At 37.4% G+C, this 110,962-nt stretch carries 94 protein-coding genes, 4 tRNA genes and 5 pseudogenes; 68 read left to right on the forward strand and 35 right to left on the reverse strand.

Annotated elements, in window-relative coordinates; all coding sequences use genetic code 11:
• Positions 1–122 precede the first annotated feature (122 nt).
• The 7 genes from H4J52_RS18630 (at position 123) to bla (ending at position 6,914) form a co-directional block, all read left to right on the forward strand.
• Positions 123–1,121 carry a transposase gene (locus tag H4J52_RS18630; RefSeq protein ID WP_182225373.1) on the forward strand — a complete coding sequence of 333 codons (999 nt, stop codon included), beginning with the start codon at positions 123–125 and terminating at the stop codon, positions 1,119–1,121.
• Positions 1,122–2,107: 986 nt separating this feature from the next.
• Positions 2,108–2,407 carry a hypothetical protein gene (locus H4J52_RS18635; RefSeq protein WP_220460075.1) on the forward strand — a complete coding sequence of 100 codons (300 nt, stop codon included), beginning with the start codon at positions 2,108–2,110 and terminating at the stop codon, positions 2,405–2,407.
• A gap of 866 nt (positions 2,408–3,273) precedes the next feature.
• On the forward strand, positions 3,274–3,501 hold the full coding sequence (locus tag H4J52_RS19720) for a hypothetical protein (protein WP_220460659.1): 228 nt from the start codon (positions 3,274–3,276) through the stop codon (positions 3,499–3,501).
• Between the two features lie 17 nt (positions 3,502–3,518).
• Positions 3,519–3,698 carry a hypothetical protein gene (locus H4J52_RS19725; protein WP_220460073.1) on the forward strand — a complete coding sequence of 60 codons (180 nt, stop codon included), beginning with the start codon at positions 3,519–3,521 and terminating at the stop codon, positions 3,696–3,698.
• 112 nt (positions 3,699–3,810) lie between these two features.
• Positions 3,811–4,266, forward strand: coding sequence for a hypothetical protein (locus tag H4J52_RS18645; RefSeq protein ID WP_182180888.1), 456 nt, complete (start codon positions 3,811–3,813; stop codon positions 4,264–4,266).
• Between the two features lie 346 nt (positions 4,267–4,612).
• Entirely contained in the window at positions 4,613–5,836 is a 1,224-nt protein-coding gene (locus H4J52_RS20325; protein ID WP_182225374.1) for a S41 family peptidase, read from the forward strand.
• A gap of 193 nt (positions 5,837–6,029) precedes the next feature.
• On the forward strand, positions 6,030–6,914 hold the full coding sequence (gene bla / locus H4J52_RS18655) for a class A beta-lactamase (protein WP_182180886.1): 885 nt from the start codon (positions 6,030–6,032) through the stop codon (positions 6,912–6,914).
• Positions 6,915–6,995: 81 nt separating this feature from the next.
• Here bla and H4J52_RS18660 read toward each other — a convergent pair whose 3' ends face one another.
• From H4J52_RS18660 to H4J52_RS18670, 3 genes are all read right to left on the reverse strand, one after another.
• On the reverse strand, positions 6,996–8,750 hold the full coding sequence (locus H4J52_RS18660; protein ID WP_182180885.1) for a M14 family metallopeptidase: 1,755 nt from the start codon (positions 8,748–8,750) through the stop codon (positions 6,996–6,998).
• A gap of 2 nt (positions 8,751–8,752) precedes the next feature.
• Complete coding sequence (locus tag H4J52_RS18665; RefSeq protein WP_182225375.1) at positions 8,753–10,417, reverse strand: M14 family zinc carboxypeptidase; 1,665 nt, start codon at positions 10,415–10,417, stop codon at positions 8,753–8,755.
• 335 nt (positions 10,418–10,752) lie between these two features.
• Positions 10,753–11,412, reverse strand: a complete 660-nt coding sequence (locus H4J52_RS18670; RefSeq protein WP_182180883.1) for a peptidylprolyl isomerase — start codon at positions 11,410–11,412, stop codon at positions 10,753–10,755.
• 354 nt (positions 11,413–11,766) lie between these two features.
• Between H4J52_RS18670 and H4J52_RS18675 the strand changes: the two genes are divergently transcribed.
• Positions 11,767–13,077 (forward strand): glycerophosphodiester phosphodiesterase family protein, encoded by a 1,311-nt coding sequence (locus H4J52_RS18675; protein WP_182225376.1) that lies wholly within the window; start codon positions 11,767–11,769, stop codon positions 13,075–13,077.
• A gap of 143 nt (positions 13,078–13,220) precedes the next feature.
• Here H4J52_RS18675 and H4J52_RS18680 read toward each other — a convergent pair whose 3' ends face one another.
• The 5 genes from H4J52_RS18680 to H4J52_RS18695 all read right to left on the reverse strand — a co-directional run bounded on the left by H4J52_RS18680 (position 13,221) and on the right by H4J52_RS18695 (position 17,853).
• On the reverse strand, positions 13,221–14,009 hold the full coding sequence (locus H4J52_RS18680) for an amidohydrolase (protein ID WP_182223863.1): 789 nt from the start codon (positions 14,007–14,009) through the stop codon (positions 13,221–13,223).
• Positions 13,997–15,127 (reverse strand): methionine aminotransferase, encoded by a 1,131-nt coding sequence (locus H4J52_RS18685; RefSeq protein WP_259366566.1) that lies wholly within the window; start codon positions 15,125–15,127, stop codon positions 13,997–13,999. Before H4J52_RS18685 ends, H4J52_RS18680 begins: the two co-directional genes overlap by 13 nt.
• Before the next feature lie 288 nt (positions 15,128–15,415).
• Positions 15,416–16,948 (reverse strand): hypothetical protein, encoded by a 1,533-nt coding sequence (locus tag H4J52_RS18690; protein WP_182180879.1) that lies wholly within the window; start codon positions 16,946–16,948, stop codon positions 15,416–15,418.
• On the reverse strand, positions 16,948–17,232 hold the full coding sequence (locus tag H4J52_RS20185) for a hypothetical protein (RefSeq protein ID WP_259367887.1): 285 nt from the start codon (positions 17,230–17,232) through the stop codon (positions 16,948–16,950). Before H4J52_RS20185 ends, H4J52_RS18690 begins: the two co-directional genes overlap by 1 nt.
• 24 nt (positions 17,233–17,256) lie before the next feature.
• Complete coding sequence (locus tag H4J52_RS18695) at positions 17,257–17,853, reverse strand: ATP-binding cassette domain-containing protein (protein ID WP_259367888.1); 597 nt, start codon at positions 17,851–17,853, stop codon at positions 17,257–17,259.
• 211 nt (positions 17,854–18,064) lie between these two features.
• Here H4J52_RS18695 and H4J52_RS18700 point away from each other — a divergent pair, with 211 nt between their 5' ends.
• Positions 18,065–18,385 carry a hypothetical protein gene (locus tag H4J52_RS18700; protein ID WP_182180877.1) on the forward strand — a complete coding sequence of 107 codons (321 nt, stop codon included), beginning with the start codon at positions 18,065–18,067 and terminating at the stop codon, positions 18,383–18,385.
• Positions 18,386–18,424: 39 nt separating this feature from the next.
• Here H4J52_RS18700 and H4J52_RS18705 read toward each other — a convergent pair.
• Positions 18,425–18,928 (reverse strand): annotated as a pseudogene (locus H4J52_RS18705) (manganese efflux pump MntP family protein).
• Between the two features lie 337 nt (positions 18,929–19,265).
• Between H4J52_RS18705 and H4J52_RS18710 the strand changes: the two are divergent.
• The 10 genes from H4J52_RS18710 (at position 19,266) to H4J52_RS18755 (ending at position 34,349) form a co-directional block, all read left to right on the forward strand.
• Positions 19,266–19,664, forward strand: a complete 399-nt coding sequence (locus H4J52_RS18710; protein WP_310649613.1) for a hypothetical protein — start codon at positions 19,266–19,268, stop codon at positions 19,662–19,664.
• Positions 19,665–19,814: 150 nt separating this feature from the next.
• On the forward strand, positions 19,815–19,979 hold the full coding sequence (locus H4J52_RS18715; protein ID WP_182180876.1) for a hypothetical protein: 165 nt from the start codon (positions 19,815–19,817) through the stop codon (positions 19,977–19,979).
• The gene (locus H4J52_RS18720) at positions 19,972–21,450 is read left to right on the forward strand and encodes a TolC family protein (RefSeq protein ID WP_182225377.1); all 1,479 of its coding nucleotides are present in this window, start codon (positions 19,972–19,974) and stop codon (positions 21,448–21,450) included. Before H4J52_RS18715 ends, H4J52_RS18720 begins: the two co-directional genes overlap by 8 nt.
• Entirely contained in the window at positions 21,450–23,039 is a 1,590-nt protein-coding gene (locus tag H4J52_RS18725) for an efflux RND transporter periplasmic adaptor subunit (RefSeq protein WP_182180874.1), read from the forward strand. The genes H4J52_RS18720 and H4J52_RS18725 overlap by 1 nt, the downstream gene beginning before the upstream one ends.
• 2 nt (positions 23,040–23,041) lie before the next feature.
• A complete protein-coding gene (locus H4J52_RS18730; RefSeq protein WP_182180873.1) occupies positions 23,042–26,185 on the forward strand; it encodes an efflux RND transporter permease subunit in 3,144 nt (1,047 codons plus the stop codon).
• A gap of 78 nt (positions 26,186–26,263) precedes the next feature.
• Entirely contained in the window at positions 26,264–26,404 is a 141-nt protein-coding gene (locus tag H4J52_RS18735; protein ID WP_182180872.1) for a hypothetical protein, read from the forward strand.
• A 325-nt stretch (positions 26,405–26,729) separates the two neighbouring features.
• Positions 26,730–29,006: a heavy metal translocating P-type ATPase gene (locus H4J52_RS18740; protein ID WP_182225378.1), complete on the forward strand. Its 2,277-nt coding sequence runs from the start codon at positions 26,730–26,732 to the stop codon at positions 29,004–29,006.
• 24 nt (positions 29,007–29,030) lie between these two features.
• Positions 29,031–29,387 carry a cupredoxin domain-containing protein gene (locus H4J52_RS18745; protein ID WP_182225379.1) on the forward strand — a complete coding sequence of 119 codons (357 nt, stop codon included), beginning with the start codon at positions 29,031–29,033 and terminating at the stop codon, positions 29,385–29,387.
• A gap of 186 nt (positions 29,388–29,573) precedes the next feature.
• The gene (locus tag H4J52_RS18750) at positions 29,574–30,362 is read left to right on the forward strand and encodes a phytanoyl-CoA dioxygenase family protein (RefSeq protein WP_182225380.1); all 789 of its coding nucleotides are present in this window, start codon (positions 29,574–29,576) and stop codon (positions 30,360–30,362) included.
• Positions 30,363–30,728: 366 nt separating this feature from the next.
• Positions 30,729–34,349, forward strand: a complete 3,621-nt coding sequence (locus H4J52_RS18755; protein WP_182225381.1) for a response regulator — start codon at positions 30,729–30,731, stop codon at positions 34,347–34,349.
• 44 nt (positions 34,350–34,393) lie between these two features.
• On the opposite strand, the gene H4J52_RS18760 is transcribed toward H4J52_RS18755, so the two are convergent.
• From H4J52_RS18760 to H4J52_RS18770, 3 genes are all read right to left on the reverse strand, one after another.
• Positions 34,394–34,969, reverse strand: a complete 576-nt coding sequence (locus tag H4J52_RS18760) for a DNA-J related domain-containing protein (RefSeq protein ID WP_182225382.1) — start codon at positions 34,967–34,969, stop codon at positions 34,394–34,396.
• Positions 34,970–35,080: 111 nt separating this feature from the next.
• Positions 35,081–36,274 (reverse strand): GAF domain-containing sensor histidine kinase, encoded by a 1,194-nt coding sequence (locus H4J52_RS18765; protein WP_182180866.1) that lies wholly within the window; start codon positions 36,272–36,274, stop codon positions 35,081–35,083.
• A gap of 201 nt (positions 36,275–36,475) precedes the next feature.
• Entirely contained in the window at positions 36,476–36,838 is a 363-nt protein-coding gene (locus H4J52_RS18770) for a DUF2237 family protein (RefSeq protein WP_182180865.1), read from the reverse strand.
• Between the two features lie 47 nt (positions 36,839–36,885).
• Between H4J52_RS18770 and ubiG the strand changes: the two genes are divergently transcribed.
• From ubiG to H4J52_RS18785, 3 genes are all read left to right on the forward strand, one after another.
• Positions 36,886–37,683 carry a bifunctional 2-polyprenyl-6-hydroxyphenol methylase/3-demethylubiquinol 3-O-methyltransferase UbiG gene (ubiG, locus tag H4J52_RS18775; RefSeq protein ID WP_182180864.1) on the forward strand — a complete coding sequence of 266 codons (798 nt, stop codon included), beginning with the start codon at positions 36,886–36,888 and terminating at the stop codon, positions 37,681–37,683.
• A 571-nt stretch (positions 37,684–38,254) separates the two neighbouring features.
• Positions 38,255–38,632: a PAS domain-containing protein gene (locus H4J52_RS18780; RefSeq protein ID WP_182180863.1), complete on the forward strand. Its 378-nt coding sequence runs from the start codon at positions 38,255–38,257 to the stop codon at positions 38,630–38,632.
• A gap of 150 nt (positions 38,633–38,782) precedes the next feature.
• A complete protein-coding gene (locus H4J52_RS18785) occupies positions 38,783–39,091 on the forward strand; it encodes a YkgJ family cysteine cluster protein (protein ID WP_182180862.1) in 309 nt (102 codons plus the stop codon).
• Between the two features lie 117 nt (positions 39,092–39,208).
• Here the strand turns inward: H4J52_RS18785 and dnaK are convergent, their stop codons facing one another.
• Positions 39,209–41,101 carry a molecular chaperone DnaK gene (gene dnaK / locus H4J52_RS18790; protein WP_182180861.1) on the reverse strand — a complete coding sequence of 631 codons (1,893 nt, stop codon included), beginning with the start codon at positions 41,099–41,101 and terminating at the stop codon, positions 39,209–39,211.
• A 322-nt stretch (positions 41,102–41,423) separates the two neighbouring features.
• On the opposite strand from dnaK, the gene H4J52_RS18795 reads away from it, so the two are divergent.
• The gene (locus tag H4J52_RS18795) at positions 41,424–42,206 is read left to right on the forward strand and encodes a Crp/Fnr family transcriptional regulator (RefSeq protein WP_182180859.1); all 783 of its coding nucleotides are present in this window, start codon (positions 41,424–41,426) and stop codon (positions 42,204–42,206) included.
• 49 nt (positions 42,207–42,255) lie between these two features.
• Here the strand turns inward: H4J52_RS18795 and H4J52_RS18800 are convergent, their stop codons facing one another.
• Positions 42,256–42,741 carry a hypothetical protein gene (locus tag H4J52_RS18800; protein ID WP_404851991.1) on the reverse strand — a complete coding sequence of 162 codons (486 nt, stop codon included), beginning with the start codon at positions 42,739–42,741 and terminating at the stop codon, positions 42,256–42,258.
• 527 nt (positions 42,742–43,268) lie between these two features.
• A complete protein-coding gene (locus H4J52_RS18805; protein ID WP_182225383.1) occupies positions 43,269–44,228 on the reverse strand; it encodes a DnaJ C-terminal domain-containing protein in 960 nt (319 codons plus the stop codon).
• A gap of 253 nt (positions 44,229–44,481) precedes the next feature.
• Between H4J52_RS18805 and H4J52_RS20580 the strand changes: the two genes are divergently transcribed.
• From H4J52_RS20580 to minE, 6 genes are all read left to right on the forward strand, one after another.
• Positions 44,482–44,706 carry a GNAT family N-acetyltransferase gene (locus H4J52_RS20580; RefSeq protein WP_182180912.1) on the forward strand — a complete coding sequence of 75 codons (225 nt, stop codon included), beginning with the start codon at positions 44,482–44,484 and terminating at the stop codon, positions 44,704–44,706.
• A gap of 270 nt (positions 44,707–44,976) precedes the next feature.
• On the forward strand, positions 44,977–45,249 hold the full coding sequence (locus H4J52_RS18815) for a DUF904 domain-containing protein (protein WP_182180853.1): 273 nt from the start codon (positions 44,977–44,979) through the stop codon (positions 45,247–45,249).
• Complete coding sequence (locus tag H4J52_RS18820; RefSeq protein WP_182180851.1) at positions 45,249–45,530, forward strand: cell division protein ZapA; 282 nt, start codon at positions 45,249–45,251, stop codon at positions 45,528–45,530. Before H4J52_RS18815 ends, H4J52_RS18820 begins: the two co-directional genes overlap by 1 nt.
• Positions 45,531–45,619: 89 nt before the next feature.
• On the forward strand, positions 45,620–46,333 hold the full coding sequence (gene minC / locus H4J52_RS18825; protein WP_182180849.1) for a septum site-determining protein MinC: 714 nt from the start codon (positions 45,620–45,622) through the stop codon (positions 46,331–46,333).
• 28 nt (positions 46,334–46,361) lie between these two features.
• The gene (minD, locus tag H4J52_RS18830; protein ID WP_182180847.1) at positions 46,362–47,171 is read left to right on the forward strand and encodes a septum site-determining protein MinD; all 810 of its coding nucleotides are present in this window, start codon (positions 46,362–46,364) and stop codon (positions 47,169–47,171) included.
• Between the two features lies 1 nt (position 47,172).
• Positions 47,173–47,451, forward strand: a complete 279-nt coding sequence (gene minE / locus H4J52_RS18835; protein ID WP_182180845.1) for a cell division topological specificity factor MinE — start codon at positions 47,173–47,175, stop codon at positions 47,449–47,451.
• A gap of 126 nt (positions 47,452–47,577) precedes the next feature.
• On the opposite strand, the gene H4J52_RS18840 is transcribed toward minE, so the two are convergent.
• The 3 genes from H4J52_RS18840 to H4J52_RS18850 all read right to left on the reverse strand — a co-directional run bounded on the left by H4J52_RS18840 (position 47,578) and on the right by H4J52_RS18850 (position 50,892).
• A complete protein-coding gene (locus H4J52_RS18840) occupies positions 47,578–48,222 on the reverse strand; it encodes a thioredoxin domain-containing protein (protein WP_182180843.1) in 645 nt (214 codons plus the stop codon).
• Positions 48,219–48,662 (reverse strand): disulfide bond formation protein B, encoded by a 444-nt coding sequence (locus H4J52_RS18845; protein ID WP_182180841.1) that lies wholly within the window; start codon positions 48,660–48,662, stop codon positions 48,219–48,221. Before H4J52_RS18845 ends, H4J52_RS18840 begins: the two co-directional genes overlap by 4 nt.
• Before the next feature lie 70 nt (positions 48,663–48,732).
• Complete coding sequence (locus H4J52_RS18850; RefSeq protein ID WP_182225384.1) at positions 48,733–50,892, reverse strand: S46 family peptidase; 2,160 nt, start codon at positions 50,890–50,892, stop codon at positions 48,733–48,735.
• A 332-nt stretch (positions 50,893–51,224) separates the two neighbouring features.
• Here H4J52_RS18850 and H4J52_RS18855 point away from each other — a divergent pair, with 332 nt between their 5' ends.
• Positions 51,225–52,049: a zinc-dependent peptidase gene (locus H4J52_RS18855; protein WP_182180837.1), complete on the forward strand. Its 825-nt coding sequence runs from the start codon at positions 51,225–51,227 to the stop codon at positions 52,047–52,049.
• Between the two features lie 20 nt (positions 52,050–52,069).
• Here the strand turns inward: H4J52_RS18855 and H4J52_RS18860 are convergent, their stop codons facing one another.
• On the reverse strand, positions 52,070–53,356 hold the full coding sequence (locus tag H4J52_RS18860; protein ID WP_182225385.1) for a S41 family peptidase: 1,287 nt from the start codon (positions 53,354–53,356) through the stop codon (positions 52,070–52,072).
• Positions 53,357–53,625: 269 nt separating this feature from the next.
• Between H4J52_RS18860 and H4J52_RS18865 the strand changes: the two genes are divergently transcribed.
• Entirely contained in the window at positions 53,626–54,147 is a 522-nt protein-coding gene (locus H4J52_RS18865; protein ID WP_182225386.1) for an NUDIX hydrolase, read from the forward strand.
• A 108-nt stretch (positions 54,148–54,255) separates the two neighbouring features.
• The gene (locus tag H4J52_RS18870; protein WP_182188789.1) at positions 54,256–55,410 is read left to right on the forward strand and encodes a helix-turn-helix domain-containing protein; all 1,155 of its coding nucleotides are present in this window, start codon (positions 54,256–54,258) and stop codon (positions 55,408–55,410) included.
• Between the two features lie 83 nt (positions 55,411–55,493).
• Here H4J52_RS18870 and H4J52_RS18875 read toward each other — a convergent pair whose 3' ends face one another.
• From H4J52_RS18875 to H4J52_RS18890, 4 genes are all read right to left on the reverse strand, one after another.
• Positions 55,494–55,892, reverse strand: a complete 399-nt coding sequence (locus tag H4J52_RS18875; RefSeq protein ID WP_182223855.1) for a PEP-CTERM sorting domain-containing protein — start codon at positions 55,890–55,892, stop codon at positions 55,494–55,496.
• A gap of 102 nt (positions 55,893–55,994) precedes the next feature.
• Positions 55,995–56,216, reverse strand: coding sequence for a hypothetical protein (locus H4J52_RS18880; RefSeq protein ID WP_182180110.1), 222 nt, complete (start codon positions 56,214–56,216; stop codon positions 55,995–55,997).
• A gap of 129 nt (positions 56,217–56,345) precedes the next feature.
• Positions 56,346–56,657 carry a GIY-YIG nuclease family protein gene (locus H4J52_RS18885; protein WP_182180108.1) on the reverse strand — a complete coding sequence of 104 codons (312 nt, stop codon included), beginning with the start codon at positions 56,655–56,657 and terminating at the stop codon, positions 56,346–56,348.
• Between the two features lie 103 nt (positions 56,658–56,760).
• Entirely contained in the window at positions 56,761–57,705 is a 945-nt protein-coding gene (locus H4J52_RS18890; protein ID WP_182180106.1) for a response regulator, read from the reverse strand.
• A 308-nt stretch (positions 57,706–58,013) separates the two neighbouring features.
• Here H4J52_RS18890 and H4J52_RS18895 point away from each other — a divergent pair, with 308 nt between their 5' ends.
• The 4 genes from H4J52_RS18895 (at position 58,014) to H4J52_RS18910 (ending at position 62,191) form a co-directional block, all read left to right on the forward strand.
• Positions 58,014–59,618: an ABC-F family ATPase gene (locus H4J52_RS18895; RefSeq protein ID WP_182225387.1), complete on the forward strand. Its 1,605-nt coding sequence runs from the start codon at positions 58,014–58,016 to the stop codon at positions 59,616–59,618.
• Positions 59,619–59,813: 195 nt separating this feature from the next.
• Positions 59,814–60,272, forward strand: coding sequence for a DUF1456 family protein (locus H4J52_RS18900; protein ID WP_182180102.1), 459 nt, complete (start codon positions 59,814–59,816; stop codon positions 60,270–60,272).
• Between the two features lie 4 nt (positions 60,273–60,276).
• Complete coding sequence (locus H4J52_RS18905) at positions 60,277–61,458, forward strand: DEAD/DEAH box helicase (RefSeq protein ID WP_182180100.1); 1,182 nt, start codon at positions 60,277–60,279, stop codon at positions 61,456–61,458.
• 184 nt (positions 61,459–61,642) lie between these two features.
• Positions 61,643–62,191: a hypothetical protein gene (locus H4J52_RS18910; protein ID WP_182223854.1), complete on the forward strand. Its 549-nt coding sequence runs from the start codon at positions 61,643–61,645 to the stop codon at positions 62,189–62,191.
• A 58-nt stretch (positions 62,192–62,249) separates the two neighbouring features.
• Here the strand turns inward: H4J52_RS18910 and H4J52_RS18915 are convergent, their stop codons facing one another.
• Both H4J52_RS18915 and H4J52_RS18920 read right to left on the reverse strand, forming a co-directional pair.
• Positions 62,250–63,197 carry a hypothetical protein gene (locus H4J52_RS18915; protein WP_182180097.1) on the reverse strand — a complete coding sequence of 316 codons (948 nt, stop codon included), beginning with the start codon at positions 63,195–63,197 and terminating at the stop codon, positions 62,250–62,252.
• A gap of 221 nt (positions 63,198–63,418) precedes the next feature.
• Complete coding sequence (locus H4J52_RS18920; protein WP_182180095.1) at positions 63,419–63,805, reverse strand: YkgJ family cysteine cluster protein; 387 nt, start codon at positions 63,803–63,805, stop codon at positions 63,419–63,421.
• A 198-nt stretch (positions 63,806–64,003) separates the two neighbouring features.
• Here H4J52_RS18920 and H4J52_RS18925 point away from each other — a divergent pair, with 198 nt between their 5' ends.
• Together H4J52_RS18925 and H4J52_RS18930 are read left to right on the forward strand one after the other, a co-directional pair.
• Complete coding sequence (locus H4J52_RS18925) at positions 64,004–64,828, forward strand: SDR family oxidoreductase (protein ID WP_182180093.1); 825 nt, start codon at positions 64,004–64,006, stop codon at positions 64,826–64,828.
• A 67-nt stretch (positions 64,829–64,895) separates the two neighbouring features.
• Positions 64,896–65,426, forward strand: coding sequence for a redoxin domain-containing protein (locus H4J52_RS18930; RefSeq protein WP_182225388.1), 531 nt, complete (start codon positions 64,896–64,898; stop codon positions 65,424–65,426).
• Between the two features lie 43 nt (positions 65,427–65,469).
• Here the strand turns inward: H4J52_RS18930 and H4J52_RS18935 are convergent, their stop codons facing one another.
• Together H4J52_RS18935 and folD are read right to left on the reverse strand one after the other, a co-directional pair.
• Positions 65,470–65,958, reverse strand: a complete 489-nt coding sequence (locus H4J52_RS18935; RefSeq protein WP_182180089.1) for a glutathione peroxidase — start codon at positions 65,956–65,958, stop codon at positions 65,470–65,472.
• 32 nt (positions 65,959–65,990) lie between these two features.
• Complete coding sequence (gene folD, locus H4J52_RS18940) at positions 65,991–66,842, reverse strand: bifunctional methylenetetrahydrofolate dehydrogenase/methenyltetrahydrofolate cyclohydrolase FolD (RefSeq protein WP_182180087.1); 852 nt, start codon at positions 66,840–66,842, stop codon at positions 65,991–65,993.
• 353 nt (positions 66,843–67,195) lie between these two features.
• Here folD and H4J52_RS18945 point away from each other — a divergent pair.
• The 14 genes from H4J52_RS18945 to H4J52_RS19010 all read left to right on the forward strand — a co-directional run bounded on the left by H4J52_RS18945 (position 67,196) and on the right by H4J52_RS19010 (position 80,737).
• Positions 67,196–67,272 (forward strand) — tRNA-Pro (locus H4J52_RS18945).
• Positions 67,273–67,319: 47 nt separating this feature from the next.
• Positions 67,320–67,396, forward strand: a tRNA-Arg gene (locus H4J52_RS18950).
• A 17-nt stretch (positions 67,397–67,413) separates the two neighbouring features.
• Positions 67,414–67,489 (forward strand) — tRNA-His (locus tag H4J52_RS18955).
• A gap of 50 nt (positions 67,490–67,539) precedes the next feature.
• A tRNA-Pro gene (locus tag H4J52_RS18960) sits at positions 67,540–67,616 on the forward strand.
• 375 nt (positions 67,617–67,991) lie between these two features.
• A complete protein-coding gene (tig, locus tag H4J52_RS18965; protein ID WP_182180085.1) occupies positions 67,992–69,299 on the forward strand; it encodes a trigger factor in 1,308 nt (435 codons plus the stop codon).
• Between the two features lie 229 nt (positions 69,300–69,528).
• Entirely contained in the window at positions 69,529–70,137 is a 609-nt protein-coding gene (clpP, locus tag H4J52_RS18970; RefSeq protein ID WP_182180118.1) for an ATP-dependent Clp endopeptidase proteolytic subunit ClpP, read from the forward strand.
• 81 nt (positions 70,138–70,218) lie between these two features.
• Positions 70,219–71,496: an ATP-dependent protease ATP-binding subunit ClpX gene (gene clpX, locus H4J52_RS18975; protein WP_182180083.1), complete on the forward strand. Its 1,278-nt coding sequence runs from the start codon at positions 70,219–70,221 to the stop codon at positions 71,494–71,496.
• 158 nt (positions 71,497–71,654) lie between these two features.
• Entirely contained in the window at positions 71,655–74,003 is a 2,349-nt protein-coding gene (gene lon / locus H4J52_RS18980) for an endopeptidase La (RefSeq protein WP_182180081.1), read from the forward strand.
• A 284-nt stretch (positions 74,004–74,287) separates the two neighbouring features.
• Positions 74,288–74,563, forward strand: a complete 276-nt coding sequence (hupB, locus tag H4J52_RS18985) for a nucleoid-associated protein HU-beta (RefSeq protein WP_182180079.1) — start codon at positions 74,288–74,290, stop codon at positions 74,561–74,563.
• A 193-nt stretch (positions 74,564–74,756) separates the two neighbouring features.
• Positions 74,757–76,670: a SurA N-terminal domain-containing protein gene (locus H4J52_RS18990; RefSeq protein WP_182180077.1), complete on the forward strand. Its 1,914-nt coding sequence runs from the start codon at positions 74,757–74,759 to the stop codon at positions 76,668–76,670.
• Positions 76,671–76,804: 134 nt separating this feature from the next.
• On the forward strand, positions 76,805–77,356 hold the full coding sequence (locus tag H4J52_RS18995; protein ID WP_182180075.1) for a methyltransferase domain-containing protein: 552 nt from the start codon (positions 76,805–76,807) through the stop codon (positions 77,354–77,356).
• Positions 77,357–77,594: 238 nt separating this feature from the next.
• On the forward strand, positions 77,595–79,073 hold the full coding sequence (gene glpK, locus H4J52_RS19000; RefSeq protein ID WP_182225389.1) for a glycerol kinase GlpK: 1,479 nt from the start codon (positions 77,595–77,597) through the stop codon (positions 79,071–79,073).
• Between the two features lie 45 nt (positions 79,074–79,118).
• Positions 79,119–79,964, forward strand: a complete 846-nt coding sequence (locus tag H4J52_RS19005; protein ID WP_182180071.1) for a class I SAM-dependent methyltransferase — start codon at positions 79,119–79,121, stop codon at positions 79,962–79,964.
• An 11-nt stretch (positions 79,965–79,975) separates the two neighbouring features.
• Positions 79,976–80,737, forward strand: a complete 762-nt coding sequence (locus H4J52_RS19010; RefSeq protein WP_182180069.1) for a type 1 glutamine amidotransferase domain-containing protein — start codon at positions 79,976–79,978, stop codon at positions 80,735–80,737.
• Positions 80,738–80,767: 30 nt separating this feature from the next.
• Here H4J52_RS19010 and H4J52_RS19015 read toward each other — a convergent pair whose 3' ends face one another.
• Together H4J52_RS19015 and H4J52_RS19020 are read right to left on the reverse strand one after the other, a co-directional pair.
• The gene (locus H4J52_RS19015; RefSeq protein ID WP_182180067.1) at positions 80,768–81,292 is read right to left on the reverse strand and encodes a VF530 family DNA-binding protein; all 525 of its coding nucleotides are present in this window, start codon (positions 81,290–81,292) and stop codon (positions 80,768–80,770) included.
• Positions 81,293–81,358: 66 nt separating this feature from the next.
• On the reverse strand, positions 81,359–82,192 hold the full coding sequence (locus tag H4J52_RS19020) for an SDR family oxidoreductase (protein WP_182225390.1): 834 nt from the start codon (positions 82,190–82,192) through the stop codon (positions 81,359–81,361).
• A gap of 459 nt (positions 82,193–82,651) precedes the next feature.
• Between H4J52_RS19020 and H4J52_RS19025 the strand changes: the two genes are divergently transcribed.
• On the forward strand, positions 82,652–83,032 hold the full coding sequence (locus H4J52_RS19025; RefSeq protein WP_182180063.1) for a hypothetical protein: 381 nt from the start codon (positions 82,652–82,654) through the stop codon (positions 83,030–83,032).
• 252 nt (positions 83,033–83,284) lie between these two features.
• On the opposite strand, the gene H4J52_RS19030 is transcribed toward H4J52_RS19025, so the two are convergent.
• A complete protein-coding gene (locus H4J52_RS19030; RefSeq protein WP_182180061.1) occupies positions 83,285–85,360 on the reverse strand; it encodes an MFS transporter in 2,076 nt (691 codons plus the stop codon).
• 389 nt (positions 85,361–85,749) lie between these two features.
• Positions 85,750–86,391 (reverse strand): LysE family translocator, encoded by a 642-nt coding sequence (locus H4J52_RS19035; RefSeq protein ID WP_182223852.1) that lies wholly within the window; start codon positions 86,389–86,391, stop codon positions 85,750–85,752.
• Positions 86,392–86,505: 114 nt separating this feature from the next.
• On the opposite strand from H4J52_RS19035, the gene H4J52_RS19040 reads away from it, so the two are divergent.
• From H4J52_RS19040 to H4J52_RS19060, 5 genes and pseudogenes are all read left to right on the forward strand, one after another.
• A complete protein-coding gene (locus H4J52_RS19040; RefSeq protein ID WP_182180057.1) occupies positions 86,506–87,432 on the forward strand; it encodes a LysR family transcriptional regulator in 927 nt (308 codons plus the stop codon).
• 779 nt (positions 87,433–88,211) lie between these two features.
• Positions 88,212–88,606: pseudogene (locus H4J52_RS19045) on the forward strand (DUF3465 domain-containing protein).
• Between the two features lie 111 nt (positions 88,607–88,717).
• A complete protein-coding gene (locus tag H4J52_RS19050) occupies positions 88,718–88,984 on the forward strand; it encodes a hypothetical protein (protein ID WP_182180055.1) in 267 nt (88 codons plus the stop codon).
• A gap of 321 nt (positions 88,985–89,305) precedes the next feature.
• Positions 89,306–90,115: a crotonase/enoyl-CoA hydratase family protein gene (locus H4J52_RS19055; protein ID WP_182180053.1), complete on the forward strand. Its 810-nt coding sequence runs from the start codon at positions 89,306–89,308 to the stop codon at positions 90,113–90,115.
• Positions 90,116–90,296: 181 nt separating this feature from the next.
• On the forward strand, positions 90,297–91,199 hold the full coding sequence (locus H4J52_RS19060) for a radical SAM protein (protein ID WP_182180051.1): 903 nt from the start codon (positions 90,297–90,299) through the stop codon (positions 91,197–91,199).
• 205 nt (positions 91,200–91,404) lie between these two features.
• Here the strand turns inward: H4J52_RS19060 and rimK are convergent.
• A pseudogene (rimK, locus tag H4J52_RS19065) lies at positions 91,405–92,328 on the reverse strand (30S ribosomal protein S6--L-glutamate ligase).
• 1,279 nt (positions 92,329–93,607) lie between these two features.
• Here rimK and H4J52_RS19070 point away from each other — a divergent pair.
• A complete protein-coding gene (locus tag H4J52_RS19070) occupies positions 93,608–94,102 on the forward strand; it encodes a fasciclin domain-containing protein (protein ID WP_182180049.1) in 495 nt (164 codons plus the stop codon).
• Positions 94,103–94,497: 395 nt separating this feature from the next.
• Here the strand turns inward: H4J52_RS19070 and H4J52_RS20585 are convergent.
• Positions 94,498–94,729: pseudogene (locus tag H4J52_RS20585) on the reverse strand (sodium-independent anion transporter); the annotation flags it as partial.
• A gap of 176 nt (positions 94,730–94,905) precedes the next feature.
• Here H4J52_RS20585 and H4J52_RS20590 point away from each other — a divergent pair.
• Both H4J52_RS20590 and H4J52_RS19080 read left to right on the forward strand, forming a co-directional pair.
• A complete protein-coding gene (locus H4J52_RS20590) occupies positions 94,906–95,169 on the forward strand; it encodes an alpha/beta hydrolase fold domain-containing protein (protein ID WP_404851849.1) in 264 nt (87 codons plus the stop codon).
• Between the two features lie 431 nt (positions 95,170–95,600).
• Positions 95,601–95,905, forward strand: a pseudogene (locus tag H4J52_RS19080) (alpha-amylase); the annotation flags it as partial.
• Positions 95,906–96,145: 240 nt separating this feature from the next.
• Here H4J52_RS19080 and H4J52_RS19085 read toward each other — a convergent pair.
• Positions 96,146–96,289, reverse strand: a complete 144-nt coding sequence (locus tag H4J52_RS19085; RefSeq protein ID WP_182180045.1) for a hypothetical protein — start codon at positions 96,287–96,289, stop codon at positions 96,146–96,148.
• Positions 96,290–96,863: 574 nt separating this feature from the next.
• Here H4J52_RS19085 and H4J52_RS19090 point away from each other — a divergent pair.
• From H4J52_RS19090 to H4J52_RS19120, 7 genes are all read left to right on the forward strand, one after another.
• Positions 96,864–98,342 carry an NAD(P)/FAD-dependent oxidoreductase gene (locus H4J52_RS19090; RefSeq protein WP_259366555.1) on the forward strand — a complete coding sequence of 493 codons (1,479 nt, stop codon included), beginning with the start codon at positions 96,864–96,866 and terminating at the stop codon, positions 98,340–98,342.
• Between the two features lie 68 nt (positions 98,343–98,410).
• Positions 98,411–98,731, forward strand: a complete 321-nt coding sequence (locus H4J52_RS19095) for a DUF4144 domain-containing protein (protein ID WP_182180043.1) — start codon at positions 98,411–98,413, stop codon at positions 98,729–98,731.
• Between the two features lie 226 nt (positions 98,732–98,957).
• Complete coding sequence (locus tag H4J52_RS19100; protein ID WP_182180041.1) at positions 98,958–99,680, forward strand: ABC transporter substrate-binding protein; 723 nt, start codon at positions 98,958–98,960, stop codon at positions 99,678–99,680.
• A gap of 341 nt (positions 99,681–100,021) precedes the next feature.
• On the forward strand, positions 100,022–102,373 hold the full coding sequence (locus H4J52_RS19105) for an ATP-binding protein (protein ID WP_182225391.1): 2,352 nt from the start codon (positions 100,022–100,024) through the stop codon (positions 102,371–102,373).
• 139 nt (positions 102,374–102,512) lie between these two features.
• Entirely contained in the window at positions 102,513–102,881 is a 369-nt protein-coding gene (locus tag H4J52_RS19110; protein WP_182180037.1) for a response regulator, read from the forward strand.
• Positions 102,882–102,901: 20 nt separating this feature from the next.
• The gene (locus tag H4J52_RS19115; RefSeq protein ID WP_182180035.1) at positions 102,902–103,966 is read left to right on the forward strand and encodes an HD domain-containing phosphohydrolase; all 1,065 of its coding nucleotides are present in this window, start codon (positions 102,902–102,904) and stop codon (positions 103,964–103,966) included.
• A 776-nt stretch (positions 103,967–104,742) separates the two neighbouring features.
• On the forward strand, positions 104,743–105,144 hold the full coding sequence (locus H4J52_RS19120; protein ID WP_182180033.1) for a DUF3718 domain-containing protein: 402 nt from the start codon (positions 104,743–104,745) through the stop codon (positions 105,142–105,144).
• Between the two features lie 1,053 nt (positions 105,145–106,197).
• Here the strand turns inward: H4J52_RS19120 and H4J52_RS19125 are convergent.
• Entirely contained in the window at positions 106,198–110,754 is a 4,557-nt protein-coding gene (locus H4J52_RS19125) for a DUF6701 domain-containing protein (protein WP_182225392.1), read from the reverse strand.
• Between the last annotated feature and the right edge of the window lie 208 nt (positions 110,755–110,962).

Genomic DNA, 110,962 nt, shown 5'->3' on the forward strand with positions numbered 1-110,962 from the left:
AAAGGATGAAAGGATGAAAGGATGAAATATTGGAGGATGAAATATTGGGACACCCAAAATTTATTGATTAAATCACACCGCTTTACTATGGTTAAATAACCAGCAGTAAAGAGGTGTTTTTCATGACCCAAGCACGCAGTAAGCAAGTATCCCTTCAAGATACCCGTTATTATCACTTAATCTCTCGCTGTGTACGCCGTGCCTATTTATGCGGAGAAGATGACTATACTAAACAAAACTTTGAACACCGCAGGCAATGGATGGTCGACCGTATTCGCTTTTTAACCTCAATTTTTGCTATTGATGTAGCGGCATATGCCGTAATGTCGAATCACTATCACCTTGTTGTGTATATTGATGAAAGTGAAGCACTTGCTTGGAATGACTATGAGGTTTGTCAGCGTTGGCAGCAGCTTTATCATAGCCATCCATTAGTTGAGCGATTACATAAAGGAGAAAGCAGTTGCCAAGCCGAAATTGATAAAGCGCAAGAGATTATCAATCAATGGCGAAGTCGCTTAAGTGATTTATCTTGGCTAATGCGTAACTTAAATGAATATATCGCCCGTAAAGCCAATACTGAAGATAACTGTAAAGGCAGATTCTGGGAAGGGCGGTTTAAGTCACAAGCGCTGCTTGATGAAAAAGCAGTAATTGTCTGTATGGCCTATGTGGACTTAAATCCCATAAGAGCGAAAATGGCAGATACGGTACAAACCGCAGAATACACCTCTATTTTTGAACGCATTCATGACAAAGCAAGTTATATTAATAACAAAGTGAAATTACCATTTACCCCTAAACCTTTAATGGGTTTTATGGGTAAGGAACATAAAAATTCACCTAAAGGTATAGCGTTCTCCCTCCTTGATTATTTAACCCTAGTAGAAGAAACAGGAAAAATTATTAAAGCAGATAAGCGCGGTAAGATTAATGAAAAAATATGCCCGTTGTTAAGGGCTTTAGGCATCAATAGTGACGATTGGTTACAACTTGCCAAGCATTTTGGTAAAAAATATCATCAAGCTGTTGGCTCGTTAGAAGAGCTTAATGCTTTTGCTGCCCACACAGGTAAGCAATGGATTGGCGGTCATCGACAGCAAGCAGCAATATTTCACTGACACCCTAAGTATATTATAAATCCCCTTAAACAGCATCTCGCTGGTATTCGTGTGGGTAAAATTCATTGGTCTGTCGTTTCACAAGCTAGATTAACCTAATAAGTTCATAGAAAAACACAATATCTACCATCGTCTGTATTTCGCAAAGCTATTTAGGTAATGTATTGTCTATTCTTTATTAAACTTAATGGATGTCCTAATCTATTCTTTCTAATCTATTCTCTCTAGTTGGAAACTCTAAGTAAATAATATTGAAAGGCGAATCAGGAGTGGTTCGCCTTTTTATTTGTTAACTATAAACCAATATATTGAGTATTATCTTTTTTACTCAAAGTATTTAAAGTTTAGACAAAAGAATTTAAAGGTTACAAACCTGAATAGTAAGTTGTTCTAATTTATATGCAGGCACGATACTATGATCCAATTTCCGTATATTTCTTTTCTTAAAACATCAAAAAGCATATGTAAATTACAAAATCTACCGTCTTCTTTGTACGCTTTATAAGCATGAGCTATAAATTATTTGCCATAGGTTTTCTAATGAATTACTCACCAAATTTATTGGCATGTTATTTAAATATATTATTAAGGCTCGTTTATTCCAAATTAAAGGTATTAAATTGTTTTTATTACCTTTAATTTAGATGGAATGCATGCATAACGAGCCATGTGTTGGCTCATATATTTCATGGCTTGTTATGCAAAGTTATATACGATGTTGAATACAACAAAAATTGCTGATAACTTATTAAATATATTATAAAAATGTGGTGCGTGAAAGATTGTGGTTAAAATTGTCGGCGCTTTAATCTTAAAGGCGTATTAATAAGCTGTTATAGCTTCAACAATAAAAAGAGAAATTAGTTATCAACGAAAAATACAACCTTAACTCTACTCGTCGAAATCCTTGGATTTATATTGGTGTCATCATATTTATATTTATATTTATAGGATTTGCAGTAACGTTGATTCCTAAAGCTTTTAAGATGACTCACGAGCAAATAGGAACCGGCTTGCCGGCTCTAGTGTTTATCTATGATCCAAACCTTGTAGTTAGCATAAGCCAGACTGAACAGATGAATAAAGCTCGTGATGATCTTGGTGACCAAGTTCTCTTTCTAATCGCCAAAATTAACACCCCAGAGGGAGACCAGCTTATCGCTGAACACCAAGCCAGCGCTGCGGAGATTTTACTCTTTGATACATCTGGGAGGCTGATTAAAAGGCAGTTCGCTTTGAAAAACTCTAGCGAACTAATCGAGTGGATCACGCTAGGTGGGCCTTAATTCTGGCACGCTAGTTTTATTCCTTGCAGTTCGTTCCTTTTACTAGAAAATAGTTGTTTTGTGCACGCTATTTTTTGCCAAAAGAGCAAGAAAGATAGATAAAAATTATCATTTTATAGTCTGTATGGCCAGTTAAGTGCATATGTTTTCCTATTAGTGCTCTACATATTTTTAAACATAAATCTGGATTATTATATTTTAAAATGTGCCAAGCCCAAAAAGTTGAGTAGACTTTAAAATATGGGGGTAAGTCGTCAATTGGCTTTAGTTTCTCTTTTTAAAAATCATTTTGTCAGCATAAATCCCTGTGAAAAAATAAATACGGGCGTTTGTGAAATGGTCAGTAACATGCAATTGACATGCATTACGTAGGGGTATCAATAAGGTACATACAAATGTATCTATTGATGCAGGTCCTGTTGGAATATTTTAAGTATTTGAATTAGGTTTACAAGGCCTTAAAGCGGTAGTTGTTGATAGTATTTCGAAACTTTGGGGGCTAGTGTTCATAACTTTATTCAGACAAACCTATCTATGATATTCCTGCTATTCCTATGCCTTCAGGCGAATCGATAACTGATGCGTTAAAAAAGCTATAGAGATTCATAAAGAAAGATAAAATTTAGTTTTATCAAAACAGAAAAAGGTATTTTACTTGAATGTAAGTCAGTAATTATTGCCACAGGAAGTGGCGCTTTTGAACCCGTTCGTTTAAAAGTGAAGGGAATAAAAGAGTTTGAAAACCGTCAACTTTTTATAAAGTGAAAGAAAAAATTTTATATAAAGATAAAAATGTTGTTGTTTAAGGTGGTGGTAGCGCTTTTGATTGGGCACTTATATTACAGCCCATTGCACAAAGTGTTCTGATGATTCACAGAAGTACTAATTTTAGAGCATCTGCAGCGAGTATTAATAAAATAGAGCAGCTATGTACAAGTTACGATATGCAATTTTTAAACGGCCAGGTCTTTGATTATACGAAAGATGGAGACTCACTAAGCAAGCCTATTGTTCGGTCTTCAGGCTTAAAAAGAACGGTTGATGTTGATCATTTACTTGTTATGTTTGGTCTCTCGTCAAAATTGGACCCATAGCTAATTGGAACTTTGAAATGAACTATGCTGTTGGAGACCTAAACTACTATCCAAGTAAAAGAAACTTAATTTTAAGTGGCTTTCATGAGTCAGCATTAGCGGCTTTTGCTATTAAGCAGTCAATGGATACGACAAAGCGTGTTGCTACGTTGTATACAACCACAAACCCCATCCTACAAAACTTGCTTAAATCTTAATATATAGCTACTAATTAAATGTTATCGCAAATTTAAACGGTTAAATTTAGGTCAAGATTTAACTACGCTACGACAAAGCGATAAGGCTTATTATAACGTTAAGGAGCATCAAATGAGATTTCATCAATTAAAAGAAATATATGAACATGTAATGGAAATCAATCAAGAATTGAATGGTTTATATAGCTGTTTTTTAGAAAACACCAAAGATGAACGAACACGTATTTTTCTTCATTATGTCATTGAGAAACAGGCAGAGAATATTCAAGGCATTAAGAAATTAATTAGCGATGAATCTATTGGCGTGCTCAGTACGTGGCTTGACGAGGATATTGAACATCAGATATCAGCGCGTATTAATAGTTTTAAAGCAAAGCCAGATGTGAGTATTGATATTGTGCTTGATATGACCACAGAAATAAGATTCCAGCTAAGTGAGTGGTTACTTCTTATTAAGGGGCTAGTTTCAAGCGAAACCGTTAAAACCCATCTTGAGAATTTAATTGAATTTCAACAGCTAAAGTCTCAACAACTTATGCACGCCGTTCACCGCATGGATGATATTTAACAACGTACTGTGATAGTCTTCTCTACTGGCAATTATCATGTTGTGTGTATATATAACATTAAGCAAAACACCTAACACCGTTTTTACAGTGAAGTATTTCCAATGGGTGGTGAAAAATGAGTGAGCAGGTGCAAAATAGAGTATGTCGTTAATTCTGCAATGCATATTATTATAGCTGGTGTTATTTCGAAGGCTAACATCAATAAGCTTGCAGGGATTGGCTGTCATAAAATCCTAACAAAAATTTTACGTGTTAAAAGTATCGCGGGCTACTTTTACTGCCTGCATACATTTTAGCCAGCGATTTTATCCACTAATGGCTGTTATATGGCTAAAGGAATATAGTGTGAGGTTTCCCCTTTTATTTTTATTATCAATATTTTCGTTAAACTGTTATGGCTTAACCAATTTAGAGATTAAAAACTGGCAAGATGATCTTGATGTTTACTCTCAAAGGCTAACAGAGAAGCACATAGACCTTTATCATACAATTTCCAAGCAAGCATTTAATAAAAAAATAATGCATCTGAAAAGCACTTTAGCGACGTTAACGAACAATCAGATTTTAGTTCAATTAATGAAGTTAACACACAGCATTGGCGACGGGCATACATCATTACCTTTATGGGGAGCTAATCTAAAAAGTTTTCCTATTCAATTAAAAATGATGCAAGGAAAGCTTTATGTTATTAAAACAACAAAAGATTTTAAACACCTTCTTGGCGCTAAACTTGAAACAATTGACGGTATTCAAGCAGAAGAAATTTATCTTTTATTTTCTCAACTCACGCCTTTCTCTGAAAACAAATACTCAACACAAGTAAGAGCAGCAGAGTATATTCCCAAAGCTGAACTGCTTAATGGCTTAGGGATTATTAACGATACAGATCACGCTTGGTTCACATTTAAAGTGGGTGAAAAGCGAGTAAAACAGCAATTAAAATCTCATCACTCAAACGAATATAACGCTTATCTCTCAATTGAAAACTACTCTTTATTTCCTGTAGAGGAAAAATTAAACGACAATCTTTGGTTTGGGGCGTCAAAAAATAAAAAAATAATTTATGTTAAGTTTCGTCGTTACACCTCAATATCGAACATGGGATCATTGGCTGAAGATTTACTTTCTTTCATTAATGAACAAGCGTCAGAAAAGTTGATAATAGATCTTAGAGAAAATTATGGAGGTAATTTTTTTGTCGGTTTAAAACTTGCTGAACTGCTTGTGTTGGCGGATAGCATTGATTGGAAATCAGGCGTTTATGTTCTTATTGATCATGCTACCTTCTCAGCTGCAATGAGTAATGCCGCCCAATTCTCACAACTATTGAATGCAAAGTTAGTGGGGGAGCCTACCGGTGCTAAACCTTCAGGATATCAAGATATGGGACAATTCACGTTACCAAATTCTACACTAGGGGTAACGTATTCAAAGCGGTTATATCATTTTGGTAATGACAAAAATGATGCGTTATACCCAGATGTTGCCATTGAAGTTTCAATTGATGATTACCTTTCTAATAATGACCCTCAATTGCAATGGATAATACATGATGTGGGATTGAATTAATCCGCTTATAACAACTTGCTTACACGGATCAAGCTGCGGTTGTGCTTGTTCCTAGTCAATTACACGAACCATTACTTAGCGTGTTACTGACCTAGTTAGTTAATCGTAGTTGCACAGATAATAGCTTTGAAAAATACTGTGTAAATAAAAGTGTTTAACCCTACAAGAATATGCAGACACGAGAGTGAAGATAATGACCTTTATTTTTAAAGCGCAAGTTTCTATCTGCAACGCTTTCTTACTCAGTTTCTTGATTCATATTGGGTTGGCGGGTAGTGCTCGAGCTAATACAATTTTAGAGCAAATAGAAGCACAAGAACACCTGCTTGGCGCTCGTATAGGTGTTTCTATTTATGATGTAAAAGCCAATGACTCATGGGATTATAATGGCAATACTAAATTTCCATTAATGAGCACATTTAAAGTACTTGCCTGCGCAAAATTACTTGCTGATGTTGAAAAAGGATTACAATCTTTTGATACTGCTACCGTTATAACCACAGATTCTTTGATTAATTGGTCGCCGATAACAAAAAAGCTTGTTGGTGAAAAAATCTCGTTAAAGGAGGCATGCTCAGCAGCGATGATCATGAGTGACAATACCGCGACCAATATTGTATTTAAAGGTATTGATGGACCCAAAGCTTTAACGCAGTTTATGCGTGCTATTGGCGATGAATTCACTCGGTTAGATAGAATTGAACCTGAATTAAATGAAGCACTTGATGGCGATAAAAGAGATACCACAACCCCAAATGCAATGGTGAAAAGTTTGCATACCTTATTATTTGGTGATGTATTATCTCGAGATTCAAAAGTGCAACTCAAGCAATGGATGATAGATAACAAAGTTACGGGGAGTTTATTGCGGTCGGTACTCCCTGAACATTGGTTCATTGCAGACCGTTCAGGCTCTGGGGGCTTTGGTTCCAGAGGAATTACCGCTGTTGTTTGGTCTGATAAACGAACACCGCTAATTATTAGTATTTATTTAACGCAGACCGATGCCACTTTCGCCCAACGTAATAAAGCCATTGCGGATATAGGCAAAGCAATATTCGCTGTTTATCGTAAATAAACGCTAAAGAATTTGTGAACATTTATTAAAAAACCGGCATAGGCCGGTTTATTAATTAACGTTACCTAGTCAGCGTTATGGCTAGAAAGTAAAGGTTTTGCTGTCTTTCCCTCCTTTTTCTGAGTCTACTGTTACCTGGTAACTGCCTTTGCCATCAACAATCCACTTAACGACGGTTGTTGAATGCCCAGCAATAGTTGCTACTTTAATTGTCGCTGGGTTTAAGTCGTGGTCAGTATGCGTGTTCGCCCCCTCACTAATGACCGTTAACCCACTTAATATTTTAAAGTCTTTAGATACTATAGATATACGGTCTTCAAAAGACAGGTTGTTATTAACATCTTGTGACAAGCGTGTCGGTATTGCTCTTTCATTTGCAATGTTAGCCGTGATCTCATACAAACCGTTACTGAGCTTACGTGTTGACGAACGTGTCACTTTTAGTTGTGGCATATGGTAGGCATGAAATAAGGTAAAGGCCATATTTCGGTGTGCTTCTTCCTCTAAAAGAAAAGAGGGGGGTGTTCTACCAAAATTTTTCTTAAAACCGCCTACTTCAATATCACCATAAATAGGGTGCTTTACTTTAGTCCAAGGCACAAACGCATCACCAAATAAAAGATGCGTGTTGAAATTATGATTTTGATTACCCAATTTGTCGCGTGTTTTGTCGTTTGGGCGAAACATGTTAGCAGAAGTCCACAGTTCATTGGTAAATGCCATTATGCCATTGTTGCCATAAAACCAGTCAAACTCACCACCGTAAACTTGATAGAGATCTTTCCAAGCAACAAGATAGCGATAATTTGGCAATATTTGTTCACCTTGGTTGGCAATAAAGTCGTATACGCCAATATCAGAACGAGTGTATTTGTTATTTGCTTTACCGGGGCCACGTAAAATCATACCGCCAGCATTGTGGTAACTTTGAGCGGCAGCAATGTTACGGTGAGCTTTAACAAATTTCGCAACGGCACTGGTTTCTTTTAATGAAAAAGGATAACGACGTGCACCTCTTTGAATATAAGCAGGCTCCCATTCATTTGCCCAGTCACGATTAGGATCATATTCGTAAACCCCTTTGCCATCTTCGTTTACACGGCCATCACCATCGTTGTCATATCCTTCAGCGCCTAACATACGATAATCGCCCGTTTGACCTTCAGCAACACGCACCATTAAGCCGGGGTATTTTTCGTCTTCTTTATGCGTACCACGTACCGTATCTTTGATACGCATGCTAGTAATGTGGCCATCATTATTGAGATCTTCTGGACCGTCTTCATCTATTTCACCGTCAAGGTCGTTGTCAGTGGGAACCATGCCAGAGCGAGGAGAGTGCGCGGTATTTGCTTCATTCATAAACCAATCACGTCCGTCAGGGTTTATGGTTGGCACTATATAGAAGGCTTTGTCGTTAAGCAGTTCGGTTATCCATTTCACTTTACCGTAGCTTTCCGTTAAGAACCAAGCGGTATAAAGAGAGACTTCTGTTCCTTGAATTTCATTAGAATGAATATTGCCATCAATATACATTGCAGGTTTTGTTGTATCATCGCCGTTGTTGTAATTGGTGATCTTGATAACAAAAATATCACGCCCTTCAAAGGACTGACCAATAGAGGCCAGTCGCGTAAGTTTTGGGTAGGCTTTATTTATTTTTTTAAGTATTTTTATCGTACTTTCTGAGTCGTAAAAACGATTCCAACGTATATCTACTTTAGGGTCTAGAGGGGCACCTAACGCTTGTAAACCGGTAAGTTTATCTGCGGCTTGTGCCGTTACATTTAATAAAGCCGTGACGGTTAAAATACCGATGAGCACTATTTTTTTCATAATTAAGCTCCAAACTTAACGGTTTGTTTTACTGCATCGATGACCGGTGAAGATATTTCAAATGAGGCATTACGATGCCCTTTGGTGTTGATCAGCCATTTGATTTCTTGTTGTCCGCCATGAGCCTCAATAGGCGCTAATAATGTCCGCTTGGAACCGCCAATAAAGTTTTCTTTAGGTAAATTCCATTGAACTCTTACTGGTAGCATCCAGCGCGTTAGCTTTCCCATTGCACTTTGTGTTGGCAGTTTGCCAGTATTTTTGATTTTTAAGGTGACTCGGTAAAGATCGTTGCCGAGCTTTTCAACGCTTTGACTGACTTTAAGTTTAGGAAATAACGTGGTTAATGAAGTAACGTATTCTGAACTCTTCGTCTGGGCAAAAACAGCAACATCAGGGTTGTTCAAGTAGGCAAGTCGAAATCCGCCCACTTCTACTTGCTCATCAGCAAAGTCGGGGTGAGCTATTTTTGTCCACGGCACTACAGCGCCTTGAAGCCCTTTACTTTTAGCATTAGCAACCAAACGGCTTTCTTTGGTATCAGAGATTTTCGCGTCTGTACTCTTTTTGTTATCGTCTTTATTTTCTGCAACATCCGTATCGTTTTTATTTTTGTCTTCACTCGTTTTTGCAATGGTTATTTGTTTGAAATTCCAACCATTAGTCGCTATAGACCACCTGCCACCATGAAAATAGGCCCAGTCGTGAAAAGTACCTTGTCCACGGTTTTTGGCGCTTACTGTCCAGTCTTTATGATCTTCGAGCCATAAGTTAGAAAATAACTTATAACTGTCAACATCTTCTTTAGGCATTTTATCGAAAGCTTCTAGTGGGCGTTTATATTCGCTGACTATTACTTTTTTGGCTGGCCAGTTTTCATGCAGATTGTCGTATTTAGAAAAGTTAACCGTTATCAAAATATTTTGATGATCGATCACAAAATCAATCAAGGCACGTGTTTCAGGTTCAGATGCTTGATTAACACCAGAGCCAACACCAAAATAGTCGTAGTTGTAGGTGAAATTTTTATTTATTGCTGCTCCGCCATAGCCGTCTTCGTCTAATTGGCCATCGCCGTCGTCATCTTTGCCTTCATTGAGTACTCGGTATTGACCTTCTTCGTTTTTCAATGGGTCTACTTTAACTAATAAATTTGGCGCTTGTTCACTGGGTTTGTACAAACCTGAACGGTCTGTGATCCTAAGTTGGGAAATAAAACCATCGTTGTTGAGATCGTTAGGGCCATCTTCATTTGTCTTTAAGTCGTTGTCGTCATCTGTTTCTAAATGATTAAACGTGGTTGAATAGCCATTTTTACCCAGCATAAAATTTGTTGCGTCGGGGTTGGGCATTGGCACAATAAATATACTCTTGCCATTTCGCTCTACTTTGCCTGACTTTAGATCTTCAATAAGACGCATAGCAAGTTCAGTACCTACCAAATAATCACCATCAACGTTTCCGGTAACCAGTACAGCGGGTGACTTTTCATCGCCAAATTGTGCCACAACTATCGATTTCCCCGAGCGAGAAGACCCTATTTGCTGAGTTTTTACACCCAGTTGTTTTAACTGTTCTAACATCTCAGCATGACTGGTGTATTGGTTAAGATAGTCTTGACCAACACAACTGCCAGAGATGAGGAATAACGCGAGTAGTCGCTTCATTTACTTGTATGCTCCTGTTAAAAAACGCTGAGTTGTTATAATAATTTTTTAAGCGAACTTAAATTATCCATAAAGAGTATATATTTTATTCAATGAATTCAAAGAAAAGTGCTTTAAATGAGCTGGTTTGTTAGATATTCAGGCTAAACGTCAAAAATGTCTAAAAAATTAAACAAGGTGAGTCAGGTTTACTCTCTGTAGAAGATAATAAACCTGACTTGCAGGAGTAAATGTATTGAAAGACCTTAGTTATAGCGGGCGCCTTTTTGTTTTATATCGCCTTTCGTAAAAAAGAATGGGGCGCTTTGTTGCTGTTCAGATATTTTTAAGTCATCTTATTTACTGTCTGCTATACGGATTGATGCTTTAATAATTTTAACCGTTTCTTTAGTTTTACCTCCTCGGCTACCTAAGGCTTCAATTTTAGCTAAGCTACCCTCTAAATCTGTGACGACTTTACCAAAAACAGTATGTTTACCATCTAAAAAGGGCGTAGGTAAAAAAGTAATAAAAAACTGACTACCGTCAGTACCTGGACCTGAATTTGCCATGCTTAATATACCCGCCTCACTATGACTTATGTCGCTCTTAAACTCGCCATCATATTTATAACCAGGGTTGCCAGTACCATTACCCATAGGGTCACCACCTTGTGCCATAAAACCAGGAATAACACGATGAAAAGTTAACTCGTCATAGAACCCCAGTTTAGTTAAATAAATAGTACTAGAAACATGCATAGGTGCAGAATCGGTTAAAAGCTTGATAGTCAAATTACCTTGGTTTGTTTGCAATTCCCAAAAGTAATCTTTACCTGGTGTAAAGGTAAGTAGTGGCGGTTTACGTAACGTGGTTTTCCAAGCAGGGTCAGTTTTATCTAACGTTTGTTTTGTTATAAATTTGTCTGCCGTTTTTAGGGCGGGATCTATGGGATTACAAGCGGCTAGCGTTATGATTATAAAAAGGCCAGCAATGATGTTTTTATTATTTTTCATAGGTAGTGTCTATTTTATTTCAATGAGTTAAAAGGAGTTAATTGATTAAATATTATCAGATATTAAGCGTGACTTTAAACTTTTAGTTGTCAATATCTTCAATATTGACACGCATAATTTCAGAAGAAATTGATTGCTGATGTTTATATTTAGTGGGTAACACCGCGATGACAACCCAATAACACATCATGAAAGAGTGGTGTTAAATACCTGTTACCACGGAAAATTTTAGCGTTAGTTCGTCACAAATACATCATTAAATTGCCACAATACTCACCTAGCATGACACGAACTTCAATTATATTTTAAAAATTTTGTTACTCATTTTATAAAGCGTCAATACAAGGAACAGTTATGCAAACTTATTTTCCAAAAAAACATTGGGTTTTACTGGCGTTAACGGCGGCTTTTTTTCAAACAGGGTGCAATAGTGACAATAATACCGTTGATGCAGTTCCTCTTGAATTTAATAACGAAGCCGTAGCTAAAGTCGCGGCTAAAGTGGTTGCTCAAGTAGGGGTAAGACCCTTATTTTTAATTAATGAAATGAAAAACAGTGAATTAAAAACTAAGCTTGAGCAGTGTAAAGATAATACGTTTTACCGTTCTGATTTCTCAATAGGACATCGTGGCGCTTCTATGCTCTTCCCAGAACATACCAAAGAGTCTTATCAAGCTGCCATTGATTCTGGTGCTGGTATTGTTGAATGTGATGTTACCTTTACCTCAGACAAGGCCTTAGTGTGTCGTCACTCTCAATGTGATTTAGCCACAACAACTAATATTCTAGCCATACCAGAGCTCGCGGCTCAATGTTCACAGCCATTCTCTCCGGCAGACCTAGCCAATGGCGCATTAGCTACCGCCAAATGCTGTACAAGTGATATTACGCTTGCCCAATTTAAAGCACTTAAAGGTAAGATGGATGGTGCGAACTTACAAGCAACTACCGTAGAAGAATACATGCGAGGCACACCTGATTGGCGTACTGACCTTTACTCAGGTACAGGAACATTAATAACGCATGCTGAAAGTATCGCCATGTTCAAAAATGCCGGTGTTAAAATGACACCTGAATTAAAGGCCGCTAGCGTACAAATGCCCTTTGACAACTTTAGTCAAGCAGATTATGCGCAAAAAATGCTCGACGAATACATAGTTGCTGGCGTGCCAGCATCTCAAGTGTACCCACAATCATTTAATCTTAAAGATGTTGAATATTGGATAGCGAATGACTCAGCGTTTGCTAAACAAGCGGTATTTCTTGATGGTAGAAATAGTGAGGCTGGTTTTGATCCGCAAAATCCAGAAACTTGGACCCCAAGTATGGACCAGTTAAAAAGCCAAGGTGTTGAGTATATAGCGCCACCTTTATGGATGTTGGTGACCTTAAATTCAGCAGGTGAAATTATACCTTCTGAATATGCTAAAGCAGCTAAAGCCGCTGAACTTAACATTATTGCATGGTCGCTTGAACGTTCAGGCTTATTAGCCAATGGTGGTGGGTGGTATTATCAAAGTATATCCGACGCAATAAATAACGAAGGTGATGTACTTATATTGTTAGATGTTTTAGCAAAGGATGTAGGTGTTGTTGGTGTGTTTTCTGATTGGCCAGCAACGGTTACTTATTACGCTAATTGTATGGGGCTTGATAAAGAGTAAAGGGAATAACGAAAAAACTTTATAACAATGAATACGAATTTCAGTATTCATTGTTATAATTTATGCTGGATTACGCGCTAAACGCTATTTTTATTCAGAGACTCAACAGCATAGAGTAAATCTAACAGACTCTTTAGACGTATCTATTTCAGCTCAAATTCATCCGCATCTAAAAAGGCAGGGAAGTTAGCTTTAAATTTTTCAAGTTTGCTAAAATCAAGCTGTGTGGCAATGATTTTTTGTTGATTATCAGTGGCACTAAGTATGTTTTCACCGTCAAAATTAATGATGGTTGTTCCACCTGAGTGAGGAACATTATTGCCGTCTGCACCAACGCGATTAACCCCCACAACAAAGCTTTGATTTTCCATTGCACGTGCTTTTAATAACGTGTCCCAAATATGACGTCGTGGGGCCGGCCAATTAGCAACATTAACCATTAAATCATAGTCTTGACGGTTTCTCGACCAAACAGGAAAGCGTAAGTCATAACAAACTAATGGCAGTATTTTTATGCCGTTAATCGTGATCACTTTTCTGTTTTGGCCCTGTTCTACATGGTCTTGCTCTTTACCTAAACGAAAAAGATGACGTTTATCATAATGTTCAACGGTTCCATCAGCAAACACCCAATAAAAACGATTGACCTTTTTATCGTGTTGGCTCACTAACACCGTACCCGCGACGACACAGTTGTATTGCTTTGCCATTTTTTTTAACCAGACTAAAGCCATGCCACCATCTTCTGGTTCTTGCACGTCTTCTCTGTTGATACAAAAACCGGTTGAAAATGTTTCTGGGAGTAATAATAAGTCGACAGCCGTATTGTCAATAAAGTGATCGCGGATCAGCTGTTCTAATTGCTTTAAATTGGCTTGTTGGTCTAACCAATGAATATTAAACTGTACTGCGGCTATGGTTAAAGTTGACATAATATTCCTGCGGCTTTTAGTAAGGTTTCGTCATTTTTAGCAAAACACAGTCGTATCACTTTATGCTCTTGATGATAAGCTTCCCTATGTTCTGCGGGATAAAGCGGACTCAGTGGAATAGCCGCAACGCCTATTTCTTTGGTTAACCATATACAAAAATCACGATCATTTAACGTTGATATAGCTGAATAATCTAGTAATAAGAAGTAAGTGCCTTTTGATGGAAGCAGGGTAAAGCGAGAGTCTTTTAAGGCTTTTATGAGTAAATCTCTTTTTTGCTGATAGAAACTGGCTAACGCAGTGATATGTGATGGTTGTTCTTTCAACATTTGTGCAATAGCAATTTGTGCTGGCGTGAATGAGCAAAAGGTAACGTACTGATGAATTTTTCTAAATTCGGCTGTAAGTTCAGCGGGTGCGGCGCAATAGCCCATTTTCCAACCAGTACAATGAAAGGTTTTACCAAAGCTAGAAACAACAAAGGCACGTTTAAATAAATCAGGGTAACGTAAAACACTCTCATGGCGTAAACCATCAAAGGTCATGTGTTCGTAAACTTCGTCGCTAATGACATATAAATCGTACTTCTCAACCAAAGCTTGTAGCGTACGTAAATCAGATGCGTTTAATATTGAACCTGTTGGGTTGTGTGGGCTATTAATAATAATGGCACGTGTTTTTGTATTAATCGTTTGTTCAACTAATAGCCAATTTATGGCATAACTTGGCGCAGCAAGTGCAATATGTCGACACGTGCCTCCGGCAAGTTCAATCGCTGGTTCATAAGAGTCGTAGGCGGGATCGAAAATAATTACTTCATCATTTGGGCTGATCAGCGTTTGAATCGCAACCCATAATGCCTCGGTAGCACCTGAGGTAATGGTAATATTGTTTAGACCATTGAGTTTTTTTTCATCAGTTAAATGCGATTGATATTGCCTATGTACCATTTCTGCAATTTGCGTTAATAAATCGGGCAAACCGTTTGAAGGGGAGTATTGATTTTTTCCTTCATTGATCGCCTGATTAATTTTATCTTTTAAAAAAGCAGGCGTGTCAAACTCAGGAAAGCCTTGAGATAAATTTATGGCTTGGTGTTGATTTGCCATCATCGACATCTCAGTGAAAATACTGGTATCTACGTTGGGCAGTTTACGGGTAAAAGAAGATGGCACAAATGGCTCCCTTGATTTCTTAGGTGAATATGTTTCGGTGGTCAGTGTTTAAGTTAGCATTGTTCAAGAGGCGATAGTTTTAATTTGAATAGGCATTGAACGCATCAACCGAATGTTAAGGCTAACAGCTGACGAGTTCAATCGTTATCATGTTTAAATATTAAGTGCCTTCTAAAGGGGCTTAAATTAATAAAAGAACTAACAGGTTAACATGGTTAAAGCGCGACATAATTAACGCACACTTTTATTCCTCACCGTTAAGACAAGTAAAGCTATTGAAATGGCGAGAAAATAGTAAGGTGTTTCTGCTTGCCAACTTACTTGGCTATTAACACCAAAAAAGTCTAGATATAACGCTGCTTGAATCGGTCCCACATACCAAATTGCTGGGTATAGCACTTCAAACATACGTTTTGTGCCAGTAAATGCACCACAAAAATAGGCAAGTGATACGGTAAATGAAATAGCTATAATTAATTGAATGATTAACAGCCACTCGGACATTGCCGCAAATCTAAGTGCACTTCCTAAACTTGCCATTGTCAATAACACCCATGCTGAAGAGTAGCTGGCTAAACTTTGCTGTATTGCTGACTTTTTACTGTAGGTTATTAATTCGGTAGTATTCGCTTGTTTCTCTATTTGTCCGAGCTGCGAAACGACTAAAACACACCACAACCATGAAAGCGGCAAAAATACGTTGACCAATAATTGCTGACTAATAAACAACTGTATGATGTTTAATGTTAAAAGTCCCATTACCCAGTAAGTTGAATGGCCTTTGAGTAATAATTTTAGCTCTAATCGTAATAAACGTGTAAAAGCGTAATGCTTGGTTAGCAAATAAAAAGGAATATCAAGTCGGCTGATCACTTGTGTGTTTAAGAAGTTAACTAATTTTGACGACTGTTTGTTTTCGGTAAGTGAATGTTGACTAAAACGATCAAAAAATATCACTGCAATTATAAAGCAGCTCAAGCTAATAATCAGTAAAGGTATGATACCCAACAGGTTCGAAATTGATGGTTCTATGCCTTGCCAAATAAAAGTGTTAACGGTTTCTACTTCATTGACTATGGTAACGCCGATATGTGTTGAGCCTTGTTGTAGCGGAAAACGTTCTGCAACCTCTGTATCTAGTTGAGAAAGTATTGCGCCTATTCCTGAAACACTTTCAATGGATTGAATAATCGAACCGGTCCATAAGAAAAAATAAACAACATTACCCAAGCCATTTTTAAGCCATTTAATTGTTTCAAACATTATCGCTAATGAAGCAACCGCTAATAGCATTGGCAATACAAACACTAATTGTGGCCAGGCTAACGCCCAAAGGTCTATTTGATAGCTTTCTCCGTAGTAGAGCTGAAGTAAAATACAACTGATCAACATAACCATCACGATAGAAACTAAAATGAGTACATTAGTACACCATTTTGCAAATAAAAAAGTGAGCTTGTTAATAGGCGTTGCTGCAATAAGCTCACTGGTCATTGATTGTCGGTCTAATTCAAGCCCATTCTTGACCAGATAAAAACAGATGAGTGGTAGAAATAAAACGTTTAACATTGCCAAACAAATACCGAGCCAAGCACTGTTATAAATACCTCGGTAACCATTGACCACTAGCGTTTGATATTGATCATCTAGAGAAGGGAAAAAAAGTAAGGTTAATACCGACATTGCCAGCAAAGTAACAACAAAACTTTGTTGGCGCGTTCGTTGTTTAAAGTCGGCGAGAATACATTGCCATAACTGACTCATTAACATGCCCTCGACAGATCAGTTTGAGCACGTTTATTACTGGTAAAGTACAGGTAGGCATCTTCTAGTGATGGTGCTCTTGACGTTGCTCGAGCAGCAGGGCAATAGTCAGCGACAATGTTTAATTCAACCTTGTTTTCTTTTCGTACGCTGTGACTAATAATAAAGTCGTGCTGAACTTTTTTTAATTCACTGACATTGCAGGTGAGGTGCCAGCACTTATTCGCTACTTTATCTTGCAGTGCGCTTGGCGTTGCTGACTGAATTAATTGTCCCGCTTGCATAATAGCAATACGGTCGGCTATCGATTAAACATCTGCTACTATGTGCGTTGAAAATATAATGCAACGATCATCGGCTAACTCAGTTAATAGCTGGCGAAAATTTGCACGCTCTTGCGGATCTAAGCCAACAGTTGGCTCGTCGATAATCAGTAACTTTGGATCATTGAGTAAAGCTTGTGCAATACCAATACGTTGTTTCATACCACCGGAATAGCCTTTTAATGGTAAATGTGCGGCATGTGTAAGATTGAGTTTATTAAGTAAATCTTCAATTTTTTGCTTGGCTAAAGATTCATTTAATCCCTTTAGCCCGGCCATATATTGCAAAAACTCAGTACCTGACAACTGGTCATAAACACCGAAATATTGTGGTAAGTAACCGAGTTCGTTACGCAATAACTGCGGTGACTTGATAATATTTTGTCCTTGCCATAGAATTTTCCCTTGGCTAGGCTTTGTGATCGTTGCAAGAATACGCATTAAGGTAGACTTTCCTGCACCATTAGGACCTAACAAACCTAAAATTCCAGGTACAACGTTTAATGACAGCGACTTTATGGCGAATTTTGCATTTTTGCCATCTTGGTATTGATGACTAAGTGATTGAATATCCAATAGCATTATAGTTCTCTTCCTCATTAAGATGAGATCAATTTAGCAAATATCACGCCAAAAAATAAACACTTACAAATCAAAAGTTTAAGTTGGGCTGTGAGTTTTTGAAATTTACCCGCTTGATCAATCTCACTAACTATTAGTGAAATAAATAAAAATTATTGAGCGAAGCTTAACTAGAGGTTGGTATAATCATTATTCTTTTTAGGAGCGTTATGTGAAAATTTTCAGTGCTTTTATTGTCAGCGTGTTAGGGCTTTTTTCAAGCAACACTGATGCGGGTGAATTAAAAAAAATTGATATAAGCGAGGTTATTTCAAAAGAAGAATTTGCCTTATATAAAAATGTTGCCGATTTCATTGAAAAATCACCTAAAGTGACGATTATTGTTCAACCTGATCAAGACGATGTCTCTATCTATGGCACAGATGTTGTTAAATCTCTTACGGGTTCAGATTGTAATAGAGATGGTGTTATGGACGATAATGCCACTTGTAACGCGGTTTATTATAAACTTTGGATGATATATGAGCGTTAATTTACAACATTAATAGGTAAATAAGCCCAAAATTATAAATTATATAAACAACATTTTTAGTCCAATTAATATCAGTACTATACCTCCTAATAACTCTGATTTACTTTCGAGCCATGTACCACTTCTTGCGCCAATAAAAACACCAATAGCACTGAAAAACAATGTGGTAATACCGATTGTCGCGCATGCAATAAACGGATTGACCTCAAGTATCGTTAAAGAAAATCCTGCCGCCATTGCATCTATACTGGTTGCTATAGCAAGCACCAACATGATCCTATGGGTAATTTTAGCGATATCTTCTTCTATGCCTTTAGAAAGCGATTCGTAAATCATTTTTCCACCAATTAATACCCGTAAGAAAAATGCTATCCAAGGTGCATAAATCCCAACCCAACTAAAAAGACCTATACCGCCCATATAACCTAATAAAGGCATTAATTCTTGAAAAATACCAAAGTATAACCCAGCCATAACCGCAAGCGAGGTGGTTTTTTTCGTGCATTTTTATCCTAAACCTATTGATACCGAAAATGTATCCATACTTAATGCTAATGCGAGAATGACTATGTTGAACACTTTGTAAACTCCAATGAATATAATTTTTACGTTAATATGTTTCATGAAAAATAATTCTCATCGTAAGGGCTAATTAAAGCTATCTCGAGCACACCAATACCTTTCACGGTATGCTTATAGAGATTTAACCCCGTTGTATTTCCATCCTTAAAAGCTATTTGAAATAACGTGTTGATTAAATCTAAGTAACAGTAATCATCATTTGATCACGTTGCTGTTTTAAAACATCACCTTATTTTTATTGAATATAAATATAGGTTATGCAATCATTTACGCTAATTATCATAGTTTGTAGGTTCTTGTGACTTTTAAATTATCTAAAACATTAATAGTATTGCTCGCTTGTATGGCCTTTGTTGGTCAGGCAATGGCGTCGACTATTATGTCTTATCATATGATGAATATGAAGGTAATGAACGAGCAATCGCAAGACATGTCTATGATGGATCACAGTGACCATAATATGGTTGTTGCTTCTGGCAGCTTTGAGGAATTAGAGGCTGCTGATAAATCGATGAAAGATTGTTGTGATAGTACCTGTAACTGCTTTACAGGAGGGTGCTCAATGATCATTGCATTGATGAGAAATGTTACAGATAACGGCCCGATCGTTAATTTTTCATTTAAAATACTTTCCTTTTCTCATTTGGCATTAAGCCAACAACCATCGTCTTTATACCGCCCACCCATATTAAGCTAAATACAGCATCATTGTGTCCAAATTTTGGCGCATTTATGTAACGATACACTGTATTAGGCTTTTTTGATGTCGTTTTTTATAACGACTTTATCCCCCTCAAAACAAACTTAATGAATAAAAATATTAATTAATATCCCTCTCGGAGGGGTTATGTCTTCAAATAAAGTTACCTTAAAATTAATCGCTTCTTTTGCTAAAGCTATGACTAGTTGCTCAACAAGTCAGGTACTTGCATTACTCATTATGCCGCTACTTCTCACGTTGGCTATGGCTATGGTGATGGTCAATCCGTTAAGGAAAAACACTCATGAATAAGCATAAATTTGTTCAACCGTTTTGTATGAAATTTGTTGTAGGAATTCTAGCTTTTACATTTTTATCAGCAAGTGCTACACCGTTGCCTTTAAAGAATAGTAACGCACCGCTATCTTTTACAAAGGCAGTTAAGGCCGCTCAAAAAAATGATCCTTGGTTAACAGGGAATGTGCATAAGCAAAGCGCTATTGAATCAATGAATAGGGCGGTTAATACTTTGCCAGACCCCAAAGTGTCAGTGACTCTGGCAAATTTACCGGTGAATGGTTTTGATTTTGGCCAAGAAGGTATGACACAGGCTAAAGTGGGCATTTCACAAATGTTTCCTCGTGGAGATACTTTAGCCATTAAAAGCCAACAACTTAAAATACAAAGTGAAGCGTTTCCTTATCAAAGAAAAGACAGGGAATCAAAGGTCGCCGTAACGGTTGGAAGTTTATGGTTAGACGCTTATCGAATTCAGCAAAGTATCGTTCTAATTGGAAAAAACAGATCGTTATTTGAACAGTTAGCCGATGTAGCAACAGCAAGCTATTCATCTGCCTTAGGTAAAACACGTCAGCAAGATATTGTTCGAGCACAATTAGAGTTGACCTATTTAGATGACAGGTTAGATAAATTAGCACAACAGAAAAATCACTATGAGGGAATGCTTTCTCAGTGGCTAGCCACGTTTTCAAGGGGAAGTAACTCAGGTGATGAAACATACTCAGTCACTGATTATTCTTTAAACAACACTTTACATAATATCGTGCTCAGCCAAGAGTTACCCCAAATAGCGTTACTTACTCCTGATTTAGCTACCAAAGAAAGTTGGCTAAAGCCAAGTGAATTGATCGCACACTTCTTAAGCCACCCGTCTGTTATGGCATTCGAAAACAAGATAAAAGCTACTAAAACAGGCATCAAGTTAGCACAGCAAAAGTACAAGCCTGAATGGGGAGTAACCGCAAGTTACGGGTATCGCACGGATGATCCTATGGGCAGAAGTCGAGCTGACTTATTCTCTGTTGGTGTGACATTCGATTTGCCACTTTTTACTGAAAATCGACAAGACCAAGAAGTTAAATCAGCGATATCTCAAACCGAAGCGATGAAAACAGAGAAGTTACTCTTACTTCGACAATTACTTGGTGCTTATTCGAGTGCAAAAGGAAGATTACTGCGTTTAAAAGACCGACAAAACTTGTATACAACCCAATTATTACCACAAATACACGATCAAGCAGAAGCCTCTTTGACTGCCTATACCAATGATGATGGCGACTTTTCAGAAGTTGTTCGTTCACGTATCGCGGTGTTAAATGCCGAAATAGACGAGTTAACCATTAACGTAGAAGAACAAAAAATACGGCTAGAACTTAACTACCTGTTTATAGGTAATCTTGGTATGGCAGCGAAACCACAAAAAACAAACAACGTGAATTTAACCAGTAGCCGTAAAAAAACGGTTGTTTGGGGAGAAGAATAATGAGTACAACGACCTCAGCAAAACCAATAATTCTGGGCATAATAATCGGCGGCATTCTCACTTTTAGTGCCACTCGCTTTATTACGCCGCTAGAGACTAACCAAGCAACCACCATGGTATCCCAAGAGAAAAAACCAATTTATTGGGTCGCACCAATGGATGCAAATTATAAAAAAGACAAACCAGGTAAGTCGCCGATGGGAATGGATTTAGTGCCTGTCTATGATGATGGCGGTGCCGGCCCAAATGAAGGTGCAGGCACCATTCGCATATTACCAGATGTTATTAATAACTTAGGGGTACGCACGGTAACAGCAAATTATAAGTCATTACATACGGAAATAAACACTGTGGGTTATGTTGCTTATAATGAAGACAAACTTGTTCATATTAACCCGCGTGTGCAGGGATGGATAGAGAAGCTCTATGTTAAGTCAGTTGGCGATCGTGTTAAAAACAATCAACCTTTATATGATATATATTCTCCAGAGTTAGTGAATGCTCAAGAGGAATTATTATTAGCAGTAGATAGAAAAAATAGTCGACTAATAAAGGCTGCAGAAAATAGATTGTCGGCATTACAGCTTTCTAAAGTCGCTATTGAAAAACTCAAAGAAACGAAAAAAGTTCAACAGCGAATAACCTTTTATTCACCACAAAAGGGCGTTGTTGAAAATCTTAACATACGTGAAGGCTCATTTGTAAAACCAGGTTCTACGTTAATGTCAATTGTTGACCTTTCTGAAGTTTGGGTTGAAGCTGAAGTTTTTGAAAGACAAGCTGGGCAAGTTAAAATGGCGACACCCGCCACAATGACACTTGATTATTTACCGGGCAGAACATGGGAAGGTCAAGTGGATTATATCTATCCAACGCTTAATGCTAAAACACGTACAGTGAAAGTACGTTTACGCTTCGATAATGAAAAAGGTGAATTTAAACCAAATATGTTTGCGCAAATTGCCATTCATACAACCGATGATGAACAAGCGCTGATTATTCCAAAAGAGGCCTTGATCAGAACAGGCAAGCAAGACCGAGTTGTGCTTGCATTAGGTGAGGGAAGTTTCAAATCTGTAGAGGTCTTAGTGGGACGTTATGGCAGTGAAAGTGTTGAAATACTTAAAGGGCTTAGCGATGGGGAAGAAGTGGTGAGTTCTGCACAATTTTTACTCGATTCAGAGTCAAGTAAATCGTCTGATTTTAAGCGCATGTATTATGAAGTTTCCGATAAAGAGGCTTCCCAGAAAGTGTCTGACCAAGATAAATCAATGAAGATGAGTGGAAGCAATAGCAAGGTTTCGTCGACATCAGTTTCTTCTGCAACAGTAAATGGAACCGTCGTTTCGGCTATGCTCGATCATCGCATGGTAACTCTCAACCGAGAAGCTATAGAAAAATGGGGACGCGCAGCAGACACCGTTGATTTCATTGTTGATGAGAAGGTTGATATGACCTTATTTTCAAAGCATGCTTATGTGATGTTTACCTTTGAAGTTCGAGATAATAATTTTATTATTGTCAGCGCAATGGCCATGACTAAAGCTGACGCAACAATGAAAAATGTTGCTAACGACCAAGGAGAATAACCATGATCACGGCAATTATTCGTTGGTCTGTTGGTAATCGATTTTTCGTATTGTTAGCGACATTATTACTTGTTGGTGCTGGTTTGTATTCTGTTAGCAAAACGCCCATTGATGCACTACCTGACTTATCAGATGTGCAAGTTATCATCAAAACAAGTTACCCTGGTCAAGCGCCGCAAGTGGTTGAAGATCATGTCACTTATCCAATAACCACTGCTATGCTCTCTGTACCTGGGGCTGCTACCGTGCGCGGTTATTCATTCTTTGGTGACTCTTATGTTTATGTTATTTTTGATGAAGATACTGACCTTTATTGGGCTCGTTCACGGGTACTTGAATATTTAAGTCAAGTTGCGCCAAATTTACCCAGTGATGCTCGCCCTCAACTAGGCCCAGATGCTACGGGTGTTGGCTGGGTATATTTGTATGCGTTAACAGACCCAACAGGTCAACATGATTTAAGCCAATTACGTAGTTTACAAGATTGGTTCTTAAAGTTTGAGTTGCAAACCGTACCGGGTGTATCAGAGGTTTCTACTCTGGGCGGCATGGTTAAACAGTATCAAGTGAGAATTGATCCCGATAAATTACGTGCCTTTGGTATTCCACTTTCACATATTCAAATGGCGATTAAACAAGGTAATCAAGAAATAGGTGCGTCAGTTGTTGAAATGGCCGAAGCCGAATATATGGTAAGGGCTACGGGATACATTAAAAGTGTCGAAGACTTAGAAAATATCCCTCTAGGGGTGAACGAAAATGGCACACCTTTACTGCTAAAAGATGTTGCCGATATAGGCACAGGGCCACAAATGCGACGCGGTGTCGCTGAACTTAACGGCGAAGGTGAAACGGTTGGTGGCATAGTCGTCATGCGGTTTGGCGAAAACGCTCAGCAAGTGATAAACCGTGTCAAAGAAAAACTTGAACAGCTGAAAAAAGGACTACCAGCAGGCGTTGAAATAGTGCCTGTTTATGACCGATCTGCCTTGATTGAACGAGCAGTCGAAAATGTTGCTTATAAATTGCTTGAAGAATTTGGGGTCATCGCGTTAGTTTGCATCATTTTCTTATTTCATGTTCGTTCTTCCCTTGTTGTCATTATCAGTATTCCCGTAGGAATTTTAACGGCATTTATTGTGATGCACTGGCAAGGCCTAAACGCAAATATCATGTCGTTAGGAGGGATTGCCATTGCCATTGGAGCAATGGTAGATGGTGCAATCGTGATGGTTGAAAATATGCATAAGCACATAGAGGCTCTTCCGAAAGATAAGCCCTTAACCAATGAAAATCGTTGGCAAATCGTCAGTGAATCAGCCAGTGAAGTCGGGCCAGCATTATTCTTTAGCTTATTAATTATTACAGTGAGTTTTCTGCCAGTATTTACCTTAGAAGCGCAAGAAGGACGGATGTTTTCCCCGCTAGCTTTTACCAAAACGTATGCCATGGCGGCTTCTGCCGTATTAGCTATTACCTTAGTACCGGTACTTATGGGGTATTTTATTCGAGGAAAAGTGCTGCCTGAGCATAAAAATCCGGTCAATAGATTATTAACTTTTATCTATATGCCTGCGTTGAAAACCGTTTTGCGTTTTCCAAAGATGACGCTAGCAGCAGCATTCGCAATTCTTGCTATTGGGATATATCCATTGGATAAAATCGGTAGTGAGTTTATTCCACCGCTTGATGAAGGAGGTCTGATGTATATGCCAACCACTTACCCTGGTATTTCAATAGGGCAAGCGCGGCAGTTACTGCAACAAACCGATAAGCTGATTAAAACCGTTCCTGAGGTTAAAACGGTGTTTGGTAAGGTTGGTCGAGCCGACACTGCAACAGACCCAGCACCTCTTACCATGATAGAGACCTTTATTCAGTTTAAACCTCAGGACCAATGGCGAGAAGGTGTAACAACTGAAAGTTTGAAACAAGAACTCGATGCGTTAGTGCAACTGCCGGGTGTGACTAATGCGTGGGTTATGCCGATTAAAACACGTATTGATATGTTAGCAACGGGTATTAAAACACCCGTTGGAATCAAGATTGCTGGCCCTAGACTCGATATTATTCAAGATATTGGTAAACAGTTGGAAGTGATTTTAAAAGATGTACCTGGCACCGCGTCCGTTTATTCAGAGCGTGTTGCTGGTGGCAGGTATATAAAAGTGGATATTCAACGAGCAAAAGCCGCACGTTACGGTTTAAATATTGCTGAAATACAGCAAGTTATCGCCACGGCTATTGGTGGGATGAATGTTACTCAAACGGTTGAAGGTTTAGAGCGTTATCCGGTGAGTTTACGTTATCCTCAAGACTATCGTGATTCGCCTGAACAATTATCTTTGTTGCCGATTGTCACCCCTAATGGCCAACGTATTTCATTGGGCGATGTTGCTAATATTATTATCGAGGATGGTCCTCCGGGGATAAAATCTGAAAATGCTCGCTTAAATGGTTGGGCTTTTGTTGATATTGACGGCGTTGATGTTGGGACTTATGTCGTTGCTGCACAGAAAGTGGTCGCTGACCAATTGAAATTACCGGCCGGGTACTCTATTGCCTGGGCAGGCCAATATGAATACATGCAACGTGCTAAAGCTAAGTTGGCTTATGTTGTGCCACTCACTTTATTTATCATTGTTATACTACTTTATCTGAACTTTAGAAATGTGATTGAAGTCGCGATGATCATGGGTACTTTACCATTAGCGATGGTGGGCGGTATTTGGTTAATGTATCTAGAGGGCTACAACTTCTCAGTGGCTGTAGGTGTTGGTTTCATTGCGCTAGCAGGTGTTGCGGTAGAGGTTGGTGTCATTATGTTGGTGTATTTGAATCAAGCTTATCAAGAAATGCTCAGCGAGCACCGCGAAAAAGATATTGCCACTACCAAAGAAGATGTACTTCAAGTGGTTTTACATGGCGCTGGTATGCGTGTTCGTCCGGTGATGATGACTTCAGCGACCATATTTATTGGTTTGTTACCTATTTTGTATGGTACAGGGACCGGCTCTGAAGTGATGGGTCGAATTGCAGCACCTATGATTGGCGGCGTTTTCAGTGCGGTTATATTGACATTACTTGTCTTACCTGCATTATTTTATTTATGGCGTTCCTCATCGATAAAAACCAATGAAGCATAAAAAAAGCCTTGAGATATTTGTTATTCATAGGTTTATGCTTTAAGCAATTGCCAACTAATATTAGTCATGGGAAACATCATGAAAGTAAATGAATTAGTAAAAATGTTAATGGTGACCATCAATACCGTTTGGGATTACACCCGTAATGTTTTTTATTTCCCAATAAAAATGCTCACAATAGGTATAAGTCTTACAGTATTAAAGACCAAAAAAGGTTGAGTTTTATTATAAGCGCTGTATAGCTAGGTTTACTGTAAAAAATATAGAGAAAATACTCGTTGAAGCTAACAAAGGTCACAGTGCATGTCAGCTCGCCAGAGCATTAATTGAGAAAAAACCACGTGAAACTGAGCGTCAGTTTCAGCAAACCTTAGCCTTAAGAAGTCGTTTAACGTCAGCGATAGCTGACTGGCAGAGTAAGCCAAATAAAGCACCAACAAGTGAAATAATTTGTCATTTAATTGAAGATTTCGCTGAAGGCTTAGAGTCAAAGGTTCAATAAGGTGATTCGGTGGTCATTCTCTTATCAACAAAGGAGGCATAAATGAGTCACTCAACAAACAAGTTAAGAGCAACTGAATTATTAACCCTAGAACTTCTCATTGAAGGGGCTGGTTGCGCCAGTTGTGTTGGTAAAATAGAAACTGTTTTGAAAGAAATTATCGGGGTTAAAAACGCCGAAATGAATTTTGCATTACGAACTGTCAGTATCACAATGCAGCAGGACATTTCCCCACAACAATTAATCAAAGCTGTTGAGTCTATTGGTTATAACGCAAAAAGTGCTCAAGATACCAGTGACGAGGAGCTACTAAATGAAAAAGAGGCCGCTGAAAATAAATACTATAAAAAGCTGATGTTACAAACTTGGATTGGCTTAGGTTTAGGTGCGCCGTTAATGCTGTATAGCTTATTAGGCGGACCCATGACGGTAAATTCTAATTTGGAACGCGGAGTTTGGTTGGTCGTTGGTTTGCTCTGCGCGGCAATTATGTATTTTGCAGGAAAGCATTTTTATATTGGCGCTTATAAATCATTGGTTAACCACAGTGCCAATATGGACACCTTAATTGCTTTAGGTACGGGTACTGCTTGGCTGTATTCAATGATAGTGGTGATTTTTCCGTTAGCATTACCTGAAATGGCTCGCCATGTTTATTTTGAAGCGACAGCGATGATCATTGGTTTAATTAACTTAGGTTTAGCACTTGAGGTAAAAGCACGAGGACGCACCAGTGAAGCTATAAAGCGTTTAATCGGTTTACAAGCTAAAACCGCCAGAGTGATAAGAGACGCTAAAGAGCTAGATATTACTATTGAGCAAGTTTTATTAAATGACGAAGTGCGAGTAAGACCTGGCGAGCGAGTGCCTGTTGATGGAACGGTTATTGAAGGTAGCAGTACAATTGACGAGTCGATGTTAACAGGGGAGCCAATGCCTGTTAAAAAAGAGGTTGGTGACAAAGTCGCTGCAGGTACTATTAACAAATCAGGTGCGATTATTTTTAACGCTACCCGAGTTGGAAAAGACACAGCCCTCGCACAAATTATAAGCATGGTGAAACGTGCACAAAACTCTAAACCCCCTATTGGCCGTTTAGCTGATGTTATTTCTGCCTATTTTGTTCCTGTGATTATGATTGTTTCTATTAGTAGTGCCTTAATTTGGTTGAACTTTGGTCCTGAACCTACGGTCGCCTTTGCAGTGATTTCAGCGACCACCGTGTTAATTATTGCTTGCCCTTGTGCCTTAGGATTAGCGACACCTATGTCTGTAATGGTGGGAATAGGTAAAGCCGCAGAAGCGGGTGTACTCATTCGTAATGGTGAAGCGTTGCAAACCTCTTCAAAAATAACAGCAATGGTCTTAGATAAAACGGGAACTATCACTTTAGGTGCACCTAAGGTTACCGATGTCTTGGTGTTTAATAACATGAAGGATAATACTATCTTGTCATTAGTCGCTAGTTTAGAGGCAGGCTCAGAGCACCCTCTGGCACAAGCGATTGTTGACTCAGCTAAAGAGCAAGAATTACCGCTTGATAAAGTTGAATTTTTTAACGCTATCGTCGGGCAAGGCGTTCAGGGTACTGTTAGCGGTGAAAAGCTATATTTTGGTAATGAAAAGCTAATGGTCGAGCAAGGTATTCCCCTTACTCAGGCTATTATTGAACGGGCTCAAGTGATGGCGGGCGAAGCTAAAACGCCGATGTATTTTGCACTAAATAACGAGTTAGCCGCGCTCATTGCTGTGTCAGACCCGATAAAAGAAGATTCAATTTCAGCGATTAAACGTTTACAAGCTAATGGTATTCGAGTGGTGATGTTAACGGGCGATAACCAAGCTACAGCAAAAGCTGTAGCGGATAAAGTGGGCATAAGTGAATTCTATGCTGAAGTATTACCAGAAGATAAGTCATCTAAAATTGCCGAGCTGCAAGCACAGGGAGAAGTAGTTGGGATGACAGGCGATGGTATAAATGATGCGCCGGCCTTAGCGCTTGCTAATGTCGGTTTTGCTATTGGAACGGGCACCGATGTGGCTATTGAGAGTGCAGATATTACCTTAATGAGGGGCTCTCTTCATGGCTTAGCTGATGCCATCGCGGTCAGTAAAGCCACTTTACGGAACATCAAACAAAATTTATTTGGCGCCTTTATTTATAATGCTGCCGGTGTACCCTTTGCCGCAGGGATTTTATATCCATTTTTTGGTGTGTTGCTAAGTCCAGTTATTGCAGGCGCGGCGATGGCTTTTTCTTCTTTGACTGTAGTAAGTAACGCTAATAGACTCAGGTTTTTTAAGCCCCAAGAACACTGATTTATAGATAAAGGAATAAGTAAAATGATAATAACTAATGTAATGGGGGTAGCACTTATAGGGCTTGTTATTTGGTGGTTTTGGCTATATAAACCTGCCAAAGCGGTTGATACAACTACTGAAAATATCACAATAATTGTAAATAATGGTATTTATCAACCAGCTAAAATAAAGGTTGAAGCAGGAAAGGAAGTCTCCCTTAAATTTCTTCGTAAGGATGGTAGTCCTTGCGCGGCAACGGTGATTTTTCCTACGTTTGAAATAAATGTAGAGTTACCGTTGGATATCAGTAAGTCGATTTTTTTACCGTCAATGCCGCCAGGAGAATATCCATTTCATTGCCCAATGAAAATGTATAATGGCACTTTAGTGGTTAAATAACTTTATCTACACATTCACCATGGAATTGTCTACACCCTCCTAAATGAAAGCGTGGGCGGAAGGCGTAATCGATGTTGTGAGCATTGAATAACGATAATTTAATGCGTTATAATTGGCAAGGTTAGCAGAGCAGCCTCTGAAGAAGTACAGTAAACTCTCATTATAAAGTAAAGGTAGTATGCGTTAATGGTAGAAAATCGCAGTCAATTAAAAAGCAATTATGACGATCAAGGTTACGTTGTTATTAGAGATTACTTTAATGCCGCTGAAATTTCATCATTGAGAAAAGTAGTGCTTAAATTTCATGACTTATGGAAAAAAGACAACGCAAAATTCTATCAAGAGGAAGCGTTTAATTCTTCTTTAATTACGGGAAGCCAATACCTGGCGTTCGACGATAGAGTGAAGCTTTTTAACTTCATCAGTTCAAAGAAAGTAATGGATATTGTTGAATCGGTTATAACAAATAATCCTGCATTTATGAATACCCAATTATTTTTCAACCCCGTTGCTCCTAAACAAAAAGATTTTTGGCATCGAGATTGTCAATACGACCATGAAGTTGAAGCGCAAAAAAAAGCGATTCAGGAAACGCAAGTTGTTCACCTTCGCGTGCCTTTATTTGACGAGCTTGGTATGGAACTCGTGCCTGAAACACATAAGCGCTGGGACAATGAAGAAGAATATAATGTCCGACAAGAAGAAAAGGGTAGGCTCAGTAGTGAAAACCTCTCTAGTGGCAAAGCGATTAAGTTAGCCGCAGGCGACTTGTTAGTTTTTTCGGCTGACATGATCCACCGAGGTCTTTACGGAATGGATCGATTAGCGCTAGATATTTTAGTTTTTGATTCAGCTGGAGATTTTGCTGACTACGTTGATGACGACTGTTTACCCGAACGTTCAATGCTGGACAAAATAGATGATCCCAGGTTATTTGTTAATACGCTGCAGTTAAAAACGATTAACCTTAAGTAACAATCCTCAAGGAAGGGGAATACGGTATTAGTCTGTTTGTTTTTTATAACAGCCAAAAAACTTGATTATCGCAAGCTGTTTCACTTAATTCCTTGATGAATCTTAACAGCTTAGATAAGAGCGATTTAAGCTTGTTTCAGATAAACTCTTTTTAATCAAATCAACGACGCAGTATTATCAAAAACGCGCCATTATTTTTTTATGATGTTTGACGTTTTATTCAACAATAAGTAGATTAGGTGATCGTTATTACATTCGTCTATGTTGCATGGCAAATTACTTCTTATCAATACAAATTGAAATGAGGCCATAACTTGCGTAATACACCGAATAAAAATTTATTTAACTTATACTAATATGAGAAATATGAAATTAAGCACACCTTTTTATCTGTTATTAACGCTGGTCATTTTCTCTAGTTCTCCGTTACTCTCAAAAGAACAAAGCAAAGAGCAGTCGAATGTTATTACAATCGTTGCTGCTGAAGATAACTTACCCTTTAGTTTCAACTTACCTGACGGTACTCCTAGCGGACTTTATATTGAGTTTTGGGAACTCTGGTCTAAAATAAATAATATCCCTATACGTTTTGTTGTTGTGCCTTTTAGAGAAAGCTTAGCGTTAATAAAACAGAAAAACACGCTCCATGTTGGACTCTTTAAAAATAAAGCACGAGAACAATGGGCAGACTTCTCATTGCCTATCCATAACGTAAAAACCGGTATCATTTATAATCGTTCAATCAATAAAAACGCGAAGCTTAAAGAACTTCATGACGTAATCATATCGACTCAAAACCATAGTTTTCAAGAGTCATATTTGAGAAAGCACTTTCCAGGTATAGGTTTAACTACATTTGAAATCCTCGATGAGGGAATTGAGCAATTATTAACTAACGATGTTCAGGCTGTGGTTGCTGAATTACCTAATGCTTTTGCACAAATAGCTAAAAAAGGCTTAAGTGGCGTATTCACTATTTCTGATGAGGTAATTGCTTCAAATAATGTCTTTGCGTTGATAGCAAAAGGTCAACCTGAATTATTAGCTAAGGTTAATACAGGTATCGAAAATATTCCGGTTAATCAAATCATCGAATTAGAAAAGAAATGGCTACCAACGTTAAAACCTTTTTTTGAAACAGCGTCAACTAATCCTCATTTAACAGAAATTGAAAAACAATGGTTATCACAAAATAATTCATTTAGTTTGGGGACAGACTCCGCATTTCCACCGTTTGAATTTAACGATCAACAGGGCGTTCATAGTGGTATTTCCGCTGATTACATGCAGTATGCTAAACAACAACTCGGAATAAATTTAACACTTAGGTTAGGCGGTAGTTGGGGCGAAGCGTTTGAGGAATTTAAACGTGGTAATATTGATGTTATGTCTGCCATTTTTTATACAAAAGAACGAGCAGAGTATATTCGTTTTACGGAACCCTATTTTGAAATTTCATTGGTCATTGTCAGTAAAAAGAATGCTTTTTATGCTGAAAGTTTATCATCGCTACGCCACAGAAGGCTTGGCCTAATTGAAGGCTATGTTTATAACGAACTTATTACTCGAGATTATCCCAATATAAATATAGTTGACGTTATTTCGGTTGAAGATGGACTTAAAAAGTTACAGTCTGGTGAAATCGATGCTTTTGTTGATTCAATTGCTGCGATTAATTATGAAATAAACAAAAATAAAATTAATGACCTGATTATCACTTCATTCACTCCTTATACACTTGAATTATCAATGGCCGTTCGAAAAGGACTTGAACCCCTTATTCCTATTTTAAATAAAACTTTTGCCGCTATGAATGAAAAAAAACGTTCTGCTATTGCGAATAATTGGCTGTCGGTTCACGTACAATCAGGGACAAAGTTATCCACTATTCTTTTTTGGGCTCTACCGATAATATCATTGTTGATTTTGATTATTTTAATATTTTTCCGCATGAACAAAAGGCTCAAAACAGAAATTGATGCGCGGGTTGAAAATGAGGGGAAGCGCATTTTAGCGCAAAAAGATTTGGCGGTGCAAAAAAACGCAATGGATGAGCATTCCCTTGTTTTTGTCACCGATACGAAAGGTGTTATTACCTACGCTAATGATAAGTTTTGTGCGATCAGTGGCTATCGGCGTGAAGAACTTATTGGTGAAAATCATCGTATTTTAAATGCAAAAAATCAGTCAAAAGATTATTGGCTCAACATTTACTTGGCAGTTTCTAATGGTGCGTTTTGGCACGATGAAGTGCGGATTAAAGCCAAAGGAGATCAACTTTATTGGTTAGACACGACTATTGTGCCACTTTACGATAACTATAATAAATTCAATGGTAACACCTATATTAGTACTGATATTACCCATCAAAAAGAAACGATTATTCGCCTAGCCCAAGCGAAAAAACAAGCTGATGTTGCCAACGAATCGAAAACTAATTTTTTAGCGAATATGAGCCACGAAATACGTACGCCAATGAATGGTGTAATCGGTATGATTAATCTCTTACTTGATACCCCATTAAATCAAGAGCAGCAAGATTTTGCGAAAACAGTAAAAAGCAGTGCTGAATCGCTGCTAGGGGTTATTAACGATATTCTTGATTATTCTAAAGTTGAAGCAGGTATGTTAGCGCTTGAACCCCTTGAGTTTGATTTAGAATTATTGCTGCATGAACTTGCTAGTAGTCTTGCTTTTCAGGCTCATGATAAAGGGTTAGAACTTATTTTTCCTGCTAATATCATACCTACTCAATCTTTTATTGCAGACTCTGGACGTATCCGACAAATACTTAATAATCTTGTTGGTAATGCGATTAAATTTACTGAACAAGGTGAGGTGTCTGTTTATTGCAAAGTGCAAGAGCAAACAGAGCAACGTACAACACTTCTCTTTGAGATATCTGATAGTGGAATTGGTCTTACTAAACAGCAGAAAAATAAACTTTTTGAACGTTTCAGCCAAGCTGACGGTTCAACTACCCGTAAATATGGAGGTACCGGATTAGGGCTATCGATAAGTAAACAATTAGTTGAATTGATGGACGGTGAAATAGGGATGAAAAGTGTTGAAAGTGAAGGTTCAATATTTTGGTTTACACTCAATATAGCGAATGCCAAAAATACGCCACCAAAGAAATTTTATAACAACTTGCAGAATAAAAAAATACTTGTGGTTGATGATAACTTAACAAACCGAACGTTATTAGGATTACTGCTCACTAAGTGGCAGGTGGAGCATACCTTGGTAGATAATGGCCATAAAGCTTTAGAGAATTTAGAGGAAGCTGCGATACAAGGGTACCCTTATCATATTGCCATTCTTGACATGCAAATGCCTGAAATGGATGGCTTTCAATTAGCGGCGAAAATTAAAGATGGCAGTCGCCTTTTTGCAAATACCTGTTTAATGATGCTTACTTCACAAGGTCAACGCGGTGATGCTGAAAAGCTAAAAACAGCAGGTTTTAACGGATATCTTAATAAACCTATTGATCAGTCTGTTCTTTACAATACCTTAATGACAATAGCAGATGTTAATTCCCCTGAACAATCATTAGTCACGGCTCACAGTGCACGCAAACTTCCTCAATTCAAGGCAAGAGTGCTGGTAGTCGAGGATAATGCTGTTAATCAAAAAGTCGCTCAAGGCTTGTTGAAAAAGTTTGGGGTACAAGTTGACTTGGCTGCGAATGGCGAAGAAGCACTCAGCTCTTTAAACCATTTACCTTTTGATTTAGTGCTTATGGATTGTCAAATGCCAGTAATGGATGGTTATGAAGCCACTCAACGAATTCGCCTTCCCCAATCGAATGTACTTAACCGAAAAATTCCCATCATTGCGATGACCGCAAATTCAATGCAAGGAGATAGAGAGAAATGTTTAGCTGCAGGCATGGACGACTTTATTTCTAAACCAGTAAACCCAAGTAAGCTCCAAGAGGCATTAACGCGTTGGTTATCTGAGCATGAATCTTCTATCACTTAACCAGATGAGAAGCTTGTACAATGTTACTTTCTGCTTTTTTAGCGTTAAGTTCCACGATAACTAAAACTTAACACTTCATAGGCTGTGCGGATTTCAATAAAGTCTTCTGCGCATCCACCTTTATCAGGGTGACTAAGGGTGATTTTTTTACGGTAAGCTTTACGTATCTTAGACCAATTCACGTCTTTATCTAGCCCTAAGGTCATCAGAGCAGCATCAACCTTATCTATCTCACGATACCTTTGCCAAAAACTTGAAAAAAGTGTTTCGACTTCTTCAACGGTGATGTTATTCAAATTAGACCAGTCTAAATAGTAGCTGGCGAGTTCAGTATCGCGGGTGGTCAAGGCATTAGCACTATCAGTGGAATTTGGCCCCATAGAGATTGCTAACGGAAGAATTGTGAGTATAAACCCCTCGGTTTGAATGTATCGTTGAATTTGATAAAGCGCATTCATTACAAAAAAATTCTTTTGGAAAATAACAACCTGATGGTCGACATCCTTACCAATAAGCAATAAAAAGTCCTGATGACAAAGTGTGACCAAATCAAGCAACGAACATGAACTATTCTGTTGTCTTAAATATCCCAATATCGGAATAATTAACGGATTAATCATTGGCGTTGGTTTACGGTTGATTTGTTGTTGAACCTTCTTTGTAGCGGAAGGTAACTTAGCCAGAGAAAAGGGCTCACAATAATAAACCTCGACCTATTTCTATTCTTATCATTAAGAAATACGAGGGAAATTGAGTATTAATTTAGCGCCGTCTTTATACTCTTTGTCTAATGATAAGTAGCCTTGTTGTTTACGGGCAAAATCACCACATAAACTTAACCCTAAACCGTGACCTAATTCTCCTTGAGTACCATGGTTGCTCGCGACACTCTCACTAAATAACCCGCTTTGTATATCAAGTGGAATACCTTGTCCCGTATCCGTAATGATCAGTTGAACTTCACCCTTAATAGTTTGTGTTTTTATATGTATATTACCTTGCTCTGGCGTGTATTTGATTGCGTTTGCCAGTAAATTACGAAGAATAGTTTTAGTTAAATTAACATCTGCCATAGCCTGTGTATCTTCATTTTTTTCGTGTTTAATAGTAAGTTTTTTTAGGATAAAGTTCTCTTTCATTAAATCGAGCGTTTCTGTTATCAGCGGGTTTAAAGCAGTCGCTTTTAACTCAACATGAATCGCACCTAATTGATTTCGTGACCATTGTAAAATTTCGTCTAATAATTGATAGAAAGTCAGAGATGACTCTAAAATACCGTTTGCCATTTCAGCGATAAGCTCAGGCTCAAGTGTGTCAGCGTTTTGATGGAGAATTTTTGATAGCCCCAAAATCCCGTTAAAAGGGGACCGTAAATCATGAGACATTACAGCAAATATTTTTTCTTGATCTTTTTGCATGCGCAATAGCTGGCGATTACGAAGCCTCAGTTCCAGTTGACTAACCACTTGTTTAGCCAATGTGGTTAATGCTAATTGCTGTTTTTCATCTAGTTTTTTAGGAGCAGTATCAATAACGCACAAAGTACCTATAGGCAAACCATTTGTACTGACAAGTGGCGCGCCCGCATAAAAGCGAATATCGGGTGCACCAGTTACAAGTGGGTTATCAATAAAGCGTTTATCTTCTAAGGTATCAGGTATTTCAAATATTTGGTCTTGTAAAATCGCATGCGAACAAAAAGCTATTTCTCTTGGTGTCTCAGGTGCATTAAGTCCTACGCGAGATTTAAACCACTGACGGTCTTTATCTATAAGCGAGATAAGTGAGATAGATGTGCCACAAATTGCACTCGCTAACTGAGTCAGTTCATCGAGTGCTTTCTCGTCTTCAGTATCCAATACTTCGTAGCGAAGTAACTCATCAATACGTTGTGTTTCTTTAGGGTGCAGCCCGGCACTTATCATAATGCTCAAATCCTTACTGTGTATTAACTAAGTCTAGACGATAATTAGCTGTTAATCGTAACATTATAACTTGAATTTGCTGAATTTATTGAACTTAGCATAATTTGTTAAACGTCAAACGACTGCCGAGTAAGTTAACAATTCACTAAGGCAATCGATAGGCCTAATTAATGTGACTGTTTGGTTCGCTCTGTACTATTATTAACCTTTATACTCATGGGCTTTTAAAATATCTAAAGACACCACAGCCAAAGCTTTTTGGTTGGTTGCCTCAAGCACAATAGGAGGAGCAGCATTAGCGGCAATCGCCTGATACCATCGAACAGCACATAAGCACCATTTATCACCGGCTTTTAAGCCTGGAAAGTCATACATAGGGTTAGGAGTGATTAAATCATTGCCTTGTGCTTTTGATAATTGCAGGAATTCATCAGTCATAATTGCACAAACACTGTGGTTGCCAAAGTCTGATTCTGGTACATAACAAAACCCTTTTCGGGTATAGCCCGTATTACTACAACATAACTGTAAATTTGTACCTAATACATTGAATTGATTATCCATGAAGGTGCCTCGTATTAATGAACGTTAAATGAAATGGAAGACCTACTATGCTAGACAAAAGTAAGCTTAACTCGATTCCAAATGATAGCACTGAACGCACTTCTGTTGGGAATTTTAGTCCTGCAGAAATAGCCAAATTTGATAAATTGGCAGAGAGTTGGTGGGATCCAAATGGTAAGTACAAGACCGCACTTGAATTTAATCGCGCTCGTGTCGAGTATTTTATAGCGCAAATATGCTTATTCTACGACCGAGATCCCAAAAACGATGCGCCACTGCAAGGCTTACATATTTTAGATGTGGGTTGTGGTGGAGGCTTGGTTTGTGAGCCTTTGGCAAAAGCAGGTGCTAGCGTAGTAGGCATCGATGTGAGTGAGATGAGTATTGAAGTTGCGAAGCGTCATGCGCTGAAATCTCAGCTTGATATTGAATATCGTCATGAGCATGCGCACCACACGAGCACAAACGACCAGAACCGTTACGATGTTGTCATTAATGCTGAAGTTATAGAGCATGTCCCGAATAAGAAAAATTTGGTAAAAGAATGTAGTCAATTATGTAATTTCAATGGCTGTGTCATTATGGCGACACTCAATCGTACGTGTAAATCTTACCTGGTTGGGATTGTTGGCGCCGAATATATAATGCGTTATTTACCTATTGGTACGCACCGTTGGCGTGACTTTGTAACCCCTGTTGAATTGAATAATATGGCTTCAATGGCGGGTATGCAGTTGATAACAGAAATGGGCATGTCGTATAGTTTAGTGACTAAAACATGGAAAACCACCGCAAGTCTTGAGGTCAACTATGTGCAACTCTATAAAAAATTAGCGACCGGTTAGACTGTTAATCTGTAAATAGTTAACTGACTGACAATATTTACTATTAACAGGTTATAAATACGCTTAATTTTTAATGCAATGACATTGGTGCAGGCTATTCTGCAACGTGGTTAGCATTAAAGTGAGGTGTTTTTTAGGCTTCATGCAGCATAGCTAACGATTTTATAGCAAAGGTAATCTCTGTTCTTAGTGAAAATTTTTTAAACGCTACGTCATATGACAAAATAATAGCTGATTTGAAGCTTCTATTTTTATAGCGACTTATCCACCAAAGTTAATATCGTCATAAATGAAAAATTCACATTACTTTACTTACGCCCTATTATGTCATGCTAAGTTACTGTAAAGTTACTGTAAAGTAACAAGAAAGCAAAGTGAAAATCGTCTATTGTCTCGGTTGTAGCAATTGCTGGATGTAACCCTGTACTATAAAAAGTGCGTTAAGCCATCACTACTAGTCGATTTGGGCTTCGTGCACTACGCTTAAGTATTGATGAACTGAAGGTATAGGTTTTATCCTTCACTGAACTTGCTAACTATTTACACCTTTTATCAGGTGTTAGGTGACTTTATGTTTACTGAAAATCCAGAAGATTTTATTTATAACTCATCAATAGGTATTCATGCTGTCTCGCCAGACGGTATTATTGTTTATGCCAATGAGTGTGAGCTTGAGGTGCTAGGATATGAAAAAAATGAGTATATAGGTCATCACGTATCAGAGTTTCAGATAGACGAGAGCTGCTTATCTGACATGATGAAGCGTTTAAGTCGTTTTGATATTTTGAAGAATTACCCCGCAAGGGTGCAAGGTAAAAATGACGTTAAATATATTATTTACAACTCAAGTGTTTATGAAAAGGGTGGAGAGTTTAAACATACGCGTTGTTATGGAACTGAAGTTGAAAAAGTTATTTATGAGGTGTTTTTTAAGCATTTTGATTTTTAAATTTTGCTATGTTCGTTCATAGATATATTTTATTGCTCACTTTTTTGTCCATTATGAGACGGTTCAGTCTCTATTCGCTCGAGAACCTTAAGCGTTTAGCGTATCCTATGCACTATTAAATTTATTGTTATTTATTATTTATTATTTATTATGAACATTGAAGTAAAAAACATTCCCGTTCCCCAAGTCACCTGTGCAAATTGTCAGGCATGTTGCTGCAGCTTAGAAGTTCGAATTATTTCTGATACTGGTGTGCCTCATCGGCATATCTATATTGATGACCATGGCCATGAATCAATGTTACGTCTAGATGATGGTCTCTGCTCAGCGCTCAATCGAGATACATTATTGTGTTCTATCTATGAAAACAGACCTTGGGTTTGTCGAGAGTTTGAGATGGGTTCATATGAATGTATCGACGAAAGAACAGAAAAACTCTATACCTCTGTAAACAATTGAACGCTGATCTTATAGCAATAAAAAACCCCTAATAATTAATATTAGGGGTTTTGATTTTATGCGAATTTTTTAAAATTAAGTGGTATCTCATTTACCTTATCAGTGAGTATTTACAGCTTATCCATTACTGACTTCTTCAAAATCAGCATCAATAACATCTTCGTTTTTAGTACGGTCATTAGCCGCTTCACCGTGAGGCTGCTCTGTTTGTGCTTGCGAAGCTTGCATTATTTTACTATGCGCTTCTTGTAATGCTTTTTGTCGCATTGCTATCGCCGCTTTATCATTGCCATTAACCGCCATTTTTAGTTGCTCAATTAATGTTTTAAGCTCGGTTTGCTGATCTTCACTCAAGCTGGATATTGACGCTTGCACCGTATGAATCAATTGATCTGCTTGGTTGCGTTGTTCAACTACTTCACGTTTCTGCTTATCTTCCGTTGCGTGCTTGTGAGCTTCATCGACCATGCGATTAACTTCATCTTCAGTTAAACCACTTGATGCGGTAATTTTAATGCTTTGCTCTTTACCCGTTGCTTTATCTTTCGCTGAGACATTTAAAATACCATCTGCATCAATATCAAACGTGACTTCAACTTGTACTGAGCCACGAGGGCCTGGATTAATATCAGTTAAGTTAAATTGACCTAACGATTTATTATCTGTTGCCATTTCACGCTGACCTTGCAATACATGCACAGTTACCGCCGCTTGATTATCTTCAGCCGTAGAGAACGTTTCAGACGCACGTGTTGGTATCGTGGTATTTTTATCAATAAGCTTAGTCATTACACCGCCTAACGTTTCAATACCTAGTGACAATGGCGTTACATCAAGTAGTAACACATCACCGACCGTGCCTGATAACACACCCGCTTGAATTGCTGCACCAATAGCAACGGCTTCATCTGGGTTAACATCTTTACGTGGCTCTTTACCAAAGAAGGTTTTAACAGCTTCTTGTACTTTTGGCATACGTGATTGACCACCCACCAAAATAATTTCGTCAATATCACCTTTACTTAAGCCAGCATCTTTAAGTGCTTGGCCACACGGAGCGATAGTCTTTTTAACTAAGTCATCAACCAAAGACTCTAATTTTGCTCGGGTAATTTGCACATTTAAATGTTTAGGGCCACTAGCATCAGCGGTAACATACGGCAAGTTCACGTCAGTTTGTAGTGCTGATGATAACTCTATTTTTGCTTTTTCAGCCGCTTCTTTAATACGTTGTAACGCTAACGGGTCTTGGTGAATATCAATACCGCTTTCTTTTTTAAATTCATCAGCAAGGTAGTTAATCAGGCGTAAATCAAAGTCTTCGCCTCCTAAAAAGGTATCACCGTTGGTTGCTAACACTTCAAATTGTTTTTCGCCGTCTACATTAGAAATTTCAATAATTGAAATGTCAAAGGTACCGCCACCTAAATCATAAACCACCACTTTTTGGTCAGCTTTATTGTTTTTATCAACGCCGTAGGCCAATGCCGCCGCCGTTGGTTCATTGATAATACGTTTTACGTTAAGTCCGGCAATTTTACCGGCATCTTTTGTTGCTTGGCGCTGTGAATCATTAAAGTAAGCGGGTACGGTAATAACCGCTTCGGTTACTGTTTCACCCAAATAGGCTTCAGCATCTTTTTTCAATTTACGTAAAATTTGCGCTGATACTTCTTGTGGTGATAATTTTTTACCATTAACTTCAACCCAAGCATCACCATTGTCTGCTTTTACAATTTTATAAGGGGCTAACTTAATATCTTTTTGTACTTCTTTATCATCAAATTTACGACCAATTAAACGTTTAATCGCAAATAAGGTATTTTTAGAGTTAGTAACGGCTTGTCTTTTTGCCGGTTGGCCCGCTAATGTTTCATCGTTTGCATAAGCAACAATTGACGGCGTTGTGCGGCTACCTTCTGCGTTCTCAATAATTTTAGCAACGCCCCCTTCCATAACCGCTAAACATGAATTTGTTGTACCTAAATCTATACCAATAATCTTCGACATAATAATTACCTATTATTTAAAAAAAGGGTTTAATAAAAAAGTCTGCTGCTTTATGGCAATTATCCCGTAAGCAGTTTGACCGTATAAACCTTATAAACAACCTTGGATAAGCCGACTAACATTGATGGTTTAAGCTTGGTTGTTTGTTCAGTGACGCTATAATACATAAGTGAATAAAAGGCTTCTGTCACAAATATGACAGTAATGATCATTTTGTATTTTTAATCGTTTTAAATTTAAAATTAACATTAGCTTTTGCTATATACAGACAAGGGGGTAGAATAAAAACACTTGTGAACACCACGGCTTAAATTTTACCTTCATGAATAAAGATGTTACTCATTTACCTCAAAAAGCCAGTCCTGTTTTAGTCAAGCAAGCTAATATTTTTGCAGACTTACCAACAAAATTAATTGAAGACTTTCAACAAGAATTTCAGCTTGATGAATGGCACAAAGGTGATTACTTTAATCCTGCGTTACTTACCGAGCGTTTTTTTGTCGTTATTGATGGCAGTTTAGAAATCAAACAAAGTAATCCTGAGACAGGCAGAGAAGCCACTCTAGATATGCTTTATGCCGGCGATTGTTTTGACTTAATGGTGCTGTTAGACGATCAACCACATGAGGTCATTGTTTCTCCTTTAACCACGGTAAAGTTATTGTCAGTTAAACTTTCAACGATGCGCCATTGGCTGTGGACATATCCAGAGTTTAACCAGCAATTTATGCCTTATTTAGCCAAAAAAATGCGTGAAAAAGAACAGCAGGCCAGCAGCCTGATTTTACATGATGTTACCACACGCTTAAGCCGTATTATTTTAGAGCATATTAATAAAATTAAGTTTTATACCGGCACGGTAGAAGCAGAGCATGAACATCATTTGGTTAACGGTTTAAATGATGAAACTTTGGCGCGGATGACGGGTTCAGTTAGGCAAGTGATAAATAAGCAGTTACAACATTGGAAGAAAGCAGGAACGCTTGATAAAAAACGCAATCAACTGATTATTAAAGATTTAGAAGCATTAGAAAAAGAAGCGAAATACACAGAAACGTTATCAAATGCACCTTTTTATAATGCACCACCTCAAAATAAAAACTAACAGTCACTTATAAATAACGTAAAGCATTGCCTTTCTTCCTTCGGGGATATTATTTTGGGTTGTGTGTTTTTGCTAGGCCTTCGTCGAGCATTTCCATAGCATGTTTAGTGTTTTTTGACTTACTAAAAGCAACATAAATATCACTTTTTTGGTGAAGCTTACCTTTTCTTATGTCGTTGGGTTGAAGCCCCATATCGTTTAATTTACTTGTAACAACATCATCAAACATAATGGCTACATCTATTCTTTTCTTCTTTAGAAGCTTGATCAGTTGTGTTTGATTCGCGACTCTAATCTCTTTAAATCGATTTTTGTTTTTCTCGTAATTATCACCGTACTCATAACCAATAATTACGCCAACAGATATTTCTTTAGATATTTCATCTGCCGAGGTGAAGTTTATGACGGTGTCATTGTGATAATAAAATGATGCGTTAGCTTGCAAAATAGGAATTTCACCAAAATTAAATTGATCAATCGTGCTTTTTTGTTTTGTCACATTGAATGCGCCGTCGACTTGCCCATTCTTCGTCATCTTTAGTGCTCTAGCGTATGGAACAACAATAAATTCAACGCGAATGTTTACAGCGTTATATGCTGCTTGAATAATGTTTTTTGAAATGCCGATTCCACCATCATCTTAATAAGGAGGCCAGCTATTTTCAACGGCAAGGGTTATGGTCTCTAAAGCCGCACTGTTTTGAGATATTGTTAACATTAAAAGGACAAATAAGTTTCGAGGCAATATCATGAATATAAAAAATTTCCAAAGTAATGATGACAAGATAAAAGAATGGTTGGGGTTAAGTAGCGAATACAGGCTGTGGCTATAACTATCGACGAATAATGCAATGAATGTTACTCATTATCTACTTTTAATTGCTGTTAATGTTATTGCACTCCCTTTTTGTGTGGAATTATTTAAGCCAGCTAAGAAAATAAAGTATTAAAATAAGTATCAGAGATCTATTCTAATTTAAATAACGTCCTTAGCACTCTATCGCTTTACTAAACGTGCGAACTAAAAATTCATGGTGAGTGACCATTCGTTTCATTTTTCTGTTAACTATCAATTTTTTGCTTTGCATTTTCAGTTTTATCATGACTTGTCGCTAATCCCTTTAAAGATTGATAAAGCGTTTCTGCTTCTGGCGACAAGCTTTTTGGAAAAGCAATTTTAAGTTTTACAAAAAAGTCTCCAGGAATTTTGCTGGGTAATCCCCGACCTTTTAAACGCATTTTAGCACCACTACTCACCAGTTTAGGTAACGTTAAATCAATTGTACCTGTTGGTGTGGGTACTTTTACTTTTTCACCTAATGCTGCTTGCCATGGAGTAATGGTAAGTTCGGTGGTAATATCGACGCCTTCAATAACATATAACGGGTGAGGATTAAAACCTACCTCAAGATATAAGTCTCCATTTTTTGCGTCACTAAAACCCGCATCTCCTTGCTTTTGTAAACGAATTTTTTGCCCCGGTTTGATGCCCTTTGGTATCTTAATTTTTAATGTGCGCGCCTTTGATTGTACTTGTCCATTTACAATTTGATCTTGCAGCGTAAAACTTCGGGTTACGCCTGTATACGTATCTGATAAATCTATTAATATTTTGGCATGACTATTTTGCCCTTGTTTAGGCTGATGACCACGCGGTGAATGTTGACCCGCATTGAAGCCACCGCCAAATAACGATTCAAAAAAATCGCTAAAATCGCCTTGACCATCAGTATTAAAACTGCCATTACCTTGTTGATATTGCTCTTGCCACCTAGGTGGCGGGGTAAAGCCAGATTGGCCCGCTTTCCAATTACTGCCCAGTTGGTCATAAGCTGCCCGCTTTTCTTTATCACGTAATACGTCATAGGCTTCATTTATGTCTTTAAAGCGAGTCTCTGCATCTTTCTCTTTACTGACATCAGGATGAAATTTTCGTGCTAACTTTCGATATGATGTTTTAATTTTATCTTGGGTCGATGTTTTATCAACGCCCATAATCTTGTAGTAATCTTTGTAATCCACCGTGTTCTCCTGTGCAGATAAACCAGCCAATGATTATTGGGTTCATCTATAATAGTTCCATTTTATGACTTTATTATAAGCATAAATAAAAATGATGAATGTCAATAATGTGACATTTAGAGAAAATATGGGATGTTCAATTTAATTTTCATCTTACTTTTTATATAACAGTAGATTGTATTAATATATTAACGGGGGAATTATGTCTTACACACTGATACACAACACGTAAGAATGTTGGTATGAATATTACATTGATGGTTATATTGCCTATATCACTTATGATGATCAAAATGGCAATCTGCACTTAACGCAAACGATTGTTCCTGAGGCACTCGCGGGTAAATTTCTCGCTGAAACACTTTTAGAAGATGCTCTTAAACAGATCAAAAAAGAGAATAAAAAAGCCGTCGCAAAATGTTCATACATCACTAAATACCTTGAAAAAAATCCCCAAGCAAGCGATCTGTTTATTTGAAAGTAGTGGGGGGGAAGGCTTTTTATTATAGCGTATAGTTTTACCTTTAAGCGCTGGTGGTTATTAATGACAGTTTTGGTGATAAATCCTAATAATGCTCTGCTTGATTTTTAACTTTAATGCTCATTATTTGAGCGTGATTTGTTGATCTATTCTGTCATTGGTCGTTGTTAGATAAATTAAGTCAATAATTGCCGTAAATAGTAGCATTCTGCCTCACTTTATATTAAATTTGCCGCCCTTAATTAGTACAGTTAACCAGAGCGCCTTATGAACGAAAATACTCTCCCACAACTCGAACAACTGATCGAAAAAATCATTGATAAAAATAACCAATTAAAAAGCCAAGTAGCAGAACTAACAGAGCAAAAAGCAGGCTTAGCTCAGCAAGTAGCAGAATTAGCAGAGCAAAAAGCTTTGCTTGTCGATGAAAATGAAACCTTTCAGCTTGAAGTCTTAGAAGGTGAAGAAAAACAGAAACAAACAAATAATGTATTGACCGCTTTATTAGACAAATTACAAAGTGCAGAAGAGCTGAGTTAATGTTGACTCAAGACTCTAACGGCATCAGCATTGAAATTATGGGTAAGCAACATCAGTTTTCTTGCTCAGCTGAACAAGCAGAGGATTTAAAGCAAGCCGCTAGCAAGCTTGCTGTTATGTGTGAAGACATTAAACAGCAAAGAGGGAATGCTAGCAGTGAGCGTGCTTTATTAGTGGCGTCAATTAATTTAAGCTATTCATTATTAATGGCAAATAACAAAATTGAACGCTACCAACATGGACAAGAAGCGCTAATTTCAACATTAAAAAGCGCTTTATAGACACTTTTACTTTTTTCAGTATTGCCACTCAGCGCGAGAGTTAATATAGTGGTAATACTGCTAATTTAATATTTAGGAACATTTTCGCTATGGCTGATGCTAGCATCGAATTTAAAGGCTCGAGCTTTACTTTGTCTGTTTTACATTTAAAAACGTCAATGTTAGTGGATATTCGTACTGATTTAGCTGATAAAGTCGCACAAGCACCCGATTTTTTTTATCTTGTTCCCATCGTGGTTAGTATTGAACAGTTAGAGGGTTCAATTGATTATCAAGCGATAAAAACGTTAATTGAATCATTCAATTTTACCTTTGTTGGTTTTACTGGCACGGTATCAAAAGAGCAACGTACGTTGATCCGCGAACTTGGTTTTTCATTTGTGAATACGGCGAAAGTGAATACGGTTGAAAAAAACACTATTTCAGCAGAAGCCGCAGAAACTAAAATAGTCACAGAGACACCAGCACGTAATTTATTTAGCGACAAAATACACCGTGGGCAAATACGCTCAGGTCAGCAGGTTTATGCTAAAGATCAGAATTTAGTGGTTATTGGCTCAGTATCTGCTGGAGCTGAAGTGATTGCTGATGGTAATATTCATGTCTACGGTTCGTTACGTGGTCGGGCCATTGCGGGTGCAACAGGTCATCATCGGGCGCAAATATATTGCCAAAACCTTGAGGCTGAATTGGTCTCTATTAATGGTAACTATTGGTTGAGTGAATCAATGGAGCAATATTGGGGATCTCCCGCATATATACATTTGACTGACAGCGAACTCACGTCATCAAAACTCATTTAACTTTTAATTTAAAAAGGATATTCGGTCTATGGCACGAATAATAGTTGTTACATCAGGAAAGGGAGGGGTTGGCAAAACAACATCAAGTGCGGCAATCGGTCTTGGATTGGCGTTAAAAGGTCAAAAAGTAGTGTTAATTGATTTTGATATTGGCCTACGTAACCTTGATTTAATTATGGGTTGTGAACGCCGAGTTGTTTATGATTTTGTTAATGTGATTAATGGTGAAGCGACCTTAAATCAAGCCTTAATTAAAGATAAGCGCGTTAGCAGCTTATCTATATTGCCCGCTTCACAAACCCGTGATAAAGATGCATTAAATAAAGAAAACGTCGGTAAGGTACTTGAAGAGCTGGGTAAAATCTATGACTATATCGTTTGTGATTCTCCCGCGGGTATTGAAGCAGGCGCTATGATGGCGCTTTATTATGCTGATGAAGCTATAGTCACGACTAACCCTGAAGTTTCATCGGTTCGTGACTCGGATCGTATTTTAGGTATGTTAGCCAGTCGCTCTCGCAGAGCAGAACTTGGCTTAGAGCCTATTAAAGAACATTTATTATTAACACGTTACTCGCCTAAGCGCGTTGACGATGGTGAAATGCTGAGTGTTGAAGATGTTGTTGATATCCTATCGATACCTTTGTTAGGTGTCATTCCTGAATCACAAGCGGTGCTTAAGGCATCTAACGCCGGTGAGCCAGTGATTTTAGATACAGAAAGTGATGCAGGAAAAGCGTATCAGGATGTGGTTGATCGCCTTATGGGTGAGACGGTTGATTTTAGATTTTTACATGCCAAGAAAAAAGGCATTCTTAGTCGTATGTTTGGAGGATAACATGGCATTACTGGATTATTTTTTACGTAAAAAAGAAAAGCAGGCAACGACAGCGTCGAAGGCCAAAGAACGTCTGCAAATTATTGTTGCTCATGAGCGCAATAGTCGAAATAAACAGCCAGATTACTTGCCCCAACTCACTGCTGATATCCTTGAGGTATTGCGTAAGTATATCAAGGTAACTGATGAAAGCTTTTCAATTAACCTTGATAATAAAGGTGGAGACTTAAACGTCTTAGAGCTTAACATCGAATTAAATGACGAGCACAGTATGAACTAAACCTCTATTCATGTCGTTTATGACCTGTCGGTCTTGAACATAGAAAAGGCGGATATTCATTGATAGAATATCCGCCTTTTTCATTTTATTTTATTGAAAAAGCCATTGATAACCTAAGCTATTAAGTTAATAGGCTTCGGCGATGGCTTCTTCAACTAACTGAGTTAACTGTTCGTAGCCAAAATTAACAAGAGGTTTTCCGTTAACAAAAAACTGCGGCGTTGCTCGAACTTCGAGGGTTTTACCGTCTTTGATATCTTGCATTATAACCTTGCTAACGTTTTCGCTACTCACATCACGCATAAACTGTGCGCTATCTAAAGGTAAGTCCTTTAATAACGCACGAGCACTTTGTGGTTGCGCAACATGATGGCGAGTCCAGGCTTGCTGTTTGGCAAATAAAATTTCTACTGCCGGCCAAAACTGTTCTTGTAAGTGTGCGGCTTCGAGTAGTTTAACCACTTGATCTGATCCCTTATGAAAAGGGGTATAGCGCATCATAACCTTAATCTTACCAGGGTAGCGTTTAATTAAATTATTTACCAGTGGGTAAAAAGCTGAACATGTTTCGCAAGCAGGATCGAAAAATTCGACAATGGTCACTTTTGCCTCTAACGGTCCTTTTATTGGTGCGCCGATACGTTCAACGATGTCGAGGCTTTCAACCTTAGCGCTCTGGTGGCTATTGTTTGCTTTAAATATTGTTGCTGCGCCAATAAAAGCCAAAAGGATAATAAGGCTGGCGCTAATGAAAAGTGTTTTTTTATTCATGATGATTCCAATTTAGTCATAAAAAATAATAATAAAGCCATGAGACTAAAGGTTAGTAAAGACATCATTGGCATATTTAAGAACCCAAAAACATTGAGATGCGTTTCTGAACAAGGAATATCTTGTATGCAGGGCTGTGCGCTTTTAGGAATATAACCGGCCACTAATAACACATGAAATAATGCGGTTAGCCAGCCAAATAACACTAATACACTCGCATAGCGGGTCACTTTAGCGTCGAATGGAAATAAGGCCATTGGTAAAATAACGACCAAAGGGTACATAGCAATGCGCTGATACCAGCACAAAGAGCAAACGGGGAGTTTAACAACCTCACTAAAAAATAAACTAGCAAGCGTGCTTATGGTGGCAAGTACCCAAACTGAAAAGAGTAACAACCAACCTTTGGATAACGTATTGTTAGCAGATAAATCGTTCATATAATCTCGTTTAGTTAACGTTAAAAATCCAGCCTAAGCCGGATTTTCAAGGCAAATAAAATTAAGTTAATTATTCAACGATATCCATTTCTTCAATAAGATTGGTCGCGCCGTCAACATGCTCCATTACCCATAACATGTATTTAATATCAACGTGAATCGATCGGTTTAATTTAGTGTCGTAATCCCAATCACCAATAATACTTTCATAAACACCGTCAAACACTAAACCCACAAACTCTGCCTTATCATTAAGCGTAGGTGAACCCGAGTTACCACCGGTAATATCTAATGTACCTAGGTAGTTAACCGGTACTGAGCCAAGTTCTTTTTTAGCGTATTCGCCGTAAGTTTTACTCTTAATTAACTCGAGTTGTTTTTTAGAGGCATTAAAGGGTTTAATACCTGTGTCTTTTTCTACTATACCTTCAAGTGTGGTAAAAGGTGTTGCAGTGAGTCCGTCTACTGGCGAATAACCTTTTACGTTACCGTAAGTAATACGTAATGTACTGTTAGCATCTGCGTATACGGGGAGTTTTTTATCGTTAAAATAGGCGATTAACGCTTCCATATACTTAGGACGATAAGCTTGAATATTACCTGACAATTCTTCGTCTTTTTCTTCAAGTGCTTTTCTTACAGAAAAAGTCTTTACGGCAAGTTGAATAAAGGGATCTGAGCTTTTTTCAAAATCGGCTACCGATTTATTCATCCAAGCAAGGCGAGTTTCTTGGTCAGCAATTGTTGATCTTTGATACATTTTTTCAAGCTTAGTGCTTAAGGCTTTTTTATTTAGCCCTTGTTCAAGTTCAAAAAATTCATCGATGGCGAGAATACGTTCTGATTTAGGCAATTCAACATAATGTGTCAACATAGCGAATAAGATCTTTTGATCGATATTCGCGTCGAATCGACGATTAAAGGTTTTCATGCTTTGTTCAAAACGTGCAAGGTCACGTTCTTGGTAACCCCTTTCTCTCGCTACGTTTGGTTTGTTTTTTTCTACGGCTAAACGATGTAAACGATAAGCGGTGCTTAACATTTTGTTGTAAGCCATATAACCTAGAATTAGATCGCGTGCTTGAGTTTTTTGGTTTTGTTTTAGGAGCTTATTTAGGCCGGTAAGTGCGTTGCCATATTTAGCTTTTCGCATTTTATCAGCATTGATCCAAGCGCTTAAGTCTTGTTCTAGTTGCTGTTTACGGGCTAACGTTGTGCCTTTGTGGTAGCTTTTTATCATGCTACCGTAATTTTTTGCGTAGTTAGCTAAGCCGGCTAAGGTGCTTTCGTACTTTATTCTTGCTTCACTTTCTGGTGCAGACTCGGTATGAATTAAGTCGATAAGCTCTTCACGATAATTTTTAGCATTAGGGTAAGTCCAAGTAAATTGGTTCTCAACTTCAAGTGCAGTGCGGTAACGATTGGTGCGTCCTGGGTAACCTAACACCATAATGTAGTCACCTTCATCAACACTACTTTTATTCACTTTTAGGTGATGTTTTGGTTCATAAGGTACGTTGTCTTTACTAAAATCGGCGGGTTGGCCATCTTTACCGACATATGCACGATAAAAACCATAGTCTCCGGTGTGGCGTGGCCACATCCAGTTATCAACATCGCCACCATACTTACCAACACTACTTGCTGGAGCATGGACTAAACGAACATCACGAATCGTTAATTGTTTAAATAAATAATATTCTAAACCGCCATGAAAATTAACAACATTACAACGATATTTGTCATCACTTTCACACTCAGCCACTAATGTTTTAGAGTTTTTATCTATGGCTTTATAGCGCTCCGAGCCCGACATGTTCTCGGTAATACTGCCTTTAATTAACGTGGTAACATCATTGATTTCTTCTGTTACATAGATACGACTGCCGGGTGTCGCGGGTAGCTCTTCATCAATGGTTTTTGCTAGAAAACCATTGGCGAGTAAGTTGTTCTCTGCTGTTGAGTTGTATTGAACAGAGCCATAAACACAATGATGATTCGAGGCAACTAAACCTTTATCAGAAACAAAAGAGGCGGTACAGCCGCCAAGGCTGACAATCGCACCCATAGGGAAGCCAGTTAGATCGGTTAAGTCGTTTGGGTTTAGTTTTAAGCCAGCTTGGGTAAGTTCTTTTGCAATGCTAGGCAATTGGTGAGGTTGCCACATACCTTCATCAGCCGTGGCGAGTGTAGAAGCCATTGCTAATAATAAAATCGTTGTTTTTTTCATTAGAATTCTCTGGGTTGTATTAATTTATAGTTATAGTTTTTATATTGATGAGTCGCCAGATAATACTGAGTAATATTTAGCAGCCACATATTTATCTATTTTTACGGTGAACATTATGCCAAAGATAACTTTAAGGATAAAGCTTGATGTTTACAGCGACTTTTCAATAGTTTACTGAAAATAATACCTAATTCTACTTGCTTTTTGTTATGAGCTTCACAGCAGTTAAGCACTTAATTATAGAGCATTCATCATTGTCACTATGACCAAGCGCTTGAAATTTAACTATTTCGTACCTATCTAAAGATAAATACTCTCAGGTAATGCTCTTTATGTTGTCTTATTTACTTCCTATCTTTATAGGCGTTTTACTGATTGGTTATTCCGTTGCCAAGCCTTATTGGCGAGAGTATCAGCGAGAAAAAATAAGAAGTCAGCCATTTAAAAAGTCTTGGCGAAAAATTATTCAGCAAAGAATGCCGTACTTTGGACAAATGCCAACAGATTTACAACTGCAGTTAAAGCGACATATTCAGGTGTTCTTGGCGGAAAAAAACTTCGTTGGTTGTAATGGGGTTCAAATAACTGATGAAATACGGATCACTATTGCTGCACAAGCATGTCTGTTATTACTTAACCGTAAGACAAATTTTTACCCTAAATTACAGACTATTCTTGTTTATCCGAGTGCTTTTATTAAAGAACAACAAAATATGGGGACGGACGGTTTAAGGTATCAGCAAAGTGTTGCACTTGCAGGTGAGTCATGGGATTTTGGTAAGGTGGTACTCTCTTGGCAAGATACCCTCGCGGGGGCAAAAATCCCTGACGATGGACGCAATGTGGTCATTCATGAATTCGCTCACCAATTAGACCAAGAAAATGGTAAAGCTAATGGTGCTCCAATATTATATCAAGGGCAAAACTACAAAGCTTGGTCTGACGCTTTTTCTTTACAATTTGAAAAACTTCAAAGACAAGCACAAACCGGGGCACCTTCATTATTTGACTATTATGGCGCCACTAATCCTGCTGAGTTTTTTGCGGTGACCAGTGAAGTTTTTTTTGAACAGGCTAATCAGTTTAATGCCAAGTATCCGGTGCTTTATCAACAACTCAAAAACTATTATCACGTTGACCCGCTTCACTGGAAATAGGGGCGGTAATGGCTGACCTTTTAATCGCTTAATATTTTACACTGTAAAATATCGAGTGTTTTAAATGAACTCAAGCCAATTGATATGCCTGACTTTTCATCTTCTCTACTTTTAAAGTATTGAATATGTGTCATTTTTCCTGAAGTATTTCCCAACTGATACTCTATATTTGCACTACCATTACCGTAGTATTTTATTTGGTAGGGAAACTGATACTTATTCGTTCTGTCATTGTATTCTGCTTGTGCCCAGCGGTATTTTAATGGGCAGTTATTCCGAGCGAGTGTCCATTTTCCATAATTTTTCTTGTAATGTTTACTACTGTGTTTTTCTTCAGGCTTTGCCTTACCTTGGCTTACTCTATATTCAATCGCTGAATATTTGGCCATCGCATAAGCCTCTTCAAACGCTAATACTGCAATAACAGGTAAGTCGGGTGCAACACCAACAACTTCCCAGTTCGTTTTTGTTATAGGGTCAACCGCTCTTCCTGTCGGTATAAAAATGGAAAGCCTTGAGGGTAAATCAAAAAAATGTCCTGGGTTGGCTCCTCCTTTTGTTGTTTCTCCTACGAGGTATGCGCGCTTTCTTACTTTTAAGAGGTATGAAAATCCTTCAGCGGCTGAAAAGGTATTTTTACTGGTGAGAATGTAGATGGGCAGATTGGGCCTTTTATCACTGGGAAGATCATCAACCGTCCAATATTCTTCATTCTTATTTGTTTCTCTCCAATAAATACTATTAAGGTGTGTCTTCTTATCAAAAAAATAGCTGCTAAAATAGCGAACAAAATCTGCGCTTCCTCCTCGATTATTTCGTAAATCAATAATCAGGGAATCAACATCCGCTAGTTGCAATAAAATACGGTCTATTATGTCTTTAGCTTTTGGATCAGATGGAAACTTATCAAAGCTAATAAGGCCAACATTACCGTCGAGTATTTCGACTTTTCTAAAGTGTTTTTCAATATCTTCATTAGTATTAATCGTTACACCTGGTTGACGAAGTTTAACTCTGATGTGCTTGTCTTGCGTTATTTCCTGAATGTCATCAGTTAGTCTGTCTGCAAAGATAAAACTTTCATCATAGCCAAGATATTCATTATTATTGATATTCAATAAAAGCTGTGTTGCTACTTTGTTGGCAACATCAGGGAAGACATAATTATCGATTAATTTTTTCGATATACTATCGATAATGACCCTTTGCTTATCATCAGGTGTTTTGGCAACGGTCATTGCTATAACAGCAGAGTTGACAGGTAAGTTACTGAAAAATAATACTAATGCTACACCATATTTAGTCATAGAAATTATCCCTTTTCGTTATTATCGATAATAAACCTCTTAGCAACATAGCATTGTTTTAAGCTTTACGAAACTATTCGTAAAGTAATGGGCTTTGCTGACAAATGATAACAGGGCAGGGATAATTTTTTAGAACTATGTGCTACCACTGTAGTAAGATACGGTTATACTTTTGGTTAAAAATTATTCCGCTAGAAGATGATATGGTTTAATAACTAATGTTCATTTTTTTGCCTATGATTTTCTCAATATTGCTAAAGATCCCCTCTATGCGTTTATTAAAATCAACGATTCACCCTGACATTAGTGACATGTCAGCACGCCAATTTACGCGAAAAGCGACGCGCGCTATTGTGTTAAAAGGCGAAAATATTCTTTTGCTTTATACCAAACGCTATCACGATTATAGCCTTCCCGGTGGCGGCATTGATGACGGCGAAAGTCATGTGGCAGGCTTAGTACGTGAGTTAAAAGAAGAAACGGGTGCACATGATGTAAAAGATGTTCAAGCGTTTGGCTTATATGAAGAGTTTCGACCTTGGCATAAAGCCGATTTTGAATTTATGCATATGCAGTCTTATTGTTATATTTGCTCAATAGACGATGAACTACTTAAACCTGAGCTTGAATCACATGAAATTAGTAATGGTATGTATCCTCTATGGATGAATATTCATCAAGCGATTAGTCACAATGAACACACGATGGCGAATAGTCAAAAGAAGGGATTATCCATTGAGCGTGAAACCTTTTTACTCAAACTGATTGTTAGTGAACTATTAGCTTCATAATATTTAATAAGTAACATTTACAAAAGTAATATTGAGCGGGGCAATGTTGATATACTTTTGATGTTTTTTGTTGCTGAAGCTAACGAATTATAGGGAAATATACTTCAAATGATTAAGACTCAACCTTCGTTATTATTGACGGTGGCGGTGAATGAACTGCTTAGTCAGTGTGAACTGCCTGCAACTTTATCGATAGAATTGTGTGCGTCGTCTTTAGCGATGAGCATGACGTCTTTTCGCCGCAAACTTGCCAAAGAAGATACGAGTTTTAAACTTATTCAAGGTAAGTTTTTGAATGAACTTTGTGTGGAAGCTTTATTAACTCAGCAAAGTAATATTGAAGACTTAGCGATTAAACTTGGTTATTCTGAAAGGGCGACCTTTGAAAGGGCCTTTCGTCAAAAATTCGGTATTACTCCTGCTCAGTTTCGCGAACTTTCCCCTGCTGGTAGTACTGATAGCCATTATGAAAAACTGACAAGCATCGCTAAAAATATGCCACCAATGCCCAGCAGTTGTCGTCAATTAATTGAAGAGAAAGAGCAAGGCCGTCTTAATTTGCAGCGAGTTATTGAGATTATAGGTCATGACGCAATTTTTTCTGCTCGTATTCTTGGCCAAGCCAGTAAAGCGATTTATGGAAAAACCCCAAAAAATCTTCTTGAAGCCATAAGTCGGAATTTAGGGATAGGTCGTGTGGTTAATTTTGCCATTGTTTATGCAATGAAAGATGCACTGCAAGATCATGTCGAACAATGGATTGTTGAGCAGTACACGGAAGCCTTTTTAATGGCACCTAAAATATTTCAGCAAGTTCGTAAGTCATTACCCTCAAAAATTAAATTTGATATTGCCCTAACCGAACAAGTACTTGTTTTTGCATTGCTTGGGGTGTTTTTACTCAGCCATAAAAGCACCTATAAGCATGAGTTAATGCTTTATTCGCTGCGTGGTGTTGACGATTTAGATTCGCTTAATCGTCACATGAGAAAATCGATGGGGATCAGTATATTTTCGTCATCATCTCTAATGCTTTCGTTATGGCATATTGATGCGAGTTTGGTTAAACAGCTTAATCATTTAGAAAAAGTGAGTCAGTTAAAAGTGCTAGGGAGTGTACAAGATGAATTAGTATTATTTATGCTTTCATGTTTGTACTTTTCAGCGGCGGGGTATGACGATTTTAGTCAATTAGAGCAAAAAGCTGAGTTGCTTCATCTTTGTGACTTTGATGAAATTAAAAAATTATTAATTAAAGAGTAGTATAACGTTTGAAAAGGTAACTTTCTCAGCCATTAGGAAAAGGGGGCTACTTGTTATTAACTGAGAAAGTTATAAAGCTTGAATTACGCTTGTTTGGCGAGTTTTCGCTGACGAACAAATAACAACGTTAGTGCGATTAAAAACAAGATAAACATTGACGGCTCGGGAACCGAGGTTACCTGGGCTAAAGAAACATTATCGACTAACCCCCCTAAAGTGTTCTGTGTACCAAATGATGCGAAACTTAAATTCATTGATTGTGCTTGAGCAGTAAATGAAACTGACTGCAAAGCCCAGTTTGGCGTTAAGTTTCTTGTGCTGTTAGCAATTAAAGCTGCTGTCATTCCTAAATCAAAGTCAACGTTTGCATCATACCAAAAAACATTAATTCCGTTATCGTTACTATTATTGGTTCTTGGTTTGTAACAGAACTCTAATAAATAGTCTGCATCAATCGTCAATGAATTTAGTGTTTGTGTCATTACAGCGTTAGATGAACCACGTTGATGAGAATCTAATTCAACATGGTATAAGCCGTTTTGAGAGCCTGTAACAACATTTTGTTGTAATTCTATGCCATTACCCTATGACGTTTTCCAGCCAGGTAACGTTGAAAAAACATCCCAAGCACTTGTTTTGTTTTTAAATGCTTGTAAGTCAATATGAGAAACTAAACCCGTTGAAGTTGTCGTGTTAGCAAAGGTAAGTTGTTCAAAACTTCCGTTAGTAATTAATGATGCATGTGTAAAGGCACTTAAGCTGATTAAGGAAACAGACAATAAAATGTTCTGTATAAATTTAGGCATAGAGAGTGAGTACTTATTTTATTTTTTTTGATTTTTGCAATCATACGTAACGATAGCAATCGAAAATATGGCTAAACTGTCCATTTTAGGTACTTACTATCAAGAGCAACTATTTTTAGGTAAGAGGGTCTAATTTTTATTCAAAAGGGGGATTCTTAATGTTTCCCTTTGTAGTAACTTTACTGCTACTTCTGCAGGTACTTGATAAAACTCATTTACGTATTTTTTTGCATTTAAATACGTGCGAATTTGTTTTTTGACTTCGCACGGCTCACTACATGCTAAAGAATAGACCAGAGAATAATCACCGGGTGAATTTTTTGAAAGTGCTTGCGCATATTCCATAGGGTCCTCAGAGGTGCAACCTATTCTTATGACATCTGAAAAAAAAGAGTGGGTCATTATATAAACGAAACCAGTTGAAACAGTATTATCCTTCATTTTTTATAAGCGTCCTTGTTAATACCTTAATAAGGCTCAATATTTTTAAAGCACTTACCTTATTAATAAAGTAAGTGCTTTTTTAAAAGACTTGTTGGCTGGCTTAAGCTATTTTTAAATAATCTTTGATTATTTTTGCGCCATTATTGGCTTGAATCGGCTTGAAAATGAACCCCGACACACCACTTTGTTGGCATTCATCGACAAGTGCTTTATCAGTGACTGATGACAACATAACAACCGGCACATTTGAACCACTTGCTCGGATAACTTTTAATGCTTCGTTGCCGTTCATTTGCGTCATAACGACGTCCATGAAAAGAAAGTCAGGGGCTTCGTTTTTTACAGCTTCTACCGCAGTACTACCATCATCAGCTTCAATGACATTTTCATAGCCTAAACCAGCTAAAAAGCGCTTTAATGCTTTTCTTATCATCGCGCTATCGTCAACAAGTAATATTTTACTGTCTTGGGGTAAAGGTGTGTTGTGTGGATTAGCAATACCCGCACTTTGCTCTCTTTCAACATTGTTTGTTTGGAAGTTAACATTACGTACCAATAAATTAAAATAATAGCGACCAACGCCTTCAACGGTAATTGGCACAGTGACTATTTCTTTAACACCTTCGAGGTATTTTTCCATATCTTTAAAATCATGAATAAAATAGGGGCTAGAAAAATCAAACTGTAAGTTATTTCGACTCAGTAAGTCGGTAGCACGACCTACAATAGTATTGCCCCATTCTGCTAAAGCATGACTCAATTCTTCATTTATTTCTGTGTAATCATAGGCTTCATCAAACATATTTTGACAAACAGAATTACCAATAGCCACTGCAGTTTCTGGATAATGATGCATCATTATTACCCCATCTAAACAGCCGGTAATATCAGAACAAACGGCATAACCTTTAAAACGAAAGTCTTCAACTTTATCCATAAAGGCGTCGCCTGCATTACCCGATAAACTGGTCATCGATTTTAAGCTAGCAATAGATTCATTAATGAAAGGGTGTAGGGTGACTTTGTAAATTGTATCAATAGACATGAAATATCCGCATATATTATTTTTATTGTGCGAACAAAATACTAGAGCAAATAGGGTTTTGCAAGGAAATACCCAAGGCGATTAACAAGCTTTGATTATTTTTATTTAATAAAATATCAAGCACCAATCACTTCTGTGCTGCTACTGGTGAAAAAACAACCAATAATATTGAGGATTAAGTAGAGAAAATAGAGTTTTTACTGTATAATGCGGCACTTTATTTTGATGGTCTTAAATATGTTTCTATTTTTGCTATCTTTACCGTTGCTGGTTAATCATTTTAGTTAGCACTATTTAGGAATTTATCTTTGATCACTACATCTAACATTACAATGCAATTTGGCGCAGAGCCTTTGTTTGAAAACATCTCGGCAAAATTTGGCAATGGTCACCGCTACGGTTTGATCGGCGCAAATGGTTGTGGCAAGTCTACATTTATGAAGATACTGAGTGGCGATTTAGTGCCAAGCTCTGGCAATGTATCGGTCAGTACGGGCAACAAAGTCAGTACTTTGGGACAAGATCAATTTGCCTTTGAACAACACAATGTTATTGATACTGTGATCATGGGTGATATGCCTTTATGGAAAGTAAAGCAAGAAAGAGATGCTATTTACGCACAAGCTGAAATGAGTGAAGCTGACGGCATGCGTGTTGGTGACTTAGAAAGCGAATTTGCTGAAATGGATGGTTACACCGCTGAAAGTCGCGCGGGTGAAATTTTATTAGAAGCAGGCATTGAAGAATCTTTTCATTACGGTTCAATGCAACAAGTTGCGCCAGGTTGGAAGCTTCGTGTACTTCTTGCACAAGCCTTGTTTGCCAACCCTGATATTTTATTACTCGATGAGCCTACCAACAACTTGGATATTCATACTATCAGTTGGTTAGAAACAGAATTAAACAAGCGTAAATGCACCATGATCATTATTTCGCATGATAGACATTTTCTTAATTCTGTTTGTACGCATATGGCTGACATTGATTACGGTGAATTACGTGTTTATCCGGGTAATTACGAGTTTTTCTTAGAGCAGTCGGGCTTGTTACGTGAACAGTTATTAGCGGGTAATGACAAAAAAGTTGCTGAAATTGCTGAGCTACAAGACTTTGTTAACCGTTTTGGTGCAAATGCTTCAAAAGCGAAGCAAGCAAGTTCTCGTGCCAAAAAAATGGATAAAATTAAACTTGATGATGTTAAATCGTCCAGTCGTATCACACCTAAAATTGCTTTTGCTCCAGGCAAGAAAATGCACCGTCAAGCATTAGAACTTGAAAATCTAAGTCATGGTTTTGATGGTGAAGTATTATTTGAAAAAGGTGACTTATTACTTGAAGCGGGTGCTAAATTAGCCATTATCGGTGAAAACGGTGTTGGTAAAACAACATTGCTACGCTGTTTAATGAGCGAGTTAACGCAAACTGAAGGTGTTGTTAAGTGGTCTGAAAATGCTTCTGTGGGTTATTGCCCACAAGATAGTGGTTCATTTTTTGATAATGACTTAACCCTCATGGAATGGATGTCGCAATGGCGCAGACCTTGTCATAACGATTTAAGTGTTCGTGGCATGTTAGGACGTATGTTATTTACTGATGACGATGCAAACAAAAAAGCACGTAACTGTTCAGGTGGTGAAAAGAATCGCTTGTTATTTGGTCGCTTAATGATGGCTGATATCAATGTATTAATCATGGATGAGCCGACTAACCACATGGATATTGAAGCGATAGATGCATTGAACAATGCACTGAAAGACTTTGAAGGTACGTTAATCTTTGTTAGCCATGACCGTGAGTTCGTTTCAAGCTTGGCAACCCGTATTATCGATATTAAAGATAAAAAGCTTGTTGATTTCCAAGGTTCTTTAGACGAATACCTAGATAGCCAAATGCAGGCACAAAAAAGAGCTTAGTCTTTTTTATTGGCTTAATTGAAGTTTAAAAGCGTCTTTAATGACGCTTTTAAGTCTTTGGTTAAGTCACTTTATGACGATATATAAATAAATAAATGAGTTAGGCAGAATTCAAAACGAGTGCGCTATACTCTCTATCTTTTTGAATATGACGCTATGTTATATTCACTCCTACTACGACTTCTAGGCTTATACATGATAAACAATGACATTCTTCGTCGCTTAAGTACTTTACTTGGTTTTGATGACGAAAAAACACGCGCAGTATTTAAATTAAATGCGTGTGACATAACTGCAGATAAATTGGTTTGTTTTTTTAAAGAAAAAGATGATGCTGCTTACATTGAATTACTTGATGTGGAATTTGCTAGTTTCCTTAACGGTTTAATTGTCGAGAAAAGAGGGGCAAAAGAAGGTCCACAAGCAGTGCCTGAAAATGATTTAACGAATAACGCCATTTTTAATAAATTGAAAATAGCCTTTTCTTTACAAGCTGATGACGTAATTGATACGCTTGAATTAGCTGAGTTGAGTCTAACCAAATATGAATTAAGTGCATTCTTTCGAAGTATCAATAATAAGCACTATAGAGAGTGTAGTGATGAAGTTTTGTCGACCTTTATCAAAGGTTTGAAAATTAAACTTCAAGGATAGTATCATGCCATTTTCGACATTGGGATTAAGTGACCCCCTTTTAAAAGCGCTTGCTGAATTGAATTATAGCGAGCCAACGGCTATTCAGAAAAAAGCAATACCCGTTGTTTTATCAGGTAAAAATCTTGTTGCTGCCGCGCAAACGGGGACCGGTAAAACGGCGAGTTTTGTTTTACCCATTCTTGAAAAACTTAATACCGATCGAAAATTACGTGGTAAACGCATTCGAGCACTTATTCTTACGCCAACGCGTGAGCTCGCGGTGCAAGTAGAACAAAGTATTCGTGATTACGGTAAACATCTAAACCTTAGTTCAATGGCCATGTATGGCGGTACTGATATTGAGCCGCAAAGGCAAAAGCTCATTTGGGGGGTCGATATTGTTGTTGCAACCCCAGGTCGATTACTTGATATGGCGCATCAACGTGCTTTGCATTTTGATGAACTCGAAGTCCTTGTTTTAGATGAAGCCGACAGAATGCTTGATATGGGTTTTATTGAAGATATTAATAAAATTATTGAACGTTTACCGCTTGAGCGTCAAAATCTATTATTTTCAGCGACTATTTCTGATGATGTTCGCTTGTTATCAAAGAGAACCTTTAGTAATGCGACAGAAATCTCAATCGGCAATAATAGCGCGTCAAAGCCTAAAATTGACCAATGGTTAATAACCGTTGATAAAGGTAATAAATCTGCATTACTGAGCCATTTAATTAATGAAGAAAAATGGCAACAAGCGCTCATTTTTATTGAAACAAAACATGGTGCGGCTAAATTAGTCAGCCAATTAGAAAAACGCGGTATCCATGCTGAATCTATCCATGGTGGTAGAACGCAAGCGATGCGAGAACAAGTACTTAATGACTTTAAAGCGGGAAAAATTAAATTTCTTGTCGCTACTGGTATTGCTTCTCGTGGTCTTGATATCGGTGAGCTTGTACGTGTGGTTAATTACGACTTACCCGATCAAGTTGATGACTATATTCACCGAATAGGTCGAACAGGTCGCGCAGGTGCTTCTGGCGAAGCGGTATCATTTGTCGCAAAAGATAACTTTAGAAACTTGTGTGCGATAGAAAGTCGTTTAGGGCATGTTATTAAACGCAAAGAATTTGAAGGCTTCCCCGTCAAAAAAGCTGTGCCAGTTTCTATTTTAAATTATGTGCCTAAAAATAAGAGATAAATTTAAAATATTTCACTCTCATCAGTTAAGTATTCATTAGACCAGCCAATATACCCGCTTCACCTCAATATGCAGTAATCTGCATCTTGAAGTGGAACGGGTATATATACTTAACTGGCTATATTTAGCTTCAGCAATCGGCTATATTTACTTTAATACATTCTTCTGAAAAATTAATCCGATTGTGCATACCCTCTTAGATGTTTTACAAGCGATTTTATTTGTCGGTATACCTGTTGGTGTATTTAGTTTTTTGATGATCTACTTTTCTTATCAAAAAGGATATTTATCAACTGATTTTGAACTTAAGGATGCCTTTAAAAAAAATAACAACACAGGTTCTTCTCTTTCAAGAAAACACAAAAAAGAATTATTATTCTTACACTCTAAATGGGTCACCTTTGGCGGTGGTTTCTATGGGCTAATTGCGTTATTAACTTTTCTTATTATTGAATTAACTCAAGTGGTTAATTTTTTGTTTAGCATTACGGGTTGGCAAGATATTGTTGCATTATTCAGTTTTGACACTTTGATTGTTATGATTATTGATTCAATAACTAACATGGTACAAGCAATCATTTGGTTTACGTATTGGTCCGACAAATTCGATACTGAAAACTTCATAGTCTGGATTTTTATTGCTTATATAAGTTATCGTTTTTCTGAAAAATATGCCATGCGTTATACCGTTTATCAACGTAAACTTGCTATAGAAGAGGCTATAGAAGAATAAAATGGTAATGAATGCTCTTCTAATCGTTTGAGCATAACGTTGATGTGCTATTTTATTCTTACTTTCCTGTAAAAATAGCACGCCTTATATGGCTGTTTTCAGCTTTATTTCCTAATATTACTCGTCCTGCTTGTTGCTCTATTCCTAACATATTTAAATCATCCATATATTTAGGTAATATGTAACTTTTTGAAAATTCGGTAAATAATGAAGTGAAGATATTATTGTTCGTTAATTTGTCGAGTTGCTTGGTAATTTCTCCTGCCGATAAGTAGCGATCAAAGCAACATTTGTGTAATTCATGTAATGCCTTATCAAGTGAATAACCAGACTTGAGCTTTCTTAGGGCAATGTCAGCTTTAAGCCAATATAAGGCACCACTCCAATAAACGCGCATATAACTATGATTCTGATTAATATTATCACTCAAGTAATTTAACTTTTGATGATTATACTTCGTGTCTTTTCTGCCACGTTCAAATCCTTCATAGAGCTTTTGCCACATTTTACTTTCATTAAACATACCCGCACGCGCTTGAATTATATTTTGATAATAACTGGCGAGACCTTCAGAAAACCAACGGGAATCAGCGGCATCATAAGGGATAAGTAAGTGGCTAAATTCATGATATATCGTCCAATCAGCTTTTAATTCATTGAGGGTGCTTTTGGGATTCACAACAAGTGTCACCTCAGGAATAGTATTTCGGCTAACTTCTCCCCAAGGAACTACACCAGAGTCTCGTTTACTGAACTTTATTTTGGTGATGAAATGGTCAACAGGTAGTTCACCATAAACTAAGGTTAACGCATCACTACTATGATTAATCCATTGGCGTAAGATTTCTTTTTTATCTGAAGAAATATTTGATTGAAAGCGCACATCTATATTTTGGTTAAAATAAGTATTATCCTCATTACTTTTTGCAGAGGCAGGGCGAGTAAAAAGTATCAATAATAACGTAATACTCAGCACTGGATAGTTTAGTGCGTATTTATAAAACATAATCACAGACTAAATAGATTTTCATAAGCATCCTTTATTGTAGGTTCAACATCTCCAAAATGACCTTGGATTGTACTTATTCCTTTGAGAAATAGTGTAACAAGACATTACCAAAGAAAATAAATCACATTGGTCTTACGTTATAAGTGAGTTGAATTGATTAATTATTCAAGCTAATAAAATTATAGTTTAGGTCGCTATTATTTAATAAAAGTTATTAACTAGCGACTGTCACTCATCAAATCGTCGAGGATTAATTGTGCTTTTCTGGGGTGAGTCAAATCTATCACTTCGATCATTTCACATTCATCTCTTACCATTTCAGTAATATTACTGGGATATTGACGACAATCTTCTGGGCGGTCTAGATAAATACTGCAAGTATATTTTATTTGCTCAGATTCAAGTTGGTTTGGCATTTTTTCTAAGAAGGGACATTGCGTTAATTGTTCGCCTGTCTTAGGGCTAAACCAAATTTTGTCTTTAATCACATATTGATGAATATGTGGCCTGAATATCTCCCACATTTCAATGTCTTCAGCAGAAGCTTCAATGCCGCCATCGCCGTATTTGATACAACATTTCCCACATTGATTACAATCTTTCAAAGGATGTACTTCCCACTTTTTGTTTTAATAAAATTGTATCATAGTATTTCCAGTAATAATGGAGGGTAGGACTTCATTTATTATTCGTCAAAAGGTTGTTTTCATCCTTTAAGTTAGGGGGGCGTGTGCTGATTTGATCTCTGACCAGTTTAAAGTGACAATAAGCCCAATAAATGATTAAAAGGTAACAATTACAACGTGAAAAAATCTATTTTAATAACGGGATGCTCAAGTGGTATCGGCTTAGATGCTGCCTTGACACTATCAATGAGAGGTTATCAAGTTTTTGCTACAGCGCGAAAAGAAGCAGATGTATTAATGTTGCAAGAAAAAGGCTTAACCGCCTGCCAGCTTGACTTAACTAAAAGTGACAGTATTAAAACCGCGCTTTCTTTGGTACTTAAAGAGACTGGAGGAACATTAGACTTTCTCTTTAATAATGGCGCTTATGGACAACCAGGCGCATTAGAAGACTTATCAACACAAGCCCTTAAAATTCAATTCGACACTAATGTTTTTGGTTGGCATGAACTTACTAAGCAGGTTATTCCTGTTATGCGTAAACAAGGTCATGGTCGAATTATTCAATGTAGTTCTGTGTTAGGTTTTGTTTCTATGGCATATCGAGGGGCTTATAATGCGTCAAAATATGCGATTGAAGGCTTAACTGACACGTTAAGATTAGAATTGAAATCAGCTAATATTTCGGTGGTGTTATTACAGCCAGGACCGATTAATACACAATTTCGAGCGAATGCATTAAAGGCTTTTCAAGAACACATCGCTGATAAAAACAGTGCTCATCAAGTTCAGTATCAACAGCAAGTAGCAAGGCTGGCCAGTAAAACCTCAAATGCAAAATTTACCTTAGAGCCTGCTGATGTCACAGCAGTATTGATCCATGCTTTAGAACGTAAACGACCAAAAATACGTTATAGAATTACAGTACCCACTAAACTATTTGCTGTGTTCAAACGTATATTACCGGCGCGTTGGTTAGATAATCTTTTATCGAAAGGTTAAGCAGCCAAAATAAGGTAAACTAAATACAACAAAACTTAAATACACTCATCTTTAAAAGGTAACCCTAATGAAAAATACGTCAAAAGTCGTTTCTACATTATTAGCCATATTTACGAGCTTTAGTTTGCTCGCTTCTGATTTAAAAGTAGGGGAACAAGCACCTAACTTTAAATTACAGGCGACTAATGGTGATTATTATCAACTGAGTGACTATAAAGGTAAGCAAGCGGTTGTTTTAGCTTGGTACCCAATGGCTAATACTCGAGGTTGTACGATTGAATGTAAGTCATTAGTAGAAAAGGGGCATTTAATTAGAGAATACAACGCTAGCTATTTTATGGCCAGTGTAGATCCATTAGATGACAATAGAGATTTTGCAAAGAAAACAGGTGCAGATTTTCCGATGTTAAGTGATCCTTCCAAAGAAGCTGCTAAAGCGTTTGATGTCTTGAATATTATGCGAGTGGCCAGTCGTGTGACTTTTTATATTTCTAAAGACGGTCAGATATTAAAAATAGATGAAGACATTTCGCCCAAAACGGCTGCTGAAGATATTGCCAGTAACCTTGAGATGCTAAAAATAGCCAAAGCTCAGTAGTAGAAAGAGAGTAGCCAGATGTACTCTGGCTACTCAATATAAATTATTTAGCGAGTAACTTTTCTATATCAGCTTTAATGCTTTCAGGTTTAGTTGTAGGTGCATAACGCTTAATAACTTGCCCTTGTCTATTGACTAAAAACTTAGTGAAATTCCATTTAATACTTTTTGACCCTAATATTCCGGGTGCTTGAGCTTTTAAAAAAGTGAAAAGCGGGTGAGTGCTATCGCCATTTACATCTATTTTGTCAAATAACGGAAATTTGATATTAAAGGTTAAATCACAAAACTGTTTAATCTCCTCGTTACTGCCTTTTTCTTGTTGCTTAAACTGATTACAAGGGAATGCCAATACTTCTAAGCCTTGAGTTTGATACTCACTGTAAAGTGATTGTAAACCTTCATATTGTGGCGTAAATCCGCAGGCACTTGCCGTATTAACAATAAGCATGACTTTATTTTGGAAGTCTTTTAACTCAACGATTTCTTTTTTATTGTTTAGTGCATTAAATTGATAAATAGCATCAGACATTGATTATTCCTTTATATTAAGCGGCTTAAAATTTAGTGAAATTCTTCACAAGCTATCAAAGTGTTCTCGATTAAACTTGCTACTGTCATTGGACCTACACCGCCAGGTACGGGCGTAATATGAGCTGCTTTCGTTTTAGCTATATCAAAACCTACATCACCAACGAGTTTACCGTTTTCTAAGCGGTTAATCCCCACATCAATGACAATAGCGCCTGTTTTAATCCATTCACCAGGTATGAACTCAGGTTTTCCTACAGCAACCACTAATAAATCAGCGTTACGTATTTTGTCTTCAAGATTTTTGGTAAATCTATGCGTGGTGGTTACGGTACAACCAGCGAGTAATAACTCGAGTGTCATCGGGCGACCCACAATGTTTGATGCACCCACTATTACCGCTTCTAGACCGTGAGGGTCTATTCCGGTAGTTTCTATCAGTTTAATGATACCTTTAGGCGTGCAGGGGCGTAATCCTGGCTGACGTAGCGCTAGTTTACCGACGTTGAACGGATGGAAGCCGTCTACATCTTTTAAAGGGTTAATATGTTCGATAATCAAATTAGCATCTAGACCTTTGGGTAAAGGAAGCTGAACTAGAATACCATCAATGTTTTTGTCATTATTTAATTCATCAATTAAGGTAAATAATTCGGCTTGAGTCGTTGTGGGTTCAAGATCATAAGAGCGAGAAAGGAAACCGACTTCTTCACATGCTTTACGCTTGCTCCCTACATAAACTTGAGAGGCGGGATCAGAGCCAACTAATATGACTGCTAATCCGGGAGGTCGTAAGCCATTTTTAATGCGTAGTGCTACTTTTTCTTTCACTGAGAGCCTAAGCTGCTGAGCAATGTATTTACCGTCTATAAGAGTTGCTGTCATGATAGTTTCGATTCAATTAGTTAAATGATGAAAAACAAGTTTATTTTCGCATAAAAAGAAGGACTGTTATAGTTACTGTTCTTATAAATGTACATTATTAAATGATTTACGGTTAAATCAGGAAATTAAATAAGGAAAAGTACTATTAACCCTATATGAGAAGCTTAATTTATCCATCATAGCGGGACTGCTATATATTTAGCCAATAAATGGCGATTATCAAGCGTCTTGCTTTAAAAGTAAGCAAACGGTTATTTTTTTATAAAAAAGGTTTGACGGGGCTCAGGCAACTAGGTAATATCCGCATCCGTTGAAAGGGACGTATTTTTAGTTCTTCTTAACGTAGTACATATCGGTGATTAGCGCAGCTTGGTAGCGCACTTGGTTTGGGTCCAAGGGGTCGCAAGTTCGAATCTTGCATCACCGACCACTTTTTTAATTATGTTAATAACTAAAAATTTGGCCTGTAGGTAATGTGCGCCCTTAGCTCAGCTGGATAGAGCAACGCCCTTCTAAGGCGTGGGTCGCAGGTTCGAATCCTGCAGGGCGTACCAAACAATATTTTACAATGGTGGCTATAGCTCAGTTGGTAGAGCCCCGGATTGTGATTCCGGTTGTCGAGGGTTCAAGTCCCTTTAGCCACCCCATTTCTTCTAAAGAAATGATGTTAGATATTGTAATGAAATAGAATAAATGTCGGTGATTAGCGCAGCTTGGTAGCGCACTTGGTTTGGGTCCAAGGGGTCGCAAGTTCGAATCTTGCATCACCGACCACTTCTTATTTTATAAAATATTAACTTCAATAATTCTTCTTCTAAATACTTCATTATAAATAAATATCTTTTTGAATTTTTCGTATAACCATAATTATTGATCTTAAATAAAGTCATTACAGTCTATTTTTTTCTGTTTTTTTCACTGATTTTAAAAATAAGTCAAAAATAACGCGATTAAGGGGTCGACTCTTATATCAAGCATCGCTATAATTTCGCGTCATTATTTTAAAATCTAGGTTGTTTGCTTGGATTTTTCGGGCTTCTGTAGCGTTGGTTATAGGGCTACAAACGTCACACTCTTTGGCTATATTAAGCTGTGAAGTAGTTGTGTTATTGAAAGCGTTACTAAAACGCTAAGTTTTGAGGTATTAAAATGCAAGTTTCAGTAGAGACTACACAAGGTTTGGAACGTAAGTTAACTATTTCTGTTCCTGCAGAATCAGTAGATGTAGAAGTAAAAAACCGTCTTCGTCATATATCAAAAACCCAACGAATTAATGGTTTCCGTCCAGGTAAAGTACCTGCGACTGTTATCCAAAAGCGTTACGGTCAATCAGTTCGTCAAGAAGTTGCTGGTGAATTAATGCAACGTAACTTTGTTGATGCAATCGTTGCAGAAAAAATGAATCCTGCCGGCCGTCCAAGTTTTGTTGCTAAAAGCAATGAAGATGGCAAAGCGTTAGAATTTGAAGCGACTTTTGAAATTTATCCAGAAGTTACTTTAACGGGCTTAGACTCCATTAACGTTGAGCGTCCTGATGTTGAAGTTACTGATGCTGATTTAGATGAAATGTTCATTACATTACAAAATCAACACAAAACGTGGAAAGAAAATAAGCGTAAAACTAAGACGGGCGATAAACTTGTTTTAGACTTTACTGGTCGTGTTGACGGTGACATTTTTGAAGGTGGTGAAGCTAAAGGTTTCGAACTTGAATTAGGCGCTGGTCGCATGATCCCAGGTTTTGAAAAAGAAATTACTGGCATGAAAGCTGGCGATGAAAAAACAATTAAAGTCACTTTCCCTGATGATTACCATGCTGAAAACCTTAAGGGTAAAGAAGCAGAGTTTGATATCGTTCTTCATAGCACTGAAGGTCCAGTCTTACCGACAGTTGATGAAGATTTTGCTAAATTGTTTGGTGTTGAAGCCGGTGGTGTTGAAGCACTACGTACGGAAGTCAGCACTAATATGACGCGTGAGTTAACTCAAGCCGTAAAAGCCAAGGTTAAAGAGCAAGTTATTGAAGGCTTATTAGAAGCTAACGAAGTAGAAATTCCTAAAGCATTAATTGCTCAAGAAATTGATGTTTTACGTAAGCAAGCTATGCAACGTTTTGCGGGTCAAATGGACCCTAACAACATGCCAGAGCTTCCAGCTGACATGTTCGAAGAGCAAGCTAAACGTCGTGTTAAAGTTGGCTTATTACTCGGTGAAGTGATCAAGATTAATCAATTGAAAGTTGACGAGAACAAAGTTAACGAATTAATTGCATCTGCAGCATCAGCTTACGAAGATCCAAAAGAAGTTATTGAGTACTACGCAACAAACAAAGAGCTTAATCAACAAATGCAAAATGTTGCATTAGAAGAGCAAGCTGTTGAGTTGTTACTTGAAAGTGCAAAAGTTAACAATAAAAAAGCTAGCTTCAAAGATATTATGAACCCAGAAGGTAAATAATACTGAGGCTCCTAAGGTTTTTGTCACAGAGCAAAGAAACTTAATAGGCTTGGTATGTACCGATTGACTAAATTTGTAGCATTTTATTGAAACAAATTTAAATTGGGTGACCTTTTCGATTGACATTATGTCAAGCAATCGCTTAAATGGCTGGTATGGGGACATACGAGCCATTTTTTATATAGAAAGGAAATTTTAGTTGTTTACTTCTCACAATAATTCTCAGAAAATCACCAGCACTATCGATAGTGCTTTAGTGCCAATGGTTATTGAGCAAACACCTAAGGGTGAGCGCTCGTTCGATATTTATTCAAGACTTTTAAAAGAGCGTGTTATTTTCTTATGTGGTCAAGTTGAAGATCACATGGCAAATTTAATTGTTGCTCAATTATTGTTTCTTGAGTCTGAAAGTCCAGACAAAGATATATATTTATATATTAACTCTCCCGGCGGCTCAGTAACTGCAGGTATGGCTATTTACGATACAATGAAGTTTATCAAACCTAACATCAGTACTGTGTGTATTGGTCAAGCGGCAAGTATGGGGGCATTTTTATTATCAGGTGGCGAAAAAGGTAAACGTTATTGCCTACCTAATGCTCGTGTGATGATTCATCAGCCATTGGGTGGTTTCCAAGGTCAAGCCTCTGATTTCGAAATTCATGCAAAAGAAATTCTTTACATTAAAAATAAATTAAACACCCTAATGGCAGAGCATACTGGCCAGTCGTTAGAAAAAGTTGCTCATGACACAGACCGTGATAATTTCTTAAGTGCAGAAAGTGCGGTTGAATATGGAATAGTTGACTCCATATTATCAGAAAGATTAGATAAATAATTTCACAGCTTTGTGATCTAGATAAATTATGAAATACTTAACAGTATCTGTATTAGCAATTAAAAGAATTAGAGGTTCCGTATGACCGATATTAAAAATGGTGACGGTGATAACGGCAAGCTTTTGTATTGTTCGTTTTGTGGCAAGAGCCAACACGAGGTTCGTAAACTTATTGCTGGTCCATCAGTGTTTGTTTGTGACGAGTGTGTTGAACTGTGCAACGATATTATTCGTGAAGAAATAAAAGAAATTTCCCCGAAAGAAGAAAAAGAAAGCTTACCAACGCCTATAGAAATTCGTGAAAGTTTAGACGACTACGTTATTGGTCAAGATCACGCAAAGAAAGTATTATCAGTAGCGGTTTATAACCATTATAAACGTTTACGCAATGGTGATTCTCATAATGGTATTGAACTAAGTAAAAGTAACATTTTACTGATTGGTCCAACAGGGAGTGGTAAAACATTACTTGCTGAAACCTTAGCACGTTTACTCGATGTGCCATTTACAATGGCAGACGCAACAACATTAACTGAAGCAGGTTATGTTGGTGAAGATGTTGAAAACATCATTCAAAAGCTTTTACAAAAATGTGACTACGACGTAGAAAAAGCACAGCGTGGTATTGTTTACATTGATGAAATTGATAAAATTTCGCGTAAATCTGATAATCCATCAATCACTCGCGATGTTTCAGGCGAAGGTGTTCAACAAGCATTGTTGAAATTGATTGAAGGTACCATTGCTTCAGTGCCACCACAAGGTGGGCGTAAACATCCTCAGCAAGAGTTTTTGCAGGTTGATACCTCAAAAATCTTATTTATCTGTGGCGGTGCTTTTGCCGGTTTAGATAAAGTCGTTGAGCAACGCTCTCATACAGGTGCTGGTATTGGTTTTGGCGCAGAAGTTCGTGGCAAAGACAGCAAAAAAACACTTACGCAACATTTACAAGATGTCGAGCCTGAAGATCTTATCAAATATGGTCTAATTCCAGAATTTATTGGTCGCTTACCTGTTGTTGCTACGTTAACAGAACTTGATGAAGATGCATTAATTCAGATATTGCAAGAGCCTAAAAATGCGTTAACTAAGCAGTTTGGCGCTTTATTTGACATGGAAAATGTTGAACTCGAATTTAGAGAAGATGCCCTTATTGCTATTGCTCACAAAGCAATGGTTCGTAAAACAGGTGCACGTGGTTTACGTTCAATCGTTGAAAGTGTCTTACTTGATACGATGTATGAATTACCATCAATGGACGACGCTGTAAAAGTTGTTGTTGATGAAACGGTAATAAGAGGCGAGTCAAAACCTATTATTATTTATGATACCCCGCAGGAAAAAATAGCGAGCGAATAGCCGTTCATTGCTAATTTTTTAGGTGTTTCGATAAAAAGAGTTATGTGACATTGGTCATTTAGCTCTTTTTTTTTGTCTATCCGTTGAAAGCTTTACTAAAATCCCCATATACTTTTTAACTACAATTTTTTCCCTACTGATTTTCGAGAGAGTAACCTATGACCGAAGAGTTATCTGGTATCAATGAAATTCCTGTTTTAGCCTTGCGCGACGTTGTTGTTTATCCCCAAATGGTGATCCCATTATTTGTAGGTCGCGAAAAATCTATTCGCTGTTTAGATATCGCGATGGAAAATGACAAGCAGGTTTTTCTTGTTGCCCAAAAAGACGCGGCAGTTGACGACCCAACCGCAGATGATGTTTATAGAGCGGGCACTATCGCTACTATTTTGCAAATGTTAAAGCTACCTGACGGCACAGTAAAAGTATTAGTTGAAGGGGCACGTAGAGCTCGCATCACTGACTTTGTTGAAACACAAGAATACTTCACTGCCAATATTGAGTTTCTCGACGTAGAAACTGTTAACGAAGACGATTGTGAAGTATTGGTTCGCTCCGCTATTTCTCAGTTTGAAGGTTACGTAAAACTCAATAAAAAAATACCACCTGAAGTATTAACGTCAGTTTCAGGTATTGACGATGCTGAACAATTAGCTGACACCATGGCTGCACATATGCCATTAAAGTTAGCTGAAAAACAAAAAGTGCTAGAAATTGAGAATGTTGCTCAACGTTTAGAATACTTAATGGCACTGATGGAAGGCGAGATTGACTTACTACAAGTTGAAAAGAAAATTCGCACCCGTGTTAAAAAGCAAATGGAGAAAAGTCAGCGCGAATACTATTTGAATGAGCAAATGAAGGCTATTCAGAAAGAATTAGGTGATGACGAAGAAGGAACAAATGAAGTTGAGCAGCTTGAAAAGCAAATTGAAGACGCTCAAATGCCTGAAGAAGCAAAAGAAAAGACTTTAGCTGAAGTACGTAAGTTAAAAATGATGTCGCCGATGTCAGCAGAAGCAACCGTTGTTCGTTCTTATATCGACTGGATGATTAGTGTCCCTTGGAAGAAGCGCAGCAAACTAAAGCGTAACTTGAAACTAGCACAAGACATTTTGGACAAAGATCATTACGGTTTAGATAAAGTCAAAGAACGCATTTTAGAATACCTAGCAGTACAACAACGCGTTAGCCAATTAAAAGGACCTATTCTTTGTTTAGTTGGCCCTCCAGGAGTAGGTAAGACGTCTTTAGGACAATCGATTGCTAAATCTACTGGACGTAAATATGTGCGTATGGCATTAGGTGGTGTTCGTGATGAAGCTGAAATACGTGGCCACCGACGCACGTATATTGGTTCTTTACCCGGTAAGTTAATTCAAAAAATTGCCAAAGTAGGGGTGAAGAACCCACTATTTTTATTAGATGAAATAGATAAAATGGCGTCTGATATGCGAGGCGATCCCGCTTCTGCGTTATTAGAGGTGCTTGACCCAGAACAAAATACGACGTTTAACGACCATTACCTTGAAGTAGATTACGACTTATCGGATGTGATGTTTGTAGCAACATCGAATAGTATGGATATTCCAGGGCCTTTACTTGATCGTATGGAAGTTATTCGTTTATCGGGTTATACCGAAGATGAAAAGCTTAATATTGCTAAAAATCACTTACTTGATAAGCAAATTGGTCGTAATGGTTTAAAAGAGAAAGAAATTTCAATTGAAGACAGTGCCATTATGGGTATTATTCGCTACTACACCCGAGAAGCCGGTGTACGTGGCTTAGAACGTGAAATATCAAAACTATGCCGTAAAGCAGTGAAGGCTATTTTATTAGATAAAGCCATTAAGAAAGTTACCATCAATCAAGATAACTTATCTGAATTCTTGGGTGTACAACGTTTTGATTATGGTAAAGCTGATAGTGAAAATAGAATTGGTCAAGTGACTGGTCTAGCGTGGACATCAGTAGGTGGTGAGTTATTGACCATAGAAACAGCTTCTGTACCTGGCAAAGGCAAATTGACTTACACGGGCTCGTTAGGTGACGTTATGCAGGAGTCTATACAAGCGGCGATGACTGTTGTGCGAAGTCGAGCGGATAAATTTCGCATTAACGCCGACTTTCATGAAAAACGTGATATTCACGTACATGTTCCTGAAGGTGCTACACCAAAAGATGGACCCAGTGCGGGTGTTGGTATGTGCACGGCATTAGTTTCTAGCCTAACAGGTAATCCTGTCAGAGCTGATGTTGCTATGACGGGTGAAATTACCCTTCGTGGTGAAGTACTTCCTATTGGGGGTTTAAAAGAAAAGTTATTGGCAGCTCATCGTGGTGGTATTAAAACAGTCATTATTCCAAAAGATAATGAACGTGATTTGGAAGAAATTCCTGACAATGTCAAAGGTGATTTGGTTATCCATCCGGTAAAATGGATAGAAGAGGTGCTCGATATTGCCTTAGAGCATCAGGTAGAAAAATTCAAATTAGGTGACTAACCTAGAAAATTGCTGTTTTTTTAGTAAATTAAAGAATAAATTGCAATTAAATAACAAAAAACAGTGATTTTTGCTTTTCAAACGCTGAAACTATGGTAAGTTAATGTCGCTGATAACGCTATACCCCTATGTATATATGGGGTTTAGCTAAGATAAAAATAAATAATAATTTTATTTTCTTAAACACAGTGCTTGATGTTCAAAAGAAGCTAAATACAAAATGCTTCCGCAGGACGCTAAAACAAATGATGGCATTGAATAATAACAATTGAAGGGGAATACTTGTGAACAAATCTCAACTAATAGAAAAAATCGCTGCTGGTGCAGACATCTCTAAAGCTGCTGCTGGTCGTGCGTTAGATTCATTTATTGAAGCTGTTACAGACGAATTAAAAGATGGTGAGCAAGTAGCTCTAGTTGGTTTTGGTACTTTCTCAGTACGTGACCGTGCAGCTCGCACTGGCCGCAACCCACAAACGGGTGCAACTATTCAAATTGCTGCAGCTAAAATTCCAGCGTTTAAAGCTGGTAAAGCATTAAAAGATTCAGTTAATCCATAATTATCTACTTAAATTTTGTAGATAATTTAGAAAAGCCTTTTTAAACGAAGGCTTTTTTTATTTTAGATTTTCAATAAACAGCTTCATTTATATCACTAAACATAATTAAATCTTCGTCTGCTACTTCAAGCTCAGTGATGCTTCTGATAGAATCCTGAACAAGAAATATCTGTCGTAATAAATAGAGAAAAAGATGTTAGAAAATATTCGAGAAGGTTCACAAGGATGGATCGCAAAATCAATCCTAGGTTTAGTTATTTTAACTTTTGCTTTAGCCGGAATTGGTACTTATACCAACTCAGTAGACACATCGGTTGCTGATGTTAACGGTGAAAAAATATCGCAAGATGACTTTAATAAATCCTATCAGGCACAACGTAATCGTATGGCACAGCAATTTGGCGATATGTTTGATACTTTGTCAGCCGATGAAAATTACATGGCGAATTTCCGCAACGGTATTTTAGATAATTTAATCAATGAAAAATTGATTGATCAAAGTACGGTTAATATGTCTATTCGCGTATCTGACGAGCGTATCAAGACAACAATTCGCACAATGACTGAATTTCAAATTGAGGGTGTTTTTGACAACAACCGTTATTTAGCGATGATAAACCAAGCGGGTTTTTATCAATCATCAGACTTTCGTGACTACTTACGTGTTGAAATGACTCGACGTCAATTAACACAAGGATTAGTCGCAAGTGAGTTTAACTTGCCGTACCAAGAAAACCTGATGAATGCCTTACAAAATCAAAAGCGCAACGTTCGCTTCGCAACCATCAATGCTGAACAATTTAAAACAGGTATTGAATTAAGTGATGACGAAATCAATCAATATTATTTAGCGAATCAAGCCCGTTTTGAAAACCAAGAAAAAGTTAAGCTCAATTACATTGCGCTTGATGTTAATGACATAGCAAAAACAATTGAAGTAAATGATGATGACGTTAAAACGTATTATCAAGAAAATATTGCTAGCTACCGTGAAGACGAACAGCGCCGTGTTGCCCATATTCTTGTTGAATTTGGTGACGACGAAGTTGTGGCTAAAGTAACGGCCGAAGCTTTGTTAGCGCGTATTAATGCCGGTGAAGATTTTGCTACTTTAGCTAAAGAAAGTTCAGATGATACTTTCAGCGGTGAAAACGGTGGTGATTTAGATTGGATCGAACGCGGCGCTATGGGCGATGGGTTCGACGAAGGTGCCTTTGCTTTAACTGATATTAATAGTGTTAGTGGCATTGTTGAAAGTGAATTTGGTTTTCATATAATCAAACTAACTGATTTAAAAGCTGAGAAAGTTCAAGCTTTTGTTGATGTAAAAGAAGAGCTTCAGCTAAAAGTAAGTGAATCAAAAGCACAAGATAAGTTTTTTGAATTACAACAAGAGATGGCACGTTTAAGTTTTGAATACCCTGATAGCTTATACGATGCAGCTAACGCTATTGATGTAAAAGTGATTTCGACCGATTGGTTAAGTAAGTTTGGTAACGTGGCACCGTTTAATAATTCTAAAGTGATAGAGGCTGCTTTCTCTGACTTAGTACTTCAAGAGAACTTGAATTCAGATATTATTGAAGTGAGTGATACCTTAGCGATTGTTATTCGTTTAGAAGAGTATCAACCAGCAGAAGTTAAACCACTTAGTGAAGTTACTGCACAAATTCGTGAAACTTTGATTGCTGAGAAAGCGACTGAGAAAGCGTTAACAACAGCAGATTCTTTACTTGTTTCATTTAAAGCCGGTAATAATATTGTAGAACAACTCGCAGCGGTTAACGCCGTATTTGTTGAAAAAACTGATGTTGCTCGCTCAGGTGGTGATATTGCACCTAACTTAAGTCGAGAAGCTTTTAAATTACCTCATCCAAGTGAAGGTATGATCTCAGCAACAACGGTTACATTAAACAATGGTGATTTAGCCTTACTGGAAGTTCAAGCAGTTATAACCAGTGATGTTGAAAAAGCGGTTGATCCGAGAATGGCTCAGCAACAAACTCAGCAACTTGCACAATCAGCTTACCAAAGCTTTGTTGAAGCACTAAAAGTTGATGCTGAAATTACCCGTAAAGTAATAACAGCCCCAGCATCTCAGTTTTAAGTTGTTAAACAACTAAGCCATTTGGCGATTAAGAAGCATTAACAATACTTATAAAACATCTAGTATTGAATAAATAAAAGGCTACAAATTAATTTGTAGCCTTTTTTATTGTTTATCATCTAATAGAGCTACTGATGCACTCATTATTATTAAACCAATATTTACCCGAACTCAAAGATCAGATAAGCCCATTACCTATCTTAGATCTTGCGTGTGGTAATGGCAGGAATGGTTTGTTTTGTCTGGAAAAAAATTTAATAGTGACTTTTGCAGATATTAACGAGGAGTCATTAGGATATGTTAAGCAAACAATAAGTCGTGATGCAGATAAATATCAATCGACTTTAGCCACTTTTTGGCGCGTTGACTTTGAGCAAGCGTTTTCTCAGCCACTAGCAGAGAAAAGCTATCGTGCGGTAATGGTTTTTCGTTACTTACACCGACCACTTATAGAGCAGATTAAAGCGGCAGTAATCCCTAATGGTCTCGTTATTTATGAAACCTTCACCTTAGGTCAGGCTGAACTGGGTCGCCCCAAAAATCCTAATTTTTTATTAAAAGTAGGGGAGTTAGCTGAGCATTTTTCCGATTGGAAAATTATTCACTATTTTGAAGGGGCAACAGTTTCAGATACGGGTAATTATAACCAAGCGATAGCACAAGTGGTGGCGAGAAAACCTTTATAATTGCTCTGTAATCAAGTTGTGGCATAATCTAGTTAACTTTATTCAGTCAGTGGAGACTGCTTTGTTTTATCGCAAAGTATCTTTTATCAATATGTTTAAGGGGCAACAGTTTCAGATACGGGTAATTATAACCAAGCGATAGCACAAGTGGTGGCGAGAAAACCTTTATAATTGCTCTGTAATCAAGTTGTGGCATAATCTAGTTAACTTTATTCAGTCACTGGAGATTGCTTCATCTATGCCAAAGTATCTTTTATCAATAGACCAAGGTACAACAAGTTCACGGGCTATTTTGTTCACCACCCAAGGGGAACGCTACGCAAGTGCCCAAGAAGAGTTTCCGCAATACTTTCCTCAAGATGGCTGGGTAGAGCATCAACCTAACGATATTTTACAAACGGTATTACGTACCTGCCAAAAACTGCTTGCTGAAAACCAGTTGAGTGCTAGTGATATCATCGGTATTGGCATTACCAACCAGCGTGAAACGACACTCGTTTGGGATAAGTATACCGGTAACGTTATTTATAATGCCATAGTATGGCAAGACAGAAGAACCAGCGATTTTTGTGATTCAATTGATTGCGTACAAATTAGAAAAAAAGTTATTGATAAAACCGGTTTAATTTTAGATGCTTATTTCTCTGCCAGTAAAATTAATTGGATATTAACCCATGTTCAAGGTGCAAGAGCAAAAGCTGAAGCGGGGCACTTACTTTTTGGTACGGTTGACACATTTTTACTGTGGCACTTAACAGGGCAGAAGTCACATAAAACCGATGCAACCAATGCCTCAAGAACGTTATTATTTAATATCCATCAGCAATGCTGGGATGACGAGTTATTAAACTTGTTTTCAATTCCAAAAAATATGTTACCTGAGGTGATGGACTGTGCTGATGAATTTGGCGTTACGCAATCATCCCTATTTAATGGAGAAATACCTATTTTAGCGATGGCAGGAGATCAACAGGCCGCTTTATTTGGTCAAGCTTGTTTTGAAGAAGGTATGGCTAAGTGTACTTATGGAACAGGGGCATTTTTAATGCTAAATACCGGCAGTAAGGCTTTAAAGTCAACTAACCGATTACTGACTACTATTGCTTATCGTTTAAATGGAAAAGTGAGTTATGCGATTGAAGGCAGTATTTTTATGGCGGGAGCAACGATTCAATGGTTAAGAGACGAACTACAGATTATCGATAAGGCCTGCGACAGTGAAGATATTGCTAAAAAAACTACTGTTGAGCATGGTGTGTTTATTGTGCCCGCATTTACAGGCTTAGGTGCACCATACTGGGACCCTAATGCTCGTGCGACTATTTCAGGCTTGAGCCGAGACTCAGGCCGAAATGAAATAATTAGTGCAGCCTTACAGTCAGTCGCCTTTCAAAGCAAAGACTTACAAATCGCCATGGAAAAAGATGGTTTACGGCTCTCCTTGTTAAAAGTTGATGGTGGGATGACTGAAAATAGCTGGCTGCTTAATTTTGTCAGTGACATGTTATCAATAACAGTTAAGCGGCCTGAAATTGTTGAAACAACAGCTTTAGGGGTTGCATACTTAGCGGGATTACAAGCAGGAACCTTCTCTTCTATGGATGAATTATCAATGTTGTGGCGTTGTGAAAAAAGTTTTAGCCCCGAAATTAGTGATGAACAAAGAAATAGGCTTTACGCGCAATGGCAACGAGCGGTTAGCAAAGTACAAAACTAGCATATTAATGTACAATACTCACTTTGTAACTCTATAAATCTTATTATGTATATTGATCCTAAATGGCGTGTTTTAACGGTTGGAGATGGCGACTTATCTTTTTCAGCATCCTTACTAAAAAATCATCAACCGCAACAACTCACAGCAACTATTTATGACAGCATGGCTTGTTTACAAGAAAAGTACGGTGATGATTATTATCAGCAATTACAGCAAGACAATTGCCAAGTAATCACTGATTTCGACGTAACTGATAAAAAAACTTGGGGTAAGTTAGTTAAAAAATCATTTGATTTAGTCATATTTCAATTTCCATTATTACCTGCTTTTTCTTCTGAGCAAGCTTTTAAAACTTACTGCCAAACCTACAGTGTTAACACCTTAAATCGCGCTTTACTTCGAAAATATCTGTTGAACTGCTTTCAATATTTTCTCGATGATAATGGTGTAAAACTCGCGTTTATCACTTCAAAAAATGTAAAACCTTATTTGCAATGGAATATTGAAAAATCGTTGATACGCAACACTGATATTAATTATATAGGTCGATTTTATTTTGATATTAGTAAGTTTCCAGATTATAAAGTCAGAAATGTAAACAGAGATAAACATGTAAAATCAACCCAAGGCACAACGTATATATACAGCCTTGAGTCTTTAGAAAACTGTAAAACGATTTTTGATAATAAGAGTGATGACTATATTACTTATAATCGACAAAGCAGAGTGCCTGAGCACAAAACTTGTCAAGCTTGCCGAACAGGAGCCTTTGCAACAGAACGAGACAAATTGATGCATTTAGCGACTAAGAAACATCAGCAAATGTTTGCCTATGAAGAACAATGGTCAGATTTTTTGCAACAAGAAAGCGCAAATAAACACATTACCTAGGGTGAACATAAATGAAACATAAAAAAGTACTGATCCCTTTACCTCGTTATGGCTGCGACCCATCAGAAGTCGCTATTCCTTGGTTATTGCTAAAAGAGCAGCAATTTGAAATAACGTTTATTACCCCAGATGGTCATATGGCCATTGCGGATGAAATAATGTTAACAGGGAAAAGTTTGGGTTTACTCAAACCCGTATTGAAGGCTCGCCAAGACGCAGTAAATGCTTATCGTCAAATGGAAAGTTCAGTTGAATTTACTACGCCTTTAAAATATACCGATGTAAAAGTAGACGATTTTGATGGATTACTATTACCGGGAGGACATGACAAGGGGGTAAGAGAATATTTAGAATCAGACATTTTACAAAAGCTTGTTGTTGGTTTTTTCAATGAAAATAAACCAGTAGCGGCGGTTTGTCATGGGGTCTTAATTCCAGCGAGAAGTATTGATCCCAAAAGTCAAAAGTCGGTAATTTATGATTATCAATGCACTGGCTTATTAAAGCGCCAAGAGCTTACGGCTTACCACCTAACTCGACTTTGGTTGAATGATTATTATCTTACGTACCCAGAAACAACCACGGAAGATGAATTAATAGCAGCACTTGCTTGTCAGTCACAGTTTATGGCAGGAAGTTTGCCATTAGCTCGGGATAATTTACAGCACTTGTCACGCGGCTTTATTGTTAAAGATAGAAATTACTTGTCAGCGCGTTGGCCAGGAGATATTTACAATTTTAGTTTGAAATTTATTGATATGTTGACAGATTAACCGTTTGGTTAATCTGTCATTATACGGATGTTACTTAGGAGATTCTGAGTAAGGGTTTGAGGGTGCACTTGTTTGTTTCGAGCGATCAGGCTTTTCTGTACGACGAGCAAAACCCGGTTCATTTTTATCTTTATAGCTAGCCTTACTGCTATTATTTCTACTATCTCGAGCGTGTGATGAAGGTTTTTTATCAGAAAAATTTGACGATCTGATTGTCGGAATAGGTGCTTGTCCTAAAATTAATACCGCTGGTTCTTTAGGTTTTTGGCGTGCAGGTATTACCCGAAGACGAGGCGGGATTTCATATTGTTCATCATCGGCTTTTGGTAAGTTTTTAAATTGGTATAAATAAAAACGTTCCATCTTTTCACGAGCCCATTCGGTTTTACGTAAAAACTTTAAACTAGATTCAAGGCTAGGTTTGTTTTTAAAACAATTAATATTGGTATATTCCGCTAGAATTTCCCAACCATAATGATCAAACACTTCATTTAATAGTGTATCTAATTTAAGCCCGTGCAAGGGATTATTGAGTTGTTCGTTTTCTAGCGTCATGAGATTCTTTTTTACTAAACAGTTATAAGCATATTATATACGGATATGCTGTGAATGTACTCGCCTTTATTGTGTTTTGTTTACGTAACGTTCTTTTGCTTTTCGCCCTTTTTCATAAAGTGCGGGTCTGAGAAAACGTCTTAGTGCAGGAAAAAGATAAGAAACAGTAGTTAACCAACCGCTTGAACGAGGTAATGAAATCTCGACTTGCTCACCTTTAGCCACGCTAATTATTGCATCAGTGACTTGTTGAGGGCTGCTCATTGGTTGAGAGAATACTATGTCTTCTACTTCATCAATTTCAGACATAATAAAACCGGTATTGATTGGTCCAGGAGAAACTAAGCCAATACTAATACCCGAGCCTCTTAATTCATCAGCGAGAGCGTAACTAAAAGCACGTAGTCCAGACTTTGTTGCAGAATAGGTTGCAGCACCTTGTAAGGGGGTTCGACCTGCTAAAGAACCCACATTAACTATGCCACCAGAACCTCCCGCTGCAATACTTGCTCTAATATAAGGTAAAATTAATGTGGTGAGCTCGATGGGAGCACGTAAATTCACATCAACCATTTTGGCTAATTGCTCAGCGGCGTTATTTTCAACATTTCCGCGCTTATGATAGCCCGCATTATTAATAAGGTAATGAATACCACCAAACTTTTCCTGCGCACTTACTAGCATCTTTTTATACGCTGAAGCGTCAGCGACATCCATCGCAATCGTTAACACTGAAGTTTCAACAGAAAGCTCTTTGCTTATCTCGTCGAGTGCTTGTTGTCCTCTTGCTAATAAAACTAGATTGGCCTTCATTTTTGCAAATGCACGGGCGGTTTCTGCACCGACACCTGCTGAAGCACCCGTAATGACGACAGTTTTACCTTGAAAATAATTATTCATGTTAGTGCTTTCCATTTTATTTATTTTGAATAGCGTTAATTAAGTTGATCATTTAAGTCAGGTAACATGCATATTTATCAAAGATGTTACTAAAATAGTTGTAAAGCTGAGTCACCTAACTTAAGTGTTATTTCTGTCCAAAGTTTATTGTATAGATATTTGAGGAAATTTATCGTGTTATCTACGGTATATCGTTTGATAACAATCATCAAGCCATCGTCTCAATTTGAGTTAATTGTTTATTTTATCTCTTTAACTTCTGCTCCATTGATTACACTTGATATCAAGTATGAACCTACAAATTGTATAGTGCTGATGCATTTAAATGCGATGAGGTTATGTTTTGGCTGGATGTAATTATTTGAATTCTTTGTAAATAACTAGTATTTTGTTGACGAATACACTATTGTCTAAATGTACAAAAGTATACTTAAAATAAAAATAATAAAGGAATATATAATGGGTCAACGTTTAAGTTTTGCTGAAGTTAATCCGCTAAGCAAAGATATAGTCGAATTAATTATAGATGAAAATACCCTGGTCAGCATTGAGATGGTGGAAGAGTTTGATATCTATATCGAACAAAACTTTAAACATAAAATCGGTATATTAATGAATAAAATTAATGATTATAAATATAGTTTTGAAGCTAAGTTGACCCTTGGTTCTTTGCCAATGATTCAAGCGGTAGCTATTTTAAATTACAGCAACGCAGGTATATCTGATAGCGATAGTATTGAACAGATACGCGCGTTAGACAATCTCAACACCAAGCTTTTTTCGGGGTTAGAGTTAGCCCGAGATCAAGCCATCAATTGGTTAGTTAAAGAGTTAACATAGCTTAAGTTTTATCTTACTCGCTCGAAAGGTACCTGTTTCACATCTATATTTGTTTAACTCAACTCGCAGTTATTAATATCGAGTCCATATCATATAATTTTTCAATAGTAATCAGTTTCAATATTAATAAATCTTACAGCATGAGTTAGTGCTTATTTTTCAACAACGATTACTCGTTACACAGATAAACCTTAAAGGTATCGTCAAACTTATCAGACGATGCCTTAAGGTTTATTGTGCTTTTGCAAAACGCTATAACGGTTTTCTATCAATAGAAGTGGTTAACTCGCTGTCTTTAATATCGTCAGAATCTTGCAATATCTCAAGCATATCTGAGGCAATTTCAGGGAAAGAATCTACAAAGGTACTGGCAATCTCTACGGCATGTTCAGGGATACTTTCAACAATGTGATTAATATAGTTATTGGCGGCATACTCAATATTGTCTATGGTATCTGCTGTAACAACTTGCTCACTGTCTATTAAGTTTTGAACATAGGCCTCAGCCACATTACCTGAGGATTCAGGGAGTGAATCAGATACCGTAAAGGCAAGTTCTGCTGATTGGTCAGGAGCAACATCGGTTAAGCGATTATAAAGCTCAGTTGCTGTGTTTTCTGAAACCGCGGCTATTCTATCAATGGGGCGCATGGCATCTAAAGACTCTGATAGATTTGTCATATATTCTTTAGTCATTTCTAGTAGTTCACTTGGGTAGTCTTCGGCCATATTTTCAGCAGCCTGTTCCATCACATTAATACCGTCATCAGGCATGTTATTAGCAATCGCAACAACAATATTAGTAAATTGGTCTGGGTATTCAGAGGTGATCCAATCAACCAGCTGCTCGGCTTGTTCAGGCGAAGCATTTGTTAAAGCTTCAGCGATATGGATACTCATTTGTGGCGCTGCTGAAGTTATTGCCGCATATAATTTACTAATGTCTATTGCGTCTATAGTACTGAGTGCGGCGGCCAAGTTTGAAGCATTTTTTGGATCTCTAAGTACAAGTGCCTTGACCATATTAACAGCAGCAGACGGGTTTTTTCTCGCGAGGCTAATCGCAACCTCTACTTCTGGAGTTGTTTCAAACTGTGCTTCTGCATATTGTGTCCGAGGATCTAATTCTGACACCACACCACTGGGTGTCTGCATAACGAAGCTTTCCTGTTCATCAAGCGGTAATGCTTTTCTTAGTTTCATGCGAAGGCTAATAAAGAGTAACAGTGTTATAGCAACCATATTCATAAAACCAAATAAAGCGTTATTACCGAAATTTTCCATGACCATCGAGGCAAGGTAAGGTCCTAAAATACTGCCTAATGCATAGATTAATAACAACGAACTCATTGCAGACAATATTTGCTCTTTCAATACTTTATCAAAAGTTTCAGACATACTCATTGGGTAAAGACAGGCAACTAATCCTGTTATTAGCGCAACAGCCAATAAAGTGAGTTTGAACATATCTTTGGACATAAGAAATGGCACAAGTAAGGACAATACAATGAGCGTTGCGACCATAAATAGCATAACTTTTCGACGATCAAAATTATCTGATAAATAGGCAATAGGAAACTGTAAAACGATAGCACCAGAGATAGCGGTGCCCATAAATATTGATAAGTCTAAACCGGTAATACCATTATTACTGGCAAAGATAGGCAACATATTAATTAAAGCCGCATAGAGAACGCCACAATAAAAGCAACTTACCACACCTAAAGGAGACAACTTGAACACAGTCATGAAAGACATTGATTGGCTGTCTTCAATTTGTGGACCTCTTTGTTTGCTAATCACGATAGGGGTAATGGACAAGCTAAAGAGAATGCCACAGATAACAAATAGGGTAATATCATCAATAGGAGCGACATTGAGTAAAAATTGACCAGAGAATAGTGCGGTCATTATCATCATTTGATTAATAGATAGTATTCGCCCCCTATTTTTTTCTGTGGCGCTATGGCTTAACCAACTATCAAGTGTGGCATTAGTACAGACAATACAAAATCCCGTTATTATTCTCATACAAGCAAGCATTAATGGCTCTGGATAGAGGCCAGAAAGTAAAATAGCAACGGAGGTTAAACTGCCACACATAGCAAATATTCTTATGTGTCCAACTCGCTGTAATAGCATACGGCTATAATATGCACCCAACAAAAAACCCACAGATAGCATTGATAATACTAAGCCAATATTGTTCATGCTGACGCCATCGTTCTGCATGCGCACAGGTAATAAAATATTGCTTAATCCGTAACCTAACATGAGCAAAAAGCCACTCGTTAGCAGAAGGATAAAGGGTCTGAGGGTCATTATCATAAGATATACTCTTATCTATTTAGCGAACAGCTTTTACGGTTTAAATAAACAACATAATATTAAAAATAACGTACATTTAAACATTATTGCAGTTACTTCAAAGTAACTTACAGATATTAATTATATCAAGAGCATATTAAGGTTTATAGCGGGAATATGGAAAAGTTATCTCTAAAAATAGTTAGTTTGCTTGAAATTTAAGTGTTACCGGGTAAAAAAATATCATGGCAATTTATCCGTGTAATATCTCATAGTCGTAAAATTTTTTCGGAAAAAATACATTGCGTAACCATTTATGCCAGCTATTTTTCAAATAGCAGGCATAGAAAAATTGTAGTACCTGCAACAACGTTACCCTCTTGATCATTAAGCCTCATTTATTCATTTATTTAAGCCACACTTACTAAGGTGAGTTTTATAGCTATGATCATCAGTACGCATCCTGCGACTTTATCAATTTTTTGTTTTTGTCGATTAAAACGAGGCATTATACTTGGGTGTGATAATAGCAATGCAACACCGCTGTACCAGATAAAATGTGCCAGCATAATGATCACCCCATAACTTATTTGCATTATTAAGGGAGTCTCTACCGATACTACCTGCGTAAAAATACTTAAGAAAAAAATAGATGTTTTGGGGTTTAATATATTACAAGTAAAACCTAAACGTACCGCCATTAATGCTGTCATTTGAGGCGTGTGACTTTTTTTATCTTGCTTTAAAATCGCGTCGGTTGTTACTAACTGCCACGCAATATAAATAAGATAAGCGGCGCCTAAATATTTGATTGTTGTAAATAACCATGGTGAGTTTGCAATCACTACCGCTAATCCTGCAATTGAATAACTTGCATGAATACAAACAGACAAACACATACCTAAACTCATATATAAACCTGCCAAGCGGCCATTGTAGATACTCGTTCGTGTTACCAATACAAAATCAGCGCCAGGTAATATCGCCATAAAAATAGCAATTGTGCTCACCGCTATAATTTCTGCCATATAAGTGTTTATTAATACTTCCATAATTATTACTCACTCTTTAAGTATGCTCGTTGCAACTCAATTATTAATCTGCAAGTATGTTAATCTATGAGATATTTAAAACAATACACACATTTGTAAAAGGACTTGTGCTTAATGGACACAAATAAATTAATACCGCTATTGTCCGATATGGCCATTTTAGTTACGGTGGTTGAACAGGGGAATTTTAGTAAAGCGGCAAGGAAACTTGGCGTAACACCTTCAGCTGTTAGCCGTCAAATTAGTCGGTTAGAAGATGCATTGGGTATTAAGTTATTACAACGAACGACACGACAACTTGCGTTAACTGAATCAGGAACAATAACATTTAATTATTGTAAACAGATGGTCGAGTCTGCAGAGCAAGCCGTTAATGCGAGTCGTTCTGCCACATCGACGGTAAGTGGATTATTAAGAGTCTCGGCGCCAAAATCACTCGCTAATCAGGTATTACGTCCACTGTTTGTTGAGTTTTTAAAATGCTATCCAGAGATCCAGTTACATTTGAAAGTAACTGACCGTATTTTAGATCCTATTCATGATGGTGTTGATTTTTTGATTCATATTAGTGACGACCCAATAGAAGCATTGGTAAATGTTAAAATTGGACGTGTAGAACAGGTGTTATGTGCGAGTCCTGATTTTCTAGCCAACCATACTTTGCCATCACACCCCGATGATTTAAAACATTTACCTTGTATTTGCTTAGGCGAAAACATGACTGATAACCGTTGGCGATTTAGTCATAAAAATCAAAAAACAACGGTAGAAGTAACCGGTTCATATTTACTTAACCACAGTGAAATGCGTCGAGATGCCATTGAACAGGGCTTTGGTATAGGCTCTTTACCCGATTACACCGCGCAAAAAGGGGTTGAAGCGGGAACACTCATTCCACTATTGAAAGATTGGCATTTACAATGTAGTTATCATGGTGATATTTGCTTGCAGTATGTGCAAAGTAAATATATGCCTAATAAGAATCGGGTATTTATCGATTTTATCAAAGAAAAATTATTGGTTATTAAACCGAGTTCATAAAAGGTGATTATATTCTACTCAGGGTATTACACTTCTTAGCTAAATATCATTTATCTGCTTATTTGGCGTTAGGCATCTGATGAAAATAAGTACGTTAATTATAATTTTTATTGTCGCTTTATTAACATTCACTGGCATATATGTCAGTGCAACCATCAATAAAATTGGCGAAAGTTGCTAGCAGGGCTTAACGACTTGTCCGTTTTATTGTTTATTTTAGGCCAGAATAATTTGCTTTTGTATAAGGTGCTATGTGTACTTTATCTCGAGAGGCAAATAAGTCATTCTGTTTATAATTCAATCTAAAAAGGATGAATATGTTTTTATTATTAATTTTAAATATCATAAGTATCTTTGTTTGCTTTTATATTGCTAAATATTGTCATACACAATCTTATTATTGGGCATTTATGGGGGCGTTAGTAGGGCCTCTCGCTATTCTTTTCGCTTTCCTATCAAAGCTAGAATTAAAAAATCAATAGATTTTTTGTATATAAATAGTCATCTAAAGTATAAAAAAAAGATGACTTTTTAACTCAGCTTAATTCTTTAGCCAACAAATATTTACCACTTAATAGGGGACTAGCAGTCATAGTGACGTGCTGTGAATAAATTAATTTTAATTTTAATTTAAATGTTAATGTTTTTGTTGTCATTTAACATAGTCGCTGAAGCATCCAGACTTAAACGCAAGGTCATTGCTCGTGTTACTCTGTGACTATAGTCAAACATTATTTTCCATGTGAAATGGTGTAATTAAACTAAGGAAGGTTTGTTGTATGCGTAACCTATTAATATCTATTTTAGTTAGTTTTACATTATTGCAGTGGTCAATTTTTGCTTGCGCTACATCGCTTAACGAAGCCTATAAAATTAAAAAAAGTAATATTCAAATTAAAGGGCATGGCAAAGTTATCAGGATACTAAATGATGATAACCAAGGTTCACGTTATCAAAATTTTACTCTTAAACTCAGCTCAGGTAACACTATTTTAATTGCACATAACATTGACCTTTCGCCAAAAGTTAATTTGATTTCAAAGGGTGATATGGTTTGTTTTTATGGTGAATCGAATGGAATAAAAAAGGTGGTGTAGTGCATTGGACGCATCGATACCCAAATAGACATCATATAAATGGTTGGTTAAAGCATAAAGGTGTTGTCTACCAATAGCTTTATCGCAAGCCATTTTAAGAATTAAGCATAGAGGGCTGTTTTGTTTTACTTATTGTGAGTCAACTAAATCTCCCCATTTTTATTGTAAATAAAGGTATCTAATTAAGTATGGTTCAAAATATTATAGTCGTGGCATTATTAACAGGCTCTATTGGTTTAATGCTACTTGTTATAGGTTCTATTTTCACTGCTGTTGTTGCTTTGGGCAATAAACAGCATTTATTTGGTTGGTCTGTATTTTTATTTTTTCCAATATCATTAATTTATTGTGCAATGAATTGGGATAAAGCGTCGTATTCTGGAAAAATGGTCTATTCAGGCGCTTTTTTGTTAACCGTAACCGCAATTATTTTAAAGGCTGGCGGTGTAATTTAGCTGAACGCATAATTGTCTATTCAAACATAACAAGTCATTGCCTCTGAGTAAGACATTCATTTGTAATACAAGTTTTGGCCTTTATCAAAATGGATTTTGAGTAAAAATACCTTTGTACTTTTTATTATTTTACGCATAACGACACTCATGGCATCTGCTGATGTTTTTGATGTATTTAGTGAACTTCGCTTAAATATAGGTACGAGTGATATAAAACTCTGGGGTTGCCGATAATGCTTGATTTAAGTGGCGCTTGGCAGAATTTTTTATTTACATCTCATGCCGACAAGGTTACTTTATCTGGTCTAACCAGAGGTGTGTATGTCAGAAAAAACGGTACTGTTAACTATCGAAAACAACATTGCTTATGTTGCACTTAATCGTGCAGAGAAGCATAACGCTATTAATATGGTGATGTTTTATCAGCTTGATAATATTATTAAGCAATTACAAAAAGACAAAACACTCCGCGCCATCATTGTGCATGGCGAAGGCGTAGATTTTTGTAGTGGCTTAGATGTGAAATCGGTGATGAAAGCGCCCATCAATATTTTAAAACTACTCTTTAAATGGTTACCCGGACAGTCAAATTTAGCACAACGTGTCTCTACAGGCTGGCGTAAAATACCTGCTCCTGTCATCATGGTTTTGCATGGACGAGTTTGGGGTGGTGGCTTACAAATTGCTTTGGGTGGTGATTTTCGCTTTGTTGAACCTTCTGCAACTTTATCCATTTTAGAAGCAAGATGGGGGCTAATTCCTGATATGGGAGGAACGTTGGCTTTAAAAGAACACTTGCCTGCTGATCAAGCAAAATTACTGGCGATGACAGGAAAAGAAATTTCTGCCAAACAAGCGCTCGAATATCATTTAATTACTGAAATATCATCCGACCCAATGGCTGCTGCAAAAGCGTTAGCAGTATCACTTTGTCAGCAATCTCCTGATGCTGTTGCTGGCGTCAAAAAACTTTATAATAAAGTTTGGTGGCGCAGTGATCGTTTTACATTAGCAAGAGAAACTTTTTATCAACTCAAAGTCATGCTGAGTAAAAATCAAAAGATAAAAGCTTATAATCAAACGCATGAAAAAGAACCTGCTAAAGCGTTTAAAAATAGAGGTTCTTGGTAGGTATAGTATCTTATTTAATATGCCGATTTATTGCGTTTCAAACTACATCTGTGGCGTTACCCATGCAATAGAATAACGATTGCTTTATATGAGGGCTTGGCATTTTTCCTTAGATGTACACTCAAGGCCCGCATTTTTAAATGATAACGGTATATAGAGAATAAAGTGAATAGGACAAAGTATGTACCCCCTTGAATATATAGAACCGGTTTTTCGCCCACCAAGCGAATGGAAAAGCTTAATACTACAAGTCACTAATGGCTGCTCTTGGAATAACTGTTCCTTTTGTGAGATGTATACGGCTGAAAATAAAAAATTCAAACCGAAAAAAGTAGAGCTTATTGAGCAAGAACTAATAAAAATTTCACATTCAGGCTTACCTGTTGGACGTGTGTTTTTAGCCGACGGTGATGCCGTAATGTTGCCGTTCAAACGGTTAAAAGAAATTCTTGAACTGATAAAAAAACACTTGCCACATGTTACGCGGGTTTCAAGTTATTGTTTACCTAGAAACTTAACTAATAAAACGGTTGAACAACTTACCGAGTTAAGAGCTTTAGGCTTGTCTTTGCTCTATGTGGGCTGTGAAAGTGGAGACGATGACGTCTTAAAGTTAATTGAAAAAGGTGAAACATACCAAAGTTCTTTAATAGCCCTTAAAAAAATTAAGCAAGCAGGTATTAAAAGCTCAGTGATGATTTTAAACGGTTTAGGCGGGCCTGAATTATCAAAACAACATGCCCTTAACTCTGCTAAATTAATGAATGAAGCTCAACCTAATTACCTCTCTACATTGGTGGTAAGTTTTCCTTTAGGCCAAGCACGTTTTGCCCAAAAATTTACAGAACATCAATATCAGCCTTTTCGTCTTTTACATCAGCAAGAGTTGTTTACTGAAATGGAAACGTTGTTATCAGCACTTGAGTTAAATAACACTATTTTCAGATCTGATCATGCTTCAAATTACTTGGTGTTGAAAGGGATCTTAGGTAAAGATAAAGATAAATTAGTGAATATGGTACAAATGGCGTTAGCGCAATCTACAGAAATACCTATTCGTCAAGAATGGCAAAGGGGTCTATAAGTGTGGTTTGCTAAACGTGAATTTATGCATTGTCGTTAGTAAGCGGTTGTTAATAAATAATAGCCGCCCGAAAGGACGGTTTTGTGCGGTTAGAAATTTATAATTAAACGTTTCTGTGCCATCAAAACCTGAGGTTCTTAAAAATAAGTTTTAGTGGTTTTATCGTTAATATCGCTTATAAATTGAGACTGTATTTTTTATCGATTTAACCCTGACCTTGGGTACGATTTCGATTAGATTTAGCGCTAGCATTCTTTTCAATAAACTTTTTCTCGATAAACTTGAAAATCATGGGGGTAACATCCTTTTCAGTTGCGGCTTCAATACCCGCCAAACCCGGTGAAGAATTAACTTGCATGACAACAGGTCGACGTTCGGCGCGCAGTAAATTAACACCACAGACGTGCAGCCCGATAACGTGTGCAGTCAACACCGTGGTAGCTCTTTCTTCTGGGGTAAGTTTAACAAGTACCGCTGAACCACCGCGGTGTAAATTTGACCTAAACTCACCTTCACACCTTGACGTTTCATTGCGGCAACAGCATGGTCACCACCAACAAGACATCGAATATCAGCACCACCGGCTTCTTTGATAAATGCTGAATTAAAATATCGGCATTTAACCCCATAAAGGCTCAACAATAGCCTCTGCTGACTTAGTTGTTTCAGCAAGTACCACTCCAATACCTTGCGTATCCTCAAGTAATTTAATGACGCAAGGAGCACCACCGACATTTTTAATTAAATCTTTGACATTGTTAGGGTGATTAGCGAAGCCTGTTCTTGGCAAGCTGAGGCCTTTTCTTGACAGTAATTGCATAGAACATCATTTATCTCTAAAGCGACTAATCGCCAAAGATTCATTGACACTGAAAGCGCCAGTCATTTCAAATTGAGGCACTACCGCGCTGCCATAAAAAGAAATGGAAGCACCGATCCGCGGTATTATTGCATCGTACTGTGGAAGTGCTTGGCCTTTATAGCGAACAACTGATCTGTTGCTAGTGATATCCATCTAACAATGAAGTGTATCGATAACGTCAACTTGATGACCCAGCGCTTCCCATGCCTCTTTTAAACGGCGGATCGAGTACAACTTCTTGTTTCGAGATAATATTACTATTTTCATCTTTGATTTCCTGTTGTATAAAGAAAAACAACCTATAATCTAGACTGTTTACAAAAAAGTCACAAAATAATATAAATATTTTTAAGAAAAGTGGTAAAGAAGTGTTTTTATAATAATAGGGTATTATTTTGTTGTTTATATTGGAATACGTGAGTTGCATTTTTCTTGCCAAAAGTACACTCAGCTTTCTAACCGATTGCTGAGGGGGTATTGATCTGTTAATTATTACCTGCGCATTAATCACTTTTATTCTATTAGTACTTGCTTTTTTGAGGCACTCATCCGTATTTAAATTGATACGGGTAGGGCAGATTTTATTATTAGGTGCGCGTTGCAGCCTCGAAATTAACATTGACAATAATACGGTAAATACTGCTGAAAATGTGGTCATTACCGAGTTGAGGGTGCAATGACTTGGACCCTAAGGTAAAGAGTTTTAAGTCATTAGCCGGGAGTAAGGGCTTAACCGTATTCGTAATGGCTAACCTGATTGGCTTTTTTTTTTGGTTTGAACGAATCGAGTCTAGCGTCTATTACTGACGCCCTTAGAGTACCGGTTAGTGCGGTTCAAAGGGGATTCTTCTGGGTCGGTCCTGGGTTTGATACACTTGAGCAGTTCTCCTCATTTCTAGTTCTATACCCCATGCCTACGTTGCCAGAAGAATGGCTGATTCGCACATCTATCTTATTGTTGACTTGTTAGATAACATGGTTGTGTTGGGCGCAATCAGACTTACCTCAATGAAAAGGTACAATTACGCTTGGCCAGTATTGACACCAATACGCCCTAAATTGTGTGGGTAACTTTAGCACTAGGCAGTGAAATAATGTCAGGCTACACTCACGTAGCCATAAGTCTAGCATTTACTTTGACGGAGTTAGAAATAGCTCAGAGGCAAATGAGATATTTCTAATGTATACGTTTTCACTTAGGGCTGATATTTTGAATGCACGTGGTAGTCTCAAACATTTTAAAAGTACGAACCTGAGATTTTTTGTTACATGGCTGACGACGTAATGACTTTATTTTTATAACAGTTGCACGTCGTTTTTAACCTGTAATGTTTGATTTCGTATTAAAATACCGGCATATTCCTCGAAAAACCACCTACGTTAACGCCATGTTTTTGAACAATGCGCGCCTTAGCATGAACGAAGACATAACCGAACGCTTTATTTTCGGTAAATAGGCAATACTGATCTTAATTTCTAAACCATACGTAAATAGATTGTGAAAACAAAATAGTATTAACTAAAATTCACTGAATAGGAAAATACAATGTTAAATAAATTTATTACAACAGTATCAATTGTGGTTGCCAGCTTAGCTTTTATGCCAGACTCTTATGCAGAGCATCATGGTATGAAAAAAGATATTGTTGATGTGGCCGCTGCAAATGGTTCTTTCAATACACTTGTCGCAGCAGTTAAAGCAGGTGGGCTTGTTGAAACACTTAAAGGTGATGGGCCCTTTACGGTATTCGCACCCACAGATGAGGCTTTTGCAAAGTTGCCTAAAGGCACGCTTGAGATGCTTTTGAAACCAGAAAATAAAGATAAACTCGTCGACATATTAACATATCACGTTGTTTCTGGAAAAGTGATGTCTACAGATGTCGTGAAAGTAACAAGCGCACCTACCATTCAAGGTAAAATGTTGATGGTTAAAGTCATCGATGGAAATGTAATGATAAATAAAGCAAAAATTATCATGGCAGATGTAAAAGCAAGTAATGGTGTCATACACGTTATTGATACGGTATTAATACCTTAATAGCAAGCTCGGTAGGGTGTCGGTTATTTCTCATATAATCGATACTCAAAGAGTCTTTTCGCTATTCCCCTCTTTATTAAAATTTAATTCATTGGCGATACAATGTTTATTTCGCTAAAATTACCTAGCCGCAGTATTTTTTATCTCTCTTTTACACCGTTATTAGATAGAGGTAACCGTTTTTAAAGCTTCAATATGGCTTGAAAATAAAAAGTATTATAAAAGCGAGTTATTTTTAGAAACTAAAGTAAAACCTGCAATAATAAAACTTATTTAAAATAATAATATAGGTTATAGCAGACATAACCCACATTCTAGTATGATAATAAATACCATTATATTTATTTGCACTAAAGCGGGCTTCTTCTGCTAACCTGATCGGTGATTATTTTGGTTTATTCTAACGCTAAATACAAGTCAGAATGTACATAAATTCCTTCGTGACCTGACTTAATCTCTGCTTTTTCAAACCATGCTAACAACTGTGTTTTCTGTCTGCAAGCTCAAGGCGAACACCCTGTTTTTTTAAAAATAATGTCTAAATCAGCCAACATTGCCATAACACTCAAGTCAAAATGGGGGGAGGTATGGCACTGCATCGATAATAACACACTCAATATCTCGTTTTGTCTGGCACATAGCTCTAAAATCGGCGCTATTTGTATTACGCTTGCTATGCAAAACCAGCAAGATAAACGTTTAAAAGCAGATAAGTAGATGTTAATTTACCCGAGTGTTGATACATCGGCCAACAGCCCTCTTTTACCGAGAATGGTTCAAGATTTTTACTTGAGTAAGATAAAATAAGCCGGTACTTTAATCAGTCTTTTAAAGCGAGGGATAACATTAAAGCTGCATCACCTTTGTATGGTGAAATAAGTAACGATTTTCCAGAAATTTTAATTATTACCGCCAGATGTTATCCATTAAGAGATGAGGGGTTAGCTTATGCTAAAGTGTTAAAAGCGGTTGGGGTAACTGTACATCATCAGTTTGATGTGTTGTGCATGCTTATATGTTACTTAATGCACTTGTTGAAGAAGAGTGTCGGCAAAATTTTCAGATAATCGTTAACTTTATTAATCAATAGCAAAGTTTATCTCAGCTTTCCGTGGTAAAAATCCTCAATTACCACAAGGTCTTGTTACTAGAAAACAAGACCTCTTTATCATAATGTCAGTAATCTAGTCACCTATGTTGTTAGCATTGTCAAACTCCATATTTATCTAATTCAACATCATTTTTAATATCGTTTTCTGTTCGATAAAACACTTACAAATAATGGTTTAATACGTATTCATCTTTTTTGATATAGCGCTTCGCTTAAATTTAACACAACCTGTGATGGCTACTTAACAAGCAAATACAACCATTAATTTTACATTAGGAATAAAAATAAAAATAAAAATAAAAATAAAATGAAATGAAAACTAAAGTAATAAAATCGTTAATAACGACAGTTTTGGCACTAGGCATTGTCTGTTAGGTTCAACCCGCAGCTCACCCCACTACTTTTTTTCATTTATTTGAATGGAATTGGCAAGATGTCGCCCAAGAGTGTGAAGACTTCTTAGGCCCTAAAGGTTATGCCGCAGTTTAGGTGTCACCACCTAAACTGCACATTCAAGGGGACAATGGTGGACTCAATATCAACCGATAAGCTATAAAATTGACAGTCGAAGTGGTCATCGTGTCCAGTTTGTCGACATGGTTAATCGTTGCAAGGCCGTCGGGGGAGAAAAATATGTTGATGCAGTTTTAAATCATATGACGTCAGCTAGCGGTAAGGCAGCAAGTATTAATGCCAATGTCGGTATCTGGGATGAATTTGCCATTCATCAAGGCGCAAAATTGATGGCATGCTAACGTGGCCCACAACATTAAAACGTACCGTGATATTCATTTAAGCACAAACTCAAAGCGGTCAAAATATGTTTTTTTTTGGTGGTATTGATCACAATTACGCTAATAATAATCTTGGGATAAAATTGTCAAACCACTAACGTTGAGTGTGCAATGCAGCAGTTAAATTGGTGGCGATTATCACACCCACTTATTTTCAGGGAAAATACCCATAATTTCAGTGTGTTGAATACCTGCATTATTGACCATTATATCGATAGATCCCATTATTTGAGTAGCCTTAGTCATAAACACTGAAATATCTTGATCTTCTAGGTTATTCATTAAACCGTGTAGTACTAAGTTAATACCTTATTCAGCCAGTACATGATCAGCGGCTAAGCCAATACCACTGATTGAACCTGAGATGAGTGAAGTTTTGCCTTTTAGCATGATTTTTCCTGTTTAATGATGTTGCTCAATTGTGTTTCTTTCTCTATAAACATAATGTTAATGAGTCATTGCTAACTAATAAATATAGCAAGAGGAAGAGCGCTCATCTCACCGAAGATACCATGGTTGTTATATAACAAAGCAAACGGTTAACTTTTTAATTGGCAACTTAGTACCATAAGCTGGGTAAATTGATTTTCCTGTATTAAATAATTGATTTAAAATTAATAGTACGGTGATTATTAGCGAGAAAAAGGTAATAAACTTTCATCAAATTAGTGTCTTCTTTACATAAAGAAGTCTAAAATCCTAGTCTGCGCAGTATTCCTTTGCTAAATGGCGTTCAATAATCACTTATGCCACAAAACATACCTAAATTTTCTAGCGTTAAATTATGAACGCCGTAATAAAAACCATAATTAACACATATGTTTAGGCTAAATTCTCTCTAACGAAGGTGAATTAAATGGGGCTAAATAAAAAGGAAATGAAAACGTTGAAAAATGAAGAAAGCAACTGGACTATTTGTCAGGAATGTCAAGGACGTGGCAAAAAAAGTAGAAGGCCTCGTAAAAAACTGCGACTTCAGTATCAGCGGGAATTACTTGAATTTGAAAAAATGCTAGGCGAAGGCTTGGCACCCGTACGTCCAAAAGGACACCTTTATGATTGTTTGAACTGCCGTGGAACGGGTTTAGTTCATTGTGTTAGCTCACCGTTTGTAGATAAAGAAAATTACCCACATATTGCTATTATTGGCGGTGGTATAGGTGGCGTGGCATTAGCGGTTGCTTGCTTGCACCGCGGTATCCCTTTCACACTCTATGAACGCGATAGCGGTTTCGACACACGCTCTCAAGGGTATGGTCTTACTCTACAGCAAGCGAGTAAAGCGATTGAAGGGCTCGGCATTATTTCGTTATCAGAAGGGGTGGTCTCAACCCGACATGTTGTCCATACCACCGATGGAAAAGTGATCGGTGAATGGGGGATCAGAAAGTGGCATCCTTCAGCGGTGAAAACATCGGTCAAGCGCACCAATATACATATCGCACGACAATCTTTACGTTTAGCTTTACTTGAGCAACTCGGTGGGCATGATGCGGTGCAATGGGGACACCAGTTAGTTGGTTTTAAAGAAAGAGCTAATGAAAGTGAGGATAAAAATATTGAACTTAGCTTTCAAGTAGGTGGGGATATAAAAATCGCTAAGGCTGATCTTTTGGTGGGTGCTGACGGTATTCGCAGTGCTGTGCGAAAGTTACTGATTGGCGACGATATAAGCCCTTTACAGTATCTTGGTTGTATTGTTATTTTGGGGATTTGCCCCTTGACTGCTCTCGAAGGGCTTGAAAATTCTTTGTTAGACTCAGCAACAGTATTTCAAACAGCCAATGGCAATGAACGTATCTATATAATGCCTTATGACGCAGATTCAGTGATGTGGCAACTTAGTTTTCCTATGCCCGAAGAAGAGGCTAAGGCGTTAAGTTCACAAGGTGCAAAAGCCCTCAAGCATGAAGCGTGTCGAAGAACTCAGTGGCACGATCCCATTCCTCAAATTTTGGCGGCAACACAGACAAGTCAAGTTTCTGGTTATCCAGTGTATGACCGACCACTCCTTGAAGCAGAGTTATTGGCTAAAGGCCAGCACGTAACACTGATTGGAGATGCTGCTCACCCAATGAGCCCATTCAAAGGACAGGGGGCAAATCAAGCTCTATTGGATGCTTTGGCACTGGCTCGCGGAATATCTATAGGATGTCGACCACTATCTCATTGGAGACAAGCGGGTATGAGAGAAAGTGTGTTAACTGAATTTGAAACAGAAATGTTAATACGCAGTGCGTCTAAAGTCAGAGATTCAGCAGAGGCTGCAGAGTTCCTTCATTCTAACATTGTGCTTCATGAGAGTGACGAACCTAGAGGACGATGTCTAAAATGAGCGGTTTAATTTAAGTAAAAGTAACGAACGCTCACTTAATAGTGCGTTATATTTATAGAGGTATTTAGATGATTTTTTGGCCCTGTATATTAAAGCTCGAGGGTGATGACGAGCTTCTTTATTTAAGCTCTGAGCAATTTTTTAACAAAGAGTGTACAGAATTAATCCTGAGTGATGATGACTATCTAATAGACTCAACAGGTTCTTGTTACTTAATTGAATGGAGAACGGATAAGCTCGTTTTAACTAAAATTGAACGAGTAGCCGTTGTAGAAGATGTTACACATTTAATTCGCGCTCATGAGTTTAACAAAGCTGAATTGTGTCTAACTAAAATTCATTTCCTAACAGTGTCAGATGCTATTAATTCATTGATTAACTTTAATTGATTTTTTATAGGGATCACTTGATATTGTCTTATTGAATGTTTCTCGTATTGTTTTCATGAATAAATACCTTCAATTGATAATAACGTTGATTTGCGTAAGTAAACTGTTTATAAGTAAGGCTAAAGTGAATGAATAAAAAAAGTATTGTTACTTTTTTTATTAATGGTGGGATATATCTATTTTAATAACAAAATTTATTTTAAAAGCAATGTTGGTCTTTATTTTTGTGCTTCCCCAACTGAAAGCATTTCAATTCCCGTTATTAAAAGAAAATATTATCTTTTATACTGAAAACTACCCACCGGCTAATTATTTCGTTAACGATCAACTTAAAGGGATTTCAGTTGATACCTTAAAAGCTATCTGGAAACATTTGGATATTACAGAACAAGAAATATTGGTTGTTCCCTGGTCGCGTGGCTACCGATTTACTTTGGATAAATATAACACCGCTTTATTTACTATGTCTAAAACGCATTCGCGTGAAAGTTTATTTAAATGGGTAGGGCCTATCTTTCATTCTACTCACGTATTAATGGCAAAAAAATCAAAAAACTTTAGTTTTACTAATTTAGGACAAGTTTTTTATCATAAAGTGGCGGCAGTCGCAGGTGATATTTCAGAGATATCACTTCATCAAGTAGGTTTTCCTTCATCTAATTTGGCAAAAGTTTCTCAATTAGAGCAAGCCTTTTTGCTAATGGACTCAGACCGCGTCGATATGATTGTTGTTTCTATTCATGGTTTTGCTTATTTAGCAAGACAGCTCGATTTTGATACAAATGATTATGAACAGGTCTGGCAGATTAATAAAATAGGTAATTATTTGGCATTTAATATTAATACAACAGATGAGGTTATTAATACTTATCAAAAAGCATTTGATGATATAGCTAGCCAACGATTGAGCATTAAAAAGTCTTATGAGTTACCCGAAGCCGATTATTAATGAAAAATGGTTCAAATAATAATTACCGATACATAACACTATTTTTTTAATAAATTATCAAACTGTAAATTACTAAGCTATTGCTTTTAGCCATTAACATTCGTTTTTTAAGTTGTGATGGTCGATATTTAGATATATTTCGAAATGAAAAAAATATTTATACTTATCTGAATGACATAAAAAATGTTGCTATTACCCCATACAAAGCCATACTCAATAGATGTTGGGTAAACGGACTTGACGCGAGCCATCATCAATTACACTAGGAATAAACATTACTTTATCTGCTATTTTAAAAGCTAATAGTACCCATTGTTTTGTTAAAAAAACGGTGTCGTACTATGAAAGTTGATAAGCTATATTCACAACCATCGTTTAAGCCATTTACCTTGCTTATTATTTTTGTCCTGTCTATCACCATGATAGGACTGTTAATATTCCAATATCAGAAAAATATCATCCTAAAACGCAGCGAAGACAATCTAGCCAGTATCGCCAACCTGAAAATTGAAAGAATCGATTATTGGCTTGATGGACTTCAACGTGATGCTGTTATTATGAGCGAAGATTACTATCTTACCTACATGCTTGAAAATTGGCTAAGTGATGGTGCTCCAAATAATGTCAACCGCCAAAAAATATTGCATCGTCTTAAAGTCATTCAAGACAGTCACCAATATGCGGCCTTAACACTGCTTGATCTCGATGGGTTAGTTATATTATCGACTAACCAAAACATTATTAGCCAGCCAGATGAGTTGATACAACAGCAGGCCATAGATGTTATCCGTAGTAAAAACATGATCCTTGGCGAAATTAACTTGGGACAGAAAAAAACACTACGAATGGCTATGCTAACCCCTTTATTTGTTGATATCAAAGGGACTCGCCAGATCATTGGCGTACTCTATTTTCGTATTAACCCAGAACAATTTCTATTTCCTATGCTCGATGCATGGCCAGTAGGGCGTTTGAGCGCAGAAACTTTACTTGTCCGCAGGGATGCAGGTGAGGCCTTATATCTTAACGAGGTGCGCCGCCCAAAAGATTTGTCACTCACGATGAGCATACCTCTTAACCAGCAAGATATTCCCGGTACGAATGCGGTTAACGGAAAAACGGGGTTCTTTCGTGGCGTCGATTATCAAAATATACCAGTAATTTCTTATCTCGCGCAGATCCCTCGAATGGGCTGGGGTATGGTAGCAAAAATTGATGAAGCAGAAGTATATGCTCCTATTGACAGACGGGCGCGACAGCTTATTTGGATGGGTGGGCTATTATTTTTAATAGTAACACTTGCAACTTTTCTTTATATTCGGCGTTTTTCTGTTGTTGAATTAGCGCGAATACAAGCGGATAAGCAATTAAAAAAGAGTGAAGAGTCGCTGAGGTTATTGGTTTCAAGCGTGCGTGATTATGCGATTATAATGCTCGAAGCTAATGGCAATATTACTTCATGGAACAAAGGGGCTGAGTATATTACCGGTTATGCTTTTGATGATGTTAATGGGCAATATTTTTCCTGTTTATATCCTCTCGAAGCTATAGCGTCGGGTCAGCCAGAGAAAGAACTACAGATAGCAAGAGAGCAGGGCCGTTTCGAAATAAGTGGCTGGCAACTTCGCAAAGATGGCACCCGTTTTTGGTGTAATACTGTTATAACAGCCATACATAGTAGTCATTATGAAGTGATTGGTTTTGCCCAGATAACTCGTGATATTAGTGATCAACGTCACGCCGCGCTACTGCGTGCAGAAAGTGAAGCGTTACGGCACGCTAGTAAGATGAAAAGTGAATTTCTTGCCAGTATGTCACACGAATTACGCACGCCACTTAATGCTATTATAGGCTTTTCAGAAGTACTTAAAGATGGGCTTGTTGGTGAAATCAGCGGCCAACAAAATAAATATATTGGGAATATTTTTGACAGTGGTCAACATTTGCTTTCATTGATTAACGATGTACTCGATCTCTCAAAAGTAGAAGCAGGTAAGATGACCCTCGATTTAGAAAAATTTCAGCTTACTAGTCTACTGCATGATTGTATATCTATGGTAAAGGAAAAGGCGATGTCAGAAGATATCGATCTGGCAGAGGATGTACCAGATGATTTAGCTTTCATGCAGTGTGATGGACGAAAACTTAAGCAGATAATCTACAATATGTTGTCTAACGCGGTTAAGTTTACACCTAAAGGAGGAAAAATTACCCTTTCAGCTCGCCGGATTTTTCGCGTAGAGGCGGTTATGGTCAACAAGAATAAAGCATGGAAAACCCGGCTAATTGATGACGTTGATAGCGACCAAACAAACTTTAAAGAGTTTCTTGAAATTATGGTACATGACACTGGCATAGGTATTTCTGATGCTGATTTGAATAAGCTGTTTGAACCCTTTACTCAAATCGATAGCAGTCTATCTCGGAAATATGGTGGTACCGGTCTTGGATTAGTCATGGTGAAAGCGCTTGCTCATTTACATGGTGGTTTTATGGCAGTATCGAGTGCGGAGAATAAAGGTTCTTGCTTTAAGGTTTGGCTGCCGTGGCGTGAGATAAGTCTTAAGCAAGAATCTACCTCTGTAAAACCTTTATCAGCAATGAAGGATAACAATAGTTCGTTTGAGCGAATAAACCTATCGACAGAAAAAATAATTAATAATAACAATAAAGTGATGCCAATTCAGCGTTAACCAAAATATATTAGCAAGGGTAGAACACAGCATGCGCAAGGTTAGTCTTTAAAGAACAGGGTAAAGTACAATGATAATAGACAAATATTTAGCATCACAATTTAGAGCGCTTTAAGTATATATATTAAGGGAAATTTAGATGGCTCGCATATTAATTGTTGAAGATAATCCCATGAATATGGAACTCGCCACGCTACTTGTTGAAAAGGCTGGTCATGTTGCTATTCAAGCAAAAGATGCTAGAAGTGGTTTGCATAAAAGCCGAACAGAGTCACCGGACTTGATCTTAATGGATGTCCAATTACCGGGTATGTCGGGCTTAGAAGCAACCGTATTGCTAAAGGCATCTCCTGACACACAGTCTATCCCCATTATCGCTTTAACGGCTTTAGCGATGAGCGGTGATGAGGAGCTTTGTCAAGCTGCTGGCTGTGATGACTATATCTCCAAGCCACTGCGTTATAAGATACTATGGGCAGTGGTTGAAAAACATGTAGTAGTACCTTAATTTCTTAACAGGATAACGACATGAATAATCGTCCTAAAAAAATTCTTATTGTTGACGATGAGCATTTAAACCGAGAGCTTCTAAAAGTGATGCTCGAATATGAGGGCTATATAATAAAGAGTGTTAACAGTGGTGAAGAAGCGCTAAAAAGCGTAGCACAAGATCCACCTGATTTAATACTGCTCGATATAATGATGCCTGGGTTGAACGGCAACAAAGTGGCAGGAAAGCTGAAAAAGAACCCAGAAACGCTGTCTATTCCTATTATCATGGTAACTTCTATAGACAATCATGATGCTAAATTGACAGCACTGAAATTAGGTGCTGATGACTTCCTTACCAAACCCGTAGATCGAGCTGAAATAATATTGCGTGTTAGAAATATGTTACGTTTAAAAGATTACAGCGACCTCCTCTCAGACTATAACCATAAACTTGAAGCCAAAGTTAAGGAGCGTACAGCTAAGCTTGAAAGTGCGTATAAGGAAACCATACTTACTATGGTGAGCGCAGCTGAATTTAAAGATGAGGAAACGGGTGCACATGTACGCCGTATTGCACACTATTCATATCTCTTGGGAAGGTTACTAGGTCTTAGTAAAAAAATGAACAAGTCCTTGTTCTATGCCAGCCCTATGCACGATATTGGTAAAATTGGTATCTCTGATGCTATTCTTTTCAAGAAAGATCCATTCACGGCAAAAGAACGTGAAATTATGAACACACACAGTGCCATTGGCGCAAAAATACTCCAAAATGGCGACTCTCCCTTTATCAAAATGGGAGCAGAAATCGCTTTAAATCACCATGAACGATGGGATGGTACCGGCTACCCTAATGGTATTTCTGGTGAAGATATTCCATTATCTGCTCGAATTATGGCGCTATGTGATGTTTATGATGCTTTGCGCTCAAAGCGGCCTTATAAACCCGCTTTTAGCCATGAAAAAGCAGTAAAAATAATTGTTGAAGGAGATGGTAGAACGATGCCTGAGCATTTTGATCCCAGAGTGCTGGCTGCTTTTGCTGCTCATCCAGAAAACTTTGAAAAGGTCTATGAAAAATACAAAGATCATCACTTATAACGTTAAAATTAGCCTAAGTGATATAATATTTATGACACTCTTTTTATGAGGGATTAAGGTTTTTTGGTTGAGCAGAAAAGAGTGCTGTAGAAGTTGAATAAAGCGAGAACCTTCTAAATCAAGATGGAAACTGTAATTATTATATGTGAGCACCGTAAACACCTTTCAAAAAATTTAATTAAACTTTGAAATAGTTAACTTCTAAAATATAACTCTAAGGGCAGTAACTGCGACTTTGTTGACCTTAGCATTTTAGAATTTATACTAAAAATTTTTGTATGTTTTGATCTACAGCGGACATGGTTGAACAATCACATTACTCTGGCGTGTTCGCGATACTGGTCGTTCACATCGTTTTATTGCATGACTTCTTACCGCTCGTCCACTTTGTGTAAGGCAGAGTATAATGTCAGAATTTTTTACAGTATATAATGCATTGCACTGAAAATATTAAGCTATGACTCTAAACATGTATAGTTCCACTCTAAATATGTATATTTCCAAATTTAATATTAGATTTTGCTCTATGTTTTTAGTTTTTTATTAGCAAGTGTCCAATTTTTTTACACTTATTATTTCAAAATTAATATTACTTTTAGTTACACATTTTAATCGCCTTTTATTCATAGCATTAGGCTTTATTAATTCTGAATGGCGCAAGAAATGCCTAAAACAGTACGGATGAGGATGTGTTAAATAGCTTCCTATCTCCCGTTAACTATTCGAGATTTTTAGTTAAGTTGTATCGGGTACTTGCAACTATAAAGGAGTCAATTATGAAAAATTTAACATTGGCAGTAGTGTTCGTATTATTAGCTTTCAATTCTAATGCTACCAAGTACGAGTTCATTGCAACAGATAGTAGTATTGAGACAAAAATGTGTGTTTTTGCTGGTAATAATAACAAAGATGGATTAAAAAAAGCACTGAGATTACGTATGATGAGTTCTGCGATTAATTCAAAACGCTTTACTATTAATTCTACCACTTGTAATGATATGGCAATGGCGCATTTTGCCTATAAATATGATGCGTTAGATACCTTTTCGTATTTAAACCATTTTACCTCCAAAAAAGATAAAATACCTACCACAAGTGTTGAAATAAAAGATATCGCAGCCGTTTTTAATCGCAAAAATGAAGATACTAAAATCATTTATGTCGGCTTGGCTAAATAAATAGCATATTGAAAATTCAGGGCTAAACTTTTATAACTTATTATAAAGTTTAGCCCTTCATTCAATAAGTTAATGTTACGTTTAGTATACGAATGTCTGCTTATTACCATTAGCTATAAAATACTGAAATATCTAACTTGTCTTTTTAAAGCAAACTTAAAAACATAAATTCCAGAAAGAAAAAACCCGCTAATCTTTCGGTTAGCTGATTATTTAATGGAGCGGTGAAAGCGAGTTTAAACTCTACACGAACTTTTAGTGCTATAAACCCTTATTTATCTTTAACGCTATTGCTTTCAATTTTAAATGCAAAAAAACACTGATCTTGCGATTAACGGGGTTTACTATATTTTGCGGTAAGATAGAGACTTGAACTCTAGGATTCACTTCAAAATAAATAAGCTATTGATTAAAGTAATTTAATTAGCTAGAAAATCTAAAAGTAATAAAGTTATATATCACTATTAGCAAATCAATAATAAATATATGTTATTGATATAGTTAATTTACTTAACTTATGAATTGGAAAATTTCTAACATCAGTCTCACTAAATTGCATTTATCTTTGCCAGCCAATTACATTGAACTGTGCCAGATTATTTCGGCCTTATTGTAACCGTTGTCTTTGGATAAATTGAATACTACTAACGTACACTTCTGCCATATTTAAGACCTCAGGTTTTAGTACCATAACGACAGCTTTGAGGCCGTAAGCTGTTGTAACTTTTGAGCCAAAACCACTATATATAACAGTAAAAATGAGCCTGATGCTAATGCACAAGCTAAAATCGTTACCACAGTAATAATATCCTCACTTAACGAAAGTGATTTTGATGGCGTGTTCAGCCGGATGATCATGGTCTATAATGGGGGGGGTAGTGATAATACTGACTCAATCACTTTGATTGAAAGCTTTCTTAGTACCGGTAAACTGTTGCTACAGTCTGTCATGTCAGCTATATATGATTGTAATTTTGTTCAAGGTTATTTCTTTACTAACCCAATTACGGGTATAACTTTCTTAGCATATACCCAATAAACATCATATAAGAATTAAAAAACTTCCCGAATGTAAATAATTCGATCGTTACCACGGAACAACCCAAAGGTGGCTATCGCGCTGGGATTTTTATTTAACGTTTTCACTTCTACACCATTCCAGTGCCAATCGTATTGCAGCCATGGATATATGTTATAGATTACTTCTACCTTTCCTTGATTTCCTGCTGCTACAGCAGGTAAAAAAATTTGTCGCGTTACGCCATTAGGTAAATCATCAATATCTACAAATGCCCCCGAAACAGCAGGAATATCAGCAGAATCAAGGCCAACACCATTCAGCGAGCCAAAACTAACATTAGTCGAATTGTATTGGGTACAAGTATCAGTATCAGCTAAAACAAAGTTAGTGCCATCAAAATACTCTATTGATAAAACTTGCCCTATAGGGGACGTTTCTGGACCAAAGCTATTTTTAAGAGAAGTTCGACCAAAACGAATTTCTTTCCCTTGAGGGTTCAAAACCCATAAGCGACCATTATCACCATTACCATCACTGTCAATAGCGACTACGCCATCAGTGTCACTTACGGCTGCAATTCCTAATTCTATTTTAGCTGGGAAAGGAGTTATCTCTGTATTTTGATCTCGAAGGTAAACAAAGTTATCCTCAGCATTAAATGCGTAAGTAATAACTCCTCCGCTCTCATCAAGAAAAACCCCTTCACTTAAATTGGCAGTAAGCTTAACTTTCGCACCAAGTAAATTATCAGTGTCAGCATCTTCTGTTGGCGTAATATAGGTAACATTACTCGGTAAAAGTTTTATGAAATCTCCTGTGTAATTACTTGTTGTGGTGCAAGTTCCATTAGGACAGATTGATGATTTTGCCGTAATGAATAATTCAGGAGCAAATTGATATTGCAACGATCCTTTACTTGAAATTGATGATGTCGATGTTCTACTCATTTGCCCGCTATAAGCGAACGTCATTGCTGGAAAAAGGCGATTAATATCACAAACCGACGTTAGATCGCCATCCAGACCCGTTGTTAATTCAAAATGATGAGGGATAAAGCGACCAACATAAGGTGCTACTCCTGTAATATCACCTGTTCCTAAATAAGTACCATTCGTTAAATTTGCAGCAAATTTGACAATACCTACTTCGTCATAAGTCATACTTTTATTATTATCAACACCATTAGTAGCAACACCATTACTAAAATCAGTAAAACTGACATTGGTTAAAACACCGTCTATACCTGGGGTTGGCAGATAAAGGCTATCGGTTATGATAGCGTTTTCTGATGTGGCTTCATTACCAAAGTTAACAGTAGTGGTATTATCAGATAAATCAGCACCTGTATCTGGTATTCCATTTCCATCACTGTCATCGGCGGCTTGCCACTGTACGGCTGTTAGACTTGTAGTAAAATCATCACCTGCTTTTTTAAAAACACTATTAACTTGATTAGCACTCTGTGCTTTTGGGTTGTCATCTACATTAATATAAAACCCAAGCGGCCTAACCACAAAAGCGCTAGACGAACCGAGCATATAATTACCCGTTGGGTCGCCATTTTCATCACGAATATTATATCTAGCATGAAGTTGTACTTTGCCCGCATCAGGATAAGTAAAAATAAATTCTGCACTGTTTACAGCTTCGTTACTAAAATTAAGAGCCACACCCGTATACGTTTTGCTCGCCGCATTATTTAAAGTATTAATAGGGATATCAGCGCTTAAGTTATTGATTGTTACTTGGCTACCTGCACACTCGTTAGGGTCAACACAAGTAGCCACTATATCAATGGTGTTACTATCAATAAATGCTGCCTGACAAGCATCGGTTGTAGGGCTTTTCTTTATTGCTTGTACTTTTAATGTACTCGCTTTATAACCAGTATTTGAGGGTTTGGCTGATAATTGCTCTGGAATACCTGTCCCTTCTGTATTAGAGAAAAATCGAAAGCCAGTATCTTCAAAAACCACATCACAGCTTGCTGAAGCACCATTATTACACTCATAAACCTGATCTAAGCTTAATGTAGCTGTGCCTGGAGTGGTGAAATCAAAACTGGTATCGGTGCTACCTAAAACGGTCACTGTTTTATGTACCGTATCATTAATTACTAGTGCTACGTCCGTAGCGTCTAAGTTAAGTGTATTACAATCAGCATCTGCACAAGCTTTTATGATAATACTTTCAGCTTCACAAGTTAAACCACTGCCATCATGTTCAATTTCGTAGTGATCAATAATAGGATCACCACAGTTATTGGCAAAATCCTTGAAGGTACCGACCAATGCTAGACCACCAGCTTGTTCATTTGTATGATTTGTATCAGTGTCACTGTCACTGTCTTCGACAATACTAAACCCAACGTTTACAGGTGAAATAGCGCACCGTTTCAGCCAACCACCGTCACTACCATTACGAGTGTTCTGGGTAGCAATAATGAGTGGGTTGTCGCTATAGCTGCCAGCTAAGTTGAATATACGGCAACTATTTAGACCTTCGATATTATTGCCTGTTTGAAAAGATTCATATCTAATATCATCCATTAGCTGTCCAATAACACCTTGGGTAATAGCCAAATAACCTATGGTTTCATTGGAAACAATAGTTCCTGTGTTTGTTTCTGCTCGCTCTAAAGCCATAGTAAACTGAGTTTTAGTAACACTTTTCATAGCGGTAACTAAAAAAGGCTCTGAAATAGGGAAAAGGCCGTCTGGATTATTTACGTTGGGTTCATTATTCATTGTCTGAATGGATGCAATGATAGAGGGAGGTTGTGAAAACCCTAAATCGGTAATATCAACAGTATTCCAAGAACTACCGCTAAAATATCTCCCTTGAAAACGTGTAGTATCCAAGGTGCTTACCCGTATTTTAGCCCCTCCATCTAGATCATAATCTCCTTCTACAATAGCCAAAAAATCTACTGTCTGAGCTATGTTACCTGCGGGTGCGCTAGGGTTGGATTTTTCTGGTGATTCCACCTGCGCAATATTAAAACCACTTACGGTAACATTGCTGATCCTAAGTGTGAGGCGATCACTATTACTCGCAGTAGTAGGTAAACTAAAAACCACTGGAGCAACTGAAAAAGGTCTATCAAAACAAACATGAGTAAATGAAGGGTTATCTGCTGTGTTATTTAAGGTAATACGCCCTGCGACCACTTCAATTTCGCCACAAGCTACTGGGTCGCGCGTTGAACCATCGCCATTGTCACCGGCTTTTTGCTTGGCATATATATACGCTATTCTATCTGAGTTAAGTACCGCATCATAAATTTGAAACTCATCAAGTTTTCCTTCAAAACCTTGAGCCACAGAAAAGTCACCACCAAATTCATCTTGTTCTTGGCCAATAACAATTGCATTACTATTAGTGACAGATAAAACACCGCTATTGACACCATCATCACAATCTTGTTCATTACCATCAACAAATAAGCAAACATCTTTACCACTTCGGGTAAGAGCAATATGATGCCATGAGCCATCAGTGAGTTCGATACGACTTGTTAATGTTTCACTGTTATCTCTAATTTTAATATAAACTTTATTATCATCTTCTAGAGCTATCTCTAACACATCATCATCTTCGTCAATGCCTAAAGCATGAAAAACTTCCTGCTGCTCTTTATCTACAGAAGTATTAACCCAGAAACTCACCGAGAAGTCATCTAAGCCATTCACAGAACCACTAGGCACCATAACCCAGTCATTAATGCCATCAGCAGTTAAGTCGAGTGACCGATTAATAACAGCATCATCAACAGGATCGGCGACACCAAAGGTTTTACCAGAATAATTTCCCGTTTGATCAAAAACCTCATCATCAGCCCCTGTGTAGCGACAATCATCAAAACGGTAATCTACGATTAAACTCGCTGCTTTAACAATTGTTCCAGTAGCAGTTGCATCAGCGATAGAGCCTGCACTTGCATTACTTAATGTAAGAGTAAAGTCACCACTCCCTGAAGGCGAAGTAATAATATTTACTGTACTAGATATATCGCTCTCGAATATCGTTACCGTGCCATTAGCGCTCGTATAATCAGTTCCTGAAGTAGCAGCCCCATTTGAGGTGGCATAATCCAAGGTAATGTCTTCGGAGTAACTACTCGTCAGCTCAATAGTAAAAGTGGCAATATCGCCAGCATCAATACTTATATCATCAACAGAAATATCAGGCTCATTTCCAATCACCGTAATACCATCTGTAATTGAAAAAACATCACTTTCTTTGTTGGTGTCACAACCATCCTGTCTATAGGCATAAAAAGAAATAGTATAACTACCTGCTGTTGAAGGCGCAGTAATATCAAAACCACGATCGTAAGTGCCACCACTGTTTATATTAGCGTCATTATTGCAAGTAGTAGTACCATTTAATATATAAGAAGTGGATTGCCAACGTTTATTACTACCGTTCCCATTGGTAGTGACGTTAAGTAGCACTGATATTGTTTCGCCCGCTGCAACTATTGTCGTTGGAGTACCATTAAGTAGTACACTATTAATAACTCTCTCAGCTTGACTCGGCAGTGAAAAAAAAAGTAAAAAAATAGCTAATATTAATACGTTTTTCACAGTGTGATCCTTTCCTATACTATCTGACTAGAACAAGCATTTAAAAATGCATCTACATACTGACATAATCTTAGATTCTATTTTGCTCCATCAACAAGTTGCCATTTTTACAACAACTAAGTTTGGTCGCTTCATGAAAGCTTTCATCATCGAGACTCTGTCTTGGCAAAAAATAAAAATAAAAATAAAAATAAAAATAAATATAGGC

This window comes from Colwellia sp. MB02u-14 (genome assembly GCF_014076915.1).
Classification (GTDB): domain Bacteria; phylum Pseudomonadota; class Gammaproteobacteria; order Enterobacterales; family Alteromonadaceae; genus Colwellia_A.

Excerpts from the sequence above, each read along its gene's own strand:
- H4J52_RS18815 (WP_182180853.1), top strand. The coding sequence starts at position 44,977 with ATGAACGAAAATACTCTCCCACAACTCGAACAACTGATCGAAAAAATC.
- H4J52_RS18905 (WP_182180100.1), top strand. The coding sequence starts at position 60,277 with ATGCCATTTTCGACATTGGGATTAAGTGACCCCCTTTTAAAAGCGCTT.
- H4J52_RS18720 (WP_182225377.1), top strand. The coding sequence starts at position 19,972 with ATGAATAAGCATAAATTTGTTCAACCGTTTTGTATGAAATTTGTTGTA.
- H4J52_RS18765 (WP_182180866.1), bottom strand. The coding sequence starts at position 36,274 with ATGATAAGTGCCGGGCTGCACCCTAAAGAAACACAACGTATTGATGAG.
- H4J52_RS18730 (WP_182180873.1), top strand. The coding sequence starts at position 23,042 with ATGATCACGGCAATTATTCGTTGGTCTGTTGGTAATCGATTTTTCGTA.
- H4J52_RS18630 (WP_182225373.1), top strand. The coding sequence starts at position 123 with ATGACCCAAGCACGCAGTAAGCAAGTATCCCTTCAAGATACCCGTTAT.
- H4J52_RS18870 (WP_182188789.1), top strand. The coding sequence starts at position 54,256 with ATGATTAAGACTCAACCTTCGTTATTATTGACGGTGGCGGTGAATGAA.
- minC (WP_182180849.1), top strand. The coding sequence starts at position 45,620 with ATGGCTGATGCTAGCATCGAATTTAAAGGCTCGAGCTTTACTTTGTCT.
- H4J52_RS19055 (WP_182180053.1), top strand. The coding sequence starts at position 89,306 with ATGTCAGAAAAAACGGTACTGTTAACTATCGAAAACAACATTGCTTAT.
- H4J52_RS18930 (WP_182225388.1), top strand. The coding sequence starts at position 64,896 with ATGAAAAATACGTCAAAAGTCGTTTCTACATTATTAGCCATATTTACG.
- H4J52_RS19035 (WP_182223852.1), bottom strand. The coding sequence starts at position 86,391 with ATGGAAGTATTAATAAACACTTATATGGCAGAAATTATAGCGGTGAGC.
- H4J52_RS19115 (WP_182180035.1), top strand. The coding sequence starts at position 102,902 with ATGAATAATCGTCCTAAAAAAATTCTTATTGTTGACGATGAGCATTTA.
- H4J52_RS18770 (WP_182180865.1), bottom strand. The coding sequence starts at position 36,838 with ATGGATAATCAATTCAATGTATTAGGTACAAATTTACAGTTATGTTGT.
- H4J52_RS19040 (WP_182180057.1), top strand. The coding sequence starts at position 86,506 with ATGGACACAAATAAATTAATACCGCTATTGTCCGATATGGCCATTTTA.
- H4J52_RS19725 (WP_220460073.1), top strand. The coding sequence starts at position 3,519 with ATGAACTATGCTGTTGGAGACCTAAACTACTATCCAAGTAAAAGAAAC.
- H4J52_RS18715 (WP_182180876.1), top strand. The coding sequence starts at position 19,815 with ATGTCTTCAAATAAAGTTACCTTAAAATTAATCGCTTCTTTTGCTAAA.
- bla (WP_182180886.1), top strand. The coding sequence starts at position 6,030 with ATGACCTTTATTTTTAAAGCGCAAGTTTCTATCTGCAACGCTTTCTTA.
- H4J52_RS19020 (WP_182225390.1), bottom strand. The coding sequence starts at position 82,192 with ATGAATAATTATTTTCAAGGTAAAACTGTCGTCATTACGGGTGCTTCA.
- H4J52_RS20185 (WP_259367887.1), bottom strand. The coding sequence starts at position 17,232 with ATGCAAGCGGGACAATTAATTCAGTCAGCAACGCCAAGCGCACTGCAA.
- H4J52_RS18900 (WP_182180102.1), top strand. The coding sequence starts at position 59,814 with ATGATAAACAATGACATTCTTCGTCGCTTAAGTACTTTACTTGGTTTT.
- H4J52_RS18875 (WP_182223855.1), bottom strand. The coding sequence starts at position 55,892 with ATGACACAAACACTAAATTCATTGACGATTGATGCAGACTATTTATTA.
- H4J52_RS18785 (WP_182180862.1), top strand. The coding sequence starts at position 38,783 with ATGAACATTGAAGTAAAAAACATTCCCGTTCCCCAAGTCACCTGTGCA.
- folD (WP_182180087.1), bottom strand. The coding sequence starts at position 66,842 with ATGACAGCAACTCTTATAGACGGTAAATACATTGCTCAGCAGCTTAGG.
- H4J52_RS19025 (WP_182180063.1), top strand. The coding sequence starts at position 82,652 with ATGGGTCAACGTTTAAGTTTTGCTGAAGTTAATCCGCTAAGCAAAGAT.
- H4J52_RS19095 (WP_182180043.1), top strand. The coding sequence starts at position 98,411 with ATGATTTTTTGGCCCTGTATATTAAAGCTCGAGGGTGATGACGAGCTT.
- glpK (WP_182225389.1), top strand. The coding sequence starts at position 77,595 with ATGCCAAAGTATCTTTTATCAATAGACCAAGGTACAACAAGTTCACGG.
- H4J52_RS18675 (WP_182225376.1), top strand. The coding sequence starts at position 11,767 with ATGCAAACTTATTTTCCAAAAAAACATTGGGTTTTACTGGCGTTAACG.
- H4J52_RS18855 (WP_182180837.1), top strand. The coding sequence starts at position 51,225 with ATGTTGTCTTATTTACTTCCTATCTTTATAGGCGTTTTACTGATTGGT.
- H4J52_RS18890 (WP_182180106.1), bottom strand. The coding sequence starts at position 57,705 with ATGTCTATTGATACAATTTACAAAGTCACCCTACACCCTTTCATTAAT.
- H4J52_RS18800 (WP_404851991.1), bottom strand. The coding sequence starts at position 42,741 with ATGACGAAGAATGGGCAAGTCGACGGCGCATTCAATGTGACAAAACAA.
- H4J52_RS18820 (WP_182180851.1), top strand. The coding sequence starts at position 45,249 with ATGTTGACTCAAGACTCTAACGGCATCAGCATTGAAATTATGGGTAAG.
- H4J52_RS18780 (WP_182180863.1), top strand. The coding sequence starts at position 38,255 with ATGTTTACTGAAAATCCAGAAGATTTTATTTATAACTCATCAATAGGT.
- H4J52_RS18760 (WP_182225382.1), bottom strand. The coding sequence starts at position 34,969 with ATGATTAATCCGTTAATTATTCCGATATTGGGATATTTAAGACAACAG.
- ubiG (WP_182180864.1), top strand. The coding sequence starts at position 36,886 with ATGCTAGACAAAAGTAAGCTTAACTCGATTCCAAATGATAGCACTGAA.
- lon (WP_182180081.1), top strand. The coding sequence starts at position 71,655 with ATGACCGAAGAGTTATCTGGTATCAATGAAATTCCTGTTTTAGCCTTG.
- H4J52_RS19090 (WP_259366555.1), top strand. The coding sequence starts at position 96,864 with ATGGGGCTAAATAAAAAGGAAATGAAAACGTTGAAAAATGAAGAAAGC.
- H4J52_RS18735 (WP_182180872.1), top strand. The coding sequence starts at position 26,264 with ATGAAAGTAAATGAATTAGTAAAAATGTTAATGGTGACCATCAATACC.
- H4J52_RS18635 (WP_220460075.1), top strand. The coding sequence starts at position 2,108 with ATGACTCACGAGCAAATAGGAACCGGCTTGCCGGCTCTAGTGTTTATC.
- H4J52_RS18750 (WP_182225380.1), top strand. The coding sequence starts at position 29,574 with ATGGTAGAAAATCGCAGTCAATTAAAAAGCAATTATGACGATCAAGGT.
- H4J52_RS19060 (WP_182180051.1), top strand. The coding sequence starts at position 90,297 with ATGTACCCCCTTGAATATATAGAACCGGTTTTTCGCCCACCAAGCGAA.
- H4J52_RS18695 (WP_259367888.1), bottom strand. The coding sequence starts at position 17,853 with ATGCTATTGGATATTCAATCACTTAGTCATCAATACCAAGATGGCAAA.
- H4J52_RS18865 (WP_182225386.1), top strand. The coding sequence starts at position 53,626 with ATGCGTTTATTAAAATCAACGATTCACCCTGACATTAGTGACATGTCA.
- tig (WP_182180085.1), top strand. The coding sequence starts at position 67,992 with ATGCAAGTTTCAGTAGAGACTACACAAGGTTTGGAACGTAAGTTAACT.
- H4J52_RS18795 (WP_182180859.1), top strand. The coding sequence starts at position 41,424 with ATGAATAAAGATGTTACTCATTTACCTCAAAAAGCCAGTCCTGTTTTA.
- H4J52_RS18680 (WP_182223863.1), bottom strand. The coding sequence starts at position 14,009 with ATGTCAACTTTAACCATAGCCGCAGTACAGTTTAATATTCATTGGTTA.
- H4J52_RS18670 (WP_182180883.1), bottom strand. The coding sequence starts at position 11,412 with ATGAAAAATAATAAAAACATCATTGCTGGCCTTTTTATAATCATAACG.
- H4J52_RS18860 (WP_182225385.1), bottom strand. The coding sequence starts at position 53,356 with ATGACTAAATATGGTGTAGCATTAGTATTATTTTTCAGTAACTTACCT.
- H4J52_RS19030 (WP_182180061.1), bottom strand. The coding sequence starts at position 85,360 with ATGATAATGACCCTCAGACCCTTTATCCTTCTGCTAACGAGTGGCTTT.
- minE (WP_182180845.1), top strand. The coding sequence starts at position 47,173 with ATGGCATTACTGGATTATTTTTTACGTAAAAAAGAAAAGCAGGCAACG.
- H4J52_RS18885 (WP_182180108.1), bottom strand. The coding sequence starts at position 56,657 with ATGAAGGATAATACTGTTTCAACTGGTTTCGTTTATATAATGACCCAC.
- H4J52_RS19720 (WP_220460659.1), top strand. The coding sequence starts at position 3,274 with ATGATTCACAGAAGTACTAATTTTAGAGCATCTGCAGCGAGTATTAAT.
- H4J52_RS19110 (WP_182180037.1), top strand. The coding sequence starts at position 102,513 with ATGGCTCGCATATTAATTGTTGAAGATAATCCCATGAATATGGAACTC.
- H4J52_RS18645 (WP_182180888.1), top strand. The coding sequence starts at position 3,811 with ATGAGATTTCATCAATTAAAAGAAATATATGAACATGTAATGGAAATC.
- H4J52_RS18995 (WP_182180075.1), top strand. The coding sequence starts at position 76,805 with ATGCACTCATTATTATTAAACCAATATTTACCCGAACTCAAAGATCAG.
- minD (WP_182180847.1), top strand. The coding sequence starts at position 46,362 with ATGGCACGAATAATAGTTGTTACATCAGGAAAGGGAGGGGTTGGCAAA.
- H4J52_RS19070 (WP_182180049.1), top strand. The coding sequence starts at position 93,608 with ATGTTAAATAAATTTATTACAACAGTATCAATTGTGGTTGCCAGCTTA.
- H4J52_RS18690 (WP_182180879.1), bottom strand. The coding sequence starts at position 16,948 with ATGAGTCAGTTATGGCAATGTATTCTCGCCGACTTTAAACAACGAACG.
- clpX (WP_182180083.1), top strand. The coding sequence starts at position 70,219 with ATGACCGATATTAAAAATGGTGACGGTGATAACGGCAAGCTTTTGTAT.
- H4J52_RS18725 (WP_182180874.1), top strand. The coding sequence starts at position 21,450 with ATGAGTACAACGACCTCAGCAAAACCAATAATTCTGGGCATAATAATC.
- H4J52_RS18840 (WP_182180843.1), bottom strand. The coding sequence starts at position 48,222 with ATGAATAAAAAAACACTTTTCATTAGCGCCAGCCTTATTATCCTTTTG.
- H4J52_RS18845 (WP_182180841.1), bottom strand. The coding sequence starts at position 48,662 with ATGAACGATTTATCTGCTAACAATACGTTATCCAAAGGTTGGTTGTTA.
- H4J52_RS19050 (WP_182180055.1), top strand. The coding sequence starts at position 88,718 with ATGGTTCAAAATATTATAGTCGTGGCATTATTAACAGGCTCTATTGGT.
- H4J52_RS18740 (WP_182225378.1), top strand. The coding sequence starts at position 26,730 with ATGAGTCACTCAACAAACAAGTTAAGAGCAACTGAATTATTAACCCTA.
- H4J52_RS19105 (WP_182225391.1), top strand. The coding sequence starts at position 100,022 with ATGAAAGTTGATAAGCTATATTCACAACCATCGTTTAAGCCATTTACC.
- H4J52_RS18990 (WP_182180077.1), top strand. The coding sequence starts at position 74,757 with ATGTTAGAAAATATTCGAGAAGGTTCACAAGGATGGATCGCAAAATCA.
- H4J52_RS18665 (WP_182225375.1), bottom strand. The coding sequence starts at position 10,417 with ATGAAGCGACTACTCGCGTTATTCCTCATCTCTGGCAGTTGTGTTGGT.
- H4J52_RS19005 (WP_182180071.1), top strand. The coding sequence starts at position 79,119 with ATGTATATTGATCCTAAATGGCGTGTTTTAACGGTTGGAGATGGCGAC.
- H4J52_RS18685 (WP_259366566.1), bottom strand. The coding sequence starts at position 15,127 with ATGTCGATGATGGCAAATCAACACCAAGCCATAAATTTATCTCAAGGC.
- H4J52_RS18755 (WP_182225381.1), top strand. The coding sequence starts at position 30,729 with ATGAAATTAAGCACACCTTTTTATCTGTTATTAACGCTGGTCATTTTC.
- H4J52_RS18660 (WP_182180885.1), bottom strand. The coding sequence starts at position 8,750 with ATGAAAAAAATAGTGCTCATCGGTATTTTAACCGTCACGGCTTTATTA.
- H4J52_RS19120 (WP_182180033.1), top strand. The coding sequence starts at position 104,743 with ATGAAAAATTTAACATTGGCAGTAGTGTTCGTATTATTAGCTTTCAAT.
- H4J52_RS18935 (WP_182180089.1), bottom strand. The coding sequence starts at position 65,958 with ATGTCTGATGCTATTTATCAATTTAATGCACTAAACAATAAAAAAGAA.
- H4J52_RS18745 (WP_182225379.1), top strand. The coding sequence starts at position 29,031 with ATGATAATAACTAATGTAATGGGGGTAGCACTTATAGGGCTTGTTATT.
- H4J52_RS19010 (WP_182180069.1), top strand. The coding sequence starts at position 79,976 with ATGAAACATAAAAAAGTACTGATCCCTTTACCTCGTTATGGCTGCGAC.
- H4J52_RS19085 (WP_182180045.1), bottom strand. The coding sequence starts at position 96,289 with ATGAATAACCTAGAAGATCAAGATATTTCAGTGTTTATGACTAAGGCT.
- H4J52_RS18880 (WP_182180110.1), bottom strand. The coding sequence starts at position 56,216 with ATGCCTAAATTTATACAGAACATTTTATTGTCTGTTTCCTTAATCAGC.
- H4J52_RS19015 (WP_182180067.1), bottom strand. The coding sequence starts at position 81,292 with ATGACGCTAGAAAACGAACAACTCAATAATCCCTTGCACGGGCTTAAA.
- dnaK (WP_182180861.1), bottom strand. The coding sequence starts at position 41,101 with ATGTCGAAGATTATTGGTATAGATTTAGGTACAACAAATTCATGTTTA.
- H4J52_RS18915 (WP_182180097.1), bottom strand. The coding sequence starts at position 63,197 with ATGTTTTATAAATACGCACTAAACTATCCAGTGCTGAGTATTACGTTA.
- H4J52_RS18850 (WP_182225384.1), bottom strand. The coding sequence starts at position 50,892 with ATGAAAAAAACAACGATTTTATTATTAGCAATGGCTTCTACACTCGCC.